Origin of the sequence: Rhizobium sp. G21 (genome assembly GCF_014158035.1) — a bacterium.
Classification (GTDB): Bacteria; Pseudomonadota; Alphaproteobacteria; order Rhizobiales; family Rhizobiaceae; genus Rhizobium_E.
The window spans coordinates 1-110,732 of sequence record NZ_JACFXW010000001.1; the positions used below are offsets into that span (position 1 = coordinate 1).

117 protein-coding genes, 1 tRNA gene, 12 pseudogenes and 1 riboswitch (1 of these 131 running past the window's edge) are annotated in these 110,732 nt (G+C 62.0%); of the genes and pseudogenes, 89 read left to right on the forward strand and 41 right to left on the reverse strand.

Going from position 1 to position 110,732, the window contains the following annotated elements; translation table 11 throughout:
* A pseudogene (locus H2O14_RS00005) lies at positions 1–825 on the reverse strand (fumarate hydratase); the annotation flags it as partial.
* 345 nt (positions 826–1,170) lie between these two features.
* Between H2O14_RS00005 and H2O14_RS00010 the strand changes: the two are divergent.
* The 6 genes from H2O14_RS00010 (at position 1,171) to H2O14_RS00035 (ending at position 6,796) form a co-directional block, all read left to right on the forward strand.
* Positions 1,171–1,980, forward strand: coding sequence for a GGDEF domain-containing protein (locus tag H2O14_RS00010; protein ID WP_182825952.1), 810 nt, complete (start codon positions 1,171–1,173; stop codon positions 1,978–1,980).
* 60 nt (positions 1,981–2,040) lie between these two features.
* Positions 2,041–2,934, forward strand: a complete 894-nt coding sequence (locus tag H2O14_RS00015; RefSeq protein WP_182825954.1) for a LysR substrate-binding domain-containing protein — start codon at positions 2,041–2,043, stop codon at positions 2,932–2,934.
* A 127-nt stretch (positions 2,935–3,061) separates the two neighbouring features.
* The gene (gene aldA / locus H2O14_RS00020) at positions 3,062–4,483 is read left to right on the forward strand and encodes an aldehyde dehydrogenase (protein WP_182825956.1); all 1,422 of its coding nucleotides are present in this window, start codon (positions 3,062–3,064) and stop codon (positions 4,481–4,483) included.
* Between the two features lie 8 nt (positions 4,484–4,491).
* Positions 4,492–6,123 (forward strand): GMC family oxidoreductase, encoded by a 1,632-nt coding sequence (locus tag H2O14_RS00025; protein WP_182825958.1) that lies wholly within the window; start codon positions 4,492–4,494, stop codon positions 6,121–6,123.
* Between the two features lie 68 nt (positions 6,124–6,191).
* Complete coding sequence (locus H2O14_RS00030) at positions 6,192–6,503, forward strand: type II toxin-antitoxin system HigB family toxin (protein ID WP_182825960.1); 312 nt, start codon at positions 6,192–6,194, stop codon at positions 6,501–6,503.
* Positions 6,504–6,514: 11 nt separating this feature from the next.
* Positions 6,515–6,796: a type II toxin-antitoxin system HigA family antitoxin gene (locus tag H2O14_RS00035; RefSeq protein WP_246697248.1), complete on the forward strand. Its 282-nt coding sequence runs from the start codon at positions 6,515–6,517 to the stop codon at positions 6,794–6,796.
* A 135-nt stretch (positions 6,797–6,931) separates the two neighbouring features.
* Here the strand turns inward: H2O14_RS00035 and fumC are convergent.
* A pseudogene (gene fumC / locus H2O14_RS00040) lies at positions 6,932–8,321 on the reverse strand (class II fumarate hydratase).
* 183 nt (positions 8,322–8,504) lie between these two features.
* On the opposite strand from fumC, the gene H2O14_RS00045 reads away from it, so the two are divergent.
* Together H2O14_RS00045 and H2O14_RS00050 are read left to right on the forward strand one after the other, a co-directional pair.
* Positions 8,505–8,852 carry an ArsR/SmtB family transcription factor gene (locus H2O14_RS00045; protein WP_182825962.1) on the forward strand — a complete coding sequence of 116 codons (348 nt, stop codon included), beginning with the start codon at positions 8,505–8,507 and terminating at the stop codon, positions 8,850–8,852.
* A gap of 297 nt (positions 8,853–9,149) precedes the next feature.
* Complete coding sequence (locus H2O14_RS00050) at positions 9,150–11,069, forward strand: murein L,D-transpeptidase (RefSeq protein WP_182825964.1); 1,920 nt, start codon at positions 9,150–9,152, stop codon at positions 11,067–11,069.
* A 47-nt stretch (positions 11,070–11,116) separates the two neighbouring features.
* Here the strand turns inward: H2O14_RS00050 and H2O14_RS00055 are convergent, their stop codons facing one another.
* Positions 11,117–12,061, reverse strand: a complete 945-nt coding sequence (locus H2O14_RS00055; protein WP_182825967.1) for a LysR family transcriptional regulator — start codon at positions 12,059–12,061, stop codon at positions 11,117–11,119.
* Between the two features lie 117 nt (positions 12,062–12,178).
* Here H2O14_RS00055 and H2O14_RS29160 point away from each other — a divergent pair, with 117 nt between their 5' ends.
* Together H2O14_RS29160 and H2O14_RS00060 are read left to right on the forward strand one after the other, a co-directional pair.
* Positions 12,179–12,451, forward strand: a complete 273-nt coding sequence (locus tag H2O14_RS29160) for a VOC family protein (RefSeq protein ID WP_409526885.1) — start codon at positions 12,179–12,181, stop codon at positions 12,449–12,451.
* On the forward strand, positions 12,451–12,630 hold the full coding sequence (locus H2O14_RS00060; RefSeq protein ID WP_182825970.1) for a VOC family protein: 180 nt from the start codon (positions 12,451–12,453) through the stop codon (positions 12,628–12,630). The genes H2O14_RS29160 and H2O14_RS00060 overlap by 1 nt, the downstream gene beginning before the upstream one ends.
* Positions 12,631–12,654: 24 nt before the next feature.
* On the opposite strand, the gene H2O14_RS00065 is transcribed toward H2O14_RS00060, so the two are convergent.
* The gene (locus H2O14_RS00065; protein WP_182825971.1) at positions 12,655–13,368 is read right to left on the reverse strand and encodes an HAD family hydrolase; all 714 of its coding nucleotides are present in this window, start codon (positions 13,366–13,368) and stop codon (positions 12,655–12,657) included.
* Positions 13,369–13,524: 156 nt separating this feature from the next.
* Between H2O14_RS00065 and rpiA the strand changes: the two are divergent.
* The 3 genes and pseudogenes from rpiA (at position 13,525) to gor (ending at position 16,269) form a co-directional block, all read left to right on the forward strand.
* Positions 13,525–14,216 (forward strand): annotated as a pseudogene (gene rpiA, locus H2O14_RS00070) (ribose-5-phosphate isomerase RpiA).
* 23 nt (positions 14,217–14,239) lie between these two features.
* Entirely contained in the window at positions 14,240–14,773 is a 534-nt protein-coding gene (locus tag H2O14_RS00075) for a DUF2059 domain-containing protein (RefSeq protein WP_182825973.1), read from the forward strand.
* Positions 14,774–14,880: 107 nt separating this feature from the next.
* The gene (gene gor, locus H2O14_RS00080; protein WP_182825975.1) at positions 14,881–16,269 is read left to right on the forward strand and encodes a glutathione-disulfide reductase; all 1,389 of its coding nucleotides are present in this window, start codon (positions 14,881–14,883) and stop codon (positions 16,267–16,269) included.
* Here gor and H2O14_RS00085 read toward each other — a convergent pair.
* Positions 16,239–16,463 (reverse strand): hypothetical protein, encoded by a 225-nt coding sequence (locus tag H2O14_RS00085; RefSeq protein ID WP_182825977.1) that lies wholly within the window; start codon positions 16,461–16,463, stop codon positions 16,239–16,241. The genes gor and H2O14_RS00085 overlap by 31 nt on opposite strands.
* 145 nt (positions 16,464–16,608) lie before the next feature.
* On the opposite strand from H2O14_RS00085, the gene H2O14_RS00090 reads away from it, so the two are divergent.
* The 3 genes from H2O14_RS00090 (at position 16,609) to H2O14_RS00100 (ending at position 19,330) form a co-directional block, all read left to right on the forward strand.
* Positions 16,609–17,505: a LysR family transcriptional regulator gene (locus H2O14_RS00090; RefSeq protein WP_182825979.1), complete on the forward strand. Its 897-nt coding sequence runs from the start codon at positions 16,609–16,611 to the stop codon at positions 17,503–17,505.
* Between the two features lie 116 nt (positions 17,506–17,621).
* Positions 17,622–17,795 (forward strand): hypothetical protein, encoded by a 174-nt coding sequence (locus H2O14_RS00095; protein WP_182825981.1) that lies wholly within the window; start codon positions 17,622–17,624, stop codon positions 17,793–17,795.
* 161 nt (positions 17,796–17,956) lie between these two features.
* Entirely contained in the window at positions 17,957–19,330 is a 1,374-nt protein-coding gene (locus tag H2O14_RS00100; protein WP_182825983.1) for a class II 3-deoxy-7-phosphoheptulonate synthase, read from the forward strand.
* Between the two features lie 66 nt (positions 19,331–19,396).
* Here the strand turns inward: H2O14_RS00100 and H2O14_RS00105 are convergent, their stop codons facing one another.
* Entirely contained in the window at positions 19,397–20,362 is a 966-nt protein-coding gene (locus H2O14_RS00105) for a M50 family metallopeptidase (RefSeq protein ID WP_182825985.1), read from the reverse strand.
* Entirely contained in the window at positions 20,359–20,664 is a 306-nt protein-coding gene (locus tag H2O14_RS00110) for a hypothetical protein (RefSeq protein WP_182825987.1), read from the reverse strand. The genes H2O14_RS00105 and H2O14_RS00110 overlap by 4 nt, the downstream gene beginning before the upstream one ends.
* 316 nt (positions 20,665–20,980) lie before the next feature.
* On the opposite strand from H2O14_RS00110, the gene H2O14_RS00115 reads away from it, so the two are divergent.
* Positions 20,981–21,646 carry a hypothetical protein gene (locus H2O14_RS00115; RefSeq protein ID WP_182825988.1) on the forward strand — a complete coding sequence of 222 codons (666 nt, stop codon included), beginning with the start codon at positions 20,981–20,983 and terminating at the stop codon, positions 21,644–21,646.
* Positions 21,647–21,650: 4 nt separating this feature from the next.
* Positions 21,651–22,493, forward strand: coding sequence for an alpha/beta hydrolase (locus H2O14_RS00120; RefSeq protein ID WP_182825989.1), 843 nt, complete (start codon positions 21,651–21,653; stop codon positions 22,491–22,493).
* 70 nt (positions 22,494–22,563) lie between these two features.
* On the opposite strand, the gene H2O14_RS00125 is transcribed toward H2O14_RS00120, so the two are convergent.
* Positions 22,564–23,466, reverse strand: a complete 903-nt coding sequence (locus tag H2O14_RS00125) for a calcium-binding protein (RefSeq protein ID WP_182825990.1) — start codon at positions 23,464–23,466, stop codon at positions 22,564–22,566.
* A 346-nt stretch (positions 23,467–23,812) separates the two neighbouring features.
* On the opposite strand from H2O14_RS00125, the gene H2O14_RS00130 reads away from it, so the two are divergent.
* The gene (locus H2O14_RS00130) at positions 23,813–24,232 is read left to right on the forward strand and encodes a GFA family protein (protein WP_182825991.1); all 420 of its coding nucleotides are present in this window, start codon (positions 23,813–23,815) and stop codon (positions 24,230–24,232) included.
* Positions 24,233–24,281: 49 nt separating this feature from the next.
* Here the strand turns inward: H2O14_RS00130 and H2O14_RS00135 are convergent, their stop codons facing one another.
* Together H2O14_RS00135 and H2O14_RS00140 are read right to left on the reverse strand one after the other, a co-directional pair.
* Positions 24,282–25,322 carry a porin gene (locus tag H2O14_RS00135; RefSeq protein ID WP_312858645.1) on the reverse strand — a complete coding sequence of 347 codons (1,041 nt, stop codon included), beginning with the start codon at positions 25,320–25,322 and terminating at the stop codon, positions 24,282–24,284.
* Positions 25,323–25,524: 202 nt separating this feature from the next.
* Positions 25,525–26,030: pseudogene (locus H2O14_RS00140) on the reverse strand (DUF1003 domain-containing protein).
* 129 nt (positions 26,031–26,159) lie between these two features.
* Between H2O14_RS00140 and H2O14_RS00145 the strand changes: the two are divergent.
* The 6 genes and pseudogenes from H2O14_RS00145 (at position 26,160) to H2O14_RS00165 (ending at position 32,976) form a co-directional block, all read left to right on the forward strand.
* Positions 26,160–27,833, forward strand: a complete 1,674-nt coding sequence (locus H2O14_RS00145) for an NAD+ synthase (RefSeq protein ID WP_182825994.1) — start codon at positions 26,160–26,162, stop codon at positions 27,831–27,833.
* Positions 27,834–27,933: 100 nt separating this feature from the next.
* Positions 27,934–29,547, forward strand: coding sequence for an NTP transferase domain-containing protein (locus H2O14_RS00150; protein WP_182825995.1), 1,614 nt, complete (start codon positions 27,934–27,936; stop codon positions 29,545–29,547).
* Positions 29,548–29,710: 163 nt separating this feature from the next.
* A pseudogene (locus H2O14_RS26900) lies at positions 29,711–30,127 on the forward strand (TonB-dependent receptor plug domain-containing protein); the annotation flags it as partial.
* A gap of 914 nt (positions 30,128–31,041) precedes the next feature.
* The gene (locus tag H2O14_RS26905) at positions 31,042–31,800 is read left to right on the forward strand and encodes a TonB-dependent receptor domain-containing protein (RefSeq protein WP_312858527.1); all 759 of its coding nucleotides are present in this window, start codon (positions 31,042–31,044) and stop codon (positions 31,798–31,800) included.
* Between the two features lie 65 nt (positions 31,801–31,865).
* Positions 31,866–32,186 carry a TfoX/Sxy family protein gene (locus H2O14_RS00160; protein WP_182825997.1) on the forward strand — a complete coding sequence of 107 codons (321 nt, stop codon included), beginning with the start codon at positions 31,866–31,868 and terminating at the stop codon, positions 32,184–32,186.
* Positions 32,187–32,298: 112 nt separating this feature from the next.
* The gene (locus tag H2O14_RS00165) at positions 32,299–32,976 is read left to right on the forward strand and encodes a M10 family metallopeptidase C-terminal domain-containing protein (protein WP_182825998.1); all 678 of its coding nucleotides are present in this window, start codon (positions 32,299–32,301) and stop codon (positions 32,974–32,976) included.
* A gap of 34 nt (positions 32,977–33,010) precedes the next feature.
* Here H2O14_RS00165 and H2O14_RS00170 read toward each other — a convergent pair whose 3' ends face one another.
* From H2O14_RS00170 to H2O14_RS00195, 6 genes and pseudogenes are all read right to left on the reverse strand, one after another.
* The gene (locus H2O14_RS00170) at positions 33,011–33,430 is read right to left on the reverse strand and encodes an NUDIX domain-containing protein (RefSeq protein ID WP_182825999.1); all 420 of its coding nucleotides are present in this window, start codon (positions 33,428–33,430) and stop codon (positions 33,011–33,013) included.
* 1 nt (position 33,431) lies between these two features.
* Positions 33,432–34,931, reverse strand: coding sequence for a DEAD/DEAH box helicase (locus H2O14_RS00175; RefSeq protein ID WP_182826000.1), 1,500 nt, complete (start codon positions 34,929–34,931; stop codon positions 33,432–33,434).
* 148 nt (positions 34,932–35,079) lie between these two features.
* Positions 35,080–35,652 (reverse strand): LysE family translocator, encoded by a 573-nt coding sequence (locus tag H2O14_RS00180; protein WP_312858528.1) that lies wholly within the window; start codon positions 35,650–35,652, stop codon positions 35,080–35,082.
* Positions 35,653–35,740: 88 nt separating this feature from the next.
* Positions 35,741–37,039, reverse strand: coding sequence for a peptidoglycan DD-metalloendopeptidase family protein (locus H2O14_RS00185; protein WP_312858529.1), 1,299 nt, complete (start codon positions 37,037–37,039; stop codon positions 35,741–35,743).
* Positions 37,040–37,175: 136 nt separating this feature from the next.
* Positions 37,176–38,002 (reverse strand): annotated as a pseudogene (locus H2O14_RS00190) (ferritin-like domain-containing protein).
* A 43-nt stretch (positions 38,003–38,045) separates the two neighbouring features.
* Positions 38,046–38,513 (reverse strand): peroxiredoxin, encoded by a 468-nt coding sequence (locus tag H2O14_RS00195; RefSeq protein WP_182826002.1) that lies wholly within the window; start codon positions 38,511–38,513, stop codon positions 38,046–38,048.
* A gap of 118 nt (positions 38,514–38,631) precedes the next feature.
* On the opposite strand from H2O14_RS00195, the gene H2O14_RS00200 reads away from it, so the two are divergent.
* On the forward strand, positions 38,632–41,325 hold the full coding sequence (locus H2O14_RS00200; RefSeq protein WP_182826003.1) for a DUF3971 domain-containing protein: 2,694 nt from the start codon (positions 38,632–38,634) through the stop codon (positions 41,323–41,325).
* Positions 41,326–41,327: 2 nt separating this feature from the next.
* Entirely contained in the window at positions 41,328–42,017 is a 690-nt protein-coding gene (locus H2O14_RS00205) for a hypothetical protein (RefSeq protein ID WP_182826004.1), read from the forward strand.
* 80 nt (positions 42,018–42,097) lie between these two features.
* Here H2O14_RS00205 and tyrS read toward each other — a convergent pair.
* Positions 42,098–43,324, reverse strand: a pseudogene (gene tyrS / locus H2O14_RS00210) (tyrosine--tRNA ligase); the annotation flags it as partial.
* Positions 43,325–43,459: 135 nt separating this feature from the next.
* Here tyrS and H2O14_RS00215 point away from each other — a divergent pair.
* The 6 genes and pseudogenes from H2O14_RS00215 to H2O14_RS00235 all read left to right on the forward strand — a co-directional run bounded on the left by H2O14_RS00215 (position 43,460) and on the right by H2O14_RS00235 (position 48,905).
* Positions 43,460–43,768 carry a type II toxin-antitoxin system RelE/ParE family toxin gene (locus tag H2O14_RS00215; protein ID WP_182826005.1) on the forward strand — a complete coding sequence of 103 codons (309 nt, stop codon included), beginning with the start codon at positions 43,460–43,462 and terminating at the stop codon, positions 43,766–43,768.
* Positions 43,759–44,079 carry an addiction module antidote protein gene (locus H2O14_RS00220; RefSeq protein ID WP_182826006.1) on the forward strand — a complete coding sequence of 107 codons (321 nt, stop codon included), beginning with the start codon at positions 43,759–43,761 and terminating at the stop codon, positions 44,077–44,079. Before H2O14_RS00215 ends, H2O14_RS00220 begins: the two co-directional genes overlap by 10 nt.
* Positions 44,066–45,199 carry an anhydro-N-acetylmuramic acid kinase gene (locus H2O14_RS00225; RefSeq protein ID WP_182826007.1) on the forward strand — a complete coding sequence of 378 codons (1,134 nt, stop codon included), beginning with the start codon at positions 44,066–44,068 and terminating at the stop codon, positions 45,197–45,199. Before H2O14_RS00220 ends, H2O14_RS00225 begins: the two co-directional genes overlap by 14 nt.
* A gap of 45 nt (positions 45,200–45,244) precedes the next feature.
* Positions 45,245–45,835, forward strand: coding sequence for a flavin reductase family protein (locus H2O14_RS00230; RefSeq protein WP_246697251.1), 591 nt, complete (start codon positions 45,245–45,247; stop codon positions 45,833–45,835).
* A 994-nt stretch (positions 45,836–46,829) separates the two neighbouring features.
* Positions 46,830–46,979 (forward strand): annotated as a pseudogene (locus H2O14_RS29165) (hypothetical protein); the annotation flags it as partial.
* Between the two features lie 21 nt (positions 46,980–47,000).
* Complete coding sequence (locus tag H2O14_RS00235; protein ID WP_409526935.1) at positions 47,001–48,905, forward strand: methyl-accepting chemotaxis protein; 1,905 nt, start codon at positions 47,001–47,003, stop codon at positions 48,903–48,905.
* Positions 48,906–49,113: 208 nt separating this feature from the next.
* Here the strand turns inward: H2O14_RS00235 and H2O14_RS00240 are convergent, their stop codons facing one another.
* Positions 49,114–49,791, reverse strand: coding sequence for an alpha/beta hydrolase (locus H2O14_RS00240; RefSeq protein ID WP_182826009.1), 678 nt, complete (start codon positions 49,789–49,791; stop codon positions 49,114–49,116).
* A 208-nt stretch (positions 49,792–49,999) separates the two neighbouring features.
* On the opposite strand from H2O14_RS00240, the gene H2O14_RS00245 reads away from it, so the two are divergent.
* The 10 genes and pseudogenes from H2O14_RS00245 to H2O14_RS00290 all read left to right on the forward strand — a co-directional run bounded on the left by H2O14_RS00245 (position 50,000) and on the right by H2O14_RS00290 (position 58,187).
* Positions 50,000–51,163 (forward strand): cysteine desulfurase family protein, encoded by a 1,164-nt coding sequence (locus H2O14_RS00245; protein ID WP_182826010.1) that lies wholly within the window; start codon positions 50,000–50,002, stop codon positions 51,161–51,163.
* Between the two features lie 132 nt (positions 51,164–51,295).
* Positions 51,296–52,765, forward strand: coding sequence for a Fe-S cluster assembly protein SufB (gene sufB, locus H2O14_RS00250; protein WP_182826011.1), 1,470 nt, complete (start codon positions 51,296–51,298; stop codon positions 52,763–52,765).
* Complete coding sequence (locus tag H2O14_RS00255; protein WP_182826012.1) at positions 52,765–53,121, forward strand: nucleotidyltransferase domain-containing protein; 357 nt, start codon at positions 52,765–52,767, stop codon at positions 53,119–53,121. Before sufB ends, H2O14_RS00255 begins: the two co-directional genes overlap by 1 nt.
* Complete coding sequence (locus tag H2O14_RS00260; protein WP_182826013.1) at positions 53,121–53,531, forward strand: HEPN domain-containing protein; 411 nt, start codon at positions 53,121–53,123, stop codon at positions 53,529–53,531. Before H2O14_RS00255 ends, H2O14_RS00260 begins: the two co-directional genes overlap by 1 nt.
* 83 nt (positions 53,532–53,614) lie before the next feature.
* Complete coding sequence (gene sufC / locus H2O14_RS00265) at positions 53,615–54,370, forward strand: Fe-S cluster assembly ATPase SufC (RefSeq protein WP_182826014.1); 756 nt, start codon at positions 53,615–53,617, stop codon at positions 54,368–54,370.
* 14 nt (positions 54,371–54,384) lie between these two features.
* Positions 54,385–55,661: pseudogene (sufD, locus tag H2O14_RS00270) on the forward strand (Fe-S cluster assembly protein SufD).
* 205 nt (positions 55,662–55,866) lie between these two features.
* Positions 55,867–57,090 (forward strand): cysteine desulfurase, encoded by a 1,224-nt coding sequence (locus H2O14_RS00275; protein WP_182826015.1) that lies wholly within the window; start codon positions 55,867–55,869, stop codon positions 57,088–57,090.
* A gap of 10 nt (positions 57,091–57,100) precedes the next feature.
* Positions 57,101–57,475, forward strand: a complete 375-nt coding sequence (locus tag H2O14_RS00280; RefSeq protein WP_182826016.1) for an SUF system Fe-S cluster assembly protein — start codon at positions 57,101–57,103, stop codon at positions 57,473–57,475.
* A 77-nt stretch (positions 57,476–57,552) separates the two neighbouring features.
* Positions 57,553–57,867: a type II toxin-antitoxin system RelE/ParE family toxin gene (locus tag H2O14_RS00285; RefSeq protein ID WP_312858646.1), complete on the forward strand. Its 315-nt coding sequence runs from the start codon at positions 57,553–57,555 to the stop codon at positions 57,865–57,867.
* Complete coding sequence (locus H2O14_RS00290; RefSeq protein ID WP_182826017.1) at positions 57,867–58,187, forward strand: XRE family transcriptional regulator; 321 nt, start codon at positions 57,867–57,869, stop codon at positions 58,185–58,187. The genes H2O14_RS00285 and H2O14_RS00290 overlap by 1 nt, the downstream gene beginning before the upstream one ends.
* 64 nt (positions 58,188–58,251) lie before the next feature.
* On the opposite strand, the gene H2O14_RS00295 is transcribed toward H2O14_RS00290, so the two are convergent.
* Positions 58,252–58,701 carry a hypothetical protein gene (locus H2O14_RS00295; protein ID WP_182826018.1) on the reverse strand — a complete coding sequence of 150 codons (450 nt, stop codon included), beginning with the start codon at positions 58,699–58,701 and terminating at the stop codon, positions 58,252–58,254.
* 164 nt (positions 58,702–58,865) lie between these two features.
* Between H2O14_RS00295 and sufA the strand changes: the two genes are divergently transcribed.
* On the forward strand, positions 58,866–59,255 hold the full coding sequence (gene sufA, locus H2O14_RS00300; RefSeq protein ID WP_182826019.1) for a Fe-S cluster assembly scaffold SufA: 390 nt from the start codon (positions 58,866–58,868) through the stop codon (positions 59,253–59,255).
* Positions 59,256–59,283: 28 nt separating this feature from the next.
* On the opposite strand, the gene H2O14_RS00305 is transcribed toward sufA, so the two are convergent.
* The 7 genes and pseudogenes from H2O14_RS00305 to gcvT form a co-directional block, all read right to left on the reverse strand.
* Complete coding sequence (locus H2O14_RS00305) at positions 59,284–59,892, reverse strand: alpha/beta hydrolase (protein ID WP_182826020.1); 609 nt, start codon at positions 59,890–59,892, stop codon at positions 59,284–59,286.
* Positions 59,893–59,955: 63 nt separating this feature from the next.
* Complete coding sequence (locus tag H2O14_RS00310) at positions 59,956–60,219, reverse strand: hypothetical protein (protein WP_182826021.1); 264 nt, start codon at positions 60,217–60,219, stop codon at positions 59,956–59,958.
* A gap of 141 nt (positions 60,220–60,360) precedes the next feature.
* Positions 60,361–60,657 (reverse strand): alkylphosphonate utilization protein, encoded by a 297-nt coding sequence (locus tag H2O14_RS00315; RefSeq protein ID WP_182826022.1) that lies wholly within the window; start codon positions 60,655–60,657, stop codon positions 60,361–60,363.
* A gap of 103 nt (positions 60,658–60,760) precedes the next feature.
* A complete protein-coding gene (gcvP, locus tag H2O14_RS00320; RefSeq protein ID WP_409526886.1) occupies positions 60,761–62,758 on the reverse strand; it encodes an aminomethyl-transferring glycine dehydrogenase in 1,998 nt (665 codons plus the stop codon).
* Between the two features lie 77 nt (positions 62,759–62,835).
* Positions 62,836–63,626 (reverse strand): annotated as a pseudogene (locus H2O14_RS29170) (glycine dehydrogenase (aminomethyl-transferring)); the annotation flags it as partial.
* On the reverse strand, positions 63,626–63,988 hold the full coding sequence (gene gcvH, locus H2O14_RS00325) for a glycine cleavage system protein GcvH (protein WP_182826023.1): 363 nt from the start codon (positions 63,986–63,988) through the stop codon (positions 63,626–63,628). The gene gcvH and the pseudogene H2O14_RS29170, both read right to left, overlap by 1 nt.
* A gap of 208 nt (positions 63,989–64,196) precedes the next feature.
* Positions 64,197–65,333, reverse strand: a complete 1,137-nt coding sequence (gene gcvT / locus H2O14_RS00330; protein WP_182826024.1) for a glycine cleavage system aminomethyltransferase GcvT — start codon at positions 65,331–65,333, stop codon at positions 64,197–64,199.
* A gap of 142 nt (positions 65,334–65,475) precedes the next feature.
* A riboswitch (glycine riboswitch) is annotated at positions 65,476–65,567 on the reverse strand.
* Positions 65,568–65,744: 177 nt separating this feature from the next.
* Here gcvT and H2O14_RS00335 point away from each other — a divergent pair.
* The gene (locus H2O14_RS00335) at positions 65,745–66,116 is read left to right on the forward strand and encodes a DUF2946 family protein (RefSeq protein ID WP_182826025.1); all 372 of its coding nucleotides are present in this window, start codon (positions 65,745–65,747) and stop codon (positions 66,114–66,116) included.
* Between the two features lie 77 nt (positions 66,117–66,193).
* A complete protein-coding gene (locus H2O14_RS00340; RefSeq protein ID WP_182826026.1) occupies positions 66,194–67,147 on the forward strand; it encodes a DUF1775 domain-containing protein in 954 nt (317 codons plus the stop codon).
* Positions 67,148–67,195: 48 nt separating this feature from the next.
* Here H2O14_RS00340 and H2O14_RS00345 read toward each other — a convergent pair whose 3' ends face one another.
* Positions 67,196–67,537 (reverse strand): hypothetical protein, encoded by a 342-nt coding sequence (locus H2O14_RS00345; protein WP_182826027.1) that lies wholly within the window; start codon positions 67,535–67,537, stop codon positions 67,196–67,198.
* A gap of 452 nt (positions 67,538–67,989) precedes the next feature.
* Here H2O14_RS00345 and H2O14_RS00350 point away from each other — a divergent pair, with 452 nt between their 5' ends.
* Positions 67,990–68,631: an outer membrane protein gene (locus tag H2O14_RS00350; protein WP_182829233.1), complete on the forward strand. Its 642-nt coding sequence runs from the start codon at positions 67,990–67,992 to the stop codon at positions 68,629–68,631.
* A 66-nt stretch (positions 68,632–68,697) separates the two neighbouring features.
* Here H2O14_RS00350 and H2O14_RS00355 read toward each other — a convergent pair whose 3' ends face one another.
* The 4 genes from H2O14_RS00355 to H2O14_RS00370 form a co-directional block, all read right to left on the reverse strand.
* On the reverse strand, positions 68,698–69,771 hold the full coding sequence (locus tag H2O14_RS00355) for an HD domain-containing phosphohydrolase (protein WP_182826028.1): 1,074 nt from the start codon (positions 69,769–69,771) through the stop codon (positions 68,698–68,700).
* Positions 69,772–69,780: 9 nt separating this feature from the next.
* Positions 69,781–71,763, reverse strand: coding sequence for an ATP-binding protein (locus H2O14_RS00360; protein WP_246697252.1), 1,983 nt, complete (start codon positions 71,761–71,763; stop codon positions 69,781–69,783).
* 259 nt (positions 71,764–72,022) lie between these two features.
* Entirely contained in the window at positions 72,023–72,535 is a 513-nt protein-coding gene (locus H2O14_RS00365; RefSeq protein WP_182826029.1) for a molybdopterin-dependent oxidoreductase, read from the reverse strand.
* Positions 72,536–73,074: 539 nt separating this feature from the next.
* Positions 73,075–73,159, reverse strand: a tRNA-Leu gene (locus H2O14_RS00370).
* 306 nt (positions 73,160–73,465) lie between these two features.
* Here H2O14_RS00370 and H2O14_RS28705 point away from each other — a divergent pair.
* Positions 73,466–75,394 (forward strand): calcium-binding protein, encoded by a 1,929-nt coding sequence (locus H2O14_RS28705; protein ID WP_182826030.1) that lies wholly within the window; start codon positions 73,466–73,468, stop codon positions 75,392–75,394.
* Positions 75,395–75,433: 39 nt separating this feature from the next.
* On the opposite strand, the gene H2O14_RS00380 is transcribed toward H2O14_RS28705, so the two are convergent.
* From H2O14_RS00380 to H2O14_RS00405, 6 genes are all read right to left on the reverse strand, one after another.
* Entirely contained in the window at positions 75,434–76,621 is a 1,188-nt protein-coding gene (locus H2O14_RS00380; RefSeq protein WP_182826031.1) for an integrase, read from the reverse strand.
* 123 nt (positions 76,622–76,744) lie between these two features.
* Entirely contained in the window at positions 76,745–77,140 is a 396-nt protein-coding gene (locus H2O14_RS00385) for an HNH endonuclease signature motif containing protein (protein WP_182826032.1), read from the reverse strand.
* Complete coding sequence (locus tag H2O14_RS00390) at positions 77,137–77,673, reverse strand: hypothetical protein (RefSeq protein ID WP_182826033.1); 537 nt, start codon at positions 77,671–77,673, stop codon at positions 77,137–77,139. Before H2O14_RS00390 ends, H2O14_RS00385 begins: the two co-directional genes overlap by 4 nt.
* Positions 77,673–77,921, reverse strand: coding sequence for a hypothetical protein (locus H2O14_RS00395; RefSeq protein ID WP_182826034.1), 249 nt, complete (start codon positions 77,919–77,921; stop codon positions 77,673–77,675). The genes H2O14_RS00390 and H2O14_RS00395 overlap by 1 nt, the downstream gene beginning before the upstream one ends.
* Positions 77,918–78,211, reverse strand: a complete 294-nt coding sequence (locus tag H2O14_RS00400) for a hypothetical protein (protein WP_182826035.1) — start codon at positions 78,209–78,211, stop codon at positions 77,918–77,920. The genes H2O14_RS00395 and H2O14_RS00400 overlap by 4 nt, the downstream gene beginning before the upstream one ends.
* Positions 78,212–78,303: 92 nt before the next feature.
* Positions 78,304–78,579: a hypothetical protein gene (locus H2O14_RS00405; protein ID WP_182826036.1), complete on the reverse strand. Its 276-nt coding sequence runs from the start codon at positions 78,577–78,579 to the stop codon at positions 78,304–78,306.
* Between the two features lie 373 nt (positions 78,580–78,952).
* On the opposite strand from H2O14_RS00405, the gene H2O14_RS00410 reads away from it, so the two are divergent.
* Positions 78,953–79,552, forward strand: coding sequence for a hypothetical protein (locus H2O14_RS00410; RefSeq protein WP_182826037.1), 600 nt, complete (start codon positions 78,953–78,955; stop codon positions 79,550–79,552).
* A 295-nt stretch (positions 79,553–79,847) separates the two neighbouring features.
* On the opposite strand, the gene H2O14_RS00415 is transcribed toward H2O14_RS00410, so the two are convergent.
* On the reverse strand, positions 79,848–80,186 hold the full coding sequence (locus H2O14_RS00415) for a hypothetical protein (RefSeq protein WP_182826038.1): 339 nt from the start codon (positions 80,184–80,186) through the stop codon (positions 79,848–79,850).
* A 158-nt stretch (positions 80,187–80,344) separates the two neighbouring features.
* Between H2O14_RS00415 and H2O14_RS00420 the strand changes: the two genes are divergently transcribed.
* The gene (locus H2O14_RS00420; RefSeq protein ID WP_182826039.1) at positions 80,345–81,091 is read left to right on the forward strand and encodes a cadherin domain-containing protein; all 747 of its coding nucleotides are present in this window, start codon (positions 80,345–80,347) and stop codon (positions 81,089–81,091) included.
* A gap of 7 nt (positions 81,092–81,098) precedes the next feature.
* Here the strand turns inward: H2O14_RS00420 and H2O14_RS00425 are convergent, their stop codons facing one another.
* Positions 81,099–81,902 carry a LexA family transcriptional regulator gene (locus H2O14_RS00425; RefSeq protein ID WP_182826040.1) on the reverse strand — a complete coding sequence of 268 codons (804 nt, stop codon included), beginning with the start codon at positions 81,900–81,902 and terminating at the stop codon, positions 81,099–81,101.
* Between H2O14_RS00425 and H2O14_RS26915 the strand changes: the two genes are divergently transcribed.
* The 32 genes and pseudogenes from H2O14_RS26915 (at position 81,880) to H2O14_RS00580 (ending at position 102,801) form a co-directional block, all read left to right on the forward strand.
* Positions 81,880–82,152, forward strand: a complete 273-nt coding sequence (locus tag H2O14_RS26915) for a hypothetical protein (protein ID WP_246697253.1) — start codon at positions 81,880–81,882, stop codon at positions 82,150–82,152. The genes H2O14_RS00425 and H2O14_RS26915 overlap by 23 nt on opposite strands.
* A gap of 240 nt (positions 82,153–82,392) precedes the next feature.
* Positions 82,393–82,860, forward strand: a complete 468-nt coding sequence (locus H2O14_RS00435; protein WP_182826041.1) for a hypothetical protein — start codon at positions 82,393–82,395, stop codon at positions 82,858–82,860.
* Entirely contained in the window at positions 82,857–83,222 is a 366-nt protein-coding gene (locus H2O14_RS00440) for a hypothetical protein (protein WP_182826042.1), read from the forward strand. Before H2O14_RS00435 ends, H2O14_RS00440 begins: the two co-directional genes overlap by 4 nt.
* Entirely contained in the window at positions 83,219–83,500 is a 282-nt protein-coding gene (locus H2O14_RS00445; protein ID WP_182826043.1) for a hypothetical protein, read from the forward strand. Before H2O14_RS00440 ends, H2O14_RS00445 begins: the two co-directional genes overlap by 4 nt.
* Positions 83,497–84,381 carry a hypothetical protein gene (locus tag H2O14_RS00450; protein ID WP_182826044.1) on the forward strand — a complete coding sequence of 295 codons (885 nt, stop codon included), beginning with the start codon at positions 83,497–83,499 and terminating at the stop codon, positions 84,379–84,381. The genes H2O14_RS00445 and H2O14_RS00450 overlap by 4 nt, the downstream gene beginning before the upstream one ends.
* 4 nt (positions 84,382–84,385) lie before the next feature.
* A complete protein-coding gene (locus H2O14_RS00455; RefSeq protein WP_210275383.1) occupies positions 84,386–84,859 on the forward strand; it encodes a hypothetical protein in 474 nt (157 codons plus the stop codon).
* The gene (locus tag H2O14_RS28710) at positions 84,856–86,019 is read left to right on the forward strand and encodes a DNA translocase FtsK (protein ID WP_182826046.1); all 1,164 of its coding nucleotides are present in this window, start codon (positions 84,856–84,858) and stop codon (positions 86,017–86,019) included. Before H2O14_RS00455 ends, H2O14_RS28710 begins: the two co-directional genes overlap by 4 nt.
* Positions 86,016–86,342: a hypothetical protein gene (locus H2O14_RS00465; RefSeq protein ID WP_182826047.1), complete on the forward strand. Its 327-nt coding sequence runs from the start codon at positions 86,016–86,018 to the stop codon at positions 86,340–86,342. Before H2O14_RS28710 ends, H2O14_RS00465 begins: the two co-directional genes overlap by 4 nt.
* Positions 86,317–86,942, forward strand: a pseudogene (locus tag H2O14_RS26925) (hypothetical protein). The gene H2O14_RS00465 and the pseudogene H2O14_RS26925 overlap by 26 nt, the downstream one beginning before the upstream one ends.
* On the forward strand, positions 86,939–87,496 hold the full coding sequence (locus H2O14_RS00475; protein WP_182826048.1) for a hypothetical protein: 558 nt from the start codon (positions 86,939–86,941) through the stop codon (positions 87,494–87,496). Before H2O14_RS26925 ends, H2O14_RS00475 begins: the two are co-directional and overlap by 4 nt.
* Complete coding sequence (locus tag H2O14_RS00480) at positions 87,430–88,152, forward strand: hypothetical protein (protein WP_182826049.1); 723 nt, start codon at positions 87,430–87,432, stop codon at positions 88,150–88,152. Before H2O14_RS00475 ends, H2O14_RS00480 begins: the two co-directional genes overlap by 67 nt.
* Positions 88,149–88,811, forward strand: a complete 663-nt coding sequence (locus H2O14_RS00485; protein WP_182826050.1) for a transcription termination/antitermination protein NusG — start codon at positions 88,149–88,151, stop codon at positions 88,809–88,811. The genes H2O14_RS00480 and H2O14_RS00485 overlap by 4 nt, the downstream gene beginning before the upstream one ends.
* Positions 88,812–89,841: 1,030 nt before the next feature.
* Positions 89,842–90,108 (forward strand): HNH endonuclease signature motif containing protein, encoded by a 267-nt coding sequence (locus tag H2O14_RS00490; protein ID WP_246697254.1) that lies wholly within the window; start codon positions 89,842–89,844, stop codon positions 90,106–90,108.
* 134 nt (positions 90,109–90,242) lie between these two features.
* Positions 90,243–90,731, forward strand: coding sequence for an AraC family transcriptional regulator (locus tag H2O14_RS00495; RefSeq protein WP_246697255.1), 489 nt, complete (start codon positions 90,243–90,245; stop codon positions 90,729–90,731).
* Positions 90,728–92,428: a terminase large subunit gene (locus tag H2O14_RS00500; protein WP_210275384.1), complete on the forward strand. Its 1,701-nt coding sequence runs from the start codon at positions 90,728–90,730 to the stop codon at positions 92,426–92,428. Before H2O14_RS00495 ends, H2O14_RS00500 begins: the two co-directional genes overlap by 4 nt.
* Complete coding sequence (locus H2O14_RS00505) at positions 92,425–93,669, forward strand: phage portal protein (RefSeq protein ID WP_182826053.1); 1,245 nt, start codon at positions 92,425–92,427, stop codon at positions 93,667–93,669. Before H2O14_RS00500 ends, H2O14_RS00505 begins: the two co-directional genes overlap by 4 nt.
* Positions 93,666–94,328, forward strand: a complete 663-nt coding sequence (locus tag H2O14_RS00510) for an HK97 family phage prohead protease (RefSeq protein ID WP_182826054.1) — start codon at positions 93,666–93,668, stop codon at positions 94,326–94,328. Before H2O14_RS00505 ends, H2O14_RS00510 begins: the two co-directional genes overlap by 4 nt.
* A gap of 32 nt (positions 94,329–94,360) precedes the next feature.
* Positions 94,361–95,677 (forward strand): phage major capsid protein, encoded by a 1,317-nt coding sequence (locus H2O14_RS00515; RefSeq protein ID WP_182826055.1) that lies wholly within the window; start codon positions 94,361–94,363, stop codon positions 95,675–95,677.
* 64 nt (positions 95,678–95,741) lie between these two features.
* On the forward strand, positions 95,742–95,966 hold the full coding sequence (locus H2O14_RS00520; RefSeq protein ID WP_182826056.1) for a hypothetical protein: 225 nt from the start codon (positions 95,742–95,744) through the stop codon (positions 95,964–95,966).
* Positions 95,967–95,994: 28 nt separating this feature from the next.
* Positions 95,995–96,366, forward strand: coding sequence for a hypothetical protein (locus H2O14_RS00525; RefSeq protein WP_182826057.1), 372 nt, complete (start codon positions 95,995–95,997; stop codon positions 96,364–96,366).
* A gap of 5 nt (positions 96,367–96,371) precedes the next feature.
* Positions 96,372–96,518, forward strand: a pseudogene (locus tag H2O14_RS29175) (head-tail connector protein); the annotation flags it as partial.
* 5 nt (positions 96,519–96,523) lie between these two features.
* Positions 96,524–96,961: a head-tail connector protein gene (locus H2O14_RS00530; protein WP_182826058.1), complete on the forward strand. Its 438-nt coding sequence runs from the start codon at positions 96,524–96,526 to the stop codon at positions 96,959–96,961.
* A gap of 1 nt (position 96,962) precedes the next feature.
* On the forward strand, positions 96,963–97,301 hold the full coding sequence (locus H2O14_RS00535; protein ID WP_182826059.1) for a phage head closure protein: 339 nt from the start codon (positions 96,963–96,965) through the stop codon (positions 97,299–97,301).
* Entirely contained in the window at positions 97,298–97,759 is a 462-nt protein-coding gene (locus H2O14_RS00540) for an HK97-gp10 family putative phage morphogenesis protein (RefSeq protein ID WP_182826060.1), read from the forward strand. The genes H2O14_RS00535 and H2O14_RS00540 overlap by 4 nt, the downstream gene beginning before the upstream one ends.
* The gene (locus H2O14_RS00545) at positions 97,756–98,148 is read left to right on the forward strand and encodes a DUF3168 domain-containing protein (RefSeq protein WP_182826061.1); all 393 of its coding nucleotides are present in this window, start codon (positions 97,756–97,758) and stop codon (positions 98,146–98,148) included. The genes H2O14_RS00540 and H2O14_RS00545 overlap by 4 nt, the downstream gene beginning before the upstream one ends.
* Positions 98,149–98,179: 31 nt before the next feature.
* Positions 98,180–98,815 carry a phage tail tube protein gene (locus tag H2O14_RS00550; RefSeq protein ID WP_182826062.1) on the forward strand — a complete coding sequence of 212 codons (636 nt, stop codon included), beginning with the start codon at positions 98,180–98,182 and terminating at the stop codon, positions 98,813–98,815.
* Positions 98,816–98,958: 143 nt separating this feature from the next.
* Positions 98,959–99,189, forward strand: coding sequence for a hypothetical protein (locus H2O14_RS00555; RefSeq protein ID WP_182826063.1), 231 nt, complete (start codon positions 98,959–98,961; stop codon positions 99,187–99,189).
* Positions 99,180–99,893 (forward strand): tape measure protein, encoded by a 714-nt coding sequence (locus H2O14_RS00560; RefSeq protein ID WP_182826064.1) that lies wholly within the window; start codon positions 99,180–99,182, stop codon positions 99,891–99,893. Before H2O14_RS00555 ends, H2O14_RS00560 begins: the two co-directional genes overlap by 10 nt.
* 80 nt (positions 99,894–99,973) lie before the next feature.
* Entirely contained in the window at positions 99,974–101,014 is a 1,041-nt protein-coding gene (locus H2O14_RS00565) for a hypothetical protein (RefSeq protein WP_182826065.1), read from the forward strand.
* Positions 100,915–101,517, forward strand: coding sequence for a hypothetical protein (locus H2O14_RS00570; protein WP_182826066.1), 603 nt, complete (start codon positions 100,915–100,917; stop codon positions 101,515–101,517). The genes H2O14_RS00565 and H2O14_RS00570 overlap by 100 nt, the downstream gene beginning before the upstream one ends.
* Positions 101,514–102,167: a hypothetical protein gene (locus tag H2O14_RS00575; protein WP_182826067.1), complete on the forward strand. Its 654-nt coding sequence runs from the start codon at positions 101,514–101,516 to the stop codon at positions 102,165–102,167. The genes H2O14_RS00570 and H2O14_RS00575 overlap by 4 nt, the downstream gene beginning before the upstream one ends.
* A gap of 151 nt (positions 102,168–102,318) precedes the next feature.
* Positions 102,319–102,801 (forward strand): hypothetical protein, encoded by a 483-nt coding sequence (locus tag H2O14_RS00580; protein ID WP_182826068.1) that lies wholly within the window; start codon positions 102,319–102,321, stop codon positions 102,799–102,801.
* A 38-nt stretch (positions 102,802–102,839) separates the two neighbouring features.
* On the opposite strand, the gene H2O14_RS00585 is transcribed toward H2O14_RS00580, so the two are convergent.
* Positions 102,840–103,034 carry a hypothetical protein gene (locus H2O14_RS00585; protein ID WP_182826070.1) on the reverse strand — a complete coding sequence of 65 codons (195 nt, stop codon included), beginning with the start codon at positions 103,032–103,034 and terminating at the stop codon, positions 102,840–102,842.
* Positions 103,034–103,222, reverse strand: coding sequence for a hypothetical protein (locus H2O14_RS00590; RefSeq protein ID WP_182826072.1), 189 nt, complete (start codon positions 103,220–103,222; stop codon positions 103,034–103,036). The genes H2O14_RS00585 and H2O14_RS00590 overlap by 1 nt, the downstream gene beginning before the upstream one ends.
* A gap of 116 nt (positions 103,223–103,338) precedes the next feature.
* Between H2O14_RS00590 and H2O14_RS00595 the strand changes: the two genes are divergently transcribed.
* The 7 genes in view from H2O14_RS00595 to H2O14_RS00625 are tightly spaced (each overlapping or abutting the next) and all read left to right on the forward strand, a layout consistent with a single transcriptional unit that may run on beyond the window.
* The gene (locus H2O14_RS00595; RefSeq protein WP_182826073.1) at positions 103,339–103,761 is read left to right on the forward strand and encodes a DUF6950 family protein; all 423 of its coding nucleotides are present in this window, start codon (positions 103,339–103,341) and stop codon (positions 103,759–103,761) included.
* Positions 103,761–106,124 carry a phage tail protein gene (locus tag H2O14_RS00600; RefSeq protein WP_182826074.1) on the forward strand — a complete coding sequence of 788 codons (2,364 nt, stop codon included), beginning with the start codon at positions 103,761–103,763 and terminating at the stop codon, positions 106,122–106,124. The genes H2O14_RS00595 and H2O14_RS00600 overlap by 1 nt, the downstream gene beginning before the upstream one ends.
* Positions 106,124–106,519: a hypothetical protein gene (locus H2O14_RS00605; protein ID WP_182826075.1), complete on the forward strand. Its 396-nt coding sequence runs from the start codon at positions 106,124–106,126 to the stop codon at positions 106,517–106,519. Before H2O14_RS00600 ends, H2O14_RS00605 begins: the two co-directional genes overlap by 1 nt.
* On the forward strand, positions 106,509–110,018 hold the full coding sequence (locus H2O14_RS00610) for a hypothetical protein (RefSeq protein WP_182826077.1): 3,510 nt from the start codon (positions 106,509–106,511) through the stop codon (positions 110,016–110,018). Before H2O14_RS00605 ends, H2O14_RS00610 begins: the two co-directional genes overlap by 11 nt.
* Positions 110,015–110,272 (forward strand): hypothetical protein, encoded by a 258-nt coding sequence (locus tag H2O14_RS00615; protein WP_182826078.1) that lies wholly within the window; start codon positions 110,015–110,017, stop codon positions 110,270–110,272. Before H2O14_RS00610 ends, H2O14_RS00615 begins: the two co-directional genes overlap by 4 nt.
* Positions 110,269–110,664: a hypothetical protein gene (locus tag H2O14_RS00620; protein WP_182826079.1), complete on the forward strand. Its 396-nt coding sequence runs from the start codon at positions 110,269–110,271 to the stop codon at positions 110,662–110,664. The genes H2O14_RS00615 and H2O14_RS00620 overlap by 4 nt, the downstream gene beginning before the upstream one ends.
* Positions 110,654–110,732: the beginning of a hypothetical protein gene (locus tag H2O14_RS00625; protein WP_182826080.1), read on the forward strand. 305 nt of this gene lie beyond the right edge of the window; only the first 79 of its 384 coding nucleotides appear in the window; its start codon is at positions 110,654–110,656; the stop codon falls past the right edge of the window. The genes H2O14_RS00620 and H2O14_RS00625 overlap by 11 nt, the downstream gene beginning before the upstream one ends.

The window sequence follows — 110,732 nt, forward strand, 5'->3', positions numbered from 1 at the left end:
ACTGGGTGAGCTTGTGGATTTCCTGTTCCATCTCGAGATCGCGGAAGGCGTGACCGCTTTCCGAACCTTCGGTCGGCAATTCGTCGAGATAATGGGTTGAGGCGAGCTTCACGGTCTTCAGATTCATCTCCGCCGACGTCCCGCCGATGACGATGGCGAGATGGTAGGGGGACAGGCCGCCGTGCCGAGCGACAGGATCTTGTCCTTGAGGAAGGCCACCATGCGGTCATGGGTCAGCAGCGACGGCGTGCCCTGGTAGAGGTAAGTCTTGTTGGCCGAGCCGCCTCCCTTGGCGACGAACAGGAACTCGTATTCGTCGACGCCCTCTTCATAGATGTCGATCTGGGCCGGGAGATTGTTCTTGGTGTTCTTTTCCTCGAACATCGAGATGGGCGCGAGCTGCGAATAGCGCAGGTTCTTCCTGAGATAGGCGTCCATCACGCCATGCGCCAAGGCTTCGTAATCGCCGCCTTCGGTCCAGACGCGGCGGCCCTTCTTGCCCATGATGATCGCCGTGCCGGTGTCCTGGCACATCGGCAGCACGCCGCCGGCGGCAATGTTGGCGTTCTTGAGCAGATCATAGGCGACGAAGCGGTCGTTGCCGGTGGCTTCAGGGTCGTCGAGAATCGAGGCGAGCTGCTTGAGGTGGTCGGCGCGCAGGAGATGGTTGATGTCGGCGAAGGCGGCTTCGGCGAGCAAACGCAGACCCTCCTCGGCGACCGTCAGGACCTCCTGACCCTTGAACATGTCCGTCGAGACATGATCGGATGAAAGCTTGCGGTATTCTGTCTTGTCCTCGCCGAGCGGTAAGAGATCTGCGGCCATAAGCTTGCCTTTCAATGCCAGAAGCGCTGCAAATGCGGCCTGTGTATAAGCTGGCCGCACGAATTTCAATGCGCCCTCGGCTAGGCCTTTCTGCTTAATCGATTGTAAAACCGAGGCAAACCTGAACGCGAACGTCACAATCCCTGTTCAGGAGTGACGCAAGCCTCCCGCATAGTTCAAATTGTATATTGTTCGTTAGAGGCGTGTTCACGCCTCGGTCTTAGTTTGAACGAGCCCTGGAAACAGAGGGAGCTCGGAATGATTCCGAACCGAAGACCCGTATCACGCGGGGTTGGGACATCCGTTGTCCAAAAAATATCGTTTGTTTGCCTCCTCGGCGTTCACATGCCGTTGGCGGTGATGCTGATGCAGGCGGGAAGCCTGCCGCCGCTGCATGTGCTGATCTGGCCGACTTTGGCCACGGTCTTCGGATCGATTCTGTGCATGACTGCGGTCTGGTGGCACCTGCGTCCGCTCGGCGAGCTGGCCGAAGGCCTGCGCCGCTTTCGACTCGAAGGTTATCTGCCGCGGCTCGAATCGGCTGGCGACGACGAAATCGGCATGGTGTCGGATTCCGTGGCGCGGCTGGTCGGCGAGCTCGACATCACGCTGAAGAAGCTGAAGGCGCAGGCGACGACAGATATCCTGACCGGTCTCGTCAATCGCCGGGCCATGCTCGACCGCGGCGCCGAGGAGCTGGCGCGCGCCCAGCGCGGTCGCGAAACGCTGAGCGTGGTGCTGATGGACCTCGACAATTTTCGATCGGTCAACGAGGATTTCGGCCAGGAAATCGGTGATCACGTGCTCGTCGCGATCGGCCAGGTGTTGCGCGACAATCTCCGTCCCTATGACGTCGCGGCGCGCATGGGCGGCGAGGAATTCCTCATCCTTTTGCCGAGAACCTCGCTGAAGGACGCCAAAGGCGTGGCCGAGCGGCTGCGACGAAGCCTGGAACAGACAATCATCGATCCCGTCCAGCGCGGCCGGATCACCGCGAGCTTCGGCCTCGCCGTCAGCCATGGCGGCGTCAACGGCCTCGAGGACATGATCGCCGAAGCCGATCTGGCGCTCTACGAGGCGAAGCGCGCGGGGCGCAACGCGGTGCGCGTCGCCGAGCCGATTTCGCTCGACCATATTCTCCGGCGGAGAAGCTGAGGCCTTCCCTTGGAGCGCGCGGGGCGATAGCGTCGCGCGTTTCCGACGCCGGAGTTACGAATGCGCCGCTTGCCCGCCCTGACCGCCATGAAGATCTTCGAGGTCGTCGGCCAGACGAGAAGTTTCACGCGGGCGGCCGAGCGGCTGAACCTCACCCAGAGCGCCGTCAGCCGCCAGGTGCGAAACCTCGAGGAGCAGCTCGGCGAAGCGCTGTTCATCCGCAAGCATCACGATCTCGAACTGACGGAATCGGGCGCGGAGCTTTATGCCACGCTGCAGGACGCCCTCCACAATGTCGAATTGACGGTGCGCTCGATCATGGAAAAGAGCAGCGGCGCGCGGCTGCGGCTCAATGCGCCGCCGACCTTCGCGCGGCGCTGGCTGATGCCGCGCCTGCCGTCGCTGCGCGAAGCGCTGCCCGACGTAGACATCAGCATCAGCACCGATCTGCAAGACAATCTCGGCGAACGCAGCCTGCTCGATTGCGCCATCCGCTTCGGCGACGGCGAGTGGCCGCTGATGCAGGTCAGCCACCTCCTGACCGAGCGACATGTCGCCGTCTGCGCGCCGTCGCTGCTCAAGGGGCAGGGGACGGTTTCCGGAAAGGATCTATCACGCTTCACCTTCCTGCATGTGCTGGCCTCGTCGAACCAGCGTTATCTCACCTGGCGGCATTGGCTGGATGCGGCGGGGCTGACCGAGGTCGACACCCGCGGCGGCCTCGAATTCGATCTTCTGGATCTCGCCATCGAAGCGGCCGTCAACGGCATGGGCGTAACGGTGGCCGACCGCGCCATGATTACGCCGCTTCTCGACCAGAGGCTGTTGACGACGATCATGGATGTCGAGGTGCCCGGCCATCAATCCTACTGGCTGGTGACGCGGTGCGAGCGCAGCGAAAGCGACAAGGTCGCAGCTTTCCGCGCCTGGTTGGAGCGGGAGCTTTCCGCCTAAATTTTCCGAGCATTCCTTTTTGGAATGGTTTGCCCGACAACTCCTCGCTTGCGCTTTGTTCAGTCCGGGATTTTGCTGAGCGATAACAGCCGCTTCGGGCGTATCACTTGCATCGGGAATCAAGGCCATGGACCACCAGATCTTTGTCGGAGGACGTTTCTCCTCTTCGCAATCGGGCCGAATGATCGACGTCGTCAATCCGGCGACGGGAAAAGTCTTCGCGCGCGTTCCTTCGGCCTCCGCCGAGGAGGCGGTGATCGCCGTCGAACGCGCCGCCGATGCGCAGAAGGAGTGGGGCGCGCGTCCCGCCATCGAGCGCGGCGATATGTTGCGGCGCTTCGCCGACGCCATCGAACGCAATGCCGACAAGATCGCTGCGGCGCTGGCCAGCGAGAGCGGCAAGAGCTTGGCCGACGCTCGCGCGGAAACCGGCTATGGCGTCGACCTGATGCGCTATCACGCCGAATGGGCGCGGCGCATCGAAGGCGAGGTGATCGAAAGCGACAGCCGCGACGAGACGCTGCTCTTGAAGCGCGTGCCGATCGGCGTCGCCGCCTGCCTGATCCCCTTCAACTTTCCGGTCTACACCTTCGTACGCAAGGTGGCCCCGGCGCTGATCGCCGGCAATGCCGTGGTGGTGCGCCCCTCCAATTCCACGCCGACCTCGGCCCTCGAGATCGCCGCCTGCGCGGAAGAGGCGGGCCTGCCTGCGGGCCTGCTCAACGTGCTGACCATGGACCACGACGTCGCCCGTGTTCTATGCACCCAGCCGCAGGTCGGCATGATCACCCTGACCGGCAGCGTTGCGGCCGGGCAGGCGGTGCTCGATTATTGCAGGGTCAATATCGCCAAGCCCTCGCTCGAACTCGGCGGCAAGACGCCTGTGGTGGTGGAGCCCGACGCCGATCTCGATCAGGTCGCCGCCATGCTGATCGGCGCCAAGAGCTATCACTGCGGCCAGGTCTGCACTTCGGCCGAACGGGTCTATGTCCATGAAAGCGTGCACGACGCGCTGGTGGAAAAGCTGACGGCGGCCTTCAAGGCGCGGGAATTCGGCGACAGGTCCGTCGATCCCGCAAAGGTCGGCCCGCTGCAGACGGCGGCGTCGCGCGCCCGCGTCCATGCGATGGTCGAACGCGCCGCGCAGGAAGGAGCGACAATTGCTGCGGGCGGCTATCTGCCCGAGGGCGACGGCTTCTTCTATCCGTCGACGCTGCTGCTCCGTTGCCGCCACGACATGGAGATCGTGCGTGAAGAGATCTTCGGGCCGGTTCTTCCGGTCATCGCCTATTCGTCCTTCGACGAGGCGCTCCAGATGATGAGCGACCATCAATATGGCCTCGCTTCGGTGCTGATGACCGAGAACTACCGCAATATCATGCGCGCTTCCGACGTGGTGGAAGCCGGCGAGCTCTATGTCAACCGTTTCCCGGGAGAGCCCTATCAGGGCTATCACGCCGGCTGGAAGCGCTCGGGCCTCGGCGGCGACGACGGCAAGCACGGCATGCTGGAATTCACCCAGACCCGTCTCGTCATCCTCAAGCACTGAGCGCCGCCATGAGCAGCTATGACTATGTGATCGTCGGCGCAGGTTCGGCCGGCTGCATTCTCGCCAATCGACTGACGGAGGACGGCCGCTATCGCGTGCTGCTGATCGAGGCCGGCGGCAAGGACAGTTCCTTCTGGTTCAAGATCCCCATCGGTTACGCGATGAGCTACTACAATCCGAAGGTCAACTGGATGTACTATTCCGAGCCGGAGGCCGAGCTCGGCGGACGCCGGGTCTATGTGCCGCGCGGCAAGGTGCAGGGCGGCTCCGGCTCGATCAACGCCATGGTCTATGTGCGCGGCGCAGCCACCGATTTCGACGACTGGGCGGCGGCCGGCAATTCCGGATGGTCCTATCAGGACGTGCTGCCGGTGTTCAAGAAGCTGGAAACCCATGCCGACGGCGCCAATGACTGGCATGGCGACACGGGGCCGATCCATGTGACGCCGATGCGCGGCGGCACGCATCGCATCACCGACGCCTTCCTCGCCGCCTGCGGCGAACTGCAACTGCCCGTCAATCATGATTTCAACGGCGCCTCCATCGAGGGCGGCGGCGTCTATGACATCAACACCCGCGGCGGGCGTCGCTCCCATTCGAGCGCCGAATACTTGAAGCCGATTTTGGCGCGACCCAATCTCACCGTCGAGCGCTTCGTCCATGTCGAGCAGTTGGCTTTTGACGCCACCGGACGCGCGGTCGGCGTCGAGGCGACGCGTAATGGAGAGAGGTTGACATTCTCGGCGCGGCGCGAGGTGATCGTGGCCGCCGGCGCCGTCGGCAGCCCGGCCATTCTCCAGCGCTCGGGGCTCGGCGATGGCGACGTTCTGAAGAAGGCGGGCGTGGCGGTGCGCAGGCATCTGCCGGCCGTCGGGCGGAACCTGCAGGACCATCTCTGCGCGAGCTTTTACTACAAGTCGAAAATCCCGACGCTCAACGACACCTTCTCGAAATTCCATCACCGCATGTTGATGGGCCTGCGTTATGTTCTGAGCGGCACGGGACCCTTCTCAATGAGCGTCAATCAGGCCGGCGGTTTCTTCCGCGGCAAGCCGGAGGAGCCGCGGCCCAACATCCAGCTCTACTTCAACCCGCTCTCCTATCGCATTCCAAATACGCCGAAATCCGGCCTTACGCCCGAGCCCTATTCCGGCTATCTCATCGCCTTCAATTCCTGCCGGCCGACAAGCCGCGGCGAAATCATGATCGCTTCTCCCGACAGCCACGCTAGCCCAAAGATCATGCCGCATTTCCTGACCACCGAGCGCGACCTCGACGAAGTGATCCAGGGCAGCCGCCTGGTGCGTCGGATCGCATCTGCGCCGGCCATCGCCTCGCTGACCGAGGCCGAGATTTCACCCGGACCGCAGGCTGAGAGCGACGAGGCGTTCCTCGACTATTTCCGCGCCAATTCCGGCTCGATCTACCATCTCTGCGGGACCTGCATGATGGGTCCGGACGCGGAAACGTCCGTGGTCGACGCTCGTCTGCGCGTGCATGGCGTGCCGGGCCTGCGCGTCATCGACGCCTCGATCTTCCCCAATGTCACCGCCGGCAATATCAATGCGCCGACGATGATGGTGGCCGAGAAGGGCGCGCAGATGGCGCTGGAGGATGCGCGGATGGAAGCGGCGGCGTGAGTCGTCGCTGAAGTCTCAAGCATCTCCGGAGGGCTTGTTTCCAAAGTGGGAACGAGTTATGCTTCCTTATGCACGTCATCGCCAAATCAGCCTTGGTGAAGTTCTGGGAAAGCCAACCGGCAGGGCTCCCGCGTGAGGCTGCAAAAGCGGCTTTGTCGTCATGGTATACGACAGTGTCGGATGCCGTTTGGAGAGATTTTAACGATCTCAGGAAGACGTTTAACTCGGCGGATTATGTCGCGGACGGCAAGGTCGTGTTCGATGTCGGTGGCAACAAATATCGTGTCGTCGGCTTGGTGGGATATCGTACTAAGCGGGTGTTCGTTCTCTTTGTCGGCACACATGCAGACTATGACCGCATCAGCGTCAAAGATCTCTAGGGAGGCAAGCCATGGATTTCTCAAGCTTGAGGACATTGCAAAGCGAGGGCGAATACCAAGCCGCGCTTCTTGCCGTGCGCCCCTTCTTCGAGAAGGAGCCCTTGGAAGGAAGTCTAGACGCTGCTCGTTTCGATGCTCTTGTCCTGCTGATCGAGGAGTATGAGAAGCGGGTCTATCCGGTCCCGCGCGCCGAGCCGGTCGAGGTCATCAAGGCGGTGATGGAGACGAACAACTATTCTCGCGCGGATCTCGTGGCCATCCTGGGGTCAAGGCGCGTGCGTCGGATCTTCTGAACAAACGCCGCGACATCAATCTGGACCAGATCCGCAAACTGAGTAAAGCCTGGAATATTCCCGCTGCGGCGTTGATCGGAGACGTCGCGGCATAGGAGCAGCCGCGACATCCGTTTAAATCGGGTTTTCTCGTCTTCAGCCCGGCCCCACCATTTTCTCCGGCCTGACCACCTCGTCATATTGCGCTTCCGTCACCAGTCCGGTCGCCAGCGCTTCCTCTTTCAAGGTGGTGCCGTTCTTGTGGGCGGTCTTGGCGATCTTGGCGGCGGCGTCGTAGCCGATGACAGGGGCGAGGGCGGTGACCAGCATCAGCGAGCGCTCGACGCCCTGGCGGATATTGTCCTCGCGCGCGGCGATGCCGATCACGCAATTTTCGGTGAAGGAGCGAGCGGCGTCGCCGAGCAGCTGCACCGATTGCAGGAAGTTATAGGCCATCACGGGATTGTAGACATTCAGCTCGAAATGCCCCTGGCTTGCCGGCGAAGGTGATCGCGGCATTGTTGCCGAAGATGTGCGCGCAGACCTGAGTCAGCGCCTCGCACTGGGTCGGATTGACCTTGCCCGGCATGATCGAGGAACCCGGTTCGTTCTCCGGCAGCGCCAGCTCGCCGAGGCCGGCGCGCGGGCCGGAGCCGAGGAACCGGATGTCGTTGGCGATCTTGAACAGCGCGGCCGCGGCGGCGTTGATCGCGCCATGCGAAAACACCATGGCGTCATGGGCGGCGAGCGCCTCGAATTTATTGGGCGCGGTGACGAAGGGCATGCCGGTGATGCCGGCGATTTCCTCCGCCACCAGTTCGGCGAAACCAACGGGGGCGTTCAGACCCGTGCCGACGGCGGTGCCGCCCTGGGCGAGCTGCAGCAGGCCGCCCATCGTGTCGCCGATCCGCTTGATGGCGGAATGGACCTGCGCGGCGTAGCCGCCGAATTCCTGGCCCAGCGTCAGCGGCGTCGCATCCTGCGTATGGGTGCGACCGATCTTGATGATGTGCTCGAATTCCTTGGACTTTGCCTCCAGCGCCTTGTGCAGATGGGTGAGGGCTGGGATCAGGTGATGAGCGATCTCGACCGCGCAGGCGATATGCATCGCCGTCGGATAGGTGTCGTTGGACGACTGGCTCATATTGACGTGGTCATTGGGGTGAACCGGCTTCTTGGAGCCCTTGGCGCCGCCCAGCATTTCGATCGCGCGATTGGAGATCACCTCGTTGGCGTTCATGTTCGACTGGGTGCCGGAGCCGGTCTGCCAGACCACTAGCGGAAAGTGATCGTCGAGTTTGCCGTCGATGACCTCCTGCGCCGCCGTGACGATGACGTCGCCGAGCTTGGGATCGAGCTGGCCGAGCTTCACATTGGCGCGGGCGGCGGCCTGCTTGACCACGCCGAGCGCTTTGACGATCGACGCCGGCTGTTTTTCCCAGCCGATGCGGAAGTTTCCGAGCGAGCGCTGCGCCTGTGCGCCCCAGAGGCGATCGTCTTCCACTTCGATGGGGCCGAAAGTGTCGGTTTCGATGCGTGTCGGCATGGGGAATATCCTTCTGATCCGAGTCCAGTATCTTGTCTAATCCCGCCTGCGCGTGAAAGGAAGTGGTCACTCCAACGTCCTCAGCACACACTCCGTTCGCAAGGCGCAAGAATTTACGTGCAAGCGCGGCCTCGCCTTCCTATATGCGATGAAGCAAGGGCGGCGACTGAAAGCCGGGCGGCGATGGACGAGATCGAGACTGACAAGCAACCGGTTCTGAGCAAGCTGACGGCGCTGTCGCATGCCGGCCGTCTCGACATTTTCCGTCTGCTCGTTGCGGCGGGAGGCGCTGGACTCAATGCCGGCGAGATTGCCGTGGCGCTGGATCTCAAGCCCAATACGCTTTCTCAACATCTGACCATGCTGTCTGCGGCCCATCTGATCCGCGCGCAGCGGGAAGGGCGCAACATCCGCTACTTCGCCGAAATTTCCGCGATGGGACAACTCCTCGGCTTTCTCATGCAGGATTGCTGCGGCCGCAGCCCGGACATCTGTCGGAAAGCGCTGGAAACCTTGAAGATCCGCCGTTAGTCGCAGCGATGTCTGCGCCATTTTGGCCACAGCCTCTCCGAAACGAACTATGCGAAACTGTGCGGCAAGCCTGACGTCCGAGGGCGAAAGCATGTCTGACGGCTTAACAATAAATTAAGGTTATCAGTGTGTTGTGGATGTTCGAAATCGGGCCTGCCCAAAACGCGTCACAAATTTGTGACCTCATGAATGAAGTCGACCGGTCATCCGTTTTCTTTTCAAGGGATTGGCGATCCGCTAGTCTGTCAGCAACTTGATTTGGGGTGACGGCGTTTCGTCGTCGGGAATGATAGCAACATGAAGATGAAGACTACGACAGCGATCGTCGCACTTGCCGTGGCTGGCGCGATCGGAATGAGCTCCGCGCCTGTCGGCGCCGCCACATTGCTCGACTTCCTCAAGGGCAACAAGGCCGCACAGAGACCGCAGCAGCCCTTCGCCGGGTCGCTGGATGACGACACCAGCGCCTTCCCGGACCCCGCAGCGCCGGCCAGGCCGTTGCCGAAAGTGACGGGTCCGACCTACAATGTCTACAAGGCCGATGCTCTGCGCTGGATCGCCGCGTCGAAATTCGCGTCGTCCAGCCAATCCGCGTCGGCCGCTGCGATCGAACAGCCCGAGGCGACCGGTTCGATCCAGACCATCTCCGCCCCTGCGAGTTTCGACGCCGGCGCCGAGCCGCGCGCGTTCATGGCCGATGTCAAGGTCAAGGCCCCGTCCGAAGTGGCGACCGCAATCGAGAAATACTACGCCACGCATCAGGGGCTCGTATGGGTCGACGCCAATGGCGTCAGCCAGAAGGCCCGAGATGCGATGGCGGCGCTCGCCGACGCCGGCGCCGACGGCCTCGATCCCGCCGATTACGCCGTGACAGATCCCGATGGCGCAATGACCGACGCCGATCCGGCCGCGCGTCAGAAGCAACTGATGCAGTTCGAGATCGAGATGTCGGCCGCCGTGCTGACCTATGTCCAGGACGCCCAGCGCGGCCGCATCGATCCCAACCGGATCTCGGGCTATTACGATTTCAAGCGCAAGACGATCAATCTCGACGCCGCGCTGACCAATGTCGCGCTCTCGGGAGACGTGAAGGCCTATCTGGTGAGCCGCAATCCGCAGAACGCGCAGTACCAGGCGTTGAAGGCCGAGCTGGCGCGACTGAAGGCCGTCGACGGCGAACAGGAAGCGCGGGTGGATGTTGCGCCGGGCACCCTGATCAAGCCGGGCGACGTCAATCCCGAGCTCGCCAACGTGGTGGCCGCCATTCGCCAGCGCGGTTCCGACAAGCTCAAGCTCGATCATTCGCTGACGCTCGCCTCCTACCAAGGCGGCGCCGATTACGCGCCGGAGATCGTCGAACTGGTGAAGGCCTATCAGACCGAGAACGGCCTGAAGGGCGACGGCGTCGTCGGCCGCGGCACGGTCCGTGTTCTCAGCGGCGGCGACAGCCACAGCGCCAAGATAAACAAGCTCGTGGTTGCGATGGAGCAGATGCGCTGGCTGCCGAAGGATCTCGGCCCGCGCTTCGTCTTCATCAACCAGCCGGCGTTCAAGGCCTACTACTACAACGAAGGCCGCGAACAGTTCGAGATGAAGGTCGTCGTGGGGTCGAAAGCCAACCAGACCTATTTCTTCCAAGACGAGATCGAAGTCGTCGAATTCAACCCCTATTGGGGCGTTCCGCGCTCGATCATCGTCAACGAGATGTTGCCGAAGCTGCGCCAGGACCCCAGCTATCTCGACCGACTCGGCTACGAGACGTCGGTCGGCGGTCAGCAGATGTCGTCGACCGACATCGACTGGAGCACGACCGACTCCGTCGATGTGCGCCAGCCGCCGGGCAGCGACAATGCGCTGGGACAGCTGAAGATCATGTTCCCGAACTCTCATGCGATCTACATGCATGACACGCCGCAGAAGAAGTTCTTCGGCCGCGACATGCGCGCTCTCAGCCATGGCTGCGTGCGTCTGGTCGATCCGAAGAAGATGGCCGCTGCGGTGCTCAACATGTCGGTCGCCGACGTCGACCAACAGATCGCCACCGGCAAGAACCATCAGGTCAAGGCGCCGGAGAAGTTTCCGGTTTACGTCTCCTACTTCACCGCTTTCCCAAATAAGGACGGCGCCGTGGAATATTTCGACGATGTCTATGATCGCGACATGTATTTGGGCCGCGCCCTCGAGGCTACGCGCAAGGCGCGGCATGGCCAGGGCTGAAACGAGGCGCCAATCTGTCGTCGGCGTAGGGCGGCTTTCGGGCCGCCTTACGTGCTTTTGGGAGAGTAGTGAGCCGCCGCTGTCTTGCGATCATCCTGGATCATCGCCACGAAGGCGCGCAATGGGGCAGGCATGAAGCGGCTGGAAAAATAAAGTTGCGGCCCCTCGAACGGCGACCACCACTCGGGCAGCACCGCCGCAAGTAGACCGTGTTTCAAATAGGGCGTCAGCCAGTTCTCGAAAGTGCCGATCACCCCATGCCCGGCGCAGGCGAGTTTTATAGCGGCGTCGGCGGCGTCGACATTGATAATCAGACGGCCTTCCGGATTGACGCGGGCTTCCACACCATCCTTTTCGAACACCCATTCGACCAGCGCGCCGCTGGTGAAGCGCAGGCGGATGCATTTATGTTCCGTCAGGTCGCGCGGATGGGTAGGCGCGCCATAGCGGCTGAGATAGTCCGGCGAGGCCGCCAGCGCCACCTGCTGCCGGTCTGGTCCGATCGGGATTGCGATCATGTCCTGCGCCAGATGTTCGCCATAGCGAATGCCGGCGTCACAGCCTGCGGCGACGATATCGACAAGACGATCGTCGACCATGATCTCGACCCGCACGTCTGGGTGTATACGCAGAAACCGGTCGATCATCGGCGGCAATATGTCGACCATGACGGCGCCGGTAACATTGAGCTTCAACAATCCCCGAACCTGCTCCTGCGCATTCTGAACGTCCTGCAATGCAGCGCGCGTCTCCCGGAACAATGGCCGGAGACGCGCCGCGAGAACGCGACCGGCATCGGTCGGCGTGACGCTGCGGGTGGTTCGGATCAGCAGCGGCGTTCGGAGTCGATCCTCAAGAGCCGCGATCTTCTCGCTAACGGTCGATGGTGAAAGCCCGAGGCGCTTGGCTGACGATCTGAAGCCGCCCGTTTCACAAACACTGAGAAAAATCGAGAGATCGTCGAGCGGAACCATATCGTCGTTGTTCGCCATAGCGATCAGCGTATCCGGAATTCGGTGGATTATCAACCTAGGTCGAACGGATCTACAAGACGCCATACCGCAACCGAGGTTCCTTTCGACCTTATCCTCCAGTCCAGAGAACATGTCATGACAGAGTCTAAGACCCATTCCCGCCCATCGAAGCCTTTCACGTCCTGGCGAGGTAGCCATGTCGGCATCCGCGTTGCTGATTTCGACGCTGCAGTCGACTGGTACATTGCAATGCTCGAATTTCGCCTGACTGAGACCATGCAGCACGGCTCCACACGTTTCGGCGTTTTGACGTTGCCTACGGACGACGCTTTCGCAATCGAAATCATCGCCAATCCTAACGGGGCGCCGCGTCCCCCTACCGCGACCTGTCCGACAGCCATGCTCTGATGGGATGGCATCACATCTGCCTCGGCACCTCCGATATCGATACTGATATCGAGGAACTCAGATCCCGTGGCGTCAGGATCGTTAGCGAAGCTCGGGATGTCGACGACTGGGGCATCCGTTTCGCCTTCATCGCCGATCCGTGGGGTAATCTGATTGAACTGCTACAGTCGAAGAGCTGAGATCGTTGACACCCCATGCGGCAGTCAGCCCGCCACCAGTCTCTCCACCAACTCCACCGTCAACTCGTCGAAATGGCCGATCACCACGCTCGGACCGAGATCCTCGACAGGCGTGTCCGAGTAGCCGAATGGCACGGCGATCGATGCGATCTTGGCGTTCTGCGCGACCTTGATGTCGTTGAGGCTGTCGCCCACCATGACGGTGCGGGCAGGGTCGCCGCCGGCGCGTTCGATGGTGCCGAGAAGATGGGCCGCGTCGGGCTTGCGGACCGTAAAGGTGTCGCCGCCGGTGATCGCGGAAAAGCGGTCGGCGAGGCCCAGGCCTTCGAGAAGCGGGCGCGCCAACCCCTCCATCTTGTTGGTGCAGACGGCGAGCGCGACATCGGCCGCCGCCAGACGGTCGAGCGCCTCGACGAGGCCGGGATAGGGCTTGCTCTTGCCCGGCATGCCGCCGCGGTAATGCGCGATGAATCGCTCCAGCATCGGCGGAAAGTCTTCTTCCTCCAGCGGCTGGCCCCGTAGCGCGAAGGCGCGCTCGATCATGGCGCGGGCGCCGTGCCCGACCAGATGCGTGAGATCCTCGAAGCCGACCGGCGGCAGGTCGCGCGCCGAGATGGTGAAGTTCAGGCTGTCGATCAGGTCGGGGGCGGTGTCGATCAGGGTTCCGTCGAGATCGAATACGGCAAGCAGGCGCGGCACGGGCAGTCTCCTCACAAAGAATGAGGCTGTGATAAACATCGCCGGCCGTCATGTAAATCGCGCCGCAACGCCAGTCGTCTTGCCGTCTGTCATTTCCCGGCGGGAAGCAGACGATGCAAAACTCGTCTTTGCTTCTTCCGCTCGCTCACAAGCTCGTGTAAAAGCCCGTCCACGAACAATCGGAGATCCTGGCGGATGGACGCCCGGCATATGAAAATCATCGCCGCCCAAGAGGCGCTCAAGCATGTCGAGCACGGCATGCGCCTCGGAATCGGCACTGGCTCCACCGCGGAAGAATTCGTCCGGTTGCTGGCCGAAAAGGTGGCCGAAGGGCTCGAGGTCCGCGGCGTGCCGACATCGGAGCGCACCGCGCGGCTCTGCCTCGAACTCGGCGTACCCCTGAACTCGCTCGACGAGCTTCCCGAACTCGACCTCACCATCGACGGGGCAGACGAAGTCGACGGTCAGCTCCGCCTGATCAAGGGCGGCGGCGGCGCGCTTCTGCGGGAAAAGATCGTCGCGGCCGCCTCGGCGCGGATGATCGTCATCGCCGACGAAACAAAGGTCGTCGACACGCTCGGCAAGTTTCCGCTGCCCATCGAGGTCAATCCGTTCGGCCTGGCCGCCACCCGTATCGCGGTGGACAAATGCGCTTCCCGCCTCGGTCTGACCGGCGAGATCGCCCTGCGCAAACGGGGTGAAGACGCCTATGAGACCGATGGCGGCCATTACATTCTCGATGCTTCTTTTGGCCGTATTTCTGATGCAGAGGCGCTGGCTGCGAGTCTGTATTCGATCCCCGGCGTGGTCGAGCACGGGCTGTTCATCAATCTGGCCTCCTGGCCATCATCGCGGGTCCGCAATCTGCGCGGACCATCGCGGTCTAATCTGACGAGGAGATAGTGTGTCCATGATGAAGATTGACAGGATCGGGCGCGCGGCTTTGGTCGCGGGCATGATGTTCGGGTTTGGCGCGTCGCTCGCCGTCGCTCAGGAGAGCATTTCGGACGCGCATCTGAAGGCTGCCCGCTCGGCGATGAAAGCGATCAAGATCACCGAGCCTTTCGACGCCATCCTTCCCAATATCGCCCAGCGCCTCAAGGGCACGCTGATCCAGAGCTCGCCCAATTACGAGCAGCTGATCAACGACACGGTCGACGCCAAGGCGCTCGAACTCGCCGCGCGACGCGCCGATCTCGAAAAGGAAGCTGCGGCGATCTACGCCAAGACTTTCTCGGAAGAAGAGCTGAACCAGATCGCCGCCTTTTATTCCGGCCCGGCCGGGCAGAAGCTGTTGAAGGATGGCCCTCTCGTCATCCGTCAGCTGTCGAAGGCCGCGGACATCTGGGCGACCGGCATGAGCCGCGATCTGTCGACCACCACCGACGCGGCGCTCGAAACGGCGATCGCCGCCGAAAAGAAGGCCGAGCAGCCCAAGCAGTGAGGCGCTCTCTGACGACGATGCAAGCCCGCCTCCCGGCGGGCTTTTCTTTGCCGCTCGAGCCGCCATATGAACATGCGGGAGGCCGGGAGTTTCTAGTGGGGAATGAAATGTCCAGTTACGATTATGATCTCTTCGTCATCGGCGGCGGTTCGGGCGGCGTGCGTGCGGCGCGCGTGTCGGCGTCGCTCGGCAAGAAAGTAGCGATCGCCGAGGAATACCGTTTCGGCGGCACCTGCGTCATCCGCGGCTGCGTCCCGAAGAAGCTGTTCGTCTACGCCTCGCAGTTCCACGAGCATTTCGAGGACGCCGCCGGTTTCGGCTGGGAGGTCGGCGAATCGCGTTTCGATTGGAAAAAGCTGGTGGCCGCCAAGGATCAGGAAATCAACCGTCTCGAAGGCCTCTATCGCAAAGGGCTGACCAATGCCGGCGCCGAGCAGATCGACAGCCGCGCCGAACTGGTCGATCCCCACACCGTGCTGATCAAGGCGACCGGCAAGACCGTGACCGCCGAGCGGATCATCGTCGCCGTCGGCGGCGCACCGTCGGTCCATGGCGCGCTTCCCGGTTTCGAGCACTGCATCAGCTCCAATGGAGCCTTCCATCTCAACGAACTGCCGGACGCGATCCTCATCGAAGGCGGCGGTTATATCGCGGTGGAATTCGCCAATATTTTCCATGGTCTCGGCGTCAAGACGACGCTGATCTATCGCGGCAAGGAGATCCTGTCGCGCTTCGATCAGGATATGCGGCGCGGTCTGCATGCGGCCATGCAGGCCAAGGGCATCGAGATCCTCTGCGAGGATGTGATCCTCAATGTCGAGAAGAAAGCCGAGGGACAGCTGGTCGCCACGACCAAGCAGGGCAAGATCCTCGAAGTCGGCCAGGTGATGCTGGCGATCGGCCGGTCGCCCAACACCAAGAGTCTCGGCCTGGAACAGGCCGGGGTCGCGGTGAACGAGCGCGGGGCGATCATCGTCGATCAGTATTCCCGGACCAATGTGGCGAGCATCTTCGCGCTCGGCGACGTGACGGACCGCGTGCAGCTGACGCCCGTCGCCATTCACGAGGCGATGTGTTTCATCGAGACGGAATACAAGAACAATCCGACCTCGCCGGATCACGACCTCATCGCCACCGCCGTCTTCTCCCAGCCGGAAATCGGCACTGTCGGCATGAGCGAGGAGCAGGCGGCCAAGGCGTTCGAAGAGCTGGAAGTCTACCGTGCGGAATTCCGGCCGATGAAAGCGACGTTGTCGGGCCGGGCGGAGCGGATGATCATGAAGCTGATCGTCAACGCCGCGGATCGCAAGGTGGTGGGCGCGCATATCCTCGGCCATGACGCCGGCGAGATGGCGCAGCTTCTCGGCATCACGCTTAAGGCCGGCTGCACCAAGGATGATTTCGACCGCACCATGGCGGTGCATCCCACCGCAGCCGAAGAGCTCGTGACCATGTATGCGCCGACCTATCGGGTCAGGAACGGCGAGCGGGTCTGAACCATGACGCCGGTCCGGCGCGGCTGTCGCGCCGGTCCGTTTTCATCTGGCGATCTCGCGCGCGTCAGCCGCGCCAAAAGCGGCGCGAGCCAGTCGAGGCCGCGCCATTCCTCCCGCTCCAGAGGGTCCTGAAACGCATGAGATTTCGGGATGCGCTGGCCGCCGCGGCGAGTGAAGGGATCGGATAAGGGCATGATATCTCTCCTGCCGTTTTGTTCTGATCCCAAGGTAGGGCAGGGGCTGCCGAGGACGTAGACGCAAGGATGAAAAGCCCATTTCAGCTGCGAAATATTCAAGGCGCCCACGGGCGTGCTATGGTCGGCCGCGAAGGAGACCGGCATGCTCGGCGCGGATTGGAACGACCTCGATCTGTTTTTTCATGTGGCGACGCAAGGCGGGCTGACCGGCGCGGCGATCGCCACGGGCGTAAGCGCGCCGACCATCGGCCGCCGCATGCTCGGGCTCGAACGGCAGCTGGGCCGCACCCTATTCATTCGCAGTCCCCAGGGCTATCGGCTTGCCCATGACGGGGCGGTGCTGCTCGACCATGTGCGCGTGATGCGTCGCGCCGCCGACAGTATTGTCGAATGGCAGCGCGGCGCCTTCGCCCTGCCGATCGTCTCGATCGCCGGCGACGCCTGGATCGCCGGCTTTCTCGCAGATCACGCCCAGGCCATTCGCGGGCATGACGACGCTTTCCGCATCTGTTGCAAATCCGCCCATACCGGGCTCGACCTGACCTTTCGCGAGGCGGATGTGGCGATCCTGGCCGTCCGACCCGATCACGGCAACTTCGCCGTCCGGCAGAGCGTCACGATGCGCTACGGCGTCTATGGCGCCGTCGCGATGACGGCCGAAGCGAGTGAGCGCTGGATTTCGCTCGGGACGGAAAGCGCCGCCTCCGCGGCGGATCGCTGGGTGTTCGAGCATCATGAAAACAGGATCATGACCTGGACCAGCAGTCCGGATCTCCTGCAGAGACTGATCCGAAAGGGCCACGGTTTCGGCGCGTGCCGCCTCTTCGTGGGGGATAGCGATCCGGAGCTGGCGCGGCGCGACGAAGCGATCGCCGAGCTCGACCATCCGCTGTTCATCGGCGCCAATGACGATGATCGCAAGCGCCCCGAAGTGCGCATCGTGCTCGACCGCATCGCGAATCTGCTGCGCGCCCATCAGGACCTGTTCGCCGGCGGCGATGCTCCCGCCGCGCGGCGAGCGTCGGCCGAGGCGTCCTGAAGTTTTTCTGCGACAGGCCGTAAAATCTGCTAATTTGACAGTCATCAATGCTTCGCGGCCGGCGGGAGGAGACGGCGGGCGCGAAACCCTGGCATGAAGACAGCGGAGGATTGATCATGGCAAGCGTAAGCAAGATCCGGCCCGGCCCGGTTCACCCCGACACCACCGGCATGGGCGAAGACCGCATGCTGGACGCCCAGCGTAGCGGCTTCGGCTTCATCAGCTATCTTTTGTTTCCCTTGATCGCGGTCGTCGCCTTCGCCGCGGCGCTGTATCAGTCCGCGCCGTGAAGGGACGCGACGCTGAACTCATTGTTCATCGAACGGCGGCGAAACCGGTGTTTTGCAGCCATTGAAGGCTTTGCAAACTCTTCCTTAATATGTATAAGCCCGCCGATCAGCGGGCTGGCGTTTCACGCCCGCAGTGTATCCACATCGAACAGGTGAGTATTATGGCACAGAATTGGAACCCGTCTAGCTGGAGGTCTAAGCCCATTCAGCAGGTTCCGGAGTATCCGGACTTGTCTCAGCTTGAGGCTACGGAAGCTCGTCTGGCCAAGTTTCCGCCGCTCGTTTTTGCAGGCGAGGCGCGGCGTTTGAAGGCCTCGCTCGCCAAGGTCGCCAATGGGGAGAGCTTCCTGCTCCAGGGCGGCGACTGCGCCGAAAGCTTCGCTGAACATGGCGCGGACACGATCCGCGACTTCTTCCGCGCCTTCCTGCAGATGGCCGTGGTCCTGACCTTCGGTGCGCAGAAGCCCGTCGTCAAGGTCGGCCGCATCGCCGGCCAGTTCGCCAAGCCGCGCTCCTCGGGCATCGAGAAGAAGGGCGACATCGAACTGCCGAGCTACCGCGGCGACATCATCAACGGCATCGAATTCACCGAGGAAGCCCGGATTCCGAGCCCGGAACGCCAGATCATGGCCTACCGCCAGTCGGCTGCGACGCTGAACCTGCTGCGCGCCTTCGCGATGGGCGGCTACGCCAATCTCGACAATGTGCACAAGTGGATGCTCGGCTTCGTCAAGGACAGCCCGCAGGCGGAACGTTACCGCGCGCTCGCCGACCGCATTTCCGAAACCATGGACTTCATGGCGGCGATCGGCATTACGCCGGAAAACAATCCGAGCCTGCGCGAAACCGATTTCTTCACCAGCCATGAAGCGCTGCTTCTCGGCTATGAAGAAGCGCTGACCCGCGTCGATTCGACCTCGGGCGACTGGTATGCGACCTCGGGCCATATGATCTGGATCGGCGACCGCACCCGCCAGCCCGATCACGCCCATGTCGAATATTGCCGCGGCATCAAGAACCCGATCGGACTGAAGTGCGGTCCGTCGCTGACCGCGGACGGCCTGCTGGAGCTGATCGACATTCTGAACCCGGCCAACGAAGCCGGTCGTCTGACGCTGATCTGCCGTTTCGGTCACGACAAGGTCGCCGAACATCTGCCGCGCCTCATTCGCGCCGTCGAGCGCGAAGGTCGTAAGGTGGTCTGGTCCTGTGATCCGATGCATGGCAACACGATCACGCTCAACAACTACAAGACCCGGCCGTTCGACCGGATCCTGACGGAAGTCGAGAACTTCTTCCAGATCCACTATGCCGAAGGCACGCATCCCGGCGGCATCCATATCGAGATGACCGGCAACGACGTGACCGAATGCACCGGCGGCGCACGCGCGCTGACGGGCGAAGACCTGCAGGATCGCTACCACACCCATTGCGATCCGCGCCTCAACGCCGACCAGGCTCTCGAACTGGCCTTCCTGCTGGCCGAGAACCTCAAGTCCGGCCGCGACGAGCAGAAGCTGGCCGTCAACGCCTGAGGCGAGACTGACAAGACATGAAAAAGGCGGCTTGCGGGCCGCCTTTTTCATGGGCTGGTCTTGATCTCAGACGCCAAAGCCGAACACGTAGACGCCGCCATGCGTCGCCAGCGTGACGGCAAAGGCCACCGCCAAGATCGCGGCTTCCTTCGGCGTCATCGCGCGTGCGGAAGGCGCATAGCCGCGCCGCAACAGGCCGGGCAGGCCGAAGATCGCCAGCAGCACCGCCATCTGCGTATAGCCGAGCCAGAGCAGCAGCAGCAAGCCGCCGAGCGCGAACGCCATCATCGCCTGGGTGAAGATATCGCGACCGAAGGAGCGAAGGAAGCCTTCTGCGACCTGTCCGCCGTCGAGCGGATAGATCGGCAGAAGATTGAGCGCGTTGAGCAGGCAGCTGAAATAGGCCAGATTGACGGCCCAGGCATAGGCGACGGAAAACTCGGTGGCGAAATAGGCGTAGCAGAACGCCGCTGCGGTGAGGGGTACGCAGATCGCGGGACCTGCCAGCGCGCAGACCGCCCGCTCGAATTCCGAGCGATGCGGCGAGGACGAGACGGCGATGCCGCCGACGAAGGGCAGCAGCATCAGGCGATTGCCCTGCTTGCCCATCAGTTTGAACGACAGGTAGTGGCCGTATTCGTGCAGAAGGATGACCAGCGTGAGCTGGATCGCCGCCGTCACCGAGAACTGGGTGAGAAGGAGCGCGAAGGCGACCAGCGATAAGCCGATCTCCATGGCGTAATCGCGCGGATCGAAGGAGCCGAACAGCGGTTTGCGGGCTGCGCGCGCCTGTTGGCCTGCGCGGCCAGTGGGCGGTGCGACGGCGGACGGCGCGGTCGAGTAATCCCCTTCTCCGCGCACGAAGCTTCTCAACTGTCTCCATGCCCCGAAAATCGCCGCGATCACGCCGCCGATGCGGGAGAACAGCCGTTGCTCGACGGTGATGCGGCTGCCGGCGCCGGCCGGCTCGACGGTCCAGATCTCGACGGATTCACGCCCGGGCGCCGCGTCGACGCCGTCGACCGAGATCACCGCGACGCCGATACTGCCATGCGGCAGGCCCCGAGCCGTCGCACCCGTAATTGACGGAGGCCTCCGGCGCGGCTGATATGGACCGTGCGCGCGCCGTCCGGCGTTTCCACGATCGCCTCGACGGCGGCGAATGTGCCGCCGGTGTTGTCCATCGCCATTTGCAGCCGCGCCAGCGTCTGGTCCGCCGGCTCGGTGGAAAGCCGCGAGAATCGGATCAGCCTCATGCCTCGACCGGTTTCCGCGAGGAGCCGGTAGATCGCCAACATCAGGAGGAGAAAGAGGATCTGGACAAGGAATTGCATGCGGTGGGCTGCTTTCGATAGGAAGGAGCATCTCGAGTGAGCATTCGATAGAGGGGAAACCGAGGCGCGGCAAGTCGGTGTTCATTGTTGGGTTTGCGCCTGAGCGGCTGCGACGGTGGCTGGGTTGTATATTTTATTTGCTAAATATCATCGGCTGTGTTTCAATTCGCCATCGACCCGTTTGCGTCGATGCTGATGGCGTTTCATTCCAGTCTTTCAACTTCACCTATGCGCTTCGCGTCGCCGCGAGGCGGCGTCAGTGCGCGCGCCGTCCCGACGATTTCCGGCCATGGCATATTTCATTCAGGGGACCGATATGGACCTACCCACTATCCTGGCGGCCACGACCGCCATCGGCACCGCCGCCTACGGATTGGTCGATTCCAGCAAAGCATTCAAAGGGGGCGTCTCGAATATCGGCTACGGATTCGTGGAGGAGGCGCTGACGCCATTCCGATCGGCGTTGGCGCTGGTGAACGAGGATGCTCCCTTCGAATTGGCCAAAGCCAACTGGATCAACGGGATGGACGTCGCGGATCAGAAGATCGCGATCAAGGGCTTGATCAAGCTCGGCATCGCCCCCAGCACGGCGCGCGAGCTCGCGGAGGCGACGCCCGGGGTCAATGCAAATTCACTGTTGGAAATCTCGAGAAAACTCGAAACAGGAGCGCCGCTCGAGGAAATGGAACTGGCGCTTCTCGCCCGCTTCGAGGCGGTGATCGACGCGCGTCTCGATGCGGCGTTCGAACGGGCGGACCAGAGATATCGCAACACGGCGCGCGTGATCGCGGCCGCCATTGCGGTCGTCATATCGGAAATCGGCGCATTCACCATGGTGATGGACGGCGATCAAGGAGGTTTTCTCCTGTTTTTGCAGGCGTTCGGAATCGGCATCGTCGCCGCCCCGCTTGCTCCGATCGCCAAAGACCTGACCAGCGCGATCACGGCCGCCTCGACCTCGTTCAAAGCGATCGTGCGGTGAAGTCATGTCGCTGTTTCTCAATTTCAGGATGCAGCCTGTCGGCGGCGGACTGCGCGCGGAGCCGATGATCCTGAGGACCGACGCCGACATTCGCGCCTCGGTCCTCGACCTCTCGACCTTGCAGAGACTTGTCTCCGGACGAAGTGTGCTCTTGGCAGTACACGGCTTCAACAACGGTCAGTCCGAAGCTCTGTGCAAGCTGACGCGTTTGGAGGAAGTGTTGGCGCTGCCGCCATCCGTCGCCTTCATCGGGGTGCTGTGGCCCGGGGATTCGGCGGCCGGCTTCATCAGTTATCCAGTCGAGAAACCGACTGCCTCAGCCTCCGGTCAGCGTTTGGCGAAGTTTTGCAACAATCGTCTGCCTGCGACCGTGGAAGTATCCATTCTCAGCCACAGCCTCGGGGCGCGGGTCGCCTTGGAAACCGTGCGCGGCCTTCGCGCCGACGTCCGGGCTGTCGTCCTCATGGCGGGCGCCATCGAAAGGAACTGTCTGGAAAAGGAGTATTCCGACGCATTCGCAAAGGCGGAGGCCGTGCATGTGCTCGCGTCGCGCAAGGACAATGTGTTGCGTTGGGCGTTCCCGGCAGGCAATTTCTTCGGCCAGTTGCTCGACCGCACGGCGTGGCCGCTGTCGTCGGCGCTGGGCTATTCGGGGCCGCCGAAACAGATCGGCAAGACGCGCCCGCCCTGGATCATCGACGACGAGGAAGATTACGACCACGGCGACTATCTGCCGTCGGGGAACAAAGCAGAAGCCTTTCCCGGCGCCGACCCCGCCCCGACTTGGAGGAACACGGCCGCTTATGTCGGCAGAGCGCTGTCGGGCAATCCGCAGATCTGGCCCTGACCAACAAAGAACGACGCCCGCGCGCCGAGGCTGGCGCGCGGGCGTCAGATCCAATCCCAGGCGGGTGGGATCAGAACAGGAAGTCGTCGGACGAGAGATCGCGGATGTCGACGTTCTTGAGCGTGATCTCGCCGTATTTGCCGCCGTCGATCACCACGTCCTTGCCGACCTGTTCCGCCGAATAGGTGATGAGATCGTCGAAGCATGGGAAGTAGCCGACATCCTGGAGATCGATCACGTCGTGATGATCGCCGGCGGCGTTGAAGTCGGTGATGACGTCATGGCCGAACTTGCCGTTGAAGTCGAAGACGTCGGCGTCCTTGCCGCCGGTCAGGCGGTCGTTTCCGGCGCCGCCGTCCAGCACATCGCCGCTTCCGCCGCCGATGAGGATATCGTTGCCGCCGAGGCCGCGGAAGTAATTGTCCTCCGCGCCGCCGCGGATGACGTCGTCGTATTTCGTGCCGATCACGTTCTCGATGCTGACCAACACGTCGTAGGAGCCGTCGCGGCCATAGACATAGGTCGCGCCGGACTTGCCGTCGATCTTGAAGGTCACGCCCCCGCCGATGTGGGAGAAGTCGACGAGATCGTAGCCCGCATCGCCACGATACGTATCGTAACCATTGCTGGCGACGAAATAATCGTGGCCGGCGCCGCCGCTGAACACGTTGTTCGATTTGTTGCCGACGAAGTAGTCGTCGCCGGTTCCGCCGATGATCTGCTCGATGCTCACGAGCGTGTCGCGATGCACGCCGTCGCCATAGACCTGGGTCTCACCCTTGTCCTGGAGCTTGATGGAGAGGCGGCCGTGATAGGTGGTGTAGTCCATCAGGTCCCAGCCCTTGCCGCCATTGATGACGTCGTCGCCGTCGCTCGCCCGGATGATGTCGTTGCCCGCCAGCCCGGAGACGACGTCGTCGCCATCCGTGCCGTGGATGTCGTCAGCGAAATTCGTACCCTTGATCCGCGCCATCTGGTCCTCCACAGTCCAATGAGTTGTGCTGGAGACTTTGTAGGCCAGCGTCGATGTGGACGGAACAGATCGCTTGGTCAGGCCCGGTTTTCCGAGAAATTAAGGATAACGCTGAAAGGTTTACGCAATTTTCGGAGCAGTCGGGCTTTGGCTTTCGTTTCGAAACGACGCGAGCGGGTCAGATTGAAACAGCATGTTGTGACGACATGGCTCTACCGGGCAAAGCGCTATTATCGGCGCCGGCGGAGCGAGGATCAATTCCGTTGTAGGATCGGATCATCCCAATTCATTTGAATTGCCGCCCGGCGTTCGTCACTGTGTCCGCAAACGACGATGAGGAGCGATGATGAACGAACGTCACACCGGAGCCTGCCTGTGCGGCGCCGTCACCTATGTGGTAGACGGGCCGATGCGCCAGGTGGTTTTTTGCCATTGCGGTCAATGCCGCCGACAGACGGGGCTTTATTACGCGTCGACGGCGGCCGACGACGACGATCTCAGCATTTCTGGTGAGAACAATATCACCTGGTTTGCTTCGAGCGAAAAAGGCCGGCGTGGTTTCTGCAAGCATTGCGGGTCGGCGCTGTTCTGGCGCTACGAGGGCGCCGACTACACCTCGATCCAGGCAGGCAGCGTCGACATGCCGAGTGGGTTGACGCCGGGCTCCCACATTTTCTGCGCCGACAAGGGCGATTTTTACGAGATTCTCGACGATCTGCCGAAATACGCCAAGAGTTCGGCCGATCTTTTGACCAACAGCGATTGATTCGGGAAGGAGAAAAGCCCCGTTTGGGGCTCTTCGATGTCGGATCGTGTCAGAAGGTGCGCTGGAAGCGGACCATGCCGTTCCACTGGTCGGCGTCAACGACCTTGTTGTCCCACTTGGTGTAGGTCACTTCCGGCTGGATCAGCAGGCCGGAGACCGGGTTCCACTTGAGATTGGCGGCGGCGGCGAAGGTCTTCTTGTCGGTGCCGGCGACCTGGACATTGGCGGCGAGATCGTCGGCGAACTTGTAGCCGACCCCACCCCAGGCGGCCCAATCACCCCAGCCGACATAACCGTCGCCGGGAGCATAGGCGTGGATCGTGTCGCCATCGGTGTTCCAGGCGCCCATCACGAAGACTGAGAGCGCGCCGAACTTGCCGTCCAGTCGTCCCTTGATCGCGCCGGCGTCGGCGGTATCGTCATAGCCGCCGACGACGGCGACGCCGAACATGTCGGTCGCATAGCTGACGCCGCCGACGAAGTTCGGGACATAGTCGTTGCCGTTGGGATCGGCGTAAGCGACGTTGTCGTCCGCTTCGACGCCCAGAGACGCCTTCAGATCGCCGGCCTGGTAGGTGTAGGAGATCTGGTTGGTTTCCTTGAGACCGAACTTGATCACGTCGTCATTGGCGACGTCGCCGCCGTAATTGGTGAAGGTGGTGTAGAGCGAGTCCGTCAGGCCGACCTGGAAACCGGCCAGGGAGATCGTCGCAGCGATCAGCTTGGTGGTGGTGTGGGTTCCGTCGTTGTAGGTGTTGACGAATTCGTGGCGGGCGATGAGCTTGGTCTTCAGCGCGCCATATTCGGTGTCGGACGCCGTATCCATGTAGATCTCGGCGCGGGTCAGCGAGGTCCAGCCATGGTCGCTGTCGGCCTTGTAGGAATCGGCGGCCTTCAGGTCGAAGCGGATGCGTCCGCCGACCTTGAGGCAGGTCTCGGTGCCGGGAATGTAGAAATAGCCCGTGCCATAGGCGTCGCAGACTTTCACATAATCCATCGGTTCCGCTTCGGCGGCGACGACCGCGTCGGCGGCCTGGGCTGCGGAGCCGATGGCGAGCGCCGCGGCGGATGCGAGAAGAAGGGTCTTCATGGTCAAAATGACCTCCAGTCAGTCGGATAAAGTAAGCCGGCCCTGCGCCGGCTGGTTGCCAGAAACCGAGCCCCTCCAAACCCGGTTTCTGATGCTGCACTACGCCCGCTGTTTTGCACGCAAATAACAAAAGCTGTCACATAGTCCAAAATTTAGGAACTGATGTTTAATTAGCACACTTAGGAAACTCTTGGTGCGCCTGTCAGCCACGCATTTTCGCGACTTCGGCCCGCAGCTCCCGCAACTCCTTGAGGACTTCGAGGTCGATTTTCTGGTGGAGGGCCAACACCTCGATCTCGGCCTTCAGATTGATCTCGTAATCTTTCGCCGCCATGAAGCGGTCGCGCTCGGCCTGACGATTCTGGCTCATCATGATGATCGGCGCCTGAATGGCGGCGAGCATCGACAGCATGAGGTTCAGGAAGATGAAGGGGTAGGGGTCGAACGGCCTGGTGGTCAACAGCACGGTGTTCAGCAACGCCCAAAACATCAGAAAAGCGAAGAAGCAGAGAATGAAGCTCCATGAGCCGCCGATGCGGGCGATCTGGTCGGCCAGCCTGTCGCCGAAATTTGCGCCCGAGAGAAACTCCTCATTGGCGTTGCTGGAGACCGCGCGCCGCTCGCGGGCCCGTTTGATCACCTTTTTTCAGAGGCGTTCAGTTCCTCCGCGCTTTTGCCCAGCGCACTTTTTTCGAGGTCTGTCAACATGTCACGATCTCCGCGTTGTCGGCCCACATTCTACGAATCGTTTGTAAAAACAACGGGAACTTGGTTCGCGCGCCCGGTGTCATGGACAAGGCGGACGTTTATGCTAAGACCGAAGGACGGAAAGAGAGAATGGGCATTATGACGGACACGCTTCGGATCGCGATCGCGCAACTCAATCCCACCGTCGGCGACATCGTCGGCAATCTCGCCAAGGCGCGCGACGCCCTGGCCGACGCCGACCGCCAGGGCGCCGATATCCTGTTGCTCACCGAACTGTTCATTTCGGGCTATCCGCCGGAAGATCTGGTCCTGAAGCCGGCGTTCCTGAGATCCTGCCTGCGCGCGGTCGAACAGCTGGCCGGGGAGACCCGCGAGGATGGCCCGGCCGTGATCGTCGGTTTTCCGCGCCAAGGCGAGACCGGCCGTCACAATGCGGTGGCCGTGCTCGAGGCCGGACGCATCGCGGCGATCCGCGACAAGGTGGACCTGCCGAATTACGGCGAGTTCGACGAAAAACGCGTCTTCGTCGCCGGGGGCGAGCCGGAACCCGTGACGATCAAGGGCGTGTCGGTCGGCATTCCCATTTGCGAGGATATCTGGGGCTCGCTTGGCGTCACCGACACTTTGGCGGCCAAGGGCGCGGAAATCCTGCTGCATCCCAACGGCTCGCCCTATTACCGCGGCAAGATGCCGATACGGCATGACATCGTCAAAGCTCAGGTCACGCGCACCAAGCTGCCGCTGATCTACGCCAACCAGTTGGGAGGGCAGGACGAACTGGTGTTCGACGGCGGCAGCTTCGCCGTCAACCCCGATCTCTCCCTCGCGTTCCAGATGGCGGAGTTCGAGGACGCGGTGGTGACGACGACCTGGAAGCGGCGCGAGGGCGGCTGGACCTGTTCGGAAGGGCCGATGTCGCCGCTGCCGGAAAAGGAGGAGGCCGATTACCGCGCCTGCATGATCGGCTTCCGCGACTATGTGAACAAGAACGGCTTCAAGAATGTCGTGCTCGGCCTGTCCGGCGGCATCGACTCGGCCATATGCGCAGCGATTGCCGTCGATGCGCTCGGCGAGGACCGCGTGCGCACGGTGATGTTGCCCTATCGCTATACGTCGACCGACTCGCTCACTGACGCCGCGGCCTGCGCCAAGGCTCTGGGCTGCCACTACGACACGGTGCCGATCGAGGAGCCGGTGCAGGGTTTCCTGTCGGCGCTGTCGGATCTGTTCGAAGGCACCGAGGAAGGCATAACCGAGGAGAACTTGCAGAGCCGCGCGCGCGGCATGATCCTGATGGCGATTTCCAACAAGTTCGGCTCCATGGTCGTGACGACCGGCAACAAGTCGGAAATGTCGGTCGGCTACTGCACGCTGTATGGCGACATGAATGGCGGCTTCAATCCGATCAAGGATCTCTACAAGATGCAGGTCTATGCGCTGTCGCGCTGGCGCAATGCGCATGTGCCGCCCGGCGCGCTGGGGCCGTCTGGCGAGGTCATTCCGCACAACATCATCGACAAGGCGCCGTCGGCCGAATTGCGCCCCAACCAGACCGACCAGGATTCGCTGCCGCCCTATCCCGTGCTGGACGATATTCTCGAATGTCTGGTGGAGCAGGAAATGGGCACCGAGGACATCATTGCCCGCGGCCATGACGCGGCCACCGTGCACCGCGTCGAGCATCTGCTCTATCTCGCCGAATACAAGCGCCGGCAATCGGCGCCGGGCGTGAAGATCACCAAGAAGAATTTCGGCCGCGATCGCCGCTATCCGATCACCAATCGGTTTCGCGACCGCGGTTGATGCAGTCTTGCGCCGGTCGGTCGCGTGAAGCGTCCGACCGGTCTTTACGCTTGCGAGCGCCCGTGGTTTCATCGCGTCCTGATCGCGTTGGAGAGACGGCATGAAATTCGGACCTGTTCCGCTCGACGAGGCAGAGGGCGCGTTGCTGGCGCATTCTCTGAGGGCGGAAGGCCTCAACCTACCCAAAGGCAGACGTTTGACGCCAGACGATGTGACGGCGATCTCCGATGCGGGAATTGCCGAGGTGATCGTCGTGCGCCTCGACCCGGGCGACGTCGAGGAAGACGAGGCCGCGCAAGCGATCGCAGACGCCATACCAAAAGATCACCTCACATTTTCCCCGGCGACGACCGGCCGCGTCAATGTCTTCGCCGCCTGCAACGGCCTGTTTCGCGCCGATCGCGCCGTGGTGGATCGTCTCAACCGTCTCGATCCGGCCGTGACGCTCGCCACTCTGCGCGATCAAGCCGATGTCAAGGCGGGCGACATGGTGGCCACGATCAAGATCATTCCGCTCGCTGCGCCGGGCGCCGCCGTTTCCGCCGCCGTCGAGATTTTGGCGCAGGCGCGGCCATTCGAAATAAAGCCGTATGGAGCGCTCAAGGTCGGGCTGGTGGCGACCATGCTTCCGTCGCTGAAATCGACGGTGATGGACAAGACGGCGCAACTTCTCAAAGCGCGGCTGTCCGCGTCGCGGAGCCGGCTCGATCGCGAAATTCGGGTTCCGCATCGCACAGAGGCGGTGGAGGATGCGATCGTCTCGCTGCTGCCGGATCACGATCTCGTCGTGGTGTTCGGCGCGTCGGCGATGACGGATTTCGACGACGTCATCCCGGCTGCGATCCGGATGGCGGGCGGGACGGTGATCCAGGCGGGGTTGCCCGTGGATCCCGGCAATCTGCTCGTGTTCGGCGAGATCGACGGCAAGCCGGTGGTCGGCGCGCCGGGTTGCGCGCGCAGCCCGAAGGAGAACGCATTCGACTGGGTGCTTTCGCGGGTCATGGCGGGCGAATGGCCGACCGTCCATGAAATGACCGGCTGGGGCGTGGGAGGCTTGCTGATGGAAATACCGACCCGGCCGAGGCCGCGACTCGGCGAGGCCAGACCCGAAGGCCTGCAAATCGAAGCGGTGATCCTGGCGGCCGGGCAGGGGCGGCGGATGGGACCGGAAGGCAGACATAAGCTTCTGGCCCTGTTCGACGGCGAGCCGCTGGTGCGGCGGACGGCGAGGGTCGCAAAGGAGGCCGGTTACGCGACGCCCCTGCTGGTTACGGGCCATCGCGCCGCCGAGATCGAAGCCGCGGTCGACGGTCTGGGATGTCGCGCCGTGTTCAATCCGGCCTATGAAGACGGCATGGCGTCGTCGTTGCGCGCCGGTCTGGCCGCCGCTGCGGACGCCGACGGGCTGCTCGTGCTTCTCGCGGACATGCCGGCAGTGACAGCGGAGGATATTACCTGCCTGACGCGGGCCTTCGTCGCGGCCGGAGGAAACTCGATCGTGCGGGCGGTGTCCAACGGCAAGCGCGGCAATCCGGTGATCCTGCCGAAATCGGTATTCCCGGCTGTCATGAGGCTGGAGGGCGATATCGGCGCGCGTCCCGTCATCGAGAAAAGCGGTCTGCCCGTGCTCGACGTCGAAATCGGCCCCGCCGCGCATCTCGACACCGATACGCCGGACGCCGTGATCGCGGCAGGCGGCGTTCTCGGTGCATAACTCTCTTAAAACTTGACAGATTAATTCATGATATGCGAATTGCTTCTGGTCGGCCGCGGGGGTCGATGAAGCAGTCGCCAGCCAGTCGCCGCCTACGGCACAAGCCAGGACTTCCGATCGCATGGGGTGTATCGTGGGTTTGAAGCGCTTGGCCGCCATTTTCATGGCCGGAACCGCTGTCGTGTTCGTGTCGGCTCAACTGGCGCAGGCGCAGGACGCCCGAAGCGCGCCCACCGAGGAAACCACCAGCGACGGCGCAACCAAGCTCAAACGACTGGTGATCACCACGACGCCGGGCGAAGGCGACATCACGGATTCGGCCGCGCCGGTCTCGCAGATCAGCGCCGAGGATTTTCAACAGCGTTACAACGGCAACATCAACACCGCACTGCGCGCCAAGGCGGGCACCTTCACCCGCGAAGGCGCCGAACAGCCGGGCGTGTCCGTCAATATCCGCGGCATGCAGGGCATGGGCCGCGTCAACACCATGATCGACGGGGTGCCGCAGACCTTCCGCAATCTTTCGGGCCATGGCGGCAGCTTCGACAACATGGCTTACGTCGATCCCAACATGCTGGCCGGCGCGGATATCTCCCGCGGCGCAGTCAGCGGCGCCGAAGGGCTCGGAACCTTGTCGGGATCGGCCAATCTCCGCACCGTCGGCATCGACGACGTCCTGCTGGAAGGCAAGAGCGAAGGCCTGATGACGACGCTGCGCACCGGGACCAACGGATACTATTTCTCACGGCTGACCGCCGCCGGCATCCGCCGCGACGTCGGCGAGAGCGGTGATTTCTCGGTGATGGGCGCCGTCTCCGGCAGCAATTTCGGCAACTACGAAAACGGCGACGGGCAGGATTATCCCTACGACGCTTCGCAGCAGCCGCGTTCGGCGCTGATGAAGGTGACGATCGCGCCCGACGACACGCATTCGCTCGATCTGGGCGGCGTCTATTACAAGAACGCCTTCGACGTCGAAAGCGCCGGCTATCGCTGGCATATCGAGAACCAGACCTATTCAGCCAAATACGCCTATACGCCGGGCGACAACCTGATCGACTTGCGCGTCAATGCTTACGCCAATTTCACCGATGTGAAACTGGACTCCCTGACGGGTGACGGCGTCTTCGACGGTCGTGACGGTCGCGACACCGGGTTGGGCGTCGACATCAGCAACACCAGTCTCTGGGATGTCACCGACGACACCGAGGTCAAGTTCAACTATGGCGCGGCGCTCAATTCCGACGAGTACAAGGGCAATGAGCAAAGCGGCGCAAATCCCGACGGCAAGCTGGTCAAGAGCGGCGCTTTCGGCGACGCGACGCTGACGTATGGCATGTTCGGACTGACCACCGGGCTGCGCTATGACCATTACAGCCTGAGCGGCGTCGCCTCGGGCGCGCCGGACGACTGCGCCAACGGCTATTGCGGCGGCGACGCGATCGATCGGTCGGGGGCAAGTGGAACCCCAAGATCGGCGGAACCTTCACGCCGGTGGATTGGGCGCAATTCTACGCCACCTACGCTCATACGATGCGTCCGCCGACTACGTCAGAACTGTTCTATCCCGGCGGGCATAATTTCAACGGCGTCGGCGACCCGATCAACAACAATCCCAATCTCGTTCCCGAAGAACAGAAGGGGCTCGACATCGGCGTCAATCTGATGGGCGAGGGCCTGCTGAGCGCGACCGACAAGGGCCATCTCAAGATCGGTTATTTCTACAACCGCATCGAGAACTACATCACCTATGGCTATGACGCCAACAACGACGCCAAGTGGATCAATCTGGCCGGCGAGACCATCATGCAGGGCGTGGAAATCGAGGGCGGTTACGACACGGGCCGCCTCTACGCCAATATCTCCCTTACCATCGCCGATACAGACCAGCCCCTGGGCCTGGCCGCCGGCTTCGGCAATGACGTCGGCACTCTCCCGGACGACTTCGGCATGCTGGATGTCGGAGCGCGATTCCTCGAGGAAAAGCTCACCGTGGGCGGTCGCGTTCGTTACGTCGGCGACAGTATCCAGGCCTATGTCAACGAGGAGCAGAGCCTGGAGCGGCCCGCCTATACTCTGTTCGACCTCTACGGCTCCTACAAGGTCAGCAAGCATTTCGAGACCTTCTTCACTGTCGAGAACCTGTTCGACAAGGCCTACTGGACGGCCAATACCGGCACCGGCGACATTCTGAGCGGCATCACCAATGGTCGCGGCAGGACCATCATGGTGGGGGCGACGACCCGGTTCTGAGAGGCGCGCTTGACGCCTCCGCGTCGCCCGTCGATAGTCTCGCCGACTGGCGTGGGGAAAACGGCATGGACGTCGACGATATCCAGGATCTGTTTCGGGCCGTCGGCCCGGTGTCGATCCGCCGCATGTTCGGCGGCAAGGGCATCTATGCCGACGGCATGATCATCGCCATCGACCTCTTCGACGGCATCATGCTCAAGGGCGACAAGGAAGCCGGGCGGCTCTACGAGGAGGCCGGATCGTCGCAATGGACCTATACGCACAATAAGTCAGGCAAGCCGGTCGCCATGCCCTACTGGCCGATTCCCGGCGCAGCCTATGACGATCCCGACGAAGCCGCGCATTGGGTGAGGATCGCCTATGAGGCCGCGCGCCGTCTGTCGTGAGGCGCCGCGTTTCGCAGAGCTTTTTCATCGCATGCGGCTGTTTGCATAGTCGCGCCCGTTTGAAAGCCGGCAAGTCGCCCGCGTATTCTCCGGACGAAAAGGGAGACGCGCCATGACCTTAGCTTACGCCTTCGTCGGTTTCGACATCGACAAGATCGACTATCACAGCATTACGACAGCTTCTCAGTTCACCACCGAGAAAAAGGAATTCGCCGCCTTTTACGCCAATGGATATGAGGAGCATTTCGTCGGCAAAAACCTGACCTACGATGCAGACGGACGGCTGACGGGCGGCGTCGTGACCTCCTACGAAGCCCGGTTCGGCGACACGGTCTTCTATATGGAGTTCAGCGTCGCCGCGACCAGAATTCAAACCGCCATCGATACGGTCTCCACGAAGGACGACATGGCGCTGATGGCGACGATCTTCAAGGGCAAGGACTGGCTCTACGGCTCGGAAGACGACGATGTCTTGAAAGCCTTCGGCGGCAATGACCGGATCGACGGGCACGGGGGCGACGACGTGTTGAGCGGCGGCGCGGGCAAAGACGTGTTCGTCTTTTCCAAGTATCACGGCAAGGACGAAATTACCGACTTCGAGGCGCGCGACACCCATTCCGGGCATGATCGCATCGACCTCAGGGAGGCCGGCAAAGACTACACCTTCGTCGATCTCAAGACGATGATGGCGCAGCATGGCGGCGATGTCGTCATCGATTTCGGCAAGGCCGAACTGACGCTCGACGACGTGAAACTGTCACAGCTCGGCCGCGGCGATTTCCTGCTTTGACTTGTTCAACCGGGGCCTGCTTTACGCGGGCCCCTCAGCGCAACGGGGCTTTGGTCAACATGGCCACGGCGTCGGCCGCGAAGCGTGACAGCGGTTGCGGCAGCGCATCGACGGGGAACCAGCCGAATTCCGGCAGTTTCTCCGGCTCGGTCACCCGAGCTTCGCCGGAAAACTCAACGGCGCGATAGATCAGCGACAGCCAGTGCTGTCCTTCGTCTCCAAAGATCTGTTCGGAAAGACCGAGAAATTCGACCGAGCGGATCGATAGTCCGCTCTCTTCCTCGGCTTCGCGGCGCACGGCGTCGATGGCGGCCTCGAGATGATCGATCTTGCCGCCGACGATGTTCCAATGCCCGGCCTCGGGCGGCCGCACGCGACGATAGAGAAGGAGCCTGGCGTCCCGTATGATGACGAGGCCGACGCCGACTCCGGGAAAATCCTCGCCGGGCCGCATCTTACTTGATGGCGGCCGACACCATCATGAAGGCAGGGATGTCGTCGCCGAAACCCACCGGCGTCGGACCATCGTCGCGGTCCTGATAGCGGCGGCGACGATGGTCGTCGTTGGCCGGGTAAGGACGCTCGTCGCGATAGTCACGCTTGGGGGCCTGGTTGGTCTTCGCCATAGGTGGTTCAACTTTCTTCGAGGCCATGTCGATCACAGCACTCTTATCGGCTTTTTCGATGTCGGTTTTATGACCCGCGACGTCGCGCGGCGCCTTGGAGCGATCACGATCACGATCGCGGCCACGGCCCTTGTCCCGGCCGCCGCGGCGGTCGGACGACTTGCGGTCTTCGCTTTCCTCGCGCTCGGGAAGTGCGGAGAGATCGCCGCCATGCCACTCGATCTCTTCGTTGATCAGCTTCTTGATCGCGTCGAGATGCTTGGCGTCACGCTTGGTGATCAGCATGAAAGCGGCGCCGGAGCGTCCGGCGCGGCCGGTGCGACCGATGCGGTGGACATAGTCTTCCGCATGGATCGGCACGTCGAAATTGAAAACGTGGCTGACGTCGGGAATGTCGAGGCCGCGCGCGGCGACATCCGAGGCCACCAGGAATTTCAGGTTGTTTTCCTTGAAATTGTGCAGCGTGGTCGTGCGCGAGCGCTGGTCCATGTCGCCATGCAGCGCGCCGACCGAAAAGCCGTGACGCTCCATGGAGCGGAACAAGTCAGCGACGTCCTTCTTGCGATTGCAGAAGATGATGCCGTTCTTGATGTCGGCCTCGACTTCGCGAATAATGTTGCGCAGCGTGGCGCGCTTTTCCCAATCCTGGCTGTGGCTGGCGACGAGGCGCTGAGTCACGGTCTTGGCGGTGGAAGAGGGTTTGGCGACCTCGATCCGCTCGGGATTCTGCAGGAATGTGTCGGCCAGTTTCTGGATCTCCGGCGGCATGGTGGCCGAGAAGAACAGCGTCTGGCGTGTGAAGGGGATCATCTTGGCGATGCGCTCGATATCCGGGATGAAACCCATGTCGAGCATGCGGTCGGCCTCGTCGATCACCAGGATCTCGACGCCGGTCATCAACAGCTTGCCGCGTTCGCAATGGTCGAGCAGGCGGCCGGGCGTGCAGATCAGCACATCGGCGCCGCGCTCGAGCTTGCGGTCCTGATCGTCGAAAGACACGCCGCCGATCAGCAGGGCGACGTTCAATTTATGGTTCTTGCCGTATTTTTCGAAGTTTTCCGCCACCTGTGCCGCCAATTCGCGGGTCGGCTCGAGAATCAGCGTGCGCGGCATGCGGGCGCGGGCGCGACCCTTTTCGAGAAGCGTCAGCATCGGCAGCACGAAGGACGCGGTCTTGCCGGTGCCCGTCTGGGCGATGCCGAGGATATCACGCCGTTGAAGCGCGAACGGGATGGCTCCAGCCTGGATGGGGGTGGGGATCGTATAGCCCGAATCCGTGACTGCGGAGAGGACTTTCTGGCTGAGGCCGAGATCTTCAAAGGTTGTCAAAGGAAATGACTTTTCCGTTGTTGGCGTTTATTTACCCTGGAATCTGTCCAGCGCTGCTGGATAAGCTGCGTGGGGCATAATCGTTAACGACCAGCAAGTCAAGAAAATCACGGTCTTGGAGGCGATTAGCCTTAACGTGGCGACATTATCAACGCGCCGCCACGGCGATGACCCCGGTTCCGATCATCACGGAGCCGGCGGCGCGGTTCACCCTGCGAGCGACGACCGGCGAGGTCATCAGGCGGCTGCTCTTGCTCGCGATGAACAGATGCCCGGCAATCACCACCGCCTCCACGAGGAGAATGACCAGGGCGAGCTCCAGCGCCAGCGCCGGGCCGATATCGGCGCCGACGACATTGGGAAGCAGTGCGACATAGAAAAGCGGCATTTTCGGATTGCCGAGATTGAGCAGCACGCCCGATGTGTAAGCCGGAAGAAGACCGCGGTCACGGCTGCGTTGGGCGAGATCCGCAGCGTCGGGTCTGGCGGTCCACAGACGTATGCCGGTCCAGATCAGCCAGATCGCTCCGGCATAACGAAGCACGGTCATGACGAAGCCCATCTCGCTGGCGATGACCGAGAGGCCGAACACCGCTGCGACGAGAAAGATCAGGATGCCGGTCACCGTGCCCAGTCCATAGGCGAGACCGGACGTCCATCCATGAGATATGGTGCGGGCGACGATGGTCAGGTTGTCGGGCCCGGGGCTGGCGGCGAACACGAAGAAGGCGAGCGCGAAGGCGACGATATGTCCATGACCGAGCTCCTGTTTCGCATCTGTGGAAGCAAGAGCCGCGCCAGACGCCCGCTCAGCGAATATAGGTGTCGAGTTTCATTCCGGCGTTGAGAAAGCGCAAGGGGTCGACGGCGCGGCCGTTGCGGCGCACTTCATAATGCAGGTGTGGCCCGGTGGAGCGGCCGGTGGAGCCGGAGAGCGCGATGATGTCGCCGTCGGCGATCTTCTGCCCCTTGTCGACGAGGATGCGGGAGAGGTGGCCATAGCGGGTGGTGACGCCGTTGCCGTGATCGATTTCCACCATGATGCCGTAGCCGCCGGCCGGACCGGCGGCGATCACCGTCCCTGCGCCGGTCGCGAACACCTTGCCGCCGGTCTTCTGGCGGAAGTCAATGCCGGCATGCATGGCGAGCTTGCCGAAAAACGGGTCGATACGGTTGCCGAACAGCGAGGTGATCTCACGCCCGGGGGCCGGATTGGCGAAGGGCAGCGTTTCGGCGTAGGATTTCACGCGCTCGAATTTCTGCAGCGCCAGGTCGAGATCGCTGAGCGAATCCTCGAACATGTCGCCGGTTTCCGGCGGCATATAGGGGCCGCCGATGGCGGTGTCGGCATTGAAATCGGCCGAGGCGACGTCGCTCGGCAAGCGGAAGCCGGTGTTGGCGAGGATAGACTGGATCCTGTCGGCGCGTTCGCGGGCGTCGGCGGCGAGCGATTGGATATGGGCGAGTTGCTGGCGCTCGATCGATTTCAGCGACAGCGTCACCTTGGTAAACAGGCGGTCGGCGCGATCGGCGATGTCGCTCTTTCCGGGTTGCGGGGCGAGGGACGCAGACTTCTCTGGCGCCTGCGCCAGCCGCTCCCGCGACAGCAACGTCTTGAACGACGAAAGCGGCGAGAAGGAGGAGTGCTCCTCCTCGGGGACGAAGGCCTTGACGGGGGCGGCGTCCGGCGGCGTCGCATCCAGCCCGGCGCCCTCGGCCCGTTGCAGCACGTCGCCGATCTTGCCCTGGCGGGAGCTCAGCGCCATCTGCTGTTCGAGCAGCTTTTCGACCTTGTTTTCGACCACCTGCTGGTCGAGCAATTGCCGGGAGGTGATGCGGTCGACCTGGGCGCGGAGCGCGGCGATGCGGTCTTCGTAATCATGCTGCATGCGCGCCTGGCGGGCCATGGCTGCCCCCATTAGGTCGTCACGCAGCACGAGATAGGCGGTGGCGCCGAGATAGCCGAGCGACAGGAAGGCGACGCCCGCCGCCGCGAGCGCCGTCATCCAGGGTCGGACCGTCATGTGCCGAACCTTTTCGCCGCTCGCGAGAATGAGCAGATGCTGCTGCCGCCTCCGGCCGAATGTCTTGCTTGCTCCGTCCGACACGCCCGCCAACCTCGTGATCTGAAACCGGCCGCTGCGACGGTTCCGACGTTCCCCTGGATTCCTTGGTCGGATTAGAATTTATTAGGGTTAACGAAAGGTTAAGTTTGCGGTCCGCAATGCAGAAATCGAAGGGATGTCAGGCGTTTCCGAGCGGGGACAGCGTACGGTAGAAACTGGGCGTGAGACCAGCGGCTGCGCGGGCGAGATCGTTGAATGGCGGTTTCAATCCGCCTCTGAAGTTTTCGCGCACCAGGGACTGGAAGGCTACGGCTGGGTCCTTCTTCTCGCGGGCGCAGAGGAAGCGAAACCACTTGGCGCCCACCGCGACATGGCCCTTTTCGTCTTCGTAGATCACATCGAAGACCTTGGCGCTCTCTTCGTCGCCGAGTTCCCGCAGGCTGTCGCGCATCGACGGCGTCACGTCGAGGCCGCGGGCTTCCAGAATGAGCGGCACGACGGCGAGCCGTGCGGTCAACGAATTGCGCGTCGAATGCGCCGCCTCCCATAGGCCGTCGTGGGCGGGCAGGTCGCCATAGTCGGCGCCCAATTGTCTGAGTCGGTCGCGGACCATCAGGAAATGCTTGGCCTCTTCGAAGGCGACCATCATCCAACCGTCGAAGAAGGAGCGCGGCACAAGCTGGTCGGCGAAGCGCGCGACGATGTCGAGCGCGAGATCGACCGCATTGAGTTCGATATGGCAGATGGCGTGCAGCAGCGCGATGCGTCCATGCGCCGTGTGCAGTGAGCGCTTCTTCATCTTGTTCGGGGGACGAGCGCTGGCTTTTCCGGTCGGCCGGGCCTAACGGGCAGTTGCGGATCGAGCGGCGACCTCAGCGAGAGCGATCGCGCGGCCCACAGTCGATGCGTCTGGCGCGTCAGCGCCATCTTGCGGTCGAGATCCGCTTGGGCCACGCCGGCGATCGCGCCGGCGCGCAGGCTGTCGATGGTGAAATCGTCTGTCATTGGAATCGGATGTCCGCATGAGCTCACATTCCGATTCCACTTATTAAAGCGACTTCACCGCTTCAAGGACTTCCTCCGCGTGGCCGGCCACTTTGACTTTCGGCCAGACCTTGAGGATCACGCCGTCCGCGCCGATCAGGACCGTCGTGCGCTCCACGCCCATGTATTTCTTGCCATACATGCTCTTCTCAGCCCAGACGCCATAGGCGGCGAGCGTTTCGGTGCTTTCGTCGGAGGCGAGGATGACGCCGAGAGAGTGCTTCTTGCAGAAATTGTCGTGCTTCCTGACGCTGTCGGGGGACATGCCGATCACGACGGCGCCGGCGGCTTCGAACTCCGGCAGAAGGCGCGTAAAATCGATGGCTTCGATCGTGCAGCCCTCGGTATTGTCCTTCGGATAAAAATAGAGCACCACTTTCTTGCCAGATTGTTCGGCGAGGGACACGCTGCCGCCGCCGTCGCGCGGCAGGGTGAATTGCGGGGCTTTGTCACCGGCTTTGAGTTCGGCCATGGCGTTTATCGTGCCTTTCTCAGCATCCACGCTGTGCAAATCGTTCTATTGAGATATGAGCGGTTCGTCGGAATCGCGACAACGTATATACGATGTTCGACCGAGAGAGGTTTGCGGCTTGGATCACATTCGCGGCGAAAAGGTGGTTTTTGGCAAGGGAGACTATTGCTCCCTCGACGATCTGCCGTCTTGCCGTCGGCCGGACGCGCCGCTTCTCGCCACGCCGACGCGACGCAGGCCGATGCGCATCGTGGCGAAACTGCTTTCCGTCGTCGTGCTCGTGTTCTCCGCCGTGTTCAGCACCGTGCTGGTCGCGCTCGAGGAGGGCTATCTCGACGACACGTTGACGGCGCGGGCGGAGCATGAATTGTCCTCCGCGCTCGGTCCGGATTTCCAGCCGTCGGTCGGCTCGGTCAGGCTGCGCTTTACACAGACCTGGCTTCTCGGGCTTGCCGCGGGCGATGTGAAGATCGTCCACAAGCCGAGCGGCGTCGTTGCGCTCAAGACCGACAGCCTCAAGGTGGCGCTCAGCCCGCTGTCGCTGATGATGGGACGGATCGTGTTGTCGCGCGCCGAAATCGGATCGGCCGAAGGCGATCTGCGCTTCCTGCCAGCCGGCGCCCCGCTCGACCTCAAGTCTCTGCGGATCGACGCGATCCCGAACGCGCTGAGCGCGGCGTTCCCCGCCATCGATCGATTGGTGGAGGCTCTGCGCCGCGCGGATGTGATGGATGTCGCGGCGACGCGGCTGTCGCTCAAGCTGCCGCGTCCCACCGAACATGGCGATAGCGTCTCGCTCGTCGATTTCGATCTCACTCATCCCGACGAGGGTCGCTACGTGCTGAAAACGGCGGCCGAGTTCGGAGATCTGCGGCCCCGGATCACGATTACGGTGGACGCCGACGGCAATACCGTCACCGCGCTCAACGCCAATGTCGAGCGATTGCCGTCGAATTCCTTCATTATGAAGCGGAGCAAGATCACCGGCGAGAAGCGGTTCGGGATCGAGATGCCTTTGACGATCGGGGTGACGGCGGAGCGGGAAAAGACGCTTCTCATCCGCATCGCAGCCGGTCCCGGATTGTTCTATGCCGACAGCATCACCCAGCCGGTCGACAAGGGGGAAGGGCAGCTGCGCTATGATTTCGCCGACCGCAAATTCGTCCTCGACCGCGGCGATATCGTCTCCGGCGATACGCGGCTGCCGCTGGTGGGAACGCTGATCGATCTCGACAGGGTGCAGAAGAATCAGCCGGCCGGCTTCGCATTCGAGGTGGTCTCCAATGAAGCCTATTCGGCCGTGAAAGGCGTGGATTTGCCGCCGCAACCTTTCAGTCTTCGCGTCGCCGGCTTCTTCGCGCCCGAACCGCGATTGTTGCAGCTCGATACGATCGGCGTGTCGACGAAAGAGGGCAATTTCGCCGGTTCGCTCGCGGCGCGTTTCGTCGAACCGTCTCCCGCGGTCAGTTTCGCGGCGCGGTCCGATATGCTCACGGTCGATTCGCTGCGGCGCCTCTGGCCTTACTGGTATGCCGCGAAAGTGCGGGACTGGGTCATCCAGAATGTTCAGGGCGGAATGGTGCGAAACGGCCAGATCGACGTCAATCTCGCGGCCGGCCGCATCCCCGAACATCCGATCCCGATTCATTTCGAACCGGGAGAAATCAAGATTTCTCTCGATGTGGAAGACGCGGGCATCCGCTTCAACAAGACCATGCCGGCGGCGACCAAGACCAGCGGACGCGTCGAGATGATAGACCGCATGGTGAGCGTCGCCATCACCAGGGGTGGAATTCCTCTTCCCTCGGGAAAGACGTTGACCAGCGACGGCGGACGTTTCCTGATCGGCGATATCTCGGATAAACCCCTAATGGGTCAACTGACCTTGAAGGCGGCAGGCGCGGCGTCGGCGGTTGCGGAATTCGCCAGCTTTCCGCCCATCAACGCGATGTCGCGCGCGCCTTTCGCCTTGTCGGATCTGACCGGAAACGTCGCCGGCGAGGTGCAGGGCGTCTTCGGGCTGGAAGAGGCCCAGCATCCGCCGGCGCCGGTCTTCAAGGCCGATCTCAAACTGTCGGACGTCTCGCTCAAGAAGCCCTTCCGCGACAGGCAGATCAGTGATCTCACCGGTGACCTCTCCGTCGATCAGTATGCCGCCCGGCTGACGGCGCGCGCCGACATCGATGGTATGAAGCTGAAAATAGAAGCGACCGAGCCGGTTCGCAAAGACCGGGCCGAGCTGCGGAAATGGCGCGTGTTCGGAGATATCGGCAATGACGAACTCGCCTCCATCTCTCCGAGCCTGGCGGACGTCGTTTCCGGATCTCTCGGCCTCGACATCAGCGGCGACTCCGTGAGCGCCGACAAGGTCGCCGTCGATCTGACCAACGCCTCGCTTTCGGTTCCGGGTATCGGTTGGCGGAAGGGAGCCGGCGTGGCCGCCAAGGCGGAATTTTCCATGTCGTCGGCGCAGGGCGTGACGACGCTGGACGACTTTTCCCTCGGCGGCGAGGGCTTCGGCGCCTCCGGCGTCCTCAAGCTGGACAAGTCGGGGCTCCTGGCCGCCGACCTCAAGAAAATCAGGCTGTCGCCAGACGACAAATTCGCCGTTTCGCTCGACCGGAAGGGCAAAGGCTATGCGATCGCCGTGACGGGCGACGCTCTCGACCTTCGCCCGCTGCTTTCCAAGCTGAAGGATGACAATGGAGCGGCGGCCTCGAAAGGTCAGAAGGATGCGAGCAGCACTTCGATCAGCGCCACGCTCGGATCGGTGGGGGCTACAACAAGGAAAGCCTCAGCCAGGTTCGATTGACGATGGCGACCCGAAAAGGCGAGATTTCCACGCTCGATTTCGGCGGCGTCACCCGTTCCGGCCAGGCGGTGGTGGTGCGCAGGAACGGTTCGACCGGCGCTTTCGAAATCGCCAGCGGCGACGCCGGCGCGCTCGCTCGTTTCGCCGATGTCTACAAGAACATGAATGGCGGCCTGCTCAATGTGAAGCTGACGTCGCGCGGCGAGAAATCCTGGCGGGGATCGGTGGACATCCGCAACTTCGCTCTTGTGAACGAGCAGCGTCTGAAATCCTTGGTGTCGGCGCGCACGGGCGCGAATGGCGAAAGCCTGACCGATGCCTTGAAGACCGAGATCGACACCAGCTCCCAAAAATTCCGTCGAGGTTTTGCGCGGCTGCTCATGGATGGCGGGGTCATCAGCGTGCAGAACGGCATCGTGCGCGGCGACCAGGTGGGTGCGACCTTCCAGGGCGTCGTTCGCGACCCCAGGGGTCGGATCGACATCACCGGGACCTTCATGCCGGTCTATGGCATCAACAGCCTGTTCGGACAGTTGCCGATCATCGGCAACATCCTCGGCAATGGCCGGGATCGAGGTCTGCTCGGCATCACCTTCAAGCTCGAGGGTCCGTTCGACGCGGCGCAGTTGTCGGTGAATCCATTGTCGTTGATCGCGCCCGGCGTGTTTCGCAACATCTTCGAGTTCGAATAAAAAGGCCGCGCCCCTGGGGGACGCGGCGCAGATGCTCGAAGCGGGTCGCTGGTCTCAGACCGGCTTGACCAGCACGTGCTTCTTTTGCCCAGCGACAGCTTGATCACGCCCTCGGCCGTCACCTCGCCTGCGCCGATCACCGTCTTCTCGTCGGTCACGGCCTTGTCGTTGATCTTGACGGCGCCGCCCTGGACGTGCCGGCGCGCTTCGCCGTTGGAGGCGGCGAGACCGGCCTTGACGAAGAGCGCGAGCAGGCCGACGCCGGCCTCGATCTCGTCTCTCCCGACTTCCACCGTCGGCAAGTTGGCGTCGAGCGCGCCTTCTTCAAACGTCTTGCGCGCCGTCTCGGCCGCCTGTTCGGCGGCATCGCGGCCATGCAGCATGGCGGTGACTTCGGTGGCGAGGATCTTCTTGACCTCGTTGATCTCGGAGCCGCCGAGGGCGGACAGGCGCGCGATCTCGTCCATGGCCAGCGTCGTGTAGAGCTTCAGGAAGCGGCCGACATCGGCGTCCTCGGTGTTGCGCCAGTACTGCCAGAAATCATAGGCCGAGAGCATGTCGGCATTGAGCCAGACGGCGCCCGTGGCGGACTTGCCCATCTTGGCGCCGGACGAAGTCGTCAGCAGCGGCGAGGTCAGCGCGTAGAGCTGCGGCGCGCCCATGCGGTGGCCGAGGTCGATGCCGTTGATGATATTGCCCCACTGGTCCGAACCGCCCATCTGCAGCCGGACGTCGTAGCGCTTGTTGAGCTCCACGAAGTCGTAGGCCTGGAGGATCATGTAGTTGAATTCCAGGAAGGACAGCGATTGCTCGCGGTCGAGACGCGTCTTGACGCTGTCGAAGGACAGCATGCGGTTGACCGAGAAATGGCGGCCGACATCGCGCAGGAATTCGAGGTAGTTGAGCCCGCGCAGCCAGTCGGCGTTGTTGATCATCAACGCGTCCTTGGGGCCGTCGCCATAGGTCATGTATTGCGCGAAGCACTTCTTGATCGAGGCGATGTTGCTCTCGATTGTGTCGAGCGTCATCAGCTGACGCGCCTCATCCTTGAAGGAGGGATCGCCGACCATGCCGGTGCCGCCGCCCATCAGCGAGATCGGGCGATGACCGGTGGCCTGGAACCAGTGCAGCATCATGATCTGGATCAGCGAGCCCGCATGCAACGAGGAGGCGGTGGGATCATAGCCGATATAGGCGGTGACGGTTTCCTTCGAAAGCAGATCGTCGAGGCCGGTTTCATCAGAGATCTGATGGATGTAGCCGCGCTCGGACAAAGTGTGCAGGAATTCGGATTTGAACTTGGACATGGTCTTCTGCTTTCGGGTGGAATACGAGCGCGCCTTTAGCAAAGTTTTTGCGGTGTTGCACCCCTTGGAACCATCAAAAGGCGTGATGGGGAGGGGAGTGATTGCGAATATGTCCTCTACGCAGTACAGTTTCTCATGATCGCCGTTTTCCGAACCGATGTTTTCGACGCATGGCTTGAGGGTCTGAAAGATGACAGGGCCAAGGGACGGATCACCATGCGCCTCGTGAGGATGGAGACCGGCGCGCTGGGCGACGTGAAATCGGTGGGCGAAGGCGTTTACGAGGCGCGGATCGACTATGGCCCGGGCTATCGGCTCCACTTCACGCAAAGAGGGCCTGTCGTTATCTTGTTGTTGTGCGGCGGAGACAAGACGCGCCAGCAGCGCGACATCACGGAAGCAAAACGGCTTGCGAAAGAATGGAAGGAACGCGCATGGGACTGATCACCAAACCTTTCGATGCATCGAAATATCTTGATAGCGATGAGGCAATCGAGGAATTTCTGGCTGCGGCGTTCGAAGAAGGCGATCCCGCTCTGATTGCACAATGCGTGGGCGTCGTCGCGCGAGCGCGAAACATGAGCCAGTTGGCTCGCGATGCGGGCATGAGCCGTTCGGCGCTTTACAAAGCCTTGAGCGGCGATGGGAACCCAGAATTCGCTTCGATCATGAAAATCCTCGATGCGCTTGGCGTGAAACTATCCGCCAAGCTCGTCGCCAAAACCGAAGACGCCGCAGATCATGCCGCAGCTTGAGACGGCGATCGGCCTGATGAGCGGCACGTCGATGGATGGCGTCGACGTGGCGATGATCCGCACCGATGGCGAGTGTGTGGTCGAGCGCGGCCCTTCGATAAGTCTTCCCTATGATCCGGCTTTTCGCAGGCGGCTGCAGGGCGCGCTGGAAACGGCGAAAGCGATCGTCTCGCGCCAGGAGCGCCCCGGCGATCTCCGTGACGTCGAGCGTGAGTTGACTCTGCGGCATGCCGCTGCGGTGACGGCGTTTCTCGCCAGGTTTGCGCTGGATCCGGCGGAGATCGATCGCATCGGCTTTCACGGCCAGACGGTGCTGCACAGGCCGCGGCAGGCGCTGACGGTGCAACTCGGCGACGGAGCGCTGCTCGCGCGGGAAACCGGGCGTCCGGTGGTCTATGACATGCGCGCAAACGACATGGTTCATGGCGGACAGGGCGCGCCGCTTGCGCCGGCCTATCACGCCGCTCTGGCGGCGGGTCTCGAGGATTATGCGGGCCGCGCGACGATGTTCGTCAATATCGGCGGCATTTCCAACCTCACCTTCATCGGCGCCGAGGGCGAGATCATCGCCTATGATTCCGGTCCCGGAAACACGCTGATCGACCAATGGGTGGAGGCGGAGGCGGGACTGCCGTTCGACCAGGGCGGCGCCATCGCTTCGGAAGGCGTCGTGGTGAAGACCTTGATCGACCGCTACCTCGATCAACCATTCTTCACCTCGCCAGAGCGGATGTCGCTCGATCGCAACGATTTCCGTCCTCCAGTTCCCGGCGAGATCGGCCTGCATGACGGCGCGCGCAGCCTGGCGCGGCTGACGGCGGAGGCGATCGCGCGATCGCTCCGCCATCTGCCCGAGCGTCCGGCGCTGGCCGTCATCTGTGGCGGTGGACGGCTGAACAGGGTCATCATGCAGGATCTCGCCGAGATCCTGTCGCCCATGGTCGTGGAGCCCGCCGAACGCTTCGGCTTTTCGGGCGACGGCATGGAGGCGGAGGCCTGGGCCTATCTGGCGGTGCGATCCGCCAAGCGGCTGCCGCTGAGCTTTCCCGGCACGACGGGGGTGGTGAAACCGGTGAGCGGCGGCGTTATCGCGCAGCCTTCTTCATCCGCTCAGGCTTGAGTGTTTGAGCACGATGAAATCGAGCACTATTGAGGGATGACGACATTGACGCTGGATCACATTGCGCCGGTAGAGCTGGAGAAATCCTATCGGCTCGTCAATCACGGTCCGACCGTGCTCGTCTCGGCCCGGCATGATGGCGTCGACGATGTCATGGCGGCGGCATGGGTGTGCGGGCTCGACTACAGCCCGGCGAAGCTGACCGTCGTCCTCGACAGCTCGACGATGACCCGCAAACTGCTGGAGGCGTCCGGCAAGTTCGTCATCCAGGTGCCTACGGTCGTGCAAGCGAGATTGACCTACGCCTTGGGGCATACGAGCCTTCATGACGACCCCGAAAAGCTGGTGAAGGCCGGCGTCGAATTTCTGGACTTCGAAGGCCATGACCAACCCTTCGTGGTCGGTTGCTCCGCTTGGCTCGCTTGCCGGCTGCTGCCGGAGGCGGAGATCCAGAACCGCCATGATCTGTTCTTCGGCGAAATCATTGCGGCCTGGGCCGATACACGCGTGTTCCGCGACGGGCATTGGCGTTTCGAGGAGGCGAGTTCGTCGCTCAGAAGCATCCACTATGTGGCGGGCGGTCAGTTCTACGCGATCGGGGAGGGGATCGACGTCGCGATAGACGAGAAGCTCTGATTTTCTCCTCATGTTGCAAGGTAAGGAACGGAGATCTCCGGCGCGCCGTTCGATGCGTTGCGCGTTCATGGACGGCGAATCGAGCAAGCAGGTCTGGGGCTTCTCTCCCCTGGATCGTTAGGGAGCGATAATAACCCTTGCTGCCGTGTCGACGCTCGCGCAGGAGCCGAGCCTCCAATGCAACCGTGCGCCGGCTTCCGACAACGGCTCGGCTGTTCTTTTCTGAAACAAGAACCGCCCAAAACCTCTAAGAGGCCGTCGCGGTTTCCGAGGTGTAGTTCAAAAAATTAGGATTTACTAATTGAAATTACCAATTGTAGATCCTTGCAACCGTGAAATTTTGTGCGGCAGGTGGCTAAAAGGTAGAACAATAAATTTGCGCCTTGTTAAATGTCTTCCCCCAAACTGAGCGAATACAGCAAACAGCTGTTTTTGTCTGCCTGCAGAGCTCTTAAAATCAGGCTCTTAGGCAAGTGAGATCGACGCTTACAGGCTGTGCAAGGAATGTATGACCCTTCTCCGTGTTTGATGACCGCGTCGCGCATGCGGTTACTCCTGACCCGGGTGGCTGACGTGAGAGTTCAATGACAGCGCAGATCTCGTGCGCATTCAAACTCGCTCATGTTGCCTGTTCAGGTTGTGACGCAGGTTGGCGCGTCGATCGGCGACGGGGCGGTGGTCATCCGGTGCAGCCTTGAAGAAGAAAACTGACGGTAGAGCAGCTTAGAATTGGGGTGATGCAATGTCTTTCTACACGCAAATGAAGAAATCGTCCAAGCCTCAGGCGGCGATGGCGGAAATACGCCGCGTCGGTCTCGCCATTTCGGGTGGGGATCTCTCCGAGCGCGCAAATCTCGATGCGGCGACGGGCGAAGCCCGGGAAATCTTGATAGCGGTCAACGCACTGCTGGAAACCGGGCTGCAGCCCGCACAGAAGTTCCGCGCGGCCGTGGCGCATATGTCGGCCGAGCATGACAAGGGCGATATCGATGTCATGCTGCCCTCGGAAGACTTCAAGGGCGAATTCGCCGTCCTGGCCAAATGCGTAAACGATCTCGTCAACGCCCATATCGCCGTCAAGAAGAAGGCCATGGCCTGCATCAAGGAATTCGGCGAGGGCAACTTCGACGCGACGCTCGAGCAGCTCCCCGGCAAGAAGGCCTTCATCAATCAGACGATAGACGCTTTGCGCGCCAATCTGAGGGGTCTCATTTCCGAAATGAATGCGATGTCCTCGGCGCATGACAAGGGCGAAATCGACGTCTTCGTGCCGGTGGAGAAATTCAAGGGCGATTTCGCCGTGATGGCCAAGGGCGTCAATGAGATGGTCGGCGCCCATATCGGCGTCAAGAAGAAAGCCATGGCTTGCGTGAAGGAAATGGGCGAGGGCAATTTCGAGGCGCCGCTCGAGCAGTTCCCCGGCAAGAAGGCCTTCATCAACGACACCATCGAAACTCTGCGAACCAACCTCAGAGGCTTGATCGCCGAGATGAACAAGATGTCTGTGGAGCACGACAAGGGCGACATCGACGTTTTCGTGCCGGTGGAGAAATTCAAGGGCGACTTTGCGTTGATGGCCAAGGGCGTCAACGACATGGTCGGCGGCCACATCGCGGTCAAAAAGAAGGCTATGGCCTGTGTCAAGCAATTGGGCGAAGGCAATTTCGAAGCGCCGCTCGAGCAGTTTCCCGGCAAGAAGGCGTTCATCAACGACACGATCGAGACGTTGCGTGGAAATCTACGGGCGATCACCGATGAACTTCAGCGCCTGATCGCCGCCTCGACCGCCGGCAAACTCTCGGAGCGGGGCGCGGCCAACCGCTTTGTCGGCGATTTCGCCAAGCTGGTGTCCGGCATCAACGGCATGTTGGACGCCATCATCATTCCGATCTCCGAGGGAAATCGCGTTCTTCGCCAGATCAGCATCGGTGATCTCACGCAGCGCGTGGACATCGAATGCGAAGGCGATCACGAGCTTATGAAGACTGCGATCAATAATCTGATCGACAATCTGCGCAATACCGCCGCCATCGCCGACCGGATCGCGGCCGGCGACTTGACCGTCGAGCCGCAACCGCTGTCGGACAGGGATATGCTGGGGTTGGCGCTCGGCTCCATGGTCGACCGTCTCCGCGGCGTCGTCGCCGATGCGTTGACCGCAAGTCAAAATGTCTCCGCCGGATCGCAACAACTGTCCTCGGGGTCGGAACAGCTTTCGCAGGGCGCCTCCGAACAGGCTGCGGCGGCCGAAGAAGCCTCGGCCTCCATGGAAGAGATGGCAGCCAACATCAAGCAGAACGCCGACAACGCCGCCCAGACCGAAAAGATCGCCCGCCAGTCGTCGCGAGACGCCGAGGCGTCCGGAGACGCCGTCAACCGGGCCGTGGCTGCAATGCGCTCGATCGCCGAGAAAATCTCCATCGTGCAGGAAATCGCGCGTCAGACCGACCTTCTCGCTCTGAATGCCGCAGTGGAAGCGGCGCGCGCCGGAGAGCACGGGAAAGGTTTTGCCGTCGTCGCCTCCGAAGTGCGCAAGCTCGCCGAGCGCAGCCAGTCGGCCGCCGCCGAAATCAGCGCGCTGTCGGGCGAGACGGTGCAGGTGGCCACCGAAGCGGGCGTCATGATCTCGCGTCTCGTTCCCGACATTCGCAAGACCGCCGAATTGGTCACCGAAATCTCCGCGGCCTGCCGCGAGCAGGATATCGGCGCATCGCAGATCAACGAAGCCATCCAGCAACTCGACAAGGTCACGCAGCAGAACGCCGGCGCATCTGAGGAAATGTCGGCAACCTCCGAGGAGCTCGCGGCCCAGGCCGACGAACTCCAGTCCTCCATCGCCTTCTTCAAGGTAGACGGTGCGAGGGAGACGAGGACGCCGCCGACACGCCATCAACCGACCCATGCCCAGTCGAGGATCAATAACCCGACGAGATTTGCGGCAAAGGCTCCTCAGTTCAAATCCGGACAATCCGTCGCGAGCCAGCAGGCGCGGGTCAAGGGACTGATGCTCGATCTGTCGATGGGCGGCCCCGATAGCGAGGATCCGGAATTCGGCGCGCGCGCGTCGTAAGGGTCGAAACGCGCGTTCCTGCCCGTACCGAAGGTCGGTCAGAGACGTCCGGGTTCGTCGATCGCCTCCATTCGCCCGCAAGGCGCCGTGTCGACGGCGGCTTGCGGGTTTTTCGGCGAGCGACCAGACTGAGGCCGCAACGCGCAGCAAAAAGGCCCGCTCAGCATGCCGGCGGGCCAATTTGTTTCGCATGGGGTTCAGATCAGCCTCAGCGAATCCGTTTCGCCGCGGGTTCCGGCACCAGTTCGCCGGCCATGCGCCGGTCGAGATAATCGCCGCATTCTTCGATCAACGGCTCCATCTGGCCGGAGAAGAAATGGTTTGCGCCGGACACCGTCTTGTGGGTGATCAGGATGCCCTTCTGCTGCTTGAGCTTGTCGACCAGGCCCACCACGTCCTTTTCCGGCGCGACCTTGTCGGAATCGCCGTTGATGATCAGTCCTGAGGAGGGGCAAGGCGCAAGGAAGGAAAAGTCGTAGATATTCGGCTGCGGCGCGACCGAGATAAAACCTTCGATCTCCGGCCGGCGCATGAGAAGCTGCATGCCGATCCATGAACCGAAGGAATAACCGGCGACCCAGCAGCTCTTGGAGTCCGGATGCAGGCTCTGCACCCAATCGAGCGCGGACGCTGCGTCGGAGAGTTCGCCGGCGCCATGGTCGAACTCGCCCTGGCTGCGGCCGATGGAGCGGAAATTGAAGCGGAGCGTCGTGAAGCCGCGCTTCTGGAACATGTAGAACAACTGGTAGACGATCTGGTTGTTCATCGTGCCGCCGAACTGCGGATGCGGATGAAGGATGATCGCGATCGGCGCGCTTTTCTGCTTCGAGGGCTGGTAGCGGCCTTCCAGGCGTCCGGCAGGACCATTGAAGATGACTTCAGGCATTCTCACTCCGCTGTTGACGGTTTGCTAAAAAAGCCCGGAAAGCGCGATGCAGTCTTGACGAAACAAGTCAGCTTTTCTAAGAGCTAGTTTAGAACCATTCGAAAGTTGGGGCCTCGGCCCGTTTCGTGTGACGCTTCATAGGACAGGCAGGACCAGAATTTCAAGGAAAATGCGCTCGGCGCATCGTCCGACACCGTGAAAGGCCAGAATGAACCGCCCGCGCGCCTATATGGACTGGAACGCCACCGCGCCGCTTCTCGATGAAGCCCGCGAGGCCTTCCTGCGCGTGAGCTTCATGCCGGGCAATCCGTCCTCCGTTCACAATGAAGGACGCGCCATCAGGCGCGAGATCGAAACCGCGCGCAGGCTGGTGGCGGAATCCGTCGGCGGTAAAGCCGCAAACGTCACCTTCACCAGCGGCGCGACCGAAGCCGCAAATCTCGTGCTGACGCCGGACTTCCGCATGGGGCGGGCGCCGCTCGCCGTAAGCCGGCTCTATGTCTCGGCGATCGAGCACAAGGCGGTGTTCGATGGCGGGCGGTTTTCCGCCGAGGCCAAGACGCTCATTCCGGTCGATGGAGACGGCGTCGTCGACATCGAGGCGCTGGCGGCGCTGCTCGATGCCCATGACAAGGCGTCCGGCCTGCCGATGGTGGCCGTCATGGCGGCCAACAACGAAACCGGCGTGCTGCAGCCGATCGCCGAGATCGCCCGGCTCACGCATCAGGCCGGCGGCTTGCTGGTGGTCGACGCCGTGCAGGCGCTCGGCCGGTTGCCGCTCGATATCGAGGCCCTTGAAGCCGACTTCTTGATCCTGTCGTCGCACAAAATCGGCGGCCCGAAAGGCGCCGGCGCGTTGGTCGCGCGCGGCGAAACCTTGATGCCGGCGCCGCTTCTGCGTGGCGGCGGCCAGGAGAAGGGCCATCGCTCCGGCACGGAAAACGCCGGCGCGATCGCCGGTTTCGGCGCGGCCGCCGCTATTGCGGCTCGTGATGTCGCGGTGCGCGCCGGGGCGCTCGAAGCGCTGCGTAATCGCATCGAAGAGAACATGGCTGAGATCGCGCCTGATGTCGTCATTCATGCACGCAACGCGCCGCGTCTGCCCAATACCTCTTTCTTTTCGCTGGATGGTCTCAAGCCCGAGACAGGACAGATCGCCTTCGACCTCGAAGGTGTGGCGCTCTCGGCAGGTTCGGCCTGCTCGTCGGGCAAGGTCAGCGAAAGCCACGTGCTGAAAGCGATGGGATTAGATCCCAGGCTTGGCGCGCTGCGTATCTCGATCGGTCCCGACACCAGTGAAGAGGACGCCGCGCGGTTCCTCGAGGCGTTTCGGAAGGTCGCTTCGCGGCTGACCAAGGCGGATGCAGCATAATTTCATGCGGAAAATCAATTTTCCGCTTGCCCGAACGGTGAAAAAGGCTTTCTGGCAAACCTATATAGCGGCGGTGTAAACCGTCAAACGACAACAAGCTGCCGGCCTTGACCCGGCGAGATTGAGATCGACATGGCTGCGGTTCAAGAGACCATAGACCAGGTCCGCGCGATCGATGTGGACCAGTACAAATACGGCTTCGAGAGCAATATCGAATCCAACACGCTGCCGCCCGGCCTGAACGAAGATGTCATCCGCCTGATCTCGGCCAAGAAGGACGAGCCGGAATGGATGCTGGAATGGCGGCTCGACGCCTATCGTCGCTGGCTGACCATGGTCGAGCCGGAATGGGCGCGCGTCGACTATCCCAAGATCGATTTCAACTCGATCAGCTATTATTCCGCGCCGAAGAGCCAGTCCGGGCCGATGTCGATCGACGACGTCGATCCCGAGATCCTGAAGACCTATGAGAGACTCGGCATTCCCCTGCGCGAGCAGGAAATCCTGGCCGGGGTGCAGAACCGAAAGATCGCCGTCGACGCGGTGTTCGACTCCGTATCGGTCGTCACAACCTTCAAGGAAGAGCTGAAGAAGGCCGGCGTGATCTTTATGTCGATCTCGGAAGCGTTGCGCGAACATCCTGATCTGGTGCGCAAATATCTGGGTTCGGTCGTGCCGGTGTCCGACAATTTCTACGCGACGCTGAATTGCGCCGTCTTCACAGACGGCTCCTTCGTCTATGTGCCCAAGGGCGTGCGCTGCCCGATGGAACTGTCGACCTATTTCCGCATCAACGAGAAGAACACCGGCCAGTTCGAGCGCACGCTCATCATCGCCGAAGAGGGCGCCTACGTCTCCTATCTCGAAGGCTGCACCGCGCCGCAGCGCGACGAGAACCAGCTTCACGCCGCCGTGGTCGAACTCGTGGCGCTCGATGACGCCGAGATCAAATATTCCACGGTGCAGAACTGGTATCCGGGCGATGTGAACGGCAAGGGCGGGATCTACAACTTCGTCACCAAGCGCGGCGATTGCCGTGGCAAGAATTCCAAGATCTCCTGGACGCAGGTGGAAACCGGCTCGGCGATCACCTGGAAATACCCGTCCTGCATCCTGCGCGGCGACGGTTCGCGCGGCGAATTCTATTCGATCGCCGTCTCCAACGGCTATCAGCAGGTCGATTCCGGCACCAAGATGATCCATCTCGGCAAGAACACGTCGAGCCGCATCATCTCCAAGGGCATCTCCGCCGGCCGTTCGCAGAACACCTATCGCGGCCAGGTGTCGATCCATCGCAAAGCTGACAACGCGCGCAACTTCACCCAGTGCGACAGCCTGCTGATCGGCGACAAATGCGGCGCCCATACCGTGCCCTATATCGAGGCCAAGAATTCCAAGGCGCAGCTCGAACATGAGGCGACGACCTCGAAGATATCCGAAGACCAGCTGTTCTACTGCCTGCAGCGCGGTATTCCGGAAGAAGCCGCCGTGGCGTTGATCGTCAACGGTTTCGTGCGCGAGGTGATCCAGGAACTGCCGATGGAATTTGCTGTCGAGGCGCAGAAGCTGATCAACATCTCGCTCGAGGGTTCGGTGGGGTGATGAGGGCGGTTCGAGCCAATTTCGGCGGACGGGACAGCGAGGGCGACGCATTAGCCGTCCTCGTCGACCGACTGTCGAAAGCGCTCGATCCCCAGGCCATCTGGTTGTTCGGCAGCCGTGCGATAGGTTCTGCCCGGGATGACAGCGACTTCGATCTTTTTGTCCTGGCGCGCGAAAACGGCAGCTTCGGCTGCGACGACTACGAATTGGTCGATGCGCCGCTGCGCGACACGGGAATTGGAGCGGATGTCGTGCCTTGCGACATGGAGGTCTATCGAGCCGGTCTAGGTTTGAGCACGTCTTTCGTTCGGCACATCGTTGATCATGGGCGGCTGGTCTATGGCGAGGCTCCCTGATGACTCCGGAGGATCTTCAGCGGCTCAGGGTTCGCTCTTTTCTTCAACTGGCGAAGGAAGAGTTCGAAGTGGCCATGCAGCTGCGAACGGATCATCGGCGGCAGGCGGCGTACTTTCTACAGCAGGCTGTCGAGAAGCTGCTTCGGGGAATACTGGAGACGGAGTCGGTGCCGGCAGGGACTATGCATAATATTCGTGGTCTCGCGGATCTGCTTCCCAAGGGGCATCCGCTATTCGAGCGGTTTCTCGAACTGGACGAACTTTCGCCGGCCGCCACCCGATACCGCTATCCGAGCCCCAAGGGCACGCTGGCGGATTTCGACGATCGGCGCTTCGATGTGCTGACGCCAATGGTTGAGGCTCTGTTGCGCGACGCCGGCGCGGTGATGGAGCGCTTCGCCGCTGGGTAATGAACAATTCCGGTCTCGGCCGGGGAGAATGAATTGGAAATATGCGGGTCCTTGAAACCCGCGATATGACAGGAAGAAATACGATGCTTGAAATCAGAAACCTGCACGCCCGCATCGCCGAAGACGGCACGGAGATCATTCGCGGCCTGAACCTGACCGTGAAGGCCGGCGAAGTCGCAGCCATCATGGGTCCGAACGGTTCGGGCAAATCGACGCTGTCCTACATTCTGTCCGGTCGGGAAGACTATGAAGTCACCGAAGGCGACATCCTGTTCAACGGCGAGAGCATTCTGGAGCTCGATCCGGCCGAGCGCGCCGCCAAGGGCATCTTCCTGGCCTTCCAGTATCCGGTGGAAATTCCCGGCGTCGCCACGATGCAGTTCCTGAAGGTCGCGATGAACGAACAGCGCAAGGCGCGCGGCGAGGCCGAGCTGACCACGCCAGACTTCATGAAGCTGGTGAAGGCCGCCTCCGCCGAGCTGCAGATCAACACCGACATGCTCAAGCGTCCGCTGAATGTCGGCTTCTCCGGCGGCGAAAAGAAGCGCGCCGAGATCCTGCAGATGTCGTTGCTGCAGCCGAAGCTCTGCGTGCTCGACGAAACCGATTCCGGCCTCGACATCGACGCGCTGAAGATCGTGTCCGACGGCGTCAACGCGCTTCGCTCGCCGGATCGCGCGGTGGTGGTGATCACCCATTACCAGCGCCTGCTCGACCATATCGTGCCCGACACCGTGCATGTGCTCTACAAGGGCCAGATCATCAAGACCGGCGACAAGACGCTGGCGCATGAGCTGGAAGCAAACGGCTACGCCGACATCATCGGCCAGGCCGCCTGAGCGGGGATGACGCCATGACGATCCAGACACAGATCCAGCCGACGGCGGCCGAAAGCGCGCTTCTCGACGCCTTCGGCGGCGCGCTCGGCCAGCTGCCGGGCGATGCCGCGGTGACCACCCAGCGCTCGACGCTGATCCAGGGCATCAAGAACGCCGGACTGCCCACCCGTCGCCGCGAAAGCTGGCACTATACCGACCTGCGAAGCCTGCTGCGCTCGGTTCCCGCATCCCAGACATCGGTAACGCCGGATACGGCTGCGCCGCTGGTCGCGGGCTCGCTGGTGCTCGGCGTCGCCAATGGCGTGGCGTCGGCCGCCGCTGCGATATCCGGCGGTTCGGTCAAGACCTATGCCGAAAGCCTGCGTGATGGATCCGCCCTCAAGGGCCTGACCCTGCGCGACGCCGACGATACCGTTGCGCGTCTCAACGGCGCCTTCGTGACGGACGGTTATGGGATCAACCTGCCGGATGGCTACGCCAGTGAACGGCCGGTCGAAGTGCAGTTCGCCCAGGGCGGCGGCTTCTTCAATACGCGGCTGACCGCCCATATCGGCGCAGGGGCCAAGGCGACCCTGATCGAGCGGCATCTGGCCGGCGGCCAAGCCCCGCGCTGACCTCGCATGTCACCGACATCTCGCTCGGCGCCGGCGCCGAGGTGACCTGGATCATCGCCCAGCAGCAGGGTCTTTCCGACCAGCATCTCGGCCAGATCCGCGTCAAGTTCGGCCGCGACGCCAAGCTTCGCCTCTATCTCCTGAACGCCGGCGGCAAGCTCGTCCGTCAGGACATCCTCGTGGATGTCGACGGCGAAGGCTCCGATCTCATGCTGCGCGGCATCAACCTGCTCGGCGGCGAGAGCCATACCGACGTGACGCTGGTGCTCGGCCATAACGTCGAAAACACCACATCGACGGAAATCATGCGCAATGTCGTGTTCGGCAAGGCCAAGGGCGTGTTCCAGGGCCAGATCCGCGTGGCGCCCGGCGCGCAGAAGACCGACGCCAAGATGTCGTGCAACACGCTGCTTCTGTCCGACGAGGCCGAATTCTCCGCCAAGCCGGAGCTGGAAATCTTCGCCGACGACGTACAATGCGGCCATGGCGCGACGGTGGCGGATATCTCCGACACCCATCTCTTCTACCTGAAATCCCGCGGCATTTCCGAGCCGAAAGCGCGCGCGCTGCTCGTGCAGGCTTTCGTGCAGGAAACGGTCGAGGAACTGGACGACGAGGCGCTGGTCGAGGGACTGGAGGCCGTGATCCAGGCCTGGCTGGAAAAGCAGGTGGCTTAAAAACCTGTTATGACGGCGCGCTGCCCCTCATCCGGCTGCCGCCACCTTCTCCCCGTATTGCGTGGAGAAGGGAGATCGAGCGCTGGCGTTGCCATATCCTCCTTCTCCCCGTTCTACGGGGAGCAGGCCCCGGCAGGGGGATGAGGGGCAGCGCACGCTCTTCACGAAAAATAACCGAACCGGATCCGATCCGAAGGAAACCGACATGACTGGATATGACGTCGAGGCCATCCGCAAGGATTTTCCGATCCTGTCGAAGACCGTCTATGGCAAACCGCTCGTCTATCTCGACAACGGCGCCTCGGCGCAGAAGCCGCAAAGCGTGATCGACGCGATCAGTCACGCTTATGCCAATGAATACGCCAATGTGCATCGCGGCCTTCATTTCCTCTCCAACGCTGCGACCGACGCCTATGAGGGCGCGCGCGAGAAGGTTCGGGCTTTCCTGAATGCGGGTTCGGTGGACGACATCATCTTCACCAAATCCTCGACCGAGGCGATCAACACCGTCGCCTATGGCTGGGGCATGCCCAATATCGGCGCTGACGACGAGATCGTCGTCTCGATCATGGAGCATCACTCCAACATCGTGCCCTGGCATTTCATCCGCGAGCGGCAGGGCGCCAAGCTCGTCTGGGCTCCGGTGGATGACGAGGGCGCCTTCCATATCGACGATTTCGTCAAATGCCTGACCGACAAGACCAAGCTCGTCGCCATCACCCATATGTCGAATGCGCTCGGCACGATCGTCAATGTCAAGGAAATCTGCCGCATCGCCCATGAGCGCGGCATTCCGGTGCTGGTCGACGGCAGCCAGGGCGCGGTGCATATGCCGGTCGATGTTCGCGACATCGACTGCGACTGGTATGTGATGACCGGCCATAAGCTCTATGGCCCCTCGGGCATCGGCGTGCTCTACGGCAAGCCGGAGTGTCTCAAGGCCATGCGGCCCTTCATGGGCGGCGGCGAGATGATTTCCGAAGTGACCATGGAGACGGTGACCTATAACGATCCGCCGCACTGCTTCGAGGCCGGAACGCCGCCGATCGTGCAGGCGATCGGGCTCGGCTATGCGCTCGACTATATGGAAAAGATCGGTCGCGCCGCGATCGCCGCCCATGAGGCTGATCTCGCCGCCTATGCCGCCGAGCGCCTGCGCTCGGTGAATTCGCTGAGGATCATCGGCAATGCGCCCGGCAAGGGCGGCATTTTCTCGTTTGAGCTCGAAGGCATTCACGCCCATGACGTATCGATGGTGATCGATCGTCGCGGCGTTGCGGTGCGCGCCGGCACGCATTGCGCCCAGCCGCTCTTGCAACGCTTCGGCGTCACCTCTACATGCCGGGCGTCATTCGCCTTGTACAACACGAGGGCCGAGGTCGACGCGCTGGTGGATGCGCTCGAACACGCCCGCAAATTCTTTGCCTGAAGGAAGCGCCATGACCGAGGAAGCTGAAAAGATCGACGCGCGCATGGGACTGATCCAGTCCACCATTCCGCCCGAGGAAATCGACCGGCTGACCGACGATATCATCGCCGCGCTCAAGACCGTCTACGACCCGGAAATTCCGGCCGACATCTACGAACTCGGCCTGATCTACCGCGTCGACATCGAAGACGACCGCATGGTCAAGATCGTCATGACCCTGACCGCGCCAGGCTGCCCGGTGGCCGGCGAAATGCCCGGCTGGGTCGAAAACGCCGTCAGCGCCGTGGAAGGCGTCCAGGGTGTTGAAGTCACCATGACCTTCGATCCGCCGTGGTCGGCCGATCGCATGAGCGAAGAAGCGCAGGTGGCGCTGGGGTGGTATTGACGCGTTATAGTTGATTTGCCACGGTAGATCCCTCTTCCATTTGAGAGGGACAGGCCACGACAAGGACGATCTCCTGGATAAAGCCGGCAAGGCGAGAATTTGAGGCATTTCCGGCTGCAGCGCAGTTGGAGATCCTGACAGCTCTCGATATCGCCGCTCAAGGCCAGAAAGCGATAATCGCTAAACCTCTAAAGGGCATCGACGGCGGTGTGTTCGAAATTGCGCTGCCTTTTCGCGGCGATGCTTTTCGTGTTATTTATGCGGTCAAGATCGGAGACGATATATGGGTCGTCCATGCTTTTCAGAAGAAGTCGAAGACCGACATCAAGACGCCGCAGCATGAAATTGACTTGATCAAGCGGAGAGTGCGGCAATTGCGGGAAGCACTGTGATGAGCACCGACGATGATTTCGAATTGGTTCGCGGCAGCGGCAATGTCTTCCGCGACTTTGGATATCCCAATACCGAGATATTGAGCGCCAAAGCAAAGCTGGCGGCAGAGATCATCGCCTTACTTGGCGATGCCGAGTTGTCTGTTGAGTTTTTTAGTGCGCATCCGGGTTTGAATGTCGAGGAGTTGATGCGGATACGCAGCGCGTCGCTTTCCGGCGTCAGTATTGATCGCCTCGTTGAGATTCTCACACAGTTGGGGCAGTCTGTGGAGATCGAACTTTCCTTCCCTGACATGCAGGCATTGTCGGCTGCCCAATGAACGTTGGTGTTCAAATCTGAGCGTCGGCCTTGGCCATTGATGTGCCACACTCACAATCTGTCTGCTAGTCCTGTTGGCGTGTTTCAAACATCTGCCCATCCCCATTCGGCAGCCAATGCAATTCTTCATGCGCGAGACGACCGAACTCTCGAAGTCGCGCACCGAGCTTGAGGATGGCGGCGATGTCCGAATGGAGTGTCAGCTGGCATGATCCTTCAAAACGATCTCTGAGGTCTGTGCGCATGTCGATTTGCAAGGCGCAATTCCCGGTCCGGTTGGTAGAGCGGCAGATCAGGTGGAATGCAGGGCCGGGACCTTCACTGCGGTAAATGAACTCCGACTTTGGGTCATCGCCGAATTTGATGAGGCCGTTTGCAATGGCCAGAATCGTATCCACAGGAGCAAAAATTCGAGCACGACCGGCGAAAACGCCGTCGGATGCCATGAATTCGAGTTCGGTGTTGTAAGGTTCTTCGTAAGGATGGCGCTTAACGATAAGGATCGGCTTCTGCATTCAGAATGCTTTATCATCGGTTGTGCTTGGCGACAATTATGGGATGGCCTCCTCCGGAGTTTGTCATGAGGTCCGGCCCGCTATTGAACCCTTAACCCGCCTGCCTTACATTGCGATTTGACAACACCGGGCCTTGAACCCGGCTTGCGAAGGAGAATGGGCCGATGGGCTTTCAAGTCATGACCATGACGGATGCGGCCGCCGCGCGCGTGCGTGAAATCGTCGAGAATGCCAATAGCGACGCCAAGGGCATTCGCGTCGGGATCAAGAAGGGCGGCTGCGCCGGGATGGAATATACGATCGATCTGGTGACCGATCCCAATCCGAAAGACGATTTGATCGAGCGAGACGGCGCGCGCGTCTGGGTGCAGCCGGCTGCGGTGCTCTATCTCCTGGGCACGGAAATGAGCTTCGAGACCACGACGCTGCGTTCCGGCTTCATCTTCTCCAACCCGAACCAGACTTCTGCCTGCGGCTGTGGCGAAAGCGTGGAATTGAAGCCAGCCGATCTTGCGGCGCTCGCCGCCAAGGGCGAGGCCGTGGTGCGGGCCTGAGCGAACCCTCGCTTCAACCCCCAGCCCCTCAATCGGGAAAATGCGTGTTGAGCCAGTCGGCGAGACTCTCCGTTTCGCCGTCAGAGAGCGTGTGGCCGACAGGGCTCTCGATAAATTCCACCATGGCCCCGGCGCGCGTGAGGCGTTCTCTCGATGTTTCGGCGTCTGCCCGCGCTCGTCGTTCATCCTCGGTGGCTGCGAGGATCAGGACGGGTTTTTGGGCGAGGGCGGCCTCCGCGCCGCCGAGATCCGGACTGAGCGGCCGGATCAAAGCGGCGCCTGCAAATTGTTCCGGAGCGGTTCGCAACAGGCTTTCCGCCATGATCGCGCCGTTGGAATACCCCACCAGAACGGGCTGGCGCGTGACGCTGCGGGCGCGTTTGAGGCTCGCCACGAAAATTTGGAAAGCCGCGACTTGCTGGGCGAGATCGTCGAGATCGAGGCTGCGATCAGGATGGCGCCGGAAGAAGGCGTGGCCGTCTTCCCACATCACCGAACCGCGCGGCAGGATCGCGGGACGGTCAGGCGCCACCTGCGCCGCCAGCGTTTCGAGCGTCGTCTCATCCTGTCCTGAACCATGCAGGAAGATGGCCGGACGCTTGGACGAACCGGCGCGGCGAATGACATGGTGAAGCATCTCGGTAGTCCCCTCGAACGTTATCGAAGGGTTAGCGGCGGCGTGTGACCGGCATGTGAAGGTTTACTCGCGTTTGACCAGCATCAGGGCGGCCCAGAGATCCATGCCGCTCTCGAAAGAGGCGAGCGCCGCCTCGCGGACGAACCGGGATTCGCTCATGGACGACAATTCCCGGGCGAGATCGCCGGCGCGGCCATCCGTTGCCTGGCGGGATTGACCGTTTCCGTCATTGGAAAAATCGTCGAACGTGTCGCCGACATTGCCAAACTGGGACGTCTGGCTCAGCATGCCTGGAAGGGTTGTGTTCATCACGTTTGCTGGGCTCATGCCCATCTCCTCTATGCAGCAAACGTGTTCTACAAGACGACGCTTTCAAATTCCTAAACGGATCATAGCGTCATTTTGGGATGAATATTTCGGGTTGACGGACGCCGCGAACCCTTGTCGGCCGGGCGTCCAACATGTCCGTCAGCGCTTGCGGACGAACTCCGTCCGCAGCACGAGGCCCTTGATGGCGTCGTGGCGGCAATCGATCTCTTCGGGATTGTCGGTGAGGCGGATCGACTTGATCACCGTGCCCTGCTTGATCGTCTGGCCCGCGCCCTTGACCTTGAGATCCTTGACCAACACGACGCTGTCGCCGTCCGCAAGCACATTGCCGGCGGAATCCACCACCACATTCGCCGCAGCCTTTTCAGCGGCGATTTCGGAGGCCGGACGCCATTCGCCGGTTGCTTCGTCGTAAATGTATTCGTCATCGGCCATGGCCAGGTTCCTTTTACGGAAAATCGTGATCGGGGCCTACAGGACGACGCCTTAGAATGCAATGACGCCGCCCCTCGCATGAGAGGCGGCGGCACGTTCGCTTTTACTCCGCGGCTTCCGCGTAAACCTCCATCGGCGGGCAGGCGCAGACGAGGTTGCGGTCGCCATAGACATTGTCGACCCGGTTGACCGGCGGCCAGTATTTGTCGACGCCGAGCCAGCCCGGCGGGAAGCAGGCCTGTTCGCGGCTATAGGGGCGGTCCCAATCGCCCACGAGATCGCGCACCGTATGCGGAGCGTTTTTCAGCGGGTTGTTGGTTTTGTCCATCCGCCCGTCCTCGATGGCCCGGGCTTCCGCGCGGATCGACAGCATGGCGTCGATGAAGCGGTCGAGTTCGGCCTTGGTCTCGCTTTCGGTCGGCTCGATCATCAGCGTGCCGGCGACCGGCCAGCTCATGGTCGGGGCGTGGAAGCCGGAATCGATCAGGCGCTTGGCGACATCGTCGACGCTCACGCCGGCGCTCTGCTGAAGCGGCCTCGTGTCGATGATGCATTCATGCGCCACGCGGCCCCTGGCGGATTTGTAGAGCACCTCGTAGGCGCCCTTCAGCCTGGCGGCGATGTAATTGGCGTTGAGGATCGCTGCTTTCGTCGCCTGGGTCAGGCCTTCGCCGCCCATCATCAGGATATAGGACCAGCTGATCGGCAGGATCGAGGCCGAGCCGAAGGGGGCGGCGCAGACTGCGCCGTCGCGATGGTCACTCTCGGGATGGCCGGGCAGGTGGGCTGCGAGATGCGCCTTGACGCCGATCGGCCCCATGCCCGGACCGCCGCCGCCATGGGGAATGCAAAAGGTCTTGTGCAGGTTGAGATGGCTGACATCGGAACCGATATCGCCGGGGCGGGAGAGGCCGACCATGGCGTTCATATTGGCGCCGTCCATATAGACCTGGCCGCCATGAGCATGGGTGATGTCGCATATCTCCCGCACCGTCTCCTCGAACACGCCATGGGTCGAGGGATAGGTGATCATGACAGCCGACAGATTGGCGGAATGTTTTTCGGCCTGGGCGCGGAAGTCGTCGAGATCGATATCCCCATTAGGAGACACTTTCACCGGCACGACTTTCATGCCGACCATCTGCGCCGAGGCCGGGTTGGTGCCATGCGCAGATGTCGGGATCAGGCAGACGTCGCGATGGGTATCCCCGCGCGCGACATGATAGTTGCGGATGGTGAGAAGGCCGGCATATTCCCCTTGCGCGCCGGAATTGGGCTGCATGGAGAAGGCGTCGTAGCCGGTGATGTCGCAGAGTTTTTTGGTCAGATCCTCGATCATGATCCGATAGCCCTCGGCCTGATCGGCGGGGACGAAAGGATGGATTTCGGAAAATTCCGGCCAGGTGATCGGCAGCATTTCGGCGGTGGCGTTGAGCTTCATCGTGCAGGAGCCCAACGGGATCATGGATCGGTCGAGCGCCAGATCCCGGTCCGAGAGACGGCGGATATAGCGGGTCATCTCGCTTTCGGCCCGGTTCATGTGGAAAATCTTGTGGGTGAGATAGTCGCTCTTGCGCAGGAGGTCTGCGGGCAGGCGCCAGTCTGGGGCAAAGTCTTCGGTCTTGAAATCGCCGCCGAAGGCCCGCCAGACGGCTTCCAGCGTTACAGGCCGCGAGCGCTCGTCCAGCGATATGCCGATGCGGTCATGGCCGATCTTGCGGAGGTTGACGCCTTCCGCCACGGCGGCCTTGAGGATGACGCCCTGCAGCTTGCCGACCTCAATGGTGATGGTGTCGAAGAAGCTTTCCGGCTCGACCGTATAGCCAAGCTTTTCGAGCCCCTTGGCGAGGCGGACGGTCTTCTGGTGTACGCTCTGTGCGATCGCCTTCAGGCCCTGCGGGCCGTGGAAGACGGCGTACATCGAGGCCATCACCGCGAGCAGCACCTGGGCGGTGCAGATGTTGGAGGTCGCCTTTTCGCGGCGGATATGTTGTTCGCGGGTCTGCAGCGCCAGCCGATAGGCGCGGTTGCCGCGCGCATCGATGGAGACGCCGACCAGGCGGCCGGGCATCGCGCGCTTGAGATCGTCGCGCACCGCCATATAGGCCGCATGCGGCCCGCGCCATAGCCGACCGGCACGCCGAAGCGCTGGGTGGAGCCGACGGCGATATCGGCGCCCATCTCGCCGGGGATTTGAGCAGGCAAAGCGCCAAGGGATCGGCGGCGACGGCGCCGAGCGCTCCGGCGGCATGGAGCTTGTCCATCAGCGGCGCGACATCGCGGACATGGCCGTAGGTGCCGGGATATTGCAACAGCGCGCCGAACACTTCCGACGGGTTAAGATCCGTGAAGGGATCGCCGATGACGATCGTCCAGCCCAGCGGCTCGGCGCGGGTCTTCAAGAGCGCCAGCGTCTGCGGATGGCAGTTTTCGTCGGCGAAGAAGGCGGTCGCCTTGCTCTTGGCGGAGCGCTGGGCGAGCGCCATGGCTTCGGCCGCAGCGGTGGCTTCATCCAGCAGCGAGGCGTTGGCGATGTCGAGACCGGTGAGATCGGTGATCATGGTCTGGTAGTTGAGGAGCGCCTCTAGACGTCCCTGGCTGATTTCGGGCTGGTAGGGCGTATAGGCGGTGTACCAGGCCGGATTTTCCAGAATGGTGCGCTGGATGACCGGCGGCGTGATCGTGCCGTAATAGCCCTGTCCGATCAGCGAGACGAGATTGCGGTTCCTGTTGGCGGTCTCGCGCATCTTGTCGAGCGCTTCGCGCTCGGTCAGCGGCTTGTCCCAGGCAAGCGGCGTCTTGAGCCGGATCGAGGCGGGCACCGTGTCGTCGATCAGCGCATCCAAGCTGTCATAGCCGATGACCTTCAGCATCTCGGCCATTTCACTGGGCGAGGGGCCGATATGGCGGCGGTCGGCGAAATTATAGGGATCGTAATCCGTAAACGTAAAGTCGCTGGGCAGTGACATTAGCCGACCATCCTGTTGTAGGCGTCCTCATCCATGAGGGCTTCGATTTCGGCGGGATTGGCGAGCTTGAGCTTGAAGAACCAGCCGGCGCCCAGCGGATCGGAATTCACCAGCGCCGGATCTGCGGCGATGGCCTCGTTGACCTCGACGATCTCGCCGTCGAGCGGGCAATAGACTTCGGAGGCTGCCTTGACGCTTTCGACGGTGGCGGAAGCGGCGTTCTTCGCGAGCGTCGCGCCGACCTCGGGCAGTTCGACATAGACGAGATCGCCGAGTTGATCGGCGGCGTGGCGGGTGATGCCGACGGTGGCGACATCGCCCTCGAGCTTCAGCCATTCATGTTCTTCGGTGAATTTCAGCATGGTGTGGGTCCTCTGGGGTGTAAGATTTGATGGGTGTGGTGGAATGGTGTGCGTCGGCGACCGCCCCTCATCCGGCTGCCGCCACCTTCTCCCCGCGATGCGGGGAGAAGGGCGATTATGGCAACGACGGCGCTCCAACCTCCTTCTCCCCGCGATGCGGGGAGAAGGTCCCGGCCGGGGGATGAGGGGCGGAGCACGACATCCGCCGTTATCGCCGATAACCCGGCGTCACGAAGGGCAGGGCGCTGACGGTTGCGGGGAGAAACTTGCCTCTGACCTCGGCAACAACCCGCGTTCCCGCAGCGGCATGACTCACCGGCAGGTAAGCCATGGCGACGGGCGCATCGACGCTCGGGCCGAAGCCGCCGGAGGTGACCTCGCCGAGCAGATGTTGGCCCGCCTCGTCGGCGTAGAGTTTCGTATGCGCCCGGATCGGCGCCTTGCCGTCCGGCTTCAATCCGATGCGGAGGCGGGCGGGGCCATTCTCCAGTTCCGCCAGGATGCGATGGGCGCCGGGGAAGCCGCCGGCGCGCGCTCCGCCAGTGCGGCGGACCTTCTGGATCGCCCAGGTCAGCCCCGCCTCGACTGGCGTCGTCGTCTCGTCGATGTCGTTGCCGTAAAGGCAAAGGCCGGCTTCGAGCCGCAGGCTGTCGCGGGCGCCGAGCCCGATCATCTCGCAATCGGGATGGTCGAGCAGGCGGCGGACGACCGTCTCGGCGTCTTTCGCCGGGATCGAGATCTCGAAACCGTCTTCGCCGGAATAGCCGGACCGGGAGACGATGCAGTCGATGTCGTGGAGATCGTCGGTCTCGACGTCCATGAAAGCCATGCTGGTCACTTCGGGACAGAATTCCGCCAGCACCTGGTCGGCGTGCGGGCCTTGCAGCGCAATCAGCGCCCGGTCTTCGAGCACCTCGATGTCGCAGACATCAGAGAGATGGGCGCGGAGATGGGCGATGTCCTCGGCCTTTCGTGAGGCGTTGACCACCATGAAAAAGTGATCGCCGCGATTGGAGATCATGAGATCATCGAGAATGCCGCCGGCTTCGTTGGTGAAAAAGCCGTAGCGCTGGCGTCCGACCTTGAGGCCTGCGATGTCGACCGGGATAAGGCTTTCGAGCGCCGAAGCGGCATCGGAGAGATGTCCGGACTTCGCCCGGATCGTCAGCTGACCCATATGCGACACGTCAAACAGACCGCATTGGCCGCGGGTCAAGAGATGCTCCTTCATCACCCCCAGCGGATATTGGATCGGCATGTCGTAGCCGGCGAAAGGGGCCATGCGGGCGCCGAGCGATAGATGCAGCGCATGCAGCGGCGTTTTGAGGATAGGGCTTTCAGTCACGAACAGTCTCCCGGGTTCGGCGTTTCCGCCTTGCTCAAGTCCGGACGCGGTCAGGCGGTTCCGGTTCTCAAGCCCCCTCTGTCCCTTTGCCTGAGATTGTTATCCCTTCGGCAGGCGCATGCGCCATTCTCCAGAGTTCTGTTCCCACCCGATGGTCCTTTGGCCTGAGAGTTTCCGGGGCTGTTGCTCCTTCGGGCGCCGCCGCAATGCAGCGGGCTCTCCCATCGGGTGACCAAGCCATAGCCGCAAGGCGGGGCCGATGACAAGCGGAAACGGCGCGATCGCCACAGAAATTGTCGCAGTAAGGGTATCCAGCCGTTCGGAGCCGCGACGCGCGTTCGGCTCGATGCGGCGCAACGTCCACTGTTCAGACGATCATTCTTGGTCTAGGCATGATCCGGGGAGACAATCATGCGGGGATTCTTGCGAGCGAAAGGAGCGATATTGCGCATTCTCTGCGCCGTCGCCTTCGTCCTGCTCGGTTTTTCCAGCCATTCCATCGCGGATGCCGATGGCGCTATCGGCCCCAGATATCAACTTCCGGATGGATCCTATGCGTCGCTGTGCGAGCCCGGCGGTGGTGATCGGCAGTCGACGCCTGCCGATCATTGCAAGACATGCCTGATCGCGCAGCCGCACACCGCGCCGGCGCCCGGCCTCACCGCTTTCCAGCCGCCCGTATTCAACCTGCTCGGACTCGCCGCGCCCGCGGCCTTCCGCATTTTCACGCCCAAGCCGACTTTCCGGCGCCAGGCGAGTCGCGGCCCGCCCATGGCGGCATGACGCTTTCGACAGTCGTCTTTGATTTCGCCGCGAACCGCGGCAACACGTTCGCGCATCGCGCAGAGAAGAGATTTCCCATGTTCAAGACCATTCTATCCGCCGCCGCCCTCGCGACCATCCCCGTGATGGCTTTCGCTCATGTGAGCCTCGTTCAGGGCGAAGCGGCCGCCGACAGCTATTATCTCGCACAGTTGCAGATCCCGCATGGCTGCGACGGCAAGGCCACCAAGGAAGTGCGACTGACGCTTCCGGAAGGCTTCATTTCCGCCAAACCGATGCCGAAGGCCGGATGGACGCTCGAAATCATCAGGGGCAAGTACAAATCGGCATATAAGGACCACGATACGCCGGTGACCGAAGGACCACTCGAAATCCGCTGGAAGGGCGGCGACCTGCCCGACGATTATTTCGACATCTTCTCGGTGCGCGGCAAGTTCGCCGGCCTCGCCGAGGGCGCGGTCGTTCCTTTCGCCGTCACGCAGGTCTGCGACGGGGCAGAAGCGGCGTGGAATGAAGTCGCAGCGCCCGGCCAGGACGCTCACGATCTTCCGAACCCGGCCCCGACGGTCACGCTGGTGGCTGCCAAGGCGATGCATCATCACCATGACGCCGCGCCCGCCACGGTGACGCTGGGATCGCTCGACATCACGCCAGGCTTCATCAAGGCGACCGTCCCCGGCCAGCCGGTGGCGGGCGGCTTCCTCTCCGTCGCCAATCGCGGAACCGAGGACGACAGGCTGGTGGCGGTCGAAGGCGTCGCAGATATCGACCATGTCGAACTGCACACGATGTCGATGGAGGGCGACGTGATGAAGATGCGCCGGCTGCCGGACGGAATTCCCGTCCCTGCCGGTCAGACGGTGGAGTTGAAGCCGGGCGGCCTGCACATGATGCTGATGGGGCCGAAGCATCCCTTCGAGAAAGGCGATATCGTGTCGATGACGCTGGTGTTCGAAAAGGCGGGCAAGGTCGAATTCAAGCTTCCCGTCATGGATATCAAGGGCGGGGCGACGAAGCACCAGCACAATTGAGCAGGGCACGTAACGGAAAAGAGCGGCCCGTCGCCGCTCTTTTCTTTTTCAACCGTCTTCGGTTTCCTCTTCCTTGTGCCGTCGCGTGACGACCCTGGTCGCGCCGGGCCCTTCGGGCCTGCCGCCATTGAGCCGATATTCCTCTTCCGCCTGGGCATAGGTCATCATCGGCTGTCGGCGCTTCTCGCCCGCCTCGAGAAAGAAGGTCGTCATGCCGGACGACATGACCGGCGGCGCGCCCGACTTTCCGTCCGGCGCGGTCTTGCGCTCAGGCGTCAGAGCCCGTGTGGCGGTCTCGACGGGAGAGACGCCGCTGACGCGCGCATTGGGGCGCAAGGCTTCCGCTGCATAAGCCGCCGTATGCGCCGACACGGTGAGGATTTGTGTCATGGCTCTCGATCCAGTTATTCCAATGTGACGAGGCTAGAGCAATGTTCTGGATCTCCTGTTTCCGAAAAAATTAGAAATTTAGCGGAGTTAGCCTTTTCCAGCCGCGCTTGTGACAAATGCAATCGGCTGGTGCGGCATTTTTTCGCGTTCGACCAAAGGTGATGCAGAATGGCCGCACCCGAGGGATTGAGAACGCCCGCCACCTCATCACCGCATTTCAGCCATCAAGCCGCCAAGCTTGCCGACGATGAGTGTGTCCGTAACGAAAGGCTGTGAGATGAAAAACACGGCCTGGAAAAATCGACCGCCGACGGGAACCTTGGGGCCCGAATGATGTTCACAGGGCGTCAGGGTTCATAGAGGGCCGCTGATAGTCAACAGCGATGCCCGTCTTGGGCGGGGGCGATTGACGGAAGGCCTGACCTTCCGGAGAAATCGAAGGAGTTAACATGATGAAGAAAACTTTGATCCTCTCGGCGGTGGCGCTGTGCGCCGCGACCTCCGTTCACGCAGCCGACCTGGTGTCGCCCGAACCGGCGCCTCCGGCGATCACCGAAGAAATCGTCGCGCCGGCCACCTGGGACGGCGGCTATATCGGTGTCATGGGCGGCGCGAACTGGACCAACAGCGATTACGACTTCGGCGCGACGAGCCGCGACCGTTGGCTCAACGGCGGTTCGCTCGGCGCGTTCGCCGGCTGGAACCATCAGCTCGACAACAGCATCGTGCTCGGCCTGGAAGGCGACTTTTCCTACAAGTGGAACGAGGAAGACGTTCGCGGTCGTGAAACCGGCACCGACTGGTCGGGCTCCGTTCGCGGTCGCGTCGGCTATGCCGTGATGGACAACGCGCTGCTCTACGGCGCGGCCGGCTACACGGTGACTCGCGGCTATCTCGACGACGCCACCGGCGACAAGGACACCAAGGCTCTGCACGGCTACACCGTCGGCGCCGGCGTTGACTACAAGTTCACCGAGAACATGTTCGGCCGCGTCGAATATCGCTTCAACGATTACGGCAGCGCCAATATCGGCGGCACGGATGTCGACGCTCAGCAGCATGAAGCGCTGATCGGCGTCGGCTTCAAGTTCTGATCCGATCGAGAACGCATGAGGGAAAAGGGCGCCGCGGCGCCTTTTTCATATTCGCGGCCGGCATCGTCAGGCGACGGCCTGCGCGGGAAGACAGAAGGGCGCGTCGTCGGCGACGGAGTTGTCGCGCATGATGCGCAATATTTCAGGCAGCGCCGCCTTGAAGGCCGAAACGCAATCCGGATCGAACTGGCTTCCGGCGCGGCGTATGATGTGGTCCGCCGCCTGGTCCGCCGTCCAGGGCTCCTTGTAGGGGCGGGCCGTGGTCAGGGCGTCGAAATTGTCGGCGATGGCGACGATCCGGCCCGGGAGCGGGATCGACGCGCCCTGCAGGCGCAGCGGATACCCTTGGCCGTCCCAGCGCTCATGATGCGACGAGGCGATTTCGGCGGCGAGTTGCAGCAGGCTCGAACGCGACTGTCCCAGGATCTGGCCGCCGACCAGCGTGTGACGCTGCATTTCCGCGAATTCCTGCTCGGTGAGCTTGCCCTGCTTCAGCAGGATCTCGTCGGCGATGCCGACCTTGCCGATGTCGTGCATCGGCGCGGCGAGCCTGATGTCGGCGGCGACATCCGGCGACAATCCATACGCTTTGGCGATTGCTTCGGAATAGAGACCGACCCGCATCGTGTGGCGGCCGGTCTCCGGATCCTTGTAGCCTGCCGCCAGCGTCAGGCGATAGATGATCTCCTCTTCGCGGGCGCGGAGTTCTCCCACCGCCTTGTCGACTTCCATGCGCAGCCATTCGGCTTTGTCGGCCAGTTTGTTGCGGGCGTCGGCCAGCGCCACGAGATTGCGAATGCGCGCGGTGAATTCGAGCGGGTTGATCGGCTTGGTGAGGAAGTCGATCGCGCCGGCGTTCAGCGCCGCCATGCGGGTGGCGAGATCGGTGTCGACCGTGACGAAGACGAATGGCTTGTCCTTGTATTTGTCGAAGCGCATCGTTTCGATCAGGAAATCCACCCCGGTATAGACCGGCATCTGGAAGTCGACGATGCCGATGTCGAATTCCAGCTCCGGCATTTCCGACAACGCGTCTTCCGGGCTGATGAAGGGCAGGGGAATGCACCCTTCCAGCTTTTCGACCAGCTTGGTCAGGATCGTCAGGTTCGTCTTGTTGTCGTCTACGAGAAGTATGCGCATGGTCTACCCCTAAGCCGCCAGCATCATTTTGCGGCTGGCGATGTTCGTTGACAGTGTTTCGAGCTCCGACCGGCTCGGATGATTGGTCCGCATGTGCTGGGCGGCGTCGGCGATGTCGGCCAGGCCGACATTGGCGGCCGCGCCCTTGAGATTGTGCAGCATCGGATCGAGCTTCTCCGGTCCGCCGGCGTCGAAGGCCGCCAGAAGGTCGCGCAGCAGACGTTCCGAATCGTCGAAGAAATCGTCGAGCAGTTCGCGGAAGACATCATCCCCCAGGGCGTCCGCAATTTCCTGGCGGCGGAGTTCAAACGGGCCTTTCCAGCCCGTGCGTTCGGCGTCCGAACCGCCGTCCTCGCCGACCTCGTCGGCCCCGACGGGTGCGGCTCCCGTCTCCATGACCGGTCGCGGCGCGGCATGGCCGAGATCGGTGATCAATTGCCGGAGCTGGATCATCGAGACCGGCTTCGAGTGGAAGCCTTCCATGCCGGCTTCCTCGCAGGCGATGCGGTCGTCCTCGGAGGCATTGGCGGTCATCGCCCAGATCGGCGCCGCATTGAAGGGCGCCGGCAGCGCCTTGATGTGCCGGGTCGCCTCGATACCGTCCATGACGGGCATCTGCATGTCCATGAGAATGAGGTCGAAATGCTTGCGGGAGGCGAGGTCCACCGCCTGGGCGCCGTCGTCGGCCAGTTCGACGTCCTGGCCAAGATGTTCCAGGAAGCGGCGGATGACCTGCTGGTTGACCTTGTTGTCCTCCACCGCGAGCACCGACAATTTCGGCAGCGCATGGGCGGCGGCGGCATTGTCGGCCTTGCGGTTGGGCGGCGCGTGTTCCGAGCGCGGGGCGGGGATCTCGAACCAGAATTTGCTTCCGAGGCCCGGCACGCTTTCGACATCCATCTCGCCGCCGAACCGATCGACGATCTGCTTGCAGATGGTCAGTCCGAGACCGGTGCCGCCATATTTGCGGCTGATCGAGGCGTCGACCTGCGAGAAGGGTTTGAACAGCTTGATGCGACCGCTCTCGTCGATGCCGATGCCGGTGTCCTTGACCTCGATGCGAAGGCGTGGCGCGCGTTCGGTGCCGGTTTCGCGGAGGCGCAAGGTGACGACGCCGTTGGCGGTGAACTTGACGGCGTTGCTCATCAGGTTGAGCACGATTTGGCGGAGCCGCGTCGGGTCGGAGTGGATATAGGGGGCGGCGAACACCGCAGGCATGTCGAGTTCGATCGTGTTGCCGGCCTCGGCGGCGCGGCCACGCATCATCTCGGCGGCGGATTCGGCCAGCGCACGGATGTCGACGATGCGGTATTCGAGCTCCAGATTGCCGTGCTCGATCTTGGCGAAATCGAGGATCTCGTTGATGATGTCGAGCAGAGCCTCGCCGGCGCCGCGGATGGTGCGCAGATTGTCCTGGCACTCCGTAGGCAGTCTCTTGAGCTCCATCAGTTCGACCATGCCGAGAATGGCGTTGAGCGGGGTGCGGATTTCATGACCCATCGTCGCCATGAACTGCGACTTGGCGCGGTTGCCTGACTCCGCCGCCTGGTAGGCGTCGTTGAGATTGCCCGCCATGGTTTCGAGACTGAGTCCCGCCGCGCGGACGCTGCGCAATTGCCGGCGGAGGGTGAAGATCAGGAAGCCGACCGAGGCCACCAGCAACACGATGAGCGTAAGCGATTTCATCTCCAGCGCCTGCACCGCCTGGCGCGCGTCGGCGCGGTCGGCGCTGAGCGTGTTGTTGGTGTAGGTCAGCAGATGCTCGCTGTTTTCGGTCAGCGTCACCAGTTGCGCATATAGAATGCGCAGGCTGGCGATCGAGACCGTTTTGCTCGCCACGATGTCGTCGAAGAGCGGCGCGTTCTGAAAGACAGTGCGGCGGATCTCCGTCAGCTGCTTGCGCACCGTAGCGTCGACCTTGAAGTTTTCTTCGAAATTCGTCTTTTCGAGCATCGACATGCGCGAGAACAGGATGTCGTAGCGGAGCGACATTTCTTTCTGCGTGGATGCGAGGTGTCCGACCGCGATATCGCGATCGAAACGACCTCGCGAAGGCGCCGCGCCTCGCGGTCGAGCTGATAGACCGACCACATGGCGTTTTCGCGAATGCCGCTCTGCAATGCCGAGTAGCGCGCGGAGATATCGTAATAGAGCGAGCCCAGGAGAGCCAGGAGCAGGACAGCGAAGACCTGCAGCACGGCGGTGGTCTTGCCGGCCTTTCGGATGACGTCGCTTTCCTGCGTGAGACTGATCACTCGATGACCTCGATCGATTTGATCTGCCAGACCGACCGCGCGAAGTATTTTTCGTTGTAGAGCGACGGGTCGAGATCGAAGGGATAGATCAGGAAGAGGGGACCCTTGTCGCGCACCGACATCGGCTCGTCGTTCATGCGTGTGGCGAGGATCGTCTTGATGTCCGTGGCGTCCGACAACGGCACTTCCACCGTGTAATCGTTGAGCGCGGTCACGCGCAATATCTTGCCATGCGCGCCCACGGTATTCATCAGTTCGGCCATGAACGGACCGGAAAAGGTGACCTTGCCCTGGGTCCAGGGCGTTTCGAGCGTCGCCGCGCGTCCCGACAATTTTTCGAGCATGGCGATGTCGAATTCGGCGGCGTTTTCGGCGTTGGTGTCTTTGATCGCGCCGGTCACCGTCAGGACGACGTCGCCCGCCGGCTTGTCGAGCGCAAGCGCCGGCGTGAACTGTAGGACGATGGCGGAAATGGCTGCTGCGAGGAAGGATGTATGACGTGCACGCATGGCGTCTGCCTGAAACTCTTCGCGCCGCTGCCTGACCGCGCCGACCTCATCCGGCGCGGCTGGCGGAAAAGGTGGCCCGGAACCTGAGACTGGTTCCCTCTCCGCCACAGGAATAGGGAAACAGTTCCATTCCCGTATTGGATTGTGCTAAAATACAGGAGGCTGATTAAAAGGGTTTGAAGCCGTTGCGTAAATTTTGCGATAACTGGTGCTTTTTGATCTGGGTTTAAGCGCCGTTAACCGCGTTCGTCATGTCAGGGCGACATTGTCGGAGGCTGTCTCTGCGGATGTCGATGTGCGAAGCTTTGCCGTCGCGATGAATTTACGGCAGGGGCCAACGGCGATAGGCCCCTGCCGTCGACGACGCTCGCAGTTAGGGGGCATGCGTCGCTAATTCAGACGTATCGAAAACTTCTTTCCGCACCATCCCTAAAAATCACTTTTCTACAGATTTAATAGCAAATTTCTCACCGTTCTGGCCGTCTCGGCGCCAGAAAGCTCGGTTTTCCAGTAAATATGGCTGGTTTCTCGGTGAAATTTGGTGCGGACAACGGGAATCGAACCCGTACGAGCAAGCCCGAGGGATTTTAAGTCCCTTGCGTCTACCAGTTCCGCCATGTCCGCAGCGTTATGTTTCAATACCTTACCGACAGAGATTCGCAAGCCCCTGCACAACTTCAAAAATGTTGTGCAAATTCTGTTCATCTCACGTTCTGTGGCGAACCAAGCTGAAACAGACAGGCGTCGATGAGTTGCTCCATTTTCGACGTGTTTATTGAGATCCTTGACTAAACTGATGGCAGCACGTTTCTCTGTTGCATATCAGTGATCAGTGCGAAAAAGTCATGCCGGTTCACCCATTTGAGTGATGCCTGATTTGTTGACAGCGTTTAGGCTGATTTACGCGGAATGAGAGCAGGGCGGGACGACGTGGCTGTAGAAAGCAAGAATATCTATATCACAGCGATTGTCTTAGGCGATCGGTATCGGGAGTTTTACCCTCGGTTCACGCTTCCCGAGATTACCCGGTACGAATATTTTGAAACTACAATCGCTGGCAAGAGCGTGAGCTTTACGCTCACAAATGATTGGTTTATCGGCGCCGCCTTCATCGATAGAAATGGACAGAGACTTGGATCGGCCGCTCTCATGACAAAAGAGAGCATTTTCGACATGGTGTTGTCAGACACCTACGTCAATGTTCCACTGCCGCCTGCTCGCGGGGTGGAGAGCTATGACTTCTATGGAAGCGTTTACACCGCTCAAGATTATTTCGGCAAGGCAACGAGAACTATCACTGTCGAGGTGCGCAGCGGCAATGACATTTTCTCCGGCAGTGACTCAGACAATCTGACGCTGAGAGATGCCATGAAGGATGCGAAGGGATGTTTGTCAGAGGGGCTGGCGAAGATCGCCAGCATCCGGGGCGGATATCTGTCAGGCATAAACGCTGCCTCCGATATCAATGACGCGGTCAGTAAAGGCGAGGCGCTAAGTCTCAAGAAATTTGGGTTGGCGGTGGCCGAGGAGGTCGGCGACGCCGAGATCCCGATTAGCCTTCGAAAACTGCCTGGGATGCCCGCAGAAACTGTCTTGGAACAAGCGGCAGTTGGTGGCAAAGTAACGGCCGGAATGCTGAAGGCGGTTCAAGCTTCACTTGATATGTGCGCGCTCATGCATGCTGCATCCAAAGATTTTGAGCAGAGTGGAGGTTTCGGCGTAAACACGGGAGCGGCGGCAGTAAAGGTCAGTGCGGGGATAGCAACCGGCCTCGTCGGCGCCGTAATCACCCAAGGCACGCTTTATGTGATTGCTGGGGTAGGCGCTGCAGTCGTCGGGGCGCCCATTGCAGTGCCAGCGCTGGTGGGAATTGCTGTCGGGGTTGGCGTTCAAGTCGCCCTGAATGAATCCGGTTTAACGGCAATCGTGGAAGACACGTTTGTCAATGTCTTCTCTCAGGACAATGGCGGGAAACGTTTTGCTGCGGCCGCTGACGAGCTTGTCGCAATGCCAGAGGATGGGTCAGTGCCTTTCGATGCCTTCACTTCGGTGAAGCCGGCCTGGGTGGTGGATCTTGACCAGAATACCCTGACTTTCCCCGGGGGCGCCGATACAGCGGCCGCAGCAAAATCGACATATGACCAAGCCCTGCATTATTTCGTAAGACATGAAGACGTCATCACGATTGTTGGAACCGGCAGCCATGAGCCAGGTAGGATGGCCACTCTGGAGGGCACGCTGGGTCCCAACGATATACGCGGAGCCAATGTGGCTGAATTCATCACGGCGAATGTCGGTGACGACAGAGTGCGAGGCGGCGGCGGCAACGATGTTATCTATGGTGACATGGGTAAAGACGTTATCGCTGGCGGCGGCGGGGCAGACCGCCTTCATGGGGGATTCGACAACGATACAGTGACGGGCGACAAAGGTAATGATTACATTGTCGGTGGCACAGGCAATGATCTGTTGCGAGGCGGAGTTGGCAGCGACACACTTGTTGGCGACATGGGGGCTGATATTTTATTTGGGGGAGCGGGCAGGGATAAATTCGTTTTTAATCGCGTCGCAGACAGCACTGCAGATTATTCCAGCCGCGACTCTATTTTCGACTTTTCTCGATCAGATAGGGATGTGATTGACCTGAGCATGATCGACGCAAATCAAAATAAAAAAGGCAATCAGGCTTTTGAGTTTCTGGGTGCAAAATCGTTTACCGAGCACGCAGGAGAGCTTAGGTTGTCTGTGATAGAAGGCAATCGGACTATCTTTGCAGATGTCGATGGTGATGGCTCGGCCGACATTGCGATAACTCTTGGTGGTTTCGCCACTATAAGATCGTCCGACTTCTTACTCTGACATAGCGCGAAAAATCTTGCTGAGTCACGGGGCCTACCTTTATCCCTTCGATCTCCGGAAAACTTTCAGCCGCCCCAATTCCTTTTCGACATGCCGCGTATAGTGCTCGCCCATGCGGCGGGAACGGTCGCCGAGGGCGTCCGCGACGATGCCGGTGTCGAAGCCGCGGCGGCGGATCGATGCTGCGTAGGTGACGCGGAGGCCGTGCAGGGTGCAACCTTCGCGGATGAGGCCATCCGCTTTGAGGCCGGTCAGATAATCGCTGACTGCGCCTTGCATGACCTTCTCACTGGCCCATGGCTTGCCGTCGCTGTTGAGGCAAATGCGCGGGCTCTTCTTGGAGAGCGTGTCGAGGTGGCGGCGGGTTTCTGTGGCGCAGGGAAACCATGACTGTTCGTTGTTCTTCCGCAGCCGGATGGTGAAGGCCATGCCGGTCTTTTCGTCGCGAGCGTAGTGGCCCCAAGCGAGATCGGCGCAGGTTTGGCCACGAAAGCCCTGATAGCGGGCAAGGATGAGCGGCGTCAGCAAATGATCGGGCGCCAGCCAGATGGCAGTTTGAACCTCGTCTTCGGTCCATTCGTGATTGGCGTTGGGGTCGGCGTCGTGCAGTTTCTCGACGCCGTGGGCCGGGTTCAGCGGCAGCTTGCCAACCTTTACGGCTTCTTTGAACAGGGTGGAGAGGTGGCTGACCATCTTGTCAGCGAAGCGCCCCCATTTCTCTTTGGCGGCGGCGTTGCGCAGCTGATAGACGGCGGGTTGATTGATGAGCGAGACCTGGGTGTCGAGCAGCGGACCAAAGCGTTCGGAGCGGCCCTTCTCAAGATAATCGAATGTCTTCTGATAATCTTCCTGGCTGGCCGGCTTGAGTTTTTCCCATCGGGGGCAGTCGCTTTTGAACCATTCAATGAGCGCGCCAAGCGTGCCTTCGGCATAGGTTGGGGCGCGGTCGCGCGTTTCGGCCATCGTTAGGGCGAGGCGGAACGCATGGCTGCTCATATGCCGTTCCAGCTGTTCGCGCGTGCCCTCAAATCCCTTGACCAGGCTTTCGCCGGTGGCGCGATAGGAGACATACCAGCGGCCGCGCGCCTGCCTAATGTTGAGCCCTTTTAGCCTCACTTTTACCACCAAAGCTGAAATCCCCAAAATCGATCGAAACGGGTTGCTGGCCGTTGGGATCGAGCGACGCCATCCACTCATCGAGCCGCTGGCGCAGATATCTGTGTCCATGGCTGGACTGAGTGTATTGCACGGGGCGCACGGTGCAAAGCTTCTTGAACAGCTTCACCGACAAGCCACAATAAGTAGCAGCCTGCTCTTGATTGAGTGCGGCGGGCCAGTATGGAATATTGCTCATGATAAAGGCCTATCTGCAGTCTCTTCATGCTTCAGCTCAGTCGCCCCGGTGTAATTCGCTTTGGTTGAGATGAGGCTAGTGCGCGCCTTGTCGCGGCGGCGCATGTTTTCGCGGTGGGTGACCATTTCCAGATGCGGGCCATCAGGGCGGACGCAGAGGCGATTGCGGCAAATGTGATCGAGCTGTTTCTTGCCCGGCACATAGCCGTGCTCATTGGTCCACATGACGATGTGGACGGCGACCGTCTGGCCATCGAGCGACATGCGCGGATAGTCGCGGCCACGGCCCGTATCGCCGGAGGTCGGGCCTTGCCAGACGTAGCAGCCCGTCACCTCGTCGATCTGGACGCGGCTCATGATCTTTTCGCTGATGCGGTCGCGGCGGGATGTCATGGCGTCGCCATCCATGCTTGAAATTCGGCTCTCAGGCTGCGCCAGCGGGCGGCGGCGTCGGGGTCGGTGTTGAGCTCAGTGCGGCTGGCGACCTTGAGGAGGAAGCGCACGTGGGTGTCGACGCGAAACTGGTCGCTGGCGTCTTCAAGGCCAGTGCGCTCGCGCAGGAAGCGGATGAAAGCGGGCTTTTGCGTCTCGATCGCGCAAGCGCGGGCAAGGTCGGATTTATTCTCCTGCCGCTCGGTCTCGGCCTGACGGGCGGCCTCAGCATCCGCCTTGGCGCGCAGCTTTTCAATGAGGCGATCGTAACAGCCGAGCAACCAATCGATGTTGTCGATGGCTGCGAGGACGCGGTCACGATCAATATACGGCGCAGCGTGGTGGACGGTGACGACGAGCGCGCCCGTCTCCGGCTCATAGAGCCGGGTGGCGTCGGCGTCGGCCTCGACGCGGTAATCAGGAGCGCTGCCTGCAAGGCTGGCGCGCAGGCGATCCATGCGGCGCTGATTGAGGCTCTTGCCGGCGGAGGGCATCATTGCAAGCTCCCATGTGCGAGCTTTCCACCCGCGCCGGCGACGACGACATCCATGAGCGCGTCGCAGATGCAGTCCGCCATGATCTCGGCGTCGCTCGGCCCTTCGCAATCGGGGTGGTCGACGATTGCTGCCGCGAGAATGGAGACCAGCGCGGAAATCAGGTCATCCTTTTCATGCGCGCCGATGGCTGCGCAAATGGTTTGCGCAAGCGCTTCGGCGGACGGCGTTAGGATGGGGGTGCTCATGTCCCTGCTCCCGCAGCGATGACGGCTGGCCATGTGTCGAGGCAGACGGACCAAGACAAAGCGATAGCAAGCGCGGTGATGAGGATAGCCGCGACCAGCGTGTCGCGGCGGGCGAGGATGTGGCGGGCGGGCGGCAGGTGGATGATATTCGCCTCCGCCTGGAGCTGGCGCGAACAGGGACGGGCGCATGTCGCCTGGTCGCGGCAGGCGCCGAACAGCGCGTGGCCGCAGGGGTGATCGGCGCGCGGGTTCGCATTCGCCGGGTGCGCCGGCGTCGTCAATTTTCGCATCAGCGTGATCCTTCTGGAGATCGGTTCCGATATCGCCCGCCGGGGGCGCCTCGCGTCATGCAAGGCGGCGGGCGATGCCGGAGCCGGTCGCCTCAGGCGGCGCTGCGGCTCCAGCGGCGCTGCGCCTCGCGGCGGGCGTCATTGCCCCAACGCTCGATCTGGCGATCGTCGAAGCCGGCCAGCGCCATGTCCTCGCGGGTGCATTGGGGGTTTTCGAGGAAGAACTGGATCATCTCTTCGCGGGTGTCGCGCAAGGTGGTGGCGGCGGCGGGGCGGATGTCGGACAAGGCGATCTCGCCTGCGGCGAGGGCCGCGACGACGGCGTCGTGATGGCGGATGATGTTGGCGTCGGTGATGGGCTGGCGCATGCGGGTTTCTCCTTTGCGTTTTGAAACTTTGCGGTGAAAAGAGCGGGAAGGCCGCGCAATTTCCGCTTGACCGGCAGCGCGGTCGAAGCGCAATTTGAGCGCGTAATTGATCGGCGTCGGCCCGCATCGCACTGCGGCCCGACGCCTGCCATCCCCACATGCCAAAACCATATGGAGACGATCGTGAGTGACTACAAAGAGCATCAACAGCATGGGAACGCGTCAGCCAACTGTGGAAATCAAATCCCAAGGCACGCGCCAGCCCGTGTTGACGACGAACAACGGCATTGGCGGAGCCGGCGCAGGGCACGGTCCACGGCAGCCAATTCCGACGCCCCCGAAGCCGGGAGGCGGCAAACCATGAGGATTTGAGATGAACCGCGACCTGGTCAAATTCAACGTTTTGAGAAATGCGCTTTACCACACGTCTCGAAGACTGACGTTTGACCGATGGAACCGATGGTTCAACTTTCTGATCATCGCGCTCGGCGCGCAAGCCGTGACCAGCTTTATGCTGCTCGTGCGCATTGATATGACGCAGACGGCAGTGGGGGCGCTGGTGGCAACGGTCGGCGCGCTTCAGCTGGTATTCGATTTCGGCGGCAAGGCGCGCGATCATCAAAGCCTGCAGCGTGAATATTACCATCTGCTCGCCGATATCGAGGCGCATCCGGACGCCGACGATGCGCAACTGGCCAACTGGCAATCGCAGATGACCCGCATCGCCGGCGATGAACCGCCTGTGCTGAGGGCGCTTGACTCCAAGGCCTATAACGATGCCATCGGCGCGACGGAACAGTTTGACACATCCGAACGCCTGTTCATTCCCTGGACACATCGCGTTTTTGGTCAGATCTGGTCGTATGACGGCTATGACTATAAAAAGCTGAGCGAGCTTCCCGCCACGCACAGAGCGCATCGCGCTCCGCAGGTCATCGCACCAACCGAAGACGCCGCGGGCATCGCTGTCTGAATTCAACATCTGCATCACGTCTCCTTTCCGTCGTGGGGTGACCGGAGCCGGGCGGCGCGCAGGATTGGGGGCCGATGCGCCGCCCGGTCTCCGATCCTGCCGCCGGCGGGGCGGCAAGGGGTGGATTTCGGGCGGGCCGCGTCCTCGGGAGGAGGATGAGAACGCGGCCCTTCGACGCTGCTTGGGAGGAGGTTAAGCGGTGTCGATGCGCAGATAATTGCGATCATCGCGTAAAATTGTCAATGAGGAAATTTGCGAACATCGCAAAATTGTAGTTTGCGGCGGAAACCGGAACTTAGGACAGCTTCATCCCGCATTCGCAAATCACATCCTCGGCGCCGATAGGACGGCGGCAATTCGGACAGGCGGCAAGCACAGGTCGCGCCGCCTGCGTCGGCTCCAATGGAGGAGCCGTCAAGGCGTCCACGGCGCGACGCTGGAGCCGCTTTTGTTCGTCGATATCCCAGTGGATGCGCCGCAGGAGAAGAGCAATGTAGCCAAGCGCGAGAAGGATGATGCTGAAATGGTATCCATTCGCGGACAAAATGCTGTTGAGCGCATTGCTCGATGTGGCCGCCGCCAGAAGGAAAACTGCGATTTGGAGGCAGGCGATCACGATGAGCAGAACAGGCATTGGCGCAGGCTCCGGAAAGGATAAGCAAGCCTAGGCACGAAACCGCGAAAATGCAAGGTTAAGGCGAGCCGCTCTAAACGCCCAAAACAACTCCCTATTGCAAATGCGACCTGAACCGTTAGCGTGCATATCACTGTTTGCGATGTGGGGAGGATGTCATGGCAAATAAGAATAGCCCGCCGATGTGGTCATGGATTGATGACGGTCATATCAGCGAGGGGCTGAAGGCGGGATCAGTGGTGGGGCGTCTTTATGCGCACGATCCTGACGGGGACAAGATCCGGTATCAACTGACTGACGACGCCAATGGCGCGTTCAAACTCGTGGGAGACAAATTGGTGACGACCCGCGTCCTCGACTATGAATTCCAGACGGAATACCGGATTGACATTCGGGTGCGCGACGAGCATGGCGCGTGGTATGAAGCTGGCTCACTTCCCTTGCTCATTCAAGTGGATAATCGGGAGGACGCCAACGATTTCGGTGAGCGCATCGATGGCGATTTCGGCGATACGAGCGTTATCGGCACGAAACGTTCCGAAGTCATCTGGGATAATTTCGGCAACGCATTCGTCGACGGGAAAGGCGGCCATGACGAGTTTTACATGGCGGCAGGGAACGATCATTATCGGGGCGGCGCTGGAGCGGACGAATTTTACTTCAGCGGGTATTCACAACGCGACGTCATCGACGATTTCCAAGCGCAAGGTTTTTACCACGATACAATTCACCTTTCGGCGCTGTTTGATGGCGGCTGGCAGCAGTTTATGGACAAGCGTGTGAGAGAGGATGGTCGCGATGTCGTCATCAATCTCGGCTGGTCAGACTATTATCAAACCTCCAGCACTTTGCGCATAGAAGGCATCGACAAGGACGACCTCAACAGAGAGAATCTTGTCCTGTGACCAGCAGTCAGGGTTTACTGACAATCCATAGCACCTTGCCGATGATCTGTATTTCGACATCATCGGACTGATCGGCGAGGACAATGGGCGACTGGTGGGCCGGATCATGGCTTTCAGGCCATAACTCCATGCCTGCCGGCCCCCAACGCAGCCGCTTTGCAGTGCGCTCCACCATTTGACCCGCGAACTTCCGGCGCTCGACAATGACGAGGTCGCCGGGAGCCGGCGTGTAATTGGCCCTGATGATGTCGAGACAATCGAGCCGCGCGCCAGGCGCGGCGATCTTGTTGAGGCAATTGCCGACGACGACCAGACCAAACTGCCATTCGACGGGATACTCCGTCGACGCAGGTATCGGCTCGATGTCGTCATAGCTGAAATCCATTTCGCCGACATCGATCCATGTATTGGCGGCGACGCGGCCCGTGACCATGACGCGGTTCTGTGGGATCTCGACGGTCTTGAGCTGCGCGTCAAGATCGGGCGGCGCGGAGCCAAGGAATTCCGACATCTTGACCAGCTCTTCGGCCTTGATCTCGCGCAGCTCCTTGCCGGGTTCCGTATTGAGCATTCGGGAGACAGCATCCGACCGAATGCCGAGGTATCGCGCCAAGGCGCCCTTGGCGCCGTGACCCTTGCGATCGAGCTCCGCCTGGAGCCAATCCCTGATTTTTCTGCGTTCATCCATCATGCTCGCATTTTCGCGATAATCGCATAAATGGCTATCGCGCGTTTCGCAAACTTTGCTTGACAATAAATTGCGATCATCGCAAATATTGCGAATGGCTATGGAACCGGCAAGATCAATCATTGAATTCCTCGGCGGCGCGCGCGTCGTGGCGGGGATTGTGGGCAAGCATGTGTCTCGCGTTTACCGCTGGACTTATCCGGAAAGCGCTCGCGAAGGCACGGGAGGGTTGATCCCTGCGCGTGAACAGCGCCGCCTGCTGGAGTTCGCCAAGTGTCACTCTATCGACCTCGTAGCGTCCGACTTCCATGACGAGAGCCGAATTCTGGAGCTGATGGCCGCGCGCAGTGCGAGCCGGGAGGCCGCCGAATGAACACGTTCCCTCCTCGCCATATGTGTGGATGTGGCGAGCGCCTGCCTCCAGCCGTCGCGGCTTTATGTGGCGGACCTTCCGCCGGATATGGCGGACCTCCTGACGGCTGGGGGCTTTTTTCTCTGTCATGTCGCGGCTCTCCGTGGGTGCGTTGATGGCGACATAAATCCCGACCTCGCGGGAAAAGGCGAGGAATCAGATCCGACAGTTTTTTCCTTGACCTGTTTACAGGGGGTTTTCGTGCATCCCATTCGCAGCATTTCCGACATCGAGCGCCGGGCGCTCAAGGGCATGACGGCGGCGGCGCTGAAATTCGTGGGGCTTTCGGCCTTTCAGTTTCTGACGCGCGTGAAGGTCTCGGCGCTGTCGAAATACGGCTCCACCGGCGAGGAGCATGAGCATGATTTCATGCCGCTCGACGTGGCCGTGGAGGCCGACCGGGCTTGCGGCGAGCCGCTGATCATCGGCGAGGCGGCGCGGATCCTCGGCTATCGGCTGGTGAAGGACGACGGATCCGAGCATTCGGTTTCGCCGGCGCAGGTGGTGGCGCTGGGCGCGCAGGCGAGCCGCACGATCGAGGCGGCGTATCGGGCCGTCGAAGACCTGCGCATCGACGCGCAGGAGCGGGCGGAGCTGACGCCGATGCTGATCGAGCTGCAGCGGCGGACGGCTGATATGCTGAGCCGGATCACCGGGGGCGCGGCATGAGCGTGGCCCCTCCTCGACATCGCAGGATGCACAAGACGGTGGGCATTACGCTCACCGTGCCGGAGCGCGCCAAGGAAACGCTGGACAAGCAGGCCGCCGCGCGCGGCATGACCAGCTCGCGCTGGGCGGGGCTGGTGTTTGACATGGGTTTTGCCGCGATCTGCGCGCGGGAGAAAAGCATGCCGATCACCGACGCCGATCTCGACGCCATCGTGGGCGCGACGCTGCTGCTGACCAGCGAAAAGGGCTGGGACACGGCGAGCCTGTCGAAAAAGCTGGGCGTGAGCGAGGCGGTGGTGAGCCGGATCCTCGACGGGTGGCGGGAGTATAGGCGCGGCGGCGGCTTTGGGGGTGGGGCATGAGGATCTCCAGACGCGCATTCCTGGCCAGCAGCGCCGCCGCGATTGTCGCGCCGGCGCTTCCTGCTGTTGCGGAGCCGGCTGCGGCCATGGTGTCGACATCGCTCTGGGCAGTCGGCGATCCTGATAGGGGCGACTTCGTTTTCATTGTGGCGAAGACCGAGCTTTGCGCACTGCATTCGTGGGCGCGCTACTGCCGGATCGATTTCACCAAGTTGCCAGCGAATCTTACGCCGTTTGTCAAACTGGTGAAGGCGGGCTGGTGGGAGGTCACAGAATGACACCGATGTTGCTGGCCTTCATGAAGCGTGGGCTGAAATCTAAACGCTTCATCCACTATGACGAACATAATCGCGCAGCAGTAAACCTTTGGGGTAGGCTGTCCGGTGTGCAGACATTCGAATGCACGGAAGTCAAAGAGCTCATCGACGATGTTGTGGATAAGGAAATTGATGAAGGTATCGGGTTAGATTTTTCCGAAACATTCCTTCCTGCGTCAAAAACATGGATTGAGTTGAAGCTAAGTGGATGCCGGTTCGCGTTCTTCTTGGAGGAGCGGCCTGACACGTCAATTTGTGTTTCTACGATAAATTACGGTCTTCACGAGGATATTGAAAGGAAGGTAGCAGGCTCCGATAGGGAGGCTGAGTTCTTTCTTCTGAAGGACTCTTTTTATGTGCGACCGAGCGTTTTTACATTTTCTTGTTTTAGCAGCGCCAAAATATTTGACCGCGTATCAAATTACAGCCGGGCGACACCGGAAGATTCGCTTCTGGATTTGTCCGAGCAAGAGGATATGCATATTGCGGCGACAAGGGCTTATGCGGCTCTTGCGTTGATCAATACGCCCAAAATCATCGGGCGCAGACAGCACATGCCGCATCGCGGCCTGGAGCGCGAACTCTTGAAGCGCCGAGGCGTGATGGGGCATTTCCCATTGCAAGCATGGACAGAGATCAAGCTTGAGGTCGGCAAGACTGAAGATGTATCCGGCGCACCGAGCGTTGAGGCGCATCTGACCGGCGAACGGGCGCTGCACTTCTGCCGCGCGCATCTGAGGGTGCGCATGGGCAAGGTGGAGTTTGTGCGCGGGCATTGGCGGGGCGACGCGTCCCTAGGCATCAAGCGTTCGCGCTACAAGGTCACGCCAGCTTCGGGGTGACGCCATGAACGCGCCCGCTATCCTCGCCAAGCAAGACGAGATCGAATGCGCCATTCGCGAGGTGCAGCGGCTGTTCGATGACGGCGACCTGGCGCGGGCGCGGCAGCTGGCGCTGAGGGTCTATGACGAGGCGGCCAAGGCGTCGGATCTGGCGCGCAAGGCGAAGGTGTCCGAAGAGCTGCGCGCCAAGGCGCGGCTATTGCGGGCCAATGCGGTGCGGATCGAATCTCTCTGCACGATCTCGATCGCCGACTACGTCGACGACGCGCAGGCCAAGGGAATGATGCCGAAAAAGGGAAGACCGAATAATCTTTCCGCCGGAAATATTTTCACACTCGACGATCTTGGCATGTCGCCGAAACAGCTGCATGAGGGCGCGCGCGCGCGCGCGACCATGCGCGCGAGCAGCCGGGGTTTATCGAGGCGGTTATCCAGACGCAGCTTGACCAGGGGCTGGAGCCGTCGCGCGCCGCCGTGAAGCATGCGATCGGGACCAAGAGCGCCAACAAGGAAGATCGTGGCGACAATCTCTACCAGACGCCGATCGAGGGCATTCGTGCGCTGATGGCGCGCGAGCGGTTTTTGCCCGTGGTGCTGGAGCCTTCCTGCGGGCGCGGCGCGATTTCCGGGCCGATGGGGGAGGCGGGCTATGACGTCATGCTGTCGGATCTCAACGATTACGCGACGGCGGACAAACATGGCGAGCTGCAGCATGTGGCGGATTTTCTCAGCCTGACGCGCGAGACGGTGCTGGAATGGACCGGGGGCGACGATTTCGACCTGGTGACCAACCCGCCCTATGGCGATGTGCTGAACGGCTATATCGCGCATGCCTTGAGGCGCATCAAGCCGCGCAAGATGGCGCTGTTGCTGAACCTCAACTTCCTGTGCGGGATCGTGGATCCAGATCGCAACCATGCGCTCGACGAGGCGCGGCCGGCGCGCGTGATCATCAACGCGCGCCGCCTGCCGATGATGCATCGCGACGGCTGGGCGGGAAACGAGGCGTCCAGCCAGATGAACACGATGTGGGTCGTCTGGGAGCGCGACGAGGAAGGCCGTTACAACGGGCCGACCGTAATGGAGCGGGCCGATTACAGCGCCTATGCAGGCGGGCCGGTGATGTCGCCGCTCGGCTGGGCGGATGTCGTCAGGGCCGGCGAGATCCGGATCGACGATGACGACGAGGATTTTACGCGCGAGACGCCGCGCAAGACGGTGGAGGAGCGGATCTCCGAAGAATTGCAGGCGGCGATGGATTTTGCCGCCGGGCGCGACAGCCTGACCGCACGCGCGCTGCGCAGCGGCATCGGCGTGCGACCGCTGATCGGCGATGCGCTGATGGCGGAGCTGGTGGCGCGCGGACTGTTTTACGGCCCGCCTGACGACGAGGGGCGGTATCTGGCCGCCGTGCAGGCGCGCGATGAAGCAGCCGCGCCAGAGACGCCGCCTGATGACGGCGAGGGCTATGCGGCGGCGCTGGCGCTGGTGCGCGAGACAGGTAAGGCGAGCGCGGCGATGCTGCAGAAGCGCATGCAGATCCGCTGGTATACGGCCAATGGGTATGTCGAGCGGATGGAGCGCGAGGGCGTGGTGAGCGCCAAGAACGCGGCGGGGCTGCGGCAGGTGCTGGCATGAGTGGATTCCTCCCAATCATCGAGATCCTGGCGGACGCTGAAGGACGTGAAGAAGTAGCCTATTGGCTGCAGCGCTGCCCTGTCGCCGTGATCACGGCACATCATCAGGAGATCCGCAACATCCTGAACCGGAAAGGATTTCCGGAGGCGGTTCGTTGCCTCGACGCGGAACTGGCGCTGGCGCTGAGCTTGCGCGCGCCGGACGGGACATTTCAACAAGGGCCGAATTTCAACGCGGATCTGGCGCGGGGAAAATGCGGGTGGCGGCCAGGGGCAAGACGTGAGGCGAGGGCGGGTGATGGGGCGGGTTCTGGTGGCCTGTGAGTTCTCGGGCATTGTCCGCAGGGCTTTCGCGGATTTAGGGCATGATGCGTGGTCGTGTGATCTTCTGCCGGCTGAGGATGGCAGCAACTGCCATATAACAGGCGACGCGCGCGACATTCTCGATCATGGCTGGGATCTTCTGATTGTGGCGCATCCTCCGTGCACGCGTCTCTGCAATTCCGGCGTCAGGTGGCTTCACAGGCCGCCGCCTGGAAAGACGGCGGCGCAGATGCAAGTGGAGTTACGTGAAGGCGCCGAACTATTTTCCGTCTTCTGGAATGCGCCGATTGCGCGTCGCTGCATCGAAAACCCGGTGATGCATCACCACGCGAAGAGCCTCATCCATAACTATGAGCCGCCCGCTCAAAGCGTGCAGCCGTGGCAATACGGCCATCCGGAAACGAAGCGCACATGCCTGTGGCTGGCTAATCTTCCCGGCTTACGCCGACAGATATCGTTGATGGGCGGGAGGCGCGCGTGCACAGGATGCCTCCCGGCCCGAACCGATGGCGCGAGCGATCGCGGTTCTTTTCCGGCATTGCGGCGGCGATGGCGACGCAATGGGGCGATCTCATACCAATGACAGGAGTGGCTGCATGAGCGCGATGCAGGACGCCACAATCCGGCGCGGCGTGCGCAATGCGCGCTATTCGACGATACCGAACCATGTGTTCGAGGACGGGCGGCTTTCCATGGAGGCGCGCTGGCTGCTCGGCTATCTCCTGAGCAAGCCCGACAACTGGATCGTGCGGGTGCGCGACATCCGCAATATGGGCAATTGCGGGCGCGACAAGGCCACCAGCATGGTCAACGAGCTGGTGGCGGCGGGCTATGCGGAGAAAGAGCAGCGTCGCGACGGCGGCAAGTTCGGCGCGACCGTATTGGTGATCTATGACGAGCCAAGGACCATTGAAGAGCAGCAAAAACAGGAGGATGCGGAGAGTGTTGCATCTTTGCCGCAGACGTGTTTGCCGTCGACGGCTGAACCGTTGACGGTTTCACCGTTAACGGCAAATCCGACACATAGTAATAACTTAGAGATAGTAATTACTGACTCATACCAAACTGAAAAAATGCGCGGGAGGGCTTGGAAGAAAATTCCAACGATGACCCGAAGCGGCAAAAGGCGATCGAAAAGAGCTATTGGAACCTGATCCGCCAATGGCCGAACCTTGACGGCTTGCCCAAGGACGGATGGCTGCGCGTATGGATGGAGCTTGACGACGCCGAACGCGAGGCGGCCGAGCAGGGCTTTGCCGCCTGGCTGGCGCTGCTCGACAAGGGCGGCAAGGGCGGCAAGCACACGCCGAGGCCGAGCACCTATTTCGCCAAGAAGCTCTGGACATCCGTGCAGACCCAGCCGGCCAAGGACGGCGCGCCGGCGCTGCACCGGCCCTACAGCCGCCCGTGGCAGGCACGGCTCGTGCTGGAGCTGATGGCCGAGCCTGTGCAGCCGACCGTGCCGCCGACCGCCTTCCAGCGCATGGAATTGGCCAAGGGCGGCGAGGCGGCAGAGCGCGTCAAGCTGGAGCGCCGGCGGACCTATGGCTGGCCGGCGGTGACGACGATCCTGAGGCGGGCCGAGACAGGCGAGGGCGTGACCGTGCCGCCCTGGCTGCTGAAGCTCTCGGAAGGATTTGCGCCCGTGCATCGTGACAGCGCACCCGCCGCCGCATGGCGCGCCTATCGCGAGGCGCTTGGGCAACCTCCGCTGCCGGACAAGGCGGAGTGGCTGCATGTGCCGGCGGGCGAGACGCCGGCGCAGGCGATGGAGGCATTCAGGGCGGCAGTCGAGGGCGCGGGGCGATGAATATGCAATTCAGGATCAACAGCGACGAATTCGAAGCCATCGTTTCAGACCAGGGCAAGGCGAAGCTCAAGCGAATCGATGACGAGCGGCGGATCGTGATCTCCGATCTGGCCATGGCGAGCCGGCGAATCGTGGCGGATTATCCGCATCTCTGCGCGTGGCACTGTGTGAGAGTGACGGCGCGACATGAATTTCATGTGCAAAAGGCGCTAGACGAACAGGATGTCGAGGCGCTTGTGCCGACCCGCAAAGGAGACAAGAAATACACCAGAGGTAGAGTGATTGAAGCGCCGGTTCTGCCGGTGATGCCTGGTTATGTACTGGTTCATATTCGGAGTCATGTGCAGGCGTTTGTAGCGATTGGCCGCGTCAAGCACGTGCTCGGTTTCGTTGGCGCGGCGGAGCGGCCTTATCGTATCAAGGATCATATCATTGATATGTTTAAACGAAAGGCAGATGGCGGAGCTTATGACCATCGCGTGGTGACGGTGACCTATTGCAAGGGCGAAAAGGTCCGCGTGATCGATGGGCCGTTTGCTTCGTTCTCCGGCGTGGTGCTGGAGAGTGACGAGAGCAAGACTCGCATTCGCGTCGAGGTTGATGTCTTCGGGCGCGCCACGCCTGTGGAATTGGACGTTGCGCAGATCGAGAAAGTGTGAGAGTCATTTGCCCACGGATGATCCGATGATCCAGATAGTGAGCCTCTGAAAACGCAGTAGTATGCGGGGACGCAAGTCCCGAGGTTGGTACACCGGTCGGACCCATTCCCTGAGCAGCCCAAAGCGGGCGATGCGATTCAGGGACAGTGCTGCTGCTATGATTATTTCTGCCGCAGTAGAGCGATTGCACCATCATCGTCTTTAGCGGCGCGTTCATATATGTACGTCTTGCCGAGCAATGCTCCATCGAAGTCACATTCGTTTTCGAAGGCGCACCACTTCCTTTTTTCCCGGGTATTGAGTAAAGAATGTTCGAAAACCCATCCACATCTGCAACTCGAAGCGTAACCTTCCCGGAAGCATCACAGAACTCCGTGCCTATCCGAACCGTAAGGACCTGAGTTGACTGCAATGTGCTGAGCTGGATGCAATCAGACGTGTTGAAAACATCTAAGGCTTTGGCCACATTCACAGCATCCGAAGATCCGTTGTTCGATGGCGTGGCGGCAATTTGTAAACGTACAGCCTCATCGATCATGCTCTTAAGCTTCGTTTCATCCAAGCCGCCAGCCGGAGATCCGGGGTCCCCCTTGGGGCCGATAGGTCCAGCTTCGCCTTGATCGCCCTTTTCGCCGCGAGGACCGCGAGGGCCTGTGTCGCCCTTTTCGCCCGTGTCGCCTTTTGGCCCCTTTGCTGACGAAGCCGCATTGATAGTGGCAATGGTTTCCAACCGGCTGCGCAACTCCACGATTTCGCGTTGCGCAACTTCAACTTGATTCTGCAGAGTGAACACATACCAAATAGCGGTCGCCAAAATGGCCAAGATACCGAGGAAAGCTGCGGTAATCTCGGCTACAGGTCCAATTCTTGAAAGCATGCGTGTGATATCCCCGATTTCACTGGCACATTGCATATTTCAAAAGAGTTGTCGAGGCGCAGACGGCTTCTTCGACTATTGCAGGGCGGCCAGATGGCCGCCTTTCTCGTTTAGAGTATGGCACTCAAAAGCATGCCCTCTCGCCTCGCTCGAATGCCCTCAAGGGTAGCGGCTGCGCCGAAGCAAGCCGAGAGCTTCTATCAGTCGAGAGAGTGGCGCGTCCTTTGCGCCGAGATCAAGCGCGAGCGTGGCAAGGCATGCGAACGTTGTGGATCGACTGACCGGGTGATCGCCGATCATATCATCGAACGGAAGGACGGCGGCGCGGACCTCGACAAGAGGAACGTCGAGCTCCTGTGCCACCGCCATCACGCCGAGAAGACGGCGGCAGCGCGGGCCGCAAGGGCCAAGGGCGTCTGACTTAGGCGGCAGCAAACGACAAGGGCACAAGCGGCCGATAAGGGCATAAGCGCGACGACAGGTGGGGGGTAGTCAAATCTCTAGACCCGCCTCGGCCTATGCACCGCCCGCCCTCTCATGCGGAGAATTTTTTCTTGGGTGACGGATATTTTGACCTGTTTGGCGTGGAGGTACCGGAGTGGCGCGGCAAGCGCGGCAGGCCTCCGCATGTCCCGACCGAGAAAACACGTAATAGAGTCAGCATGTTGCTGGCGCTTGGCTGGGACAATGAGCGGATCGCCAATGCTCTCGGCGTTTCTGAGCCGACGCTTCGCAAGCATTATTTTACGGAGCTGAAACGGCGCGCCATCGCACAGGATATGCTGGAGGCCAAACAGTTCGAGCGGCTGTTCGAGCTCGGTTTCCAAGAGGGTAATGTCGGCGCGATCAAGGAATTCAATCGGCTCGTCGAGCGGGATCGGTTGAGCAGCACCGCGAAGGCGTTCGACAAAATCGCCAAGGCTGAAAGGCCGAAGGCGGAAAAACTCGGCAAGAAAGAGATCGCGCAGCGTGAGGCCGAAGCCATCGCCAGCGGCTCCAGTCTCTGGGGCGACGACCTCAATTTCAAAGGATCGGTCAATTGATCGCTGCGCTGCCGCGCGAATGGGATACGTCTTGCCCTGACTGGGAAAGGCGCATCCTCAACCGCGAAAAGCTCATTCCGGATCTGCCGCTGTTCGACTTCGAAGCCGAGCGGGCGCTTCGGATCTTCAAACGCCTGCGGGTGCCCGACATCATCGGCACGCCGACGCATGGCGAGGTGTGCGGCGAATGGGTCTTCGACTTCGTGCGGGCCGTGTTCGGGTCGTTCGATCCGGAAATCAAGCGCCGGATGATCCGTGAATTCTTCCTGATGGTGCCGAAGAAGAACGGAAAGTCGTCGATCGCGGCGGCGATCATCGTGACGGCAGCGATCATGAACCGCCGGCCGCAGGCGGAACTGCTGCTGATCGCGCCGACGAAAGTGATCGCCAATATCGCCTTCAAGCAGGCGCGCGACATCATCAAGCTCGATGCCGAGCTGGACGCAATCTTTCAGGCCAAGGATCACGCCAAGATGATCACGCACCGGATCTCGCAGGCGGTTATTCTCATTAAGTCGGCGGACGGCGGCACTGTGACCGGTTCAAAGGCGACATACATCCTGATCGACGAGACGCATGAATTCTCGAAGATGGCGAAGGCGCCGGGCATCTTCGTCGAGATCCGCGGTTCGCTGGCGTCGCGTCCGGACGGGTTTCTGTTGCAGATCACGACGCAGTCGAAAGAGCCGCCCTCCGGCGTCTTCAAAGACGAGCTGGATATCGCCCGCCAGGTGCGCGACGGCAAAATGAAGCTGCCGCTTCTGGCGGTGCTCTATGAGCTACCGCGCAAGGCGGCGAACGACAATGGCTGGCGCAAGCCAGAGACCTGGGGAATGGTCAATCCAAACCTCAACCGCTCGGTTGATGAAGCCTATCTGCGCGACGAGTTGCGCAAGGCGGAGTCGAAGGGTTTAGCGGCGCTGGCGCTGTTCGCCTCGCAACATCTCAACGTCGAGGTCGGCCAGTCCATGGGCGGCTGGCGCGGACAGGATTACTGGCAGGCGCAGGCGGCGGCGGACTATGCGGATCTCGACCACCTGCTTTCCGAATGTGAAGTGGCGACAGTCGGGATCGACGGCGGCGGGCTCGACGACCTGTTCGGCCTGGCGGTGCTCGGACGGCACAAGGTAACGCAACACTGGATCGGTTGGGCGCATGCCTGGTGTCAACGCGATGTGCTGGAGCTGCGCAAGGAAATCGCCTCCAATCTGCTCGACGCTGAAAAAGAGGGTTCTCTGACACTTTGCGACGACGCGACCAGCGACATCCGTGGCGTCGTCGACATCTGTGTTCGCGTCATGAACGCCGGCCTGTTGCCGGAAAAATACGGCATCGGCCTCGATCCGCAGGGTGTGGCGGCCCTGGTCGACGAGCTGGCGCGGGCCGGAATATCCGGCGATCTGGTGACGAGCGTCAGTCAAGGTTTCCGGCTGTCGTCGGCAGTTTGGGGTATCGAGCGCAAGCTCAAAGACGGAACATTCTGGCATGGCGGGCAGGGCCTCATGACGTTCTGCGTCGGCAATGCGCGCGCAGAGCAGCGCGGCAACGCCGTGCTGATTACCAAAGAGACCGCCGGCAAGGCAAAGATCGACCCGCTGATCGCGCTCTTCAATGCGGTGAAGCTGATGGAAGTCGGCCCGCAGGCGTCGGGGTCGGGGATGGACGGATATTTTCAAGATCTGGCGAGGTCGGCGTGAAACTGCTCAGGAAAATGGCCGACTTTTTCGCCTATCGCATCCAGATGAAGGAGCCGAACGGCGCTGGCCCATTGTCTGCGATCGGCGATGCCGGCGAGCGGGTCGATCAGAACACTGCGCTCAGTCTTTCGGCTGTGTGGGCCTGTGTGAATCTGCTGTCAGGCACGATTTCGAGCCTACCGTTGATGGTGTATCGGCTCAATCGCGATGGCGAGCGACAGGTCTACAGGGATCATCCGCTATACCGCATGCTTCACGATAGTCCCAATTTTGATCAGACATCGGTCGACTTCTGGGACTTCCTATGTTCTTCGATCGAGCTTTCAGGAAACGGTTATGCGCGCAAGCTTCGCAGTGGAACGCGGATTGCCGGTCTGGAGCCTATCAATCCTTTCAACGTCGTCGTGCGCCGCCTTACTAGCGGCGTGCTCGAATATTCGTGGACGCAGGAGGGGCGCTCCTTTCGCGAGACGGATGAAAGCATCCTGCATATCCGAGGTTTTGGCGGCAGTCCCCTGGGAGGATTGTCGACGCTTTCCTTTGCTCGTAACTCCCTGAGTCTGGCGCGAGCTGTCGAGCGCTCTGCAGGCTCCACGTTCCGGCACGGTTTGAGACCGTCCGGGGTTCTCACTTTCAAGGATTGGCTCTCGCCGGATAACCGCAAGATCGCAGAGGAAAAGCTCGAACAAAAATTCATGGGCGCCATGAACTCGGGAAGGCCGCTTATTCTGGAGGGCGGCACGACCTGGCAGCAACTGATGATTTCGCCTGAAGATGCGCAGATGCTCGAAACGCGCGGCTTCACCGTCGAGGAAATCTGCCGCTTCTTCGGTGTCCCGCCCTTCATGATCGGTCACACCGAAAAGACGACGAGTTGGGGGACGGGTCTTGAGCAGCAGATCCTCGCTTTTCAAAAGTTCACGCTGCGCCGCCGGTTGAAACGGATAGAGCAGGCTTTGGAAAAGCAGCTTTTGACGCCGGCCGAAAAGGCGGCGGGCGTCTCCATCGAGTTCAATCTTGAAGGACTGTTGCGCGGCGACAGCAACGGCCGCGCCAATTTCTACCGGACGATGACCCAGATCGGCGCCATGACCATCAACGAGGTGCGTGCGCTTGAAAACATGCCGAGGGTCGACGGCGGCGATACGCCACGTGTCCAGATGCAGAACGTGCCGATCACCGAGGCCGACCAAGAGGCAATCCAGCGGCTGATAGCGCAGCAGAACGGAGCGACGCCATGAAGACCAAGGATTTCACCCTCAAGGTCAAGGATCTTTCTGATGACGGCACCTTCGAGGGGTATGGTTCCGTGTTCGGTAATGTCGACGCCTATGGCGAAAAAGTCATGCCTGGCGCGTTCGTTGCATCGTTGGCGAAGCATCGTCGGGAGGGAACCAATGTCCTGATGCTGTGGCAACATGATCCTTCGGAACCGATCGGCACATGGGATGATCTGGCGGAGGACTCGAAGGGACTTTGGGGGAAAGGCCGCCTGGTTCTCGATGTGCAGAAGGCGCGTGAAGTCCACGCACTGATGAAGGCCAATGCAATTGGCGGCCTGTCGATCGGCTATCGAGAAGTCAAGGCTGCGCCGGACGGCAATGTCCGAAATCTTGAGGAACTCGACCTCAGGGAAATCTCACCGGTTTCATTTCCGGCCAATCGCCGAGCGCGCGTCAGCTCCGTGAAGTCGGAACGCATGGAAGAGTTTGCGCGCAAGCTGCGCGACGGCGAACCCATGCCGATCAAGGAATTCGAGGATATCCTGCGCGAGGCAGGCGTCCCGAAAAGCATGGCTGTTGCGATCGCCTCGCACGGTTATGCCAAGGCCATTCGGAGCGAGTCCGAGGGCGAAAAGGCGGATGACACGCTCGCATTCCTGCGGGCGCTCCGGAGCTGAGGCTCGCTTTCACTATCCAACTGGAGACAGACATGACCCGCAAAACCGCTTTTCTCGCGGCTCTTTCCGCCTGCGCCGTTCTCGGCTCGATGACCGCGACCGAACGTGCGGCCGGGCGCTATCTACGCGCTCCCGACCATGATGCCGGCACCAAGTCGGCCGCCGAGCTGGCGGCCGAAATCAAGGCCGATCACCAGCGTGCGATCGACGCCGTCAAGTCTATCGCCGAGGAAGCACTCGGTAAGGCGAAGTCCGGCGAGCAGCTTTCGACGTCGCTCAAGGAGAAGGCCGACGAGGCTCTCGTCAAGATGAATGAGTTTTCCGAGACCGTCGCGCGCCTCGAACAAAAAATGCAGCGCGGCGGCGGTGAGGCCGATCGGCAGAAGTCCTATGGCGAACAGTTCGTCGATGGCGAGGGCTTCCAGTCCTGGAAGGAAAGCGGCTTCTCGAAAAACTATCGCGGCGCCGATCTCAAGATCAAGGCGACCCTGACTTCGGCCACGACGGATTCCGCCGGCTCTGTCGGCGATGCGATCGCGCCGACGCGGTTGCCTGGCGTGCTCGAATTGCCGCAGCGACGCCTGACCGTGCGCGATCTCATCGCGCCGGGCCAGATGGGCGGCAATACGCTGGAATATGTCAAGGAAACCGGCTTCACGAACAATGCCGGTATGGTCGCCGAAGCTGCCGCCAAACCCGAATCCGACATGAAGCTCGATCTGGTCACCACGTCGGCCAAGGTCATCGCGCACTGGATGAAGGCGTCCAAGCAGGTGCTGGACGACATCCCGCAGCTGCGCTCCATGATCGATCAGCGCCTCGGCTACGGCCTGGCGCTGAAAGAGGAGTCGCAGATCCTGAACGGCGACAATACCGGCCAGAACCTCAACGGCATCATCCCGCAGGCGACATCGTTTTCGGCGCCGGTCGCGCTCGGCGATCTCAACATCATCGATGTTTTGCGCCTGGCGATGCTGCAGGCGGCGCTCGCCGAATACCCCGCCACCGGCCACGTTCTCAACCCGACCGACTGGGCCTATATCGAAACCCTCAAGGACTCGATTGGCCGATACATCATCGGCAATCCGCAGGGCCAGACGACGCCGACGCTCTGGTCTCTCCCGGTGGTGGCGACGCAGTCAATCGCCGCAAAGAAATTCCTGACCGGCTCCTTCCGCCAGGCGGCGCAGCTTTTCGACCGCTGGGAATCGCGGATCGAGGTCGGTTACGTCAATGACGACTTCACGAAAAACCTCGTCACGATCCTGGGTGAAGAGCGCATCGCGCTCGCCGTCTATCGCCCGGAAGCCTTCATCTATGGCGATTTCGATACAGCTCTCGCGGCCTGATCGCTTCGGCTGAGCGTGGCGGGCGAGGAAGACTCGCCCGCTATCTGAACCGAAGGAGATCGTCATGTCGGACATTCGTGAATGGAAGGTGCTCCGTCGTCATGAGGGCGACAGGCTGTACGAAGAGGGCGAAGTCCGAAAGGGCACCGAACAAGAACTCGGCCACCTTTCGCCGCGAACGTTGGAACTTTTCGACAAGTCTACCCGCCGAAAGGCGGAAGCTCCGTTGCTCAACAAGGCTGAAGGCGCTCCGGCGAACAAGGCCGAAACCGGCCGGAAGGCCAAGTAACGGCCGAAAGGCCAAAAAGGAGACTGACATGAAGCGCTACAAAGTTACAGCCACGACTGCGGCTGATGGAACCGTCGTCGCATATACGCCGCGCCTCTCCGGTAAGATCCACCAGATCGAATATGTGAAAGATGGATCCACCGGCTATTCGAATGGCGTCGACTTCACGGTTACCGGCGAAGCGACCGGCGTGAACCTGTGGACGGAAAGCGACGTCAACGCCTCGGCGGTTCGTGCGCCGCGCCAGCCGACGCATTCTCAGGCTGGCGCTGCCGCTTTGTATGCATCGGGCGGCGTCGGCGTGCTTGACCGTGTCGCGCTCGCAAACGACCGCATCAAGATCGCGATTGCGCAGGGCGGCAACGCCAAGGTCGGCGTTTTCCACGTTCTGGTGGATTGAGGACGATGAAGACCAGCCTCCGACCGCTCCTCATCGAAGAGCCAAGCGTTACGCCCATCGAACTCGCAGAGGTGAAAAGCTATTGTCGCATCGACCATGATGACGACGATGACCTCATCGATGCGCTGATCATGGCTGCCGTGGCGTTTCTCGACGGGTGGTCGGGGGTTTTGGGAGATGCCTCATTACGCAGACCTGGCAGTTCAGTCAGTCCTGCTGGCCCGCTTCATTTGTCCAGTTGCCTTTTCCAGACTGCAGCGGAGCCGTCATCGTTTACAGTGACGCCGACAATGTCGAGCGGACACTCTCGGATGATTTCTATGTCTGCGCAGAGGGTGTCGACGGCACGCTCATCGAGTGGAGCGCCTCCTTCAGCGCGCCCGCACTCTTCGACCGCTCGGATGCGATCCGCATCGAAGTGACAGCTGGATATGGCGATGACGCCAATGCTGTGCCGCCGAGTATCCGCCTCGCCCTGAAGATGCTGGTCGCGCACTGGTATGAGCGCAGGGAAGCCACGCAGATCGAAAGTTTCGTCGATCTTCCGTTCGGGGTTCGCGCGCTTCTCGCACCGCATCGGCGGGTGGGGATCTGAGATGAGCGCCGGGCGGATGACGGAGCGGGTGGCGTTTGATGAGCGTGGGGACGCCGAGGACGGGCATGGCGGGGCGGTGTCGGCGTTTGCCGAGGTGATTGCGCCGGTGGCGGCGGAGTTCAAGCACTTGCGGGGCGGCGAGGCGGTGCAGGCGGCGAGGCTGGCTGGGCAGCATGTGGTGGTGATCCGCGTCAGGGCATCGTCTCAGACGCGGCTGATCACGACGGAGTGGCGGGCGCGGGATGTGCGGACCGGCGTGGTCTATGCGATCCGCGATATCGAGCCGGAGGTCAACCGGGCCTATATTTCGCTAACCTGCCAGAGCGGAGTCGCCTCATGAAGATCGAGGGGCGGGACCGGCTGCGTCGGCGCATTGCGGAAATTCCGATCGAGACGCGGAAAGAGATCCGCAAGGCGCTCGATTCGGGATCCGAGGAAATGGTCGGTTTGGCGCGCGGGTTCGTTCCCAAGAAAAGCGGGGCGCTGGCGCGCTCGATCGGCAAATCGTGGGGCAGCTATCGGGCGGCCAACGCTAATGTGCGGGGCGTCAATTCCGGCGGCGGCGGGCATGATCTTTCGGTCGTTGTGCATGCCGGCGACGCCGAGGCCTGGTATGCGGCGCTGGTGGAATTCGGCACGCAGCCGCACAAGATTGGCGGCAGGTTTGCGGGTTCCCAGCATCCCGGCACATCGCCGCAACCGTTCTTCCTACCGGCCTGGCGGCTGACGCGGAAGCGGATGAAACGCAAGCTGGCGACGGCCATGAGCCGCGCAATCCGGAAATCGAAAACGTCATGATCAAGGGCGAAGCGCAGAAGGCGCTTTACGATGCGCTGAAGGCGGGCAACGTCGCCGGCGGGCGGGTGTATGACCGGCCGAAGCAGTCGGCGCTGTTTCCATATGTGACCATCGGCGACGAGCAGGTGATCCCCGACATCACGGATTGCGGCGAATTTTACGACGTGGCCTGCGATGTCCATAGCTGGTCGCGGCCGCAAGATGGATCGAAAGCCGAGGTCAAGGCGCTGCGCGGCGCATGCGCCGAGGCGGCGCTGACGATCGACAGCGTGGCCGGCTACATCGTGCATGACGTGACCATCGACGGGGCGCGGACACTGCGCGATCCGGACGGGCTGACCGAGCACGACATTCTCGGCGTGATGTTGCGCCTGCAGAAGACTCCCTGAATTTCCAAGTCAAAACCGAGAGGTAAGTCCCATGACAGCCGTAAGCGCCATCAAAGGCGAAAAGCTCATCGTGCAGGTTCGCGCCACCGAAAGCGGAACCGAATTCAGCCGCATCTGCCTGATCAACACCGATCGTTCGATCGAATTTTCGGCTGACGTCAAGGAAGATTCCATTCCGGATTGCGACCATCCCGAGGATCCGAGCTGGAAGACGCGGACGGTGGACACGCTGGCCGCCGATATCAGCGGCAGCGGCAAATGGCCGTCGTCGCAGATCGAATTCTTCTACGACTGGTTCGCGAGCGGCGAGGCCAAGCAGATCCGCTTTCAGCAAAACGCCGGATCAGCTCCGGCCGGTCAGGCTTTTTTACGGCGGCTACAAGCTGACGCGGCTCAACATCGCCGGCACGACCAAGGAATATGCGACGGGCGAGATCACGCTGCAGTCGGACGGCGCGGTGCTGTGGAGCCCGGCGAGCGAATGATGCGGCCCGGTCAGATCACTTGTGGATGGGCCGGGGCGGACAGGGTGTTCCGGTTCGGCCTCAACGAGATCGAGGAGATCGAGGCGGCGTTCGACCGCTCGATTTTTTCGATCTCGCAACGGCTGAGGGCGCGCGAGGCGTCCCTAAAAAAGAGATCGGCGCGGTGCTGCGCATCGGGCTGATCGGCGGCGGATGGAGCCGCATCGGGCCAAGGTGCTGGTGGCCGCCTATCTCGAAAGCCAACCGATCGAGGAAAATCGCGACGCGGCCTATGCGGTGACGCTGGCGGCGCTGATGCGCAGCCACGGGGCCGTGGCGGCGGAGGATGGCGAGACGGGGAGCCGGAGGCGGCGCTCCCGCCCGGATCGATTTTTCCGGGATCTGGGGCGCCGCAGCCCTGATGGGCGTGCAGGCTGTCGGCCAGATGTCGCTCGGGCACTGGCTGGCGACGCTGGAGGGCTGGCGCAAAAGCCAGGCCGGGACAAAGGCCGACGCGCCGTCCGATGAGGACTTCGAGCGCGTGCTGGCGCAAAGCGAGGGATTGCCGTGGCATTGAATGAAGAGCGTTTGGTCGCTGTGCTGGAGGCGCGGATCGACGAGTATGAGCGCAAGCTGCGGCGCGCCTCGGCTGTCGGCGACCAGCAGTTCAAGAAGATCGAGACGCGCGGCAAGCAGATGGAGCGGCAGCTGGCGCTGTCGGGCGCGCGCGGGGCGGAGGGGTTGACATCCGGGCTCAAGACGCTGGCGGCGTTGACGGCGGGCGGGGCGGCTGTGGATGGGCTGGTGCGCCTGTCTGATGCTGCGACGCGGGTCGATAATGCGCTCAAGACGGCGGGCCTTTCCGGCGAAGAGCTGGAGCGTATCTATCAATCGCTCTACGCCTCGGCGCTCAAGAATTCGGCGCCGCTCGAAGATCTGACGACGCTTTATTCGCGCGCGGCGCAGGCGCAGAAAGAATTGGGCGCGTCGTCGGCGGAGCTGACGCGGTTCACCGACAATGTGGCGCTGGCGCTGCGGGTGAGCGGCAAATCCGCGACGGAATCGGCGGGCGCGCTGCAGCAGCTCGGGCAGCTGCTGGGTGGTGCGCGCGTGCAAGCCGAAGAGTTCAACTCGATTCAGGACGGCGCGCCGGCGATCCTGCAGGCGGTGGCGGCAGGGCTCAAGGAGGCCGGCGGATCGGTGTCGCGGCTGAAGGCACTCGTCAATGACGGGAAAGTGTCAAATCAGACTTTTTCCGCGCGTTCGAAGCGGGCGCGGTGATCCTCGAAAGCAAGGTCGCCGGGGCGGTGATGACGACCGATCAGGCCTGGCAAAACCTGAATACGGCGTTGATCAACTCCGTGCGCGATTTCAACAATGCGACGAAGGCTGGTGAAAATCTGGCAGGCGGCATCAACCGTCTGGCGCAGGCGCTCAACAGCTTCGACGTAGGCGGGTTCATCGACAAGATTTCCCGCGCGAAGGCTGCGAGCGATGAATGGTTGCGCGGTCTCGGCAATGCGCAGGTCTTCGAGGAGTTGAACCGACTTCTGGGAGTCACCGACCAGAATGGCCAACTGATCAATCCGGATGTCGCGGAAGCTGAAGGCAAGATTGCGGGACTGGAGCGCGAGGTCGATCTGTTGCAAAAGGCGATCGCGCAGAACACAGAGCTGGGCTTCGACAATTCGGCCGCCATTGCGCGGCTTGCAGAGGTGCGAGGGGAGCTCGCACGTCTGCGCGCGGAGGCGCAAGGATTGCCTGCTGTCGTGCAGGGTGTCCGTCCCAGCGGGGAAGTCCTGCCCTTTCCCGGCGACGATCCCAATGGGACCAACGGGCAGATGGGTGGCCCGGCTCTGCGCGGAGGGCGTCGGAATCCGGTAACCAAAGAGGTCGGGCTCGATAAGTCGCTTAAGAAAAATGGAGCCAGCAAGAGCGACGGCTATAAATCGGCGATCGAGGATCTGACGCGGGAAACGGCGGCGTTGGAGCAGAAGCGGGCGGCGCTTGCCAGCCTCAATCCGCTGGCGGCGGATTATGCGCAGCAGGTGGATGCGGTGGAGGTGGCGCAGCGGCTGCTGACGGAGGCGCAGGAGGCCGGCAAGGCGGTCGGAGCCGAGCTATCGGATGTGCAGCGGCTGTTGACAGGCGACCTGACCGGCCTGACGCCGGCGGCGAAGGCGCAGGCCGAGGCAATCCGCGAGGTGGCGCTCGCCAATGCGGCGGCGACAGCGAGCTATGAGGCGCTGCAAAAAAGCAGCAGGACGCGGCGCAGGCGGCGGAAAAGGCGGTTCAGGACCGGGTGTATTTCCAGAAGAACCTGGTCAGCTCCGGCCTCACCGATATCCGCTCGGCGTTCGAGGACGGCGAGATCACGGCGCAGGAATGGGGCGACGTGCTGATCTCGACGCTCGATCGGGTGGCGGCGAAACTGCAGGAGAGTTTTGTCGACAGCCTGTTCGACGGCGGCGGGTTGCTGTCGACCTTGCTCGGCGGCGTAGCTACGACGGCCGGCAGCGTGGGCGGCGGCGTCACGGCGTCCGCCGGCAATGCGCCGCAGGTCGGCCGGACGGCTGCGGCGCTGACTGCGCCTGCGACGTCGACACCGTCGACACTGGCGCGGACGCGGAGCATTACGGCAGATGTCGGCGCTGTCCCGCAGGTCAGTCCGGCCGCCGCCAGGCTGGCTGCGCCTGCGCCGTCGACGCTGGCGCGGACGCAAAGCGTCGCGGTCGATGTCGGCGTCGGCATCGACGACGACGGCAAGTTATACGCCAAGGTGAAAAACATCGCGCAAAACGAGGGGCGGCAGGCGGCGGCGCAGGGGATCGGGATCTACCGGGCGAACCAGTTTCACGCCGATGTGCAGGCCCATCTCGCCCGGCCGCGCGTGAGGGGCAAATGACCACGTTGCTCTATACGCAGGCCGAATTCTTTCGGCGCATCCGGTTCGCCGAGCGGCCGTTCTTCAACTTGCTGCCTTATCGCAGGGAGTCGATGGATGGCGGCGGCAATGCGATCGGCAACCGGCGCGGTCAGCCGAAATGGACGTTTACGGTGCGGACGGCGGGCGGGCGGCATGACGCGGATCTGGAGATCGCGGCGCAATGCCGGGCGCTGATCGGGCGCAATGCCGGGTTTCTCGCCTATGATCTCCGGCGGCCCTGGCCGGCGGCCGATCCGGGTGGCGATACGGTGTCTGGCTATGGAGGCACGATACGCGTCAACGCCAAAGGCAGCGACAATCGCAGCCTGTCGCTCAAAAACATGCCGATCGCGCCGTTGTCGGTCGGGGACATGATCGCGGTCAAGAATGACGACGGTTACCGGCAGATCCTGAGCGTGGCCGAGGCCGCCGGCGTCAACAGTTCTGATACGACCAGTCTGTTTCAGGTGCAACCGTTCTTGCCGTCCTGGGTTCAGGTCAACGATGAGGTGACGCTGTTTCGCGCCTCGATGATGTTCAGAATTCTGGCCGACAGTTTTTCGCCGCCGACAGGATCCGGCAACACGTCCGGCGGGCTGAGCTTTACCGCGATCTCGGTGTCTCGATGAGAGTCTATTCGACGGCGACGACGAATTATCGCGCCGCGCTGCGCGATTTCTGGCCGGTGCATCTTTTGTCGTTCCGGGTGCGGGATCGCGAAACGGGCGCCGGCGTCTGGGGCATTTTTCGACGCGCGACGAGGACGAGGAGATCGCCGTCGTGGATCCCGACACCGGCAATACGGTGCTGCGCAGCTATTTCGGCGGCGGGCATATCGTCTCGGTCGATCCGATCGTGCGCTATGAGGGCGTGTCGATCCGCAATGTCAATGTGCGGATGTCGGCGGTATCCGACCAGGTGCGCGAGATGCTTTACGGCTATGACGCGCGCGACGCGCATGTCGAATGGCATATCGGCGAGATGGAGGAAGCGACGGGGCTGCTGGTCGATACGCCCAATCTCGAATTCGAGGGGTTGGTCGACGAGGCCAGTCGGGCGGACAGTCCGCTGTCGATCTGGGCGCAATCGCCGCCGGTCTCCAGCAGCGATTTCACACTGTCACTTGCGCCGTGGCATTCGGTGCTGCAGCGGGCCAATCCGGCCAAGCGCACGCTTGCGGTGGGGCAGGAGCGTAGCGGCGATGGGATCTATCGCTATGCGGATGCGGCGCATCGGTGGAACGATCTGACATGGGGAAAATGATGGCGCCGGCTGCGCCATCCGGTTTACTCGGCCGGGGTTTACTCGGCCGGCTCGCTTTCGACCGAAAGGCCGGCTTCAAGGGCTGCGCAGGCGAGGGCGATGTATCGCTGGATCGGCCGCTTTTCTTCTTCATAGAGCTGCGGTTGGTTGCGTCCCAGACCAAGCGCGTCGGCGGCCTGTGAACGGTTGAGGTTCATCCGCTCACGCCAGGCGCGGAATTCGGCGCCGGTCATTACTGGGCGTCCGCAATGTTGACGACACGGCGCTCAAGGCCCTTGGCGGCTCGTTCCGCAGCTTCGTAGCTTTTGTGCTTGCTAAGCACAGTACCGATGCTGTCGCCGCGAGGGGAGACGGTTGCCCATTGAAAGCCTTTGGCAATGAGTGCGGCGCGGTCTTCCTCGTTGCGGATGTTCATAGCCATTGTCTTGCTCCTTGTTTTTGGCGTCATCGCCGTTTCGTGAGATGAATATGCACTGATCCGTGCATGTCGTCAAGATTAAAATGCACTGATCCGTGCATATTTTTATCGAGGGATATATGAGCATATCTCGCGTCGGATGGCCTCATGACTGGCGGTCGCGGCTGATCGCCTTTCTCGAAGCGCGCGAGCGGGCCGGCTTTGCATGGGGCGCGCGCGACTGCCTGATGATGACGGCCGATGCGCATGTGGCGATGACGGGGCGTGATTTCGCCGCCGCCTATCGCGGTCGCTACCGCAGCGAAAGCGGGGCGGCGCGGATGCTGCGCCGCAATGGCTGCGCCGATATGCGCGACGCCGCCAGGCGGTTGCTGCGCGAGATCGCGCTCGTCGATGCGACCTGCGGGACGATCGGGCTGACCGAGCAGGAGGGCCGTTGGGGCATGGGTATTTTCTGCGGGCCGTATTTTTACGTGCAGTCGTCCGATGGGCTCGGCATCCTGCCGCGCTCGGCGGCGGCTCTGGCTTTCGAGGTCGACTGATGCCGGCATTGTTTGCGCCCCTGGTGGCGGGGCTCGGGATTACCGGCACGGCGGCGACGGTGGTGTCGTCGGCGCTCGCGCTGGGCGCGACGACGGCGGCGCAATATGTGATCGGCCAGGCGACGGCGCAAAAGCCGGAGAGCGGGACGAAACTGCAGGCTGTCGGCGGCGGCACGGTCAATCAGTCGATCCTGCTTGCCGAGAAAGAAACGGCGGGATCGCTGATCTATCGCGGCTCATACGGCTATGAAAACAGGACGCCCAATTCGCATCATGTGCGGGTCTATGCCTGTTCGGACGCGCCTGTCGACGGGATGATGACGCATGTGTGGGCGGATGGCGGCAAGCGGGCGCTGGGCGAGACGGAGGAATATGAGGGCTATCCCGTGCCGTATTTCGCCGAAGACGGCGCAAACCGGCTGTGGATCAAGGTGCTGACCGGATCGCAGACCACGGCGAACAGCTATCTGCGGGCCAAATTCGGCGCCGATCCGACGCGGCCCTGGATGGAGGATATGATCGGCCGGAAACGGGTGATCGTGATTGTGACGCAGCGGCTCTATAAAAAGAAGCCGCGCGGGCTGATCGACTGTCTGTTCGTTTTTCGCGGCATGCCGGTCTATGACTGGCGGCAGGACAGCACAAACGGCGGATCGGGGTCGCAGCGATGGGGCAGTGAGGCGAGTTATGCGCTCCGCCGCAATGCGATCGTGCTGGCCTATAATATCGCGCGAGGGGTGATGGTGGCCGGCGAGGTCATCTATGGCGGCCCGAATTTTCCGGCGCGGCGATTTGATCGCGACAGCTGGACGGCGGCGGCGAATAATGCCGACGAGGATCTCGCGCTTGCCGGCGGCGGAACGATCAAGCGCGGCGCGGCCGGGGCGGAAGTCAGTCTCGACGAGGAGCCGTTGACGGTGATCGAGCGGCTGCTGGCCTCGGCGGGATACAGGATGGTGATCTCCGGCGGGGTGATGAAACTCGCGTCGATGGCGGCGGGCGCCAGCGTGATGTCGTTCACCGACGCCGACGTTGTGGTGACCGAAGAGGCGACGCAACGGCTTTTTCCGGCCCGCGAAGACATCGCCAATGTGATCACCGGAACCTATACGTCGCCCGACGACGCCGGCGAGCCGAAGCCTTTCCGCGAGCGCTCGCGCGCGGCCTATGTGGCGGAGGATGGCGGCGAGCGGCGGGCGCGCGAGCTGAACCTGCCTTATGTGCGGCATGGCGTGCAGGCGCAGAAGCTGGCGTCGCTGGCGCTGAACGACAACCGCCGTTTCCGCAGCCATGTGGTCTATCTGCCGTCGATCGCGCGCAAGCTGGAGCCGGGCGACGCGGTCACCTTCACCAGCGACGATTACAGCTATTCAGCCAAAAAGTTTTTGCTCGGCGACGTGGTGCTGAACGATGACGGGCTGGTGTCGGCGGCGATCCGCGAGGCGGATGCGACGGATGCGGATTTTCCGACCTCCGACCAGCAGCCGGAAACGGTCGGCGTCTATGGCGACATCGTGGCCGATACGCAGGTCGCGACGTTTACGGCGTCGCCGGCGACGGTCAAAAACGCGAGCGGCAAGGCGCGGATCCCGGCGATCCGGCTTGAATGGCCGACGAACGAAAACGACGTCGACAGCCGGCTGATGCGCTATTGGGTGCGGCGGCTCGGCGACGAGGAGATCGTTGCGTCTGGCCGGTTCGATTTCGAGGACGGCAAGGGGCTGATTTCGGGCGGGTTGCTCGATGCCGGCGTCTATCAGGTGCAATGCCAGATCACGCCGTTTTCGGATCGCGATACGGATCGCAGCGGCTGGGTGACGGTGGCGGCCGGGTCGGTGAAGGGGCGGGCAAGCCGGATCGCCAGCAGCGATTTCGGCGTGCGGCTGCGCAAATCGCCGGCGCTCAACTGGTCCGGCGATGTGATCGGCACGGGCTATACCGAGACCATAGCCATCACCAGCCCGATCCGTGTGAGCAATGACGACGCCGAGCCGGTGCGGCTGCAATTCTCCGGACGGTTGCGCAACGCCTTCGTCGATGACGGATCATCGGGCGACGGCGCGAGCTATGTGATTTCGGTGCTGAAAGTGCAGGCGCGCGCGCCCGGCTCGCCGACCTGGCGGGATATCCGTAACGGCAAAACGCTCAAGGTCGAGAGCCGGGCGACCGGCCGGCAGAATATCAAGGCGGCGCAAAAGGTCATTCGCGACGTGTTCACGCATTTTCCCGGCAAGAAAGACGGCGGGTTGTGGCTCTACCGGGTGACGCTGTCGGTGCGCCACAAACGGGGGCAGGGGCGCAGCTGGGACCGGGCGGCGGTGCTGGCGGGCGCCGTGCTGGGCGCGAGCTGGGAGCGCGACTGATGGGGATGATCAGCATCTATCAGACATCGGACGGGCGGATCCTGCGGACCGATGAGATCGGCGAGGACGAAACGCCCGACCTCGAAACCGGCGAAGCCTATCTCGACGGGGAATATGACGGGGCGCAATATTACGTGGTCGCCGGCGTCGCCACAGATCGGCCTCAGCTGGTGGACGACGACGACATCCTGACGCTGCCGGCGGATGGCGTCACGGTGCTGACGATCCCGCTCATCAATGGGACGACGGTGTTTTACGGCGACACGGAGACCGTGTCATCAGGCAGCGAGAGCCTGCAGGTGCGCAGCGCGATCACGGGCGATTTCGTCTTTCAGATCTCGCCGCCCTGGCCCTATGTCGAGGCCGAAATCACGGTGACATCCGATGCTGTTTGATTTTACCAAAAAGCCGGCGCCGACAGGGTTTTCGGTGACGGCGAAGCCGTTCGGCAATGTCGGCCAATGGAGCGACGTGGCGGATGCGCTGCACAGTTTCTACCGGCTGTATCGCTATGAGAGCGCGGCGGATGCGACGGCCGACGTGGGTGGCGCGGTCGCGGCGGAGACGCCGCGGCTCAAGGTGCGCGACGACGCCGGCCTGACCATCGGCCATGTCTATGGCTATCGGGTGGCGAGCGTCGACAGCTATGACAATGAGAGCCTCAAGAGCCTGGTCGACACGGCGACGGCGAAAGTCGCTGATGACGCCGACGTCGATCTGACGGGCACGCTCGCGGAAGTGTCGACCGAGATCGGCGCGGCGGTGGCGGCGGAGGCGGCGGCCAGGGCTGCGGCGGTGGCGGCGGAGGCCGAGGCGCGCGCGGCGCGGGATGTCGCCGTCTATCAGGATCTCCGGGCGCAAAGCGAGGTCGCCGCCGAAACCGCATCCTATCTGATCGAAGTGGCGATGATCGCGGCAGACGCGCAGCAGACGCTGCGGCGCGAGGTGACGACGCAGGCGAACAGCGATCGGTCGACATTTTCCGAGCAGATCAATCAGGCGGTCGCGGCGAATTCAGCGCTGGTGTCGCGCACGACGACGCTCGAAGCGGAGACCGCGTCGCTCGCCTCGACCATACAGGATATCGAACTCGCTTATGTGGCCGCCGACGAGGCGCTGGCGCAGACGATCGAGTCGGTGGCGGTCGGCACCAATACGCAATTCGATCCGTCGGTGATCTGGTATTTCGACGCGGATATCGAGGGATGGGCGGGCAACGGGACGCCTGCAGTCGTCGACGGCTATTTGATCCCGGCGACGCATGGCTCCGACCCCTATGTTACCAGTCCGGCCGGGCTGGCGATCGCCGGCGGCAGCTACCGGCAGGTGCGCGCGCGGGCCAAGAGGACGGGCGCGCCGACATGGGAGGGCTGGCTGTGGTGGAAGGGCTCCGGCGATACGACCTGGGACAGCAGCCGGCGCGTGAGTGTGACCGAGCCTGCCTGGGACGGGGCGGGGTTCGGCGAGATCACCGTCAATGCCGGCTGGACCGGCACGATCGCACAGATCCGGCTGGACCTGACGACGACGTCGGACGCCTCCAATCTGGTGGCGCTGGATTGGGTGTCGATCGGTCGACCCTCGCCGGGCGCGAGCTCGGCGGCATTGACGGCGGAGCAGACGGCGCGGATCTCGGCGGATGCGGCGCAGGTCGGTCAGATCACCTCACTGACCGGCCGCATGACTTCGGCGGAGAGCGGCATCACCGGGGCGGTTGGCGGGCTCTCGGCGCTGACGGGGCGGGTGGAGACGACCGAAGACGCGATCACGGCGCAGGCTGCCAGGATCGACGGCGTCGAAGCCTTGCTCGACGACAAGGCCAGCGTGACGGCGCTCGACACGCTGGCGGCCGAGGTGACGGCGTTCGGCGGCGCGGATGGCGTTTCCAGCATCGGCCAGGCGACGCGGACGATCCGCAACGAACTCGATTTGGCGGCGTCCGAGGCGATCGAGGCCAGTGTGGCCGATTTCCTGGCGCGCGCCGATCTGCGGGCGGCGGAGGCTCTGGCGACGCAGGGGCTCAACACGCGGATCGACGTGACGGATACGTCGCTGATCGTGCTGTCGGAAAGCGTGACCAGCCTTTCGGCGACGGTGGCCGGCAAGGCGTCTACGTCGTCGGTGGAGACGCTGACGGGCCGCGTGACGGTGACGGAGAGCGGGATCGACGCACTGAACGAGGCGGTGACCGCACTCGACACGGAGGTCGACGGCAAAGCCTCGACGTCGTCGGTAACGTCGCTCGGTAATCGCGTGACGACGGCCGAGGGAGGCATTACGGCGCTCAACAGCGCGGTGACGGCGCTGCAGACGGACGTCACGGGCAAGGCGTCGACGTCGTCGGTGACGTCGCTTGGCAATCGGGTGACGACGACCGAGAGCGGCATCACGGCGCTCAACAGCGCGGTGACTGCGCTGCAAACGGACGTCACGGGCAAGGCGTCGACGTCGTCGGTGACGTCGCTCGGCAATCGGGTGACAACGGCCGAGGGAGGCATTACGGCGCTCAACAGCGCGGTGACGGCGCTGCAGACGGACGTCACGGGCAAGGCGTCGACGTCGTCGGTGACGTCGCTTGACAATCGGGTGACGACGACCGAGAGCGGCATCACGGCGCTCAACAGCGCGGTGACTGCGCTGCAAACGGACGTCACGGGCAAGGCGTCGACGTCGTCGGTGACGTCGCTCGGCAATCGGGTGACGACGGCCGAGGGAGGCATTACGGCGCTCAACAGCGCGGTGACGGCGCTGCAGACGGACGTCACGGGCAAGGCGTCGACGTCGTCGGTGACGTCGCTTGGCAATCGGGTGACGACGACCGAGAGCGGCATCACGGCGCTCAACAGCGCGGTGACTGCGCTGCAAACGGACGTCACGGGCAAGGCGTCGACGTCGTCGGTGACGTCGCTTGGCAATCGGGTGACGACGGCCGAGGGAGGCATTACGGCGCTCAACAGCGCGGTGACCGCCCTCGACACGGAGGTCGACGGCAAAGCCTCGGCGTCATCGGTGACATCGCTCGGTAATCGCGTGACGACGACCGAGGGCGGCATTACCGCGCTCAACAATGCGGTGACATCGCTGACGACGACGGTGGCAGGTAAAGCCTCGGCGTCATCGGTGACGTCGCTCGGCAACCGGGTGACGGAAACGGAGGAGGAGGGAATCCAGAGCCTGGCCGCTGCGACGACGGAGCTGTTTGCCGGCGACGACGAGGGCAATGTCGCCTCGGCGCGGTTTCGCATGGTGGCGGTGGGTGGCCCGACGGGGTGGGTGCGGCTGGCGCTGCAGATCCGGGCGCAATCCGACGACGACTGGCGGCAGGCCGGATTTTACATGGAGGCCCGCAACGACGGCACGGATTCGCGCATCGTCAACAGGGCGGATCGCTATGTGCTGATGGATGGCGACGGCGTGACGAGCGCCGTCTATCGCGTCTCCGGCGGGGTGATCTATCTCGGCGAGGTCAATATTTCCGACGCCATCATCGGAAACCTGCAGGTGCGGCGCGCGAATATTCCGGACGGCGAGCTGACGGCGGCGAAGATCAGCGTCACCCGGCTTTCGGCGATCTCGGCTGTGCTGGGCAATGTCGATATTTCCGACGCCGACATCGGCACACTGACAGTCAATAACGCCAATATCGAGAGCCTCAACGGCGTCAAGCTGGTCAACCTGACCGTCGACACCGACAAGATCAAGAACGGCGCCATTACCGAGGTCGACTCGATCGCGCAGTTTTCCGACCTGGTGCAAAGCAACAGCAACCCGGCGGCGCATACGATCACGCTGGCCAATCCCGGCTCGTCGACGGTGTTCGTCTGGCTGGAGCTGCCGATCAGCCTGTTCGTGGAGGCGGGGGAGGCGACGGCGCGCCGACCGAGGGGCGCATGACCGCGACCTTCTCGCTGATCCGCAACTATGGCGAAAGCAACGATTACACTCTGTTTTCAAGGACATTCAGCCTGCGCGCGCAGGGCGGCGGCAGCACAGACTCCGCCGGCGAGACTATCCGCCTGCTGGTGGCCGATATCGCCGCGCCGGCGAACGCCAGCTACCGTTTCAAATCGACCTTCAGCAATCTCGAAGGCACGCGGACGGGCGGCGTGTCCGGCGGGCGCATCAAATTCGGGTATCCCAAAAAATGATCCATGTGACCTTTTACGACAGCAACGGGCGGATCACGCGGCAGAAGAGCTGCGGCGACGAGGACGATCTCGCAGCATTGACGCCTGCGGGCGGCGGGGTCTGGCTCGACTATCTCGACGACGATCTGTGGATGTTCGTCGAGGGCGCGCCGGCACTGCGGCCGGAGATCGCGGCGAGCGCCGAGTACGAGATCGCTGCGGATGGCGTCGACGTCATCGTCATCGCCCTGCCGGCGGGCACGATGGCGGCCTGTGACGGGCGGGCCGTGGTGACCGAGGCGGAGGACGATCTCGTCTACACCACGACCATAGCCGGGACGCATGAGCTGACGCTGACGCCGCCCTGGCCGTGGCGGCAAAAAACGGTGCGGGTGAACGCTCATGCGCTTTGACCACAGACCCTCGACGGAGGCCCTGCTGGCGGCGATCGACGCCGAGCGCGATCGGCGGCTGGCGGCCG

Excerpts from the sequence above, each read along its gene's own strand:
- H2O14_RS00400 (WP_182826035.1), bottom strand. The coding sequence starts at position 78,211 with ATGCGAAAATTGACGACGCCGGCGCACCCGGCGAATGCGAACCCGCGC.
- H2O14_RS00510 (WP_182826054.1), top strand. The coding sequence starts at position 93,666 with ATGAAGACCAAGGATTTCACCCTCAAGGTCAAGGATCTTTCTGATGAC.
- H2O14_RS00350 (WP_182829233.1), top strand. The coding sequence starts at position 67,990 with ATGAAGAAAACTTTGATCCTCTCGGCGGTGGCGCTGTGCGCCGCGACC.
- H2O14_RS00045 (WP_182825962.1), top strand. The coding sequence starts at position 8,505 with ATGGACGAGATCGAGACTGACAAGCAACCGGTTCTGAGCAAGCTGACG.
- H2O14_RS26915 (WP_246697253.1), top strand. The coding sequence starts at position 81,880 with ATGGAACCGGCAAGATCAATCATTGAATTCCTCGGCGGCGCGCGCGTC.
- H2O14_RS00525 (WP_182826057.1), top strand. The coding sequence starts at position 95,995 with ATGAAGCGCTACAAAGTTACAGCCACGACTGCGGCTGATGGAACCGTC.
- sufC (WP_182826014.1), top strand. The coding sequence starts at position 53,615 with ATGCTTGAAATCAGAAACCTGCACGCCCGCATCGCCGAAGACGGCACG.
- H2O14_RS00390 (WP_182826033.1), bottom strand. The coding sequence starts at position 77,673 with ATGCCCTCCGCCGGCAAGAGCCTCAATCAGCGCCGCATGGATCGCCTG.
- H2O14_RS00445 (WP_182826043.1), top strand. The coding sequence starts at position 83,219 with ATGAGGATCTCCAGACGCGCATTCCTGGCCAGCAGCGCCGCCGCGATT.
- H2O14_RS00610 (WP_182826077.1), top strand. The coding sequence starts at position 106,509 with ATGCTGTTTGATTTTACCAAAAAGCCGGCGCCGACAGGGTTTTCGGTG.
- H2O14_RS00115 (WP_182825988.1), top strand. The coding sequence starts at position 20,981 with ATGGACCTACCCACTATCCTGGCGGCCACGACCGCCATCGGCACCGCC.
- H2O14_RS00065 (WP_182825971.1), bottom strand. The coding sequence starts at position 13,368 with ATGTTTATCACAGCCTCATTCTTTGTGAGGAGACTGCCCGTGCCGCGC.
- H2O14_RS00455 (WP_210275383.1), top strand. The coding sequence starts at position 84,386 with ATGAACGCGCCCGCTATCCTCGCCAAGCAAGACGAGATCGAATGCGCC.
- H2O14_RS00110 (WP_182825987.1), bottom strand. The coding sequence starts at position 20,664 with ATGCAATTCCTTGTCCAGATCCTCTTTCTCCTCCTGATGTTGGCGATC.
- H2O14_RS00415 (WP_182826038.1), bottom strand. The coding sequence starts at position 80,186 with ATGCCTGTTCTGCTCATCGTGATCGCCTGCCTCCAAATCGCAGTTTTC.
- H2O14_RS00385 (WP_182826032.1), bottom strand. The coding sequence starts at position 77,140 with ATGACATCCCGCCGCGACCGCATCAGCGAAAAGATCATGAGCCGCGTC.
- H2O14_RS00240 (WP_182826009.1), bottom strand. The coding sequence starts at position 49,791 with ATGCCTGAAGTCATCTTCAATGGTCCTGCCGGACGCCTGGAAGGCCGC.
- H2O14_RS00130 (WP_182825991.1), top strand. The coding sequence starts at position 23,813 with ATGAACGAACGTCACACCGGAGCCTGCCTGTGCGGCGCCGTCACCTAT.
- H2O14_RS00100 (WP_182825983.1), top strand. The coding sequence starts at position 17,957 with ATGGCACAGAATTGGAACCCGTCTAGCTGGAGGTCTAAGCCCATTCAG.
- aldA (WP_182825956.1), top strand. The coding sequence starts at position 3,062 with ATGGACCACCAGATCTTTGTCGGAGGACGTTTCTCCTCTTCGCAATCG.
- H2O14_RS00540 (WP_182826060.1), top strand. The coding sequence starts at position 97,298 with ATGAAGATCGAGGGGCGGGACCGGCTGCGTCGGCGCATTGCGGAAATT.
- gor (WP_182825975.1), top strand. The coding sequence starts at position 14,881 with ATGTCCAGTTACGATTATGATCTCTTCGTCATCGGCGGCGGTTCGGGC.
- H2O14_RS00485 (WP_182826050.1), top strand. The coding sequence starts at position 88,149 with ATGAATATGCAATTCAGGATCAACAGCGACGAATTCGAAGCCATCGTT.
- H2O14_RS00555 (WP_182826063.1), top strand. The coding sequence starts at position 98,959 with ATGGCGAGACGGGGAGCCGGAGGCGGCGCTCCCGCCCGGATCGATTTT.
- H2O14_RS00010 (WP_182825952.1), top strand. The coding sequence starts at position 1,171 with ATGCCGTTGGCGGTGATGCTGATGCAGGCGGGAAGCCTGCCGCCGCTG.
- H2O14_RS00075 (WP_182825973.1), top strand. The coding sequence starts at position 14,240 with ATGATGAAGATTGACAGGATCGGGCGCGCGGCTTTGGTCGCGGGCATG.
- H2O14_RS00165 (WP_182825998.1), top strand. The coding sequence starts at position 32,299 with ATGACCTTAGCTTACGCCTTCGTCGGTTTCGACATCGACAAGATCGAC.
- H2O14_RS00615 (WP_182826078.1), top strand. The coding sequence starts at position 110,015 with ATGACCGCGACCTTCTCGCTGATCCGCAACTATGGCGAAAGCAACGAT.
- H2O14_RS00055 (WP_182825967.1), bottom strand. The coding sequence starts at position 12,061 with ATGGCGAACAACGACGATATGGTTCCGCTCGACGATCTCTCGATTTTT.
- H2O14_RS00225 (WP_182826007.1), top strand. The coding sequence starts at position 44,066 with ATGCCGCAGCTTGAGACGGCGATCGGCCTGATGAGCGGCACGTCGATG.
- H2O14_RS00060 (WP_182825970.1), top strand. The coding sequence starts at position 12,451 with ATGGGATGGCATCACATCTGCCTCGGCACCTCCGATATCGATACTGAT.
- H2O14_RS00145 (WP_182825994.1), top strand. The coding sequence starts at position 26,160 with ATGGGCATTATGACGGACACGCTTCGGATCGCGATCGCGCAACTCAAT.
- H2O14_RS00220 (WP_182826006.1), top strand. The coding sequence starts at position 43,759 with ATGGGACTGATCACCAAACCTTTCGATGCATCGAAATATCTTGATAGC.
- gcvH (WP_182826023.1), bottom strand. The coding sequence starts at position 63,988 with ATGCTGAAATTCACCGAAGAACATGAATGGCTGAAGCTCGAGGGCGAT.
- H2O14_RS00410 (WP_182826037.1), top strand. The coding sequence starts at position 78,953 with ATGAACCGCGACCTGGTCAAATTCAACGTTTTGAGAAATGCGCTTTAC.
- H2O14_RS00215 (WP_182826005.1), top strand. The coding sequence starts at position 43,460 with ATGATCGCCGTTTTCCGAACCGATGTTTTCGACGCATGGCTTGAGGGT.
- H2O14_RS00170 (WP_182825999.1), bottom strand. The coding sequence starts at position 33,430 with ATGCGGCCCGGCGAGGATTTTCCCGGAGTCGGCGTCGGCCTCGTCATC.
- H2O14_RS00620 (WP_182826079.1), top strand. The coding sequence starts at position 110,269 with ATGATCCATGTGACCTTTTACGACAGCAACGGGCGGATCACGCGGCAG.
- H2O14_RS00085 (WP_182825977.1), bottom strand. The coding sequence starts at position 16,463 with ATGCCCTTATCCGATCCCTTCACTCGCCGCGGCGGCCAGCGCATCCCG.
- H2O14_RS00600 (WP_182826074.1), top strand. The coding sequence starts at position 103,761 with ATGCCGGCATTGTTTGCGCCCCTGGTGGCGGGGCTCGGGATTACCGGC.
- H2O14_RS00360 (WP_246697252.1), bottom strand. The coding sequence starts at position 71,763 with ATGTCGCTCCGCTACGACATCCTGTTCTCGCGCATGTCGATGCTCGAA.
- H2O14_RS00150 (WP_182825995.1), top strand. The coding sequence starts at position 27,934 with ATGAAATTCGGACCTGTTCCGCTCGACGAGGCAGAGGGCGCGTTGCTG.
- H2O14_RS00135 (WP_312858645.1), bottom strand. The coding sequence starts at position 25,322 with ATGAAGACCCTTCTTCTCGCATCCGCCGCGGCGCTCGCCATCGGCTCC.
- H2O14_RS00050 (WP_182825964.1), top strand. The coding sequence starts at position 9,150 with ATGAAGATGAAGACTACGACAGCGATCGTCGCACTTGCCGTGGCTGGC.
- sufB (WP_182826011.1), top strand. The coding sequence starts at position 51,296 with ATGGCTGCGGTTCAAGAGACCATAGACCAGGTCCGCGCGATCGATGTG.
- H2O14_RS00520 (WP_182826056.1), top strand. The coding sequence starts at position 95,742 with ATGTCGGACATTCGTGAATGGAAGGTGCTCCGTCGTCATGAGGGCGAC.
- H2O14_RS00590 (WP_182826072.1), bottom strand. The coding sequence starts at position 103,222 with ATGGCTATGAACATCCGCAACGAGGAAGACCGCGCCGCACTCATTGCC.
- H2O14_RS00490 (WP_246697254.1), top strand. The coding sequence starts at position 89,842 with ATGCCCTCAAGGGTAGCGGCTGCGCCGAAGCAAGCCGAGAGCTTCTAT.
- H2O14_RS00550 (WP_182826062.1), top strand. The coding sequence starts at position 98,180 with ATGACAGCCGTAAGCGCCATCAAAGGCGAAAAGCTCATCGTGCAGGTT.
- H2O14_RS00035 (WP_246697248.1), top strand. The coding sequence starts at position 6,515 with ATGGATTTCTCAAGCTTGAGGACATTGCAAAGCGAGGGCGAATACCAA.
- H2O14_RS00025 (WP_182825958.1), top strand. The coding sequence starts at position 4,492 with ATGAGCAGCTATGACTATGTGATCGTCGGCGCAGGTTCGGCCGGCTGC.
- H2O14_RS00380 (WP_182826031.1), bottom strand. The coding sequence starts at position 76,621 with ATGGACACAGATATCTGCGCCAGCGGCTCGATGAGTGGATGGCGTCGC.
- H2O14_RS00595 (WP_182826073.1), top strand. The coding sequence starts at position 103,339 with ATGAGCATATCTCGCGTCGGATGGCCTCATGACTGGCGGTCGCGGCTG.
- H2O14_RS00205 (WP_182826004.1), top strand. The coding sequence starts at position 41,328 with ATGGCGACCCGAAAAGGCGAGATTTCCACGCTCGATTTCGGCGGCGTC.
- H2O14_RS00290 (WP_182826017.1), top strand. The coding sequence starts at position 57,867 with ATGAGCACCGACGATGATTTCGAATTGGTTCGCGGCAGCGGCAATGTC.
- H2O14_RS00575 (WP_182826067.1), top strand. The coding sequence starts at position 101,514 with ATGACCACGTTGCTCTATACGCAGGCCGAATTCTTTCGGCGCATCCGG.
- H2O14_RS00605 (WP_182826075.1), top strand. The coding sequence starts at position 106,124 with ATGGGGATGATCAGCATCTATCAGACATCGGACGGGCGGATCCTGCGG.
- H2O14_RS00275 (WP_182826015.1), top strand. The coding sequence starts at position 55,867 with ATGACTGGATATGACGTCGAGGCCATCCGCAAGGATTTTCCGATCCTG.
- H2O14_RS00120 (WP_182825989.1), top strand. The coding sequence starts at position 21,651 with ATGTCGCTGTTTCTCAATTTCAGGATGCAGCCTGTCGGCGGCGGACTG.
- H2O14_RS00515 (WP_182826055.1), top strand. The coding sequence starts at position 94,361 with ATGACCCGCAAAACCGCTTTTCTCGCGGCTCTTTCCGCCTGCGCCGTT.
- H2O14_RS00395 (WP_182826034.1), bottom strand. The coding sequence starts at position 77,921 with ATGAGCACCCCCATCCTAACGCCGTCCGCCGAAGCGCTTGCGCAAACC.
- gcvP (WP_409526886.1), bottom strand. The coding sequence starts at position 62,758 with ATGGCGGTGCGCGACGATCTCAAGCGCGCGATGCCCGGCCGCCTGGTC.
- H2O14_RS00335 (WP_182826025.1), top strand. The coding sequence starts at position 65,745 with ATGCGGGGATTCTTGCGAGCGAAAGGAGCGATATTGCGCATTCTCTGC.
- H2O14_RS00425 (WP_182826040.1), bottom strand. The coding sequence starts at position 81,902 with ATGATTGATCTTGCCGGTTCCATAGCCATTCGCAATATTTGCGATGAT.
- H2O14_RS00420 (WP_182826039.1), top strand. The coding sequence starts at position 80,345 with ATGGCAAATAAGAATAGCCCGCCGATGTGGTCATGGATTGATGACGGT.
- H2O14_RS00305 (WP_182826020.1), bottom strand. The coding sequence starts at position 59,892 with ATGCTTCACCATGTCATTCGCCGCGCCGGTTCGTCCAAGCGTCCGGCC.
- H2O14_RS00345 (WP_182826027.1), bottom strand. The coding sequence starts at position 67,537 with ATGACACAAATCCTCACCGTGTCGGCGCATACGGCGGCTTATGCAGCG.
- H2O14_RS00465 (WP_182826047.1), top strand. The coding sequence starts at position 86,016 with ATGAGTGGATTCCTCCCAATCATCGAGATCCTGGCGGACGCTGAAGGA.
- H2O14_RS00475 (WP_182826048.1), top strand. The coding sequence starts at position 86,939 with ATGAGCGCGATGCAGGACGCCACAATCCGGCGCGGCGTGCGCAATGCG.
- H2O14_RS00340 (WP_182826026.1), top strand. The coding sequence starts at position 66,194 with ATGTTCAAGACCATTCTATCCGCCGCCGCCCTCGCGACCATCCCCGTG.
- H2O14_RS00030 (WP_182825960.1), top strand. The coding sequence starts at position 6,192 with ATGCACGTCATCGCCAAATCAGCCTTGGTGAAGTTCTGGGAAAGCCAA.
- H2O14_RS00015 (WP_182825954.1), top strand. The coding sequence starts at position 2,041 with ATGCGCCGCTTGCCCGCCCTGACCGCCATGAAGATCTTCGAGGTCGTC.
- H2O14_RS00535 (WP_182826059.1), top strand. The coding sequence starts at position 96,963 with ATGAGCGCCGGGCGGATGACGGAGCGGGTGGCGTTTGATGAGCGTGGG.
- H2O14_RS00090 (WP_182825979.1), top strand. The coding sequence starts at position 16,609 with ATGCTCGGCGCGGATTGGAACGACCTCGATCTGTTTTTTCATGTGGCG.
- H2O14_RS00255 (WP_182826012.1), top strand. The coding sequence starts at position 52,765 with ATGAGGGCGGTTCGAGCCAATTTCGGCGGACGGGACAGCGAGGGCGAC.
- H2O14_RS00585 (WP_182826070.1), bottom strand. The coding sequence starts at position 103,034 with ATGACCGGCGCCGAATTCCGCGCCTGGCGTGAGCGGATGAACCTCAAC.
- H2O14_RS00160 (WP_182825997.1), top strand. The coding sequence starts at position 31,866 with ATGGACGTCGACGATATCCAGGATCTGTTTCGGGCCGTCGGCCCGGTG.
- H2O14_RS00245 (WP_182826010.1), top strand. The coding sequence starts at position 50,000 with ATGAACCGCCCGCGCGCCTATATGGACTGGAACGCCACCGCGCCGCTT.
- H2O14_RS00545 (WP_182826061.1), top strand. The coding sequence starts at position 97,756 with ATGATCAAGGGCGAAGCGCAGAAGGCGCTTTACGATGCGCTGAAGGCG.
- H2O14_RS00440 (WP_182826042.1), top strand. The coding sequence starts at position 82,857 with ATGAGCGTGGCCCCTCCTCGACATCGCAGGATGCACAAGACGGTGGGC.
- sufA (WP_182826019.1), top strand. The coding sequence starts at position 58,866 with ATGGGCTTTCAAGTCATGACCATGACGGATGCGGCCGCCGCGCGCGTG.
- H2O14_RS00315 (WP_182826022.1), bottom strand. The coding sequence starts at position 60,657 with ATGGCCGATGACGAATACATTTACGACGAAGCAACCGGCGAATGGCGT.
- H2O14_RS00310 (WP_182826021.1), bottom strand. The coding sequence starts at position 60,219 with ATGAGCCCAGCAAACGTGATGAACACAACCCTTCCAGGCATGCTGAGC.
- H2O14_RS00295 (WP_182826018.1), bottom strand. The coding sequence starts at position 58,701 with ATGCAGAAGCCGATCCTTATCGTTAAGCGCCATCCTTACGAAGAACCT.
- H2O14_RS00260 (WP_182826013.1), top strand. The coding sequence starts at position 53,121 with ATGACTCCGGAGGATCTTCAGCGGCTCAGGGTTCGCTCTTTTCTTCAA.
- H2O14_RS00095 (WP_182825981.1), top strand. The coding sequence starts at position 17,622 with ATGGCAAGCGTAAGCAAGATCCGGCCCGGCCCGGTTCACCCCGACACC.
- H2O14_RS00125 (WP_182825990.1), bottom strand. The coding sequence starts at position 23,466 with ATGGCGCGGATCAAGGGTACGAATTTCGCTGACGACATCCACGGCACG.
- H2O14_RS00355 (WP_182826028.1), bottom strand. The coding sequence starts at position 69,771 with ATGCGCATACTTCTCGTAGACGACAACAAGACGAACCTGACGATCCTG.
- H2O14_RS00280 (WP_182826016.1), top strand. The coding sequence starts at position 57,101 with ATGACCGAGGAAGCTGAAAAGATCGACGCGCGCATGGGACTGATCCAG.
- H2O14_RS00365 (WP_182826029.1), bottom strand. The coding sequence starts at position 72,535 with ATGCGTGCACGTCATACATCCTTCCTCGCAGCAGCCATTTCCGCCATC.
- H2O14_RS00405 (WP_182826036.1), bottom strand. The coding sequence starts at position 78,579 with ATGCGCCAGCCCATCACCGACGCCAACATCATCCGCCATCACGACGCC.
- H2O14_RS29160 (WP_409526885.1), top strand. The coding sequence starts at position 12,179 with ATGACAGAGTCTAAGACCCATTCCCGCCCATCGAAGCCTTTCACGTCC.
- H2O14_RS00195 (WP_182826002.1), bottom strand. The coding sequence starts at position 38,513 with ATGGCCGAACTCAAAGCCGGTGACAAAGCCCCGCAATTCACCCTGCCG.
- H2O14_RS00450 (WP_182826044.1), top strand. The coding sequence starts at position 83,497 with ATGACACCGATGTTGCTGGCCTTCATGAAGCGTGGGCTGAAATCTAAA.